This is a genomic window from Synechococcus sp. UW179A (genome assembly GCF_900473965.1).
GTDB lineage: Bacteria > Cyanobacteriota > Cyanobacteriia > PCC-6307 > Cyanobiaceae > Synechococcus_C.
Genome location: NZ_UCNJ01000010.1, coordinates 1 through 105,005 on the forward strand (window position 1 = coordinate 1; position 105,005 = coordinate 105,005).

The 105,005-nt window shown below is 56.2% G+C and carries 116 protein-coding genes, 1 tRNA gene and 1 pseudogene; 48 read left to right on the forward strand and 70 right to left on the reverse strand.

Annotated features, from left to right (window positions below; all coding sequences use genetic code 11):
- Window positions 1-273: 273 nt before the first annotated feature.
- Window positions 274-810: a photosystem I assembly protein Ycf4 gene (locus DXY31_RS03790; RefSeq protein WP_114992313.1), complete on the forward strand. Its 537-nt coding sequence runs from the start codon at window positions 274-276 to the stop codon at window positions 808-810.
- 6 nt (window positions 811-816) lie between these two features.
- Window positions 817-1,506: a peptidylprolyl isomerase gene (locus DXY31_RS03795; protein ID WP_114992314.1), complete on the forward strand. Its 690-nt coding sequence runs from the start codon at window positions 817-819 to the stop codon at window positions 1,504-1,506.
- Between the two features lie 14 nt (window positions 1,507-1,520).
- On the opposite strand, the gene ilvN is transcribed toward DXY31_RS03795, so the two are convergent.
- Together ilvN and DXY31_RS03805 are read right to left on the reverse strand one after the other, a co-directional pair.
- Window positions 1,521-2,051, reverse strand: coding sequence for an acetolactate synthase small subunit (gene ilvN / locus DXY31_RS03800; protein ID WP_114992316.1), 531 nt, complete (start codon window positions 2,049-2,051; stop codon window positions 1,521-1,523).
- On the reverse strand, window positions 2,048-3,028 hold the full coding sequence (locus DXY31_RS03805) for an alpha/beta fold hydrolase (RefSeq protein ID WP_244279514.1): 981 nt from the start codon (window positions 3,026-3,028) through the stop codon (window positions 2,048-2,050). Before DXY31_RS03805 ends, ilvN begins: the two co-directional genes overlap by 4 nt.
- A 46-nt stretch (window positions 3,029-3,074) precedes the next feature.
- Between DXY31_RS03805 and DXY31_RS03810 the strand changes: the two genes are divergently transcribed.
- The 5 genes from DXY31_RS03810 (at window position 3,075) to DXY31_RS03830 (ending at window position 6,421) form a co-directional block, all read left to right on the forward strand.
- Window positions 3,075-4,205, forward strand: coding sequence for a N2,N2-dimethylguanosine tRNA methyltransferase (locus DXY31_RS03810; RefSeq protein ID WP_244279515.1), 1,131 nt, complete (start codon window positions 3,075-3,077; stop codon window positions 4,203-4,205).
- A gap of 27 nt (window positions 4,206-4,232) precedes the next feature.
- A complete protein-coding gene (gene petM, locus DXY31_RS03815) occupies window positions 4,233-4,331 on the forward strand; it encodes a cytochrome b6-f complex subunit PetM (protein ID WP_011933540.1) in 99 nt (32 codons plus the stop codon).
- Window positions 4,332-4,386: 55 nt separating this feature from the next.
- A complete protein-coding gene (locus DXY31_RS03820; RefSeq protein WP_114992319.1) occupies window positions 4,387-5,349 on the forward strand; it encodes an NAD(P)H-binding protein in 963 nt (320 codons plus the stop codon).
- Between the two features lie 77 nt (window positions 5,350-5,426).
- The gene (locus tag DXY31_RS03825; RefSeq protein ID WP_114992321.1) at window positions 5,427-5,642 is read left to right on the forward strand and encodes a hypothetical protein; all 216 of its coding nucleotides are present in this window, start codon (window positions 5,427-5,429) and stop codon (window positions 5,640-5,642) included.
- Entirely contained in the window at window positions 5,642-6,421 is a 780-nt protein-coding gene (locus DXY31_RS03830) for a methyltransferase domain-containing protein (RefSeq protein WP_114992323.1), read from the forward strand. Before DXY31_RS03825 ends, DXY31_RS03830 begins: the two co-directional genes overlap by 1 nt.
- On the opposite strand, the gene DXY31_RS03835 is transcribed toward DXY31_RS03830, so the two are convergent.
- Both DXY31_RS03835 and DXY31_RS03840 read right to left on the reverse strand, forming a co-directional pair.
- On the reverse strand, window positions 6,390-7,031 hold the full coding sequence (locus tag DXY31_RS03835) for a pseudouridine synthase (protein WP_114992324.1): 642 nt from the start codon (window positions 7,029-7,031) through the stop codon (window positions 6,390-6,392). The genes DXY31_RS03830 and DXY31_RS03835 overlap by 32 nt on opposite strands.
- A complete protein-coding gene (locus tag DXY31_RS03840; protein WP_114992326.1) occupies window positions 7,010-7,258 on the reverse strand; it encodes a Nif11-like leader peptide family natural product precursor in 249 nt (82 codons plus the stop codon). Before DXY31_RS03840 ends, DXY31_RS03835 begins: the two co-directional genes overlap by 22 nt.
- A gap of 228 nt (window positions 7,259-7,486) precedes the next feature.
- Here DXY31_RS03840 and infA point away from each other — a divergent pair, with 228 nt between their 5' ends.
- Window positions 7,487-7,756: a translation initiation factor IF-1 gene (gene infA, locus DXY31_RS03845; RefSeq protein WP_006041809.1), complete on the forward strand. Its 270-nt coding sequence runs from the start codon at window positions 7,487-7,489 to the stop codon at window positions 7,754-7,756.
- A gap of 3 nt (window positions 7,757-7,759) precedes the next feature.
- On the opposite strand, the gene trxB is transcribed toward infA, so the two are convergent.
- The 4 genes from trxB to DXY31_RS16355 form a co-directional block, all read right to left on the reverse strand.
- On the reverse strand, window positions 7,760-9,121 hold the full coding sequence (gene trxB / locus DXY31_RS03850) for a thioredoxin-disulfide reductase (protein ID WP_114992328.1): 1,362 nt from the start codon (window positions 9,119-9,121) through the stop codon (window positions 7,760-7,762).
- 160 nt (window positions 9,122-9,281) lie between these two features.
- On the reverse strand, window positions 9,282-9,530 hold the full coding sequence (locus DXY31_RS03855; protein WP_114992483.1) for a hypothetical protein: 249 nt from the start codon (window positions 9,528-9,530) through the stop codon (window positions 9,282-9,284).
- A gap of 96 nt (window positions 9,531-9,626) precedes the next feature.
- Window positions 9,627-10,982 (reverse strand): DEAD/DEAH box helicase, encoded by a 1,356-nt coding sequence (locus DXY31_RS03860; RefSeq protein WP_371639084.1) that lies wholly within the window; start codon window positions 10,980-10,982, stop codon window positions 9,627-9,629.
- Window positions 10,931-11,164, reverse strand: a complete 234-nt coding sequence (locus DXY31_RS16355; protein ID WP_137024889.1) for a hypothetical protein — start codon at window positions 11,162-11,164, stop codon at window positions 10,931-10,933. The genes DXY31_RS03860 and DXY31_RS16355 overlap by 52 nt, the downstream gene beginning before the upstream one ends.
- Here DXY31_RS16355 and DXY31_RS16760 point away from each other — a divergent pair.
- Window positions 11,163-11,339 carry a hypothetical protein gene (locus DXY31_RS16760; protein ID WP_170953540.1) on the forward strand — a complete coding sequence of 59 codons (177 nt, stop codon included), beginning with the start codon at window positions 11,163-11,165 and terminating at the stop codon, window positions 11,337-11,339. The genes DXY31_RS16355 and DXY31_RS16760 overlap by 2 nt on opposite strands.
- Before the next feature lie 30 nt (window positions 11,340-11,369).
- Here DXY31_RS16760 and DXY31_RS03865 read toward each other — a convergent pair whose 3' ends face one another.
- The gene (locus tag DXY31_RS03865) at window positions 11,370-11,948 is read right to left on the reverse strand and encodes an EF-1 guanine nucleotide exchange domain-containing protein (protein WP_114992333.1); all 579 of its coding nucleotides are present in this window, start codon (window positions 11,946-11,948) and stop codon (window positions 11,370-11,372) included.
- Between the two features lie 145 nt (window positions 11,949-12,093).
- Here DXY31_RS03865 and DXY31_RS03870 point away from each other — a divergent pair, with 145 nt between their 5' ends.
- The 4 genes from DXY31_RS03870 to DXY31_RS03885 are packed head-to-tail and all read left to right on the forward strand — an operon-like array spanning window position 12,094 to window position 16,158.
- Window positions 12,094-13,212, forward strand: a complete 1,119-nt coding sequence (locus DXY31_RS03870; RefSeq protein ID WP_114992335.1) for an NAD(P) transhydrogenase subunit alpha — start codon at window positions 12,094-12,096, stop codon at window positions 13,210-13,212.
- The gene (locus tag DXY31_RS03875) at window positions 13,212-13,556 is read left to right on the forward strand and encodes an NAD(P) transhydrogenase subunit alpha (RefSeq protein WP_371639061.1); all 345 of its coding nucleotides are present in this window, start codon (window positions 13,212-13,214) and stop codon (window positions 13,554-13,556) included. The genes DXY31_RS03870 and DXY31_RS03875 overlap by 1 nt, the downstream gene beginning before the upstream one ends.
- Window positions 13,556-14,977 carry an NAD(P)(+) transhydrogenase (Re/Si-specific) subunit beta gene (locus DXY31_RS03880; protein ID WP_114992336.1) on the forward strand — a complete coding sequence of 474 codons (1,422 nt, stop codon included), beginning with the start codon at window positions 13,556-13,558 and terminating at the stop codon, window positions 14,975-14,977. The genes DXY31_RS03875 and DXY31_RS03880 overlap by 1 nt, the downstream gene beginning before the upstream one ends.
- Window positions 14,978-15,000: 23 nt before the next feature.
- Window positions 15,001-16,158: an alpha/beta fold hydrolase gene (locus tag DXY31_RS03885; RefSeq protein WP_114992338.1), complete on the forward strand. Its 1,158-nt coding sequence runs from the start codon at window positions 15,001-15,003 to the stop codon at window positions 16,156-16,158.
- Here the strand turns inward: DXY31_RS03885 and DXY31_RS03890 are convergent.
- Both DXY31_RS03890 and DXY31_RS03895 read right to left on the reverse strand, forming a co-directional pair.
- Complete coding sequence (locus DXY31_RS03890) at window positions 16,145-16,480, reverse strand: ferredoxin (RefSeq protein WP_114992340.1); 336 nt, start codon at window positions 16,478-16,480, stop codon at window positions 16,145-16,147. The two genes, DXY31_RS03885 and DXY31_RS03890, sit on opposite strands and share 14 nt — an antisense overlap.
- Window positions 16,477-17,730: a 1-deoxy-D-xylulose-5-phosphate reductoisomerase gene (locus tag DXY31_RS03895; protein ID WP_114992341.1), complete on the reverse strand. Its 1,254-nt coding sequence runs from the start codon at window positions 17,728-17,730 to the stop codon at window positions 16,477-16,479. Before DXY31_RS03895 ends, DXY31_RS03890 begins: the two co-directional genes overlap by 4 nt.
- An 82-nt stretch (window positions 17,731-17,812) precedes the next feature.
- On the opposite strand from DXY31_RS03895, the gene DXY31_RS03900 reads away from it, so the two are divergent.
- Window positions 17,813-19,159, forward strand: a complete 1,347-nt coding sequence (locus tag DXY31_RS03900) for a sodium-dependent transporter (protein ID WP_114992485.1) — start codon at window positions 17,813-17,815, stop codon at window positions 19,157-19,159.
- A gap of 28 nt (window positions 19,160-19,187) precedes the next feature.
- Here DXY31_RS03900 and DXY31_RS03905 read toward each other — a convergent pair whose 3' ends face one another.
- A complete protein-coding gene (locus DXY31_RS03905; protein ID WP_114992342.1) occupies window positions 19,188-19,601 on the reverse strand; it encodes a DUF2721 domain-containing protein in 414 nt (137 codons plus the stop codon).
- 82 nt (window positions 19,602-19,683) lie between these two features.
- Here DXY31_RS03905 and DXY31_RS03910 point away from each other — a divergent pair, with 82 nt between their 5' ends.
- Entirely contained in the window at window positions 19,684-19,923 is a 240-nt protein-coding gene (locus DXY31_RS03910; protein ID WP_114992487.1) for a hypothetical protein, read from the forward strand.
- Here the strand turns inward: DXY31_RS03910 and cysS are convergent, their stop codons facing one another.
- Window positions 19,924-21,420, reverse strand: a complete 1,497-nt coding sequence (gene cysS / locus DXY31_RS03915) for a cysteine--tRNA ligase (RefSeq protein ID WP_114992489.1) — start codon at window positions 21,418-21,420, stop codon at window positions 19,924-19,926.
- 215 nt (window positions 21,421-21,635) lie between these two features.
- Window positions 21,636-22,022 carry a hypothetical protein gene (locus DXY31_RS03920; RefSeq protein ID WP_114992343.1) on the reverse strand — a complete coding sequence of 129 codons (387 nt, stop codon included), beginning with the start codon at window positions 22,020-22,022 and terminating at the stop codon, window positions 21,636-21,638.
- Between the two features lie 535 nt (window positions 22,023-22,557).
- Here DXY31_RS03920 and DXY31_RS03925 point away from each other — a divergent pair.
- Window positions 22,558-22,875, forward strand: a complete 318-nt coding sequence (locus DXY31_RS03925) for a hypothetical protein (protein WP_114992344.1) — start codon at window positions 22,558-22,560, stop codon at window positions 22,873-22,875.
- Window positions 22,876-22,954: 79 nt separating this feature from the next.
- Here the strand turns inward: DXY31_RS03925 and DXY31_RS03930 are convergent, their stop codons facing one another.
- A complete protein-coding gene (locus DXY31_RS03930; protein ID WP_114992345.1) occupies window positions 22,955-23,359 on the reverse strand; it encodes a hypothetical protein in 405 nt (134 codons plus the stop codon).
- Window positions 23,360-23,494: 135 nt separating this feature from the next.
- On the opposite strand from DXY31_RS03930, the gene DXY31_RS03935 reads away from it, so the two are divergent.
- Window positions 23,495-23,956: a hypothetical protein gene (locus DXY31_RS03935; protein ID WP_206749789.1), complete on the forward strand. Its 462-nt coding sequence runs from the start codon at window positions 23,495-23,497 to the stop codon at window positions 23,954-23,956.
- Between the two features lie 251 nt (window positions 23,957-24,207).
- Here the strand turns inward: DXY31_RS03935 and polA are convergent, their stop codons facing one another.
- Window positions 24,208-27,219 carry a DNA polymerase I gene (polA, locus tag DXY31_RS03940; RefSeq protein ID WP_114992347.1) on the reverse strand — a complete coding sequence of 1,004 codons (3,012 nt, stop codon included), beginning with the start codon at window positions 27,217-27,219 and terminating at the stop codon, window positions 24,208-24,210.
- 24 nt (window positions 27,220-27,243) lie between these two features.
- The gene (locus tag DXY31_RS03945; RefSeq protein ID WP_114992491.1) at window positions 27,244-28,419 is read right to left on the reverse strand and encodes an efflux RND transporter periplasmic adaptor subunit; all 1,176 of its coding nucleotides are present in this window, start codon (window positions 28,417-28,419) and stop codon (window positions 27,244-27,246) included.
- Between the two features lie 100 nt (window positions 28,420-28,519).
- Here DXY31_RS03945 and ychF point away from each other — a divergent pair, with 100 nt between their 5' ends.
- Window positions 28,520-29,611, forward strand: a complete 1,092-nt coding sequence (ychF, locus tag DXY31_RS03950; RefSeq protein ID WP_114992348.1) for a redox-regulated ATPase YchF — start codon at window positions 28,520-28,522, stop codon at window positions 29,609-29,611.
- A gap of 747 nt (window positions 29,612-30,358) precedes the next feature.
- Here the strand turns inward: ychF and DXY31_RS03955 are convergent.
- The 5 genes from DXY31_RS03955 to DXY31_RS03975 all read right to left on the reverse strand — a co-directional run bounded on the left by DXY31_RS03955 (window position 30,359) and on the right by DXY31_RS03975 (window position 34,504).
- Window positions 30,359-30,859, reverse strand: a complete 501-nt coding sequence (locus tag DXY31_RS03955; RefSeq protein WP_114992349.1) for a hypothetical protein — start codon at window positions 30,857-30,859, stop codon at window positions 30,359-30,361.
- 122 nt (window positions 30,860-30,981) lie between these two features.
- On the reverse strand, window positions 30,982-31,551 hold the full coding sequence (locus tag DXY31_RS03960; protein WP_114992350.1) for a peroxiredoxin: 570 nt from the start codon (window positions 31,549-31,551) through the stop codon (window positions 30,982-30,984).
- Window positions 31,552-31,801: 250 nt separating this feature from the next.
- On the reverse strand, window positions 31,802-33,355 hold the full coding sequence (locus DXY31_RS03965; RefSeq protein WP_114992351.1) for a PAS domain-containing sensor histidine kinase: 1,554 nt from the start codon (window positions 33,353-33,355) through the stop codon (window positions 31,802-31,804).
- Window positions 33,356-33,364: 9 nt separating this feature from the next.
- Window positions 33,365-33,985, reverse strand: a complete 621-nt coding sequence (locus DXY31_RS03970) for a cysteine hydrolase family protein (protein WP_114992353.1) — start codon at window positions 33,983-33,985, stop codon at window positions 33,365-33,367.
- Window positions 33,986-34,105: 120 nt separating this feature from the next.
- Window positions 34,106-34,504 carry a hypothetical protein gene (locus tag DXY31_RS03975; RefSeq protein WP_114992355.1) on the reverse strand — a complete coding sequence of 133 codons (399 nt, stop codon included), beginning with the start codon at window positions 34,502-34,504 and terminating at the stop codon, window positions 34,106-34,108.
- 57 nt (window positions 34,505-34,561) lie between these two features.
- Here DXY31_RS03975 and DXY31_RS03980 point away from each other — a divergent pair, with 57 nt between their 5' ends.
- Window positions 34,562-34,831: a SemiSWEET transporter gene (locus tag DXY31_RS03980; RefSeq protein WP_114992357.1), complete on the forward strand. Its 270-nt coding sequence runs from the start codon at window positions 34,562-34,564 to the stop codon at window positions 34,829-34,831.
- Here the strand turns inward: DXY31_RS03980 and DXY31_RS03985 are convergent.
- The gene (locus DXY31_RS03985) at window positions 34,828-35,505 is read right to left on the reverse strand and encodes a Coq4 family protein (RefSeq protein ID WP_170953543.1); all 678 of its coding nucleotides are present in this window, start codon (window positions 35,503-35,505) and stop codon (window positions 34,828-34,830) included. The two genes, DXY31_RS03980 and DXY31_RS03985, sit on opposite strands and share 4 nt — an antisense overlap.
- Window positions 35,471-36,673 (reverse strand): MFS transporter, encoded by a 1,203-nt coding sequence (locus tag DXY31_RS03990; protein ID WP_244279531.1) that lies wholly within the window; start codon window positions 36,671-36,673, stop codon window positions 35,471-35,473. The genes DXY31_RS03985 and DXY31_RS03990 overlap by 35 nt, the downstream gene beginning before the upstream one ends.
- 101 nt (window positions 36,674-36,774) lie before the next feature.
- Here DXY31_RS03990 and DXY31_RS03995 point away from each other — a divergent pair, with 101 nt between their 5' ends.
- Window positions 36,775-38,379 carry an alpha/beta hydrolase gene (locus DXY31_RS03995; protein WP_371639065.1) on the forward strand — a complete coding sequence of 535 codons (1,605 nt, stop codon included), beginning with the start codon at window positions 36,775-36,777 and terminating at the stop codon, window positions 38,377-38,379.
- A 27-nt stretch (window positions 38,380-38,406) separates the two neighbouring features.
- On the opposite strand, the gene DXY31_RS04000 is transcribed toward DXY31_RS03995, so the two are convergent.
- From DXY31_RS04000 to DXY31_RS04040, 9 genes are all read right to left on the reverse strand, one after another.
- Window positions 38,407-39,426 (reverse strand): ABC transporter permease, encoded by a 1,020-nt coding sequence (locus DXY31_RS04000; RefSeq protein ID WP_114992361.1) that lies wholly within the window; start codon window positions 39,424-39,426, stop codon window positions 38,407-38,409.
- Window positions 39,426-41,063 (reverse strand): ABC transporter substrate-binding protein, encoded by a 1,638-nt coding sequence (locus tag DXY31_RS04005; RefSeq protein ID WP_114992363.1) that lies wholly within the window; start codon window positions 41,061-41,063, stop codon window positions 39,426-39,428. The genes DXY31_RS04000 and DXY31_RS04005 overlap by 1 nt, the downstream gene beginning before the upstream one ends.
- Window positions 41,064-41,079: 16 nt before the next feature.
- Window positions 41,080-41,322, reverse strand: a complete 243-nt coding sequence (locus tag DXY31_RS04010) for a hypothetical protein (RefSeq protein WP_114992365.1) — start codon at window positions 41,320-41,322, stop codon at window positions 41,080-41,082.
- Between the two features lie 131 nt (window positions 41,323-41,453).
- Window positions 41,454-42,770 (reverse strand): homoserine dehydrogenase, encoded by a 1,317-nt coding sequence (locus DXY31_RS04015; RefSeq protein ID WP_114992367.1) that lies wholly within the window; start codon window positions 42,768-42,770, stop codon window positions 41,454-41,456.
- A gap of 64 nt (window positions 42,771-42,834) precedes the next feature.
- On the reverse strand, window positions 42,835-43,281 hold the full coding sequence (locus DXY31_RS04020; protein WP_114992369.1) for a SufE family protein: 447 nt from the start codon (window positions 43,279-43,281) through the stop codon (window positions 42,835-42,837).
- Between the two features lie 7 nt (window positions 43,282-43,288).
- Window positions 43,289-43,753 (reverse strand): hypothetical protein, encoded by a 465-nt coding sequence (locus DXY31_RS04025; RefSeq protein ID WP_371639068.1) that lies wholly within the window; start codon window positions 43,751-43,753, stop codon window positions 43,289-43,291.
- 145 nt (window positions 43,754-43,898) lie between these two features.
- Window positions 43,899-44,498 carry a 5-formyltetrahydrofolate cyclo-ligase gene (locus DXY31_RS04030; RefSeq protein WP_114992371.1) on the reverse strand — a complete coding sequence of 200 codons (600 nt, stop codon included), beginning with the start codon at window positions 44,496-44,498 and terminating at the stop codon, window positions 43,899-43,901.
- A complete protein-coding gene (locus tag DXY31_RS04035; protein WP_244279517.1) occupies window positions 44,498-45,313 on the reverse strand; it encodes a class I SAM-dependent methyltransferase in 816 nt (271 codons plus the stop codon). The genes DXY31_RS04030 and DXY31_RS04035 overlap by 1 nt, the downstream gene beginning before the upstream one ends.
- 83 nt (window positions 45,314-45,396) lie before the next feature.
- A complete protein-coding gene (locus tag DXY31_RS04040; protein ID WP_114992372.1) occupies window positions 45,397-45,582 on the reverse strand; it encodes a hypothetical protein in 186 nt (61 codons plus the stop codon).
- A gap of 780 nt (window positions 45,583-46,362) precedes the next feature.
- On the opposite strand from DXY31_RS04040, the gene DXY31_RS04050 reads away from it, so the two are divergent.
- Both DXY31_RS04050 and DXY31_RS16765 read left to right on the forward strand, forming a co-directional pair.
- Window positions 46,363-46,575 carry a DUF2973 domain-containing protein gene (locus tag DXY31_RS04050; RefSeq protein ID WP_244279519.1) on the forward strand — a complete coding sequence of 71 codons (213 nt, stop codon included), beginning with the start codon at window positions 46,363-46,365 and terminating at the stop codon, window positions 46,573-46,575.
- 129 nt (window positions 46,576-46,704) lie between these two features.
- Window positions 46,705-46,845 (forward strand): hypothetical protein, encoded by a 141-nt coding sequence (locus DXY31_RS16765; protein ID WP_206749790.1) that lies wholly within the window; start codon window positions 46,705-46,707, stop codon window positions 46,843-46,845.
- Window positions 46,846-47,000: 155 nt separating this feature from the next.
- On the opposite strand, the gene DXY31_RS04055 is transcribed toward DXY31_RS16765, so the two are convergent.
- Window positions 47,001-47,222 (reverse strand): hypothetical protein, encoded by a 222-nt coding sequence (locus DXY31_RS04055; RefSeq protein ID WP_114992377.1) that lies wholly within the window; start codon window positions 47,220-47,222, stop codon window positions 47,001-47,003.
- Between the two features lie 345 nt (window positions 47,223-47,567).
- On the opposite strand from DXY31_RS04055, the gene DXY31_RS04060 reads away from it, so the two are divergent.
- Together DXY31_RS04060 and DXY31_RS04065 are read left to right on the forward strand one after the other, a co-directional pair.
- Complete coding sequence (locus tag DXY31_RS04060; protein ID WP_114992379.1) at window positions 47,568-47,756, forward strand: hypothetical protein; 189 nt, start codon at window positions 47,568-47,570, stop codon at window positions 47,754-47,756.
- A 261-nt stretch (window positions 47,757-48,017) separates the two neighbouring features.
- Window positions 48,018-48,401: a lipopolysaccharide assembly protein LapA domain-containing protein gene (locus DXY31_RS04065; RefSeq protein ID WP_114992381.1), complete on the forward strand. Its 384-nt coding sequence runs from the start codon at window positions 48,018-48,020 to the stop codon at window positions 48,399-48,401.
- A gap of 609 nt (window positions 48,402-49,010) precedes the next feature.
- Here DXY31_RS04065 and ruvC read toward each other — a convergent pair.
- Genes ruvC through DXY31_RS04095 form a run of 6 tightly spaced genes read right to left on the reverse strand, consistent with a single transcriptional unit; the run spans window position 49,011 to window position 54,304 of the window.
- Window positions 49,011-49,475 carry a crossover junction endodeoxyribonuclease RuvC gene (gene ruvC, locus DXY31_RS04070; RefSeq protein ID WP_114992383.1) on the reverse strand — a complete coding sequence of 155 codons (465 nt, stop codon included), beginning with the start codon at window positions 49,473-49,475 and terminating at the stop codon, window positions 49,011-49,013.
- A gap of 24 nt (window positions 49,476-49,499) precedes the next feature.
- Entirely contained in the window at window positions 49,500-50,588 is a 1,089-nt protein-coding gene (gene bchI, locus DXY31_RS04075; protein WP_114992385.1) for a magnesium chelatase ATPase subunit I, read from the reverse strand.
- Window positions 50,585-52,000, reverse strand: a complete 1,416-nt coding sequence (locus tag DXY31_RS04080) for a DUF3370 domain-containing protein (RefSeq protein WP_114992387.1) — start codon at window positions 51,998-52,000, stop codon at window positions 50,585-50,587. Before DXY31_RS04080 ends, bchI begins: the two co-directional genes overlap by 4 nt.
- Window positions 51,997-53,151 (reverse strand): serine hydrolase, encoded by a 1,155-nt coding sequence (locus DXY31_RS04085; RefSeq protein WP_170953545.1) that lies wholly within the window; start codon window positions 53,149-53,151, stop codon window positions 51,997-51,999. The genes DXY31_RS04080 and DXY31_RS04085 overlap by 4 nt, the downstream gene beginning before the upstream one ends.
- A gap of 24 nt (window positions 53,152-53,175) precedes the next feature.
- A complete protein-coding gene (locus DXY31_RS04090; protein WP_114992389.1) occupies window positions 53,176-53,910 on the reverse strand; it encodes an RNA methyltransferase in 735 nt (244 codons plus the stop codon).
- A gap of 7 nt (window positions 53,911-53,917) precedes the next feature.
- On the reverse strand, window positions 53,918-54,304 hold the full coding sequence (locus DXY31_RS04095) for a cytochrome c (protein WP_114992391.1): 387 nt from the start codon (window positions 54,302-54,304) through the stop codon (window positions 53,918-53,920).
- A gap of 56 nt (window positions 54,305-54,360) precedes the next feature.
- On the opposite strand from DXY31_RS04095, the gene petG reads away from it, so the two are divergent.
- Window positions 54,361-54,474 carry a cytochrome b6-f complex subunit V gene (petG, locus tag DXY31_RS17515; RefSeq protein ID WP_006041770.1) on the forward strand — a complete coding sequence of 38 codons (114 nt, stop codon included), beginning with the start codon at window positions 54,361-54,363 and terminating at the stop codon, window positions 54,472-54,474.
- Between the two features lie 13 nt (window positions 54,475-54,487).
- On the opposite strand, the pseudogene rsmD reads toward petG, so the two are convergent.
- The 5 genes and pseudogenes from rsmD to DXY31_RS04125 all read right to left on the reverse strand — a co-directional run.
- A pseudogene (gene rsmD / locus DXY31_RS04105) lies at window positions 54,488-55,027 on the reverse strand (16S rRNA (guanine(966)-N(2))-methyltransferase RsmD); the annotation flags it as partial.
- The gene (gene hisH, locus DXY31_RS04110; protein WP_114992397.1) at window positions 55,024-55,686 is read right to left on the reverse strand and encodes an imidazole glycerol phosphate synthase subunit HisH; all 663 of its coding nucleotides are present in this window, start codon (window positions 55,684-55,686) and stop codon (window positions 55,024-55,026) included. The pseudogene rsmD and the gene hisH, both read right to left, overlap by 4 nt.
- A gap of 29 nt (window positions 55,687-55,715) precedes the next feature.
- Window positions 55,716-56,039, reverse strand: a complete 324-nt coding sequence (gene trxA, locus DXY31_RS04115; RefSeq protein WP_066909933.1) for a thioredoxin — start codon at window positions 56,037-56,039, stop codon at window positions 55,716-55,718.
- A gap of 216 nt (window positions 56,040-56,255) precedes the next feature.
- Window positions 56,256-57,419, reverse strand: coding sequence for a GuaB3 family IMP dehydrogenase-related protein (locus tag DXY31_RS04120; RefSeq protein WP_114992400.1), 1,164 nt, complete (start codon window positions 57,417-57,419; stop codon window positions 56,256-56,258).
- A 64-nt stretch (window positions 57,420-57,483) separates the two neighbouring features.
- Complete coding sequence (locus tag DXY31_RS04125; RefSeq protein WP_114992402.1) at window positions 57,484-58,083, reverse strand: CAAD domain-containing protein; 600 nt, start codon at window positions 58,081-58,083, stop codon at window positions 57,484-57,486.
- 139 nt (window positions 58,084-58,222) lie between these two features.
- On the opposite strand from DXY31_RS04125, the gene gyrA reads away from it, so the two are divergent.
- Entirely contained in the window at window positions 58,223-60,856 is a 2,634-nt protein-coding gene (gene gyrA / locus DXY31_RS04130; RefSeq protein ID WP_114992404.1) for a DNA gyrase subunit A, read from the forward strand.
- Window positions 60,857-60,858: 2 nt separating this feature from the next.
- A complete protein-coding gene (crtL, locus tag DXY31_RS04135; RefSeq protein WP_114992407.1) occupies window positions 60,859-62,103 on the forward strand; it encodes a lycopene beta cyclase in 1,245 nt (414 codons plus the stop codon).
- Here the strand turns inward: crtL and DXY31_RS04140 are convergent.
- A complete protein-coding gene (locus DXY31_RS04140) occupies window positions 62,093-63,661 on the reverse strand; it encodes a glycoside hydrolase family 57 protein (RefSeq protein ID WP_114992409.1) in 1,569 nt (522 codons plus the stop codon). The genes crtL and DXY31_RS04140 overlap by 11 nt on opposite strands.
- 129 nt (window positions 63,662-63,790) lie before the next feature.
- Here DXY31_RS04140 and DXY31_RS04145 point away from each other — a divergent pair, with 129 nt between their 5' ends.
- Window positions 63,791-65,413 carry a 2-isopropylmalate synthase gene (locus DXY31_RS04145; protein WP_114992411.1) on the forward strand — a complete coding sequence of 541 codons (1,623 nt, stop codon included), beginning with the start codon at window positions 63,791-63,793 and terminating at the stop codon, window positions 65,411-65,413.
- 4 nt (window positions 65,414-65,417) lie between these two features.
- Window positions 65,418-66,278: a carbohydrate ABC transporter permease gene (locus DXY31_RS04150; protein WP_114992505.1), complete on the forward strand. Its 861-nt coding sequence runs from the start codon at window positions 65,418-65,420 to the stop codon at window positions 66,276-66,278.
- Here the strand turns inward: DXY31_RS04150 and DXY31_RS04155 are convergent.
- Both DXY31_RS04155 and DXY31_RS04160 read right to left on the reverse strand, forming a co-directional pair.
- On the reverse strand, window positions 66,268-66,705 hold the full coding sequence (locus DXY31_RS04155) for a signal protein (protein WP_114992413.1): 438 nt from the start codon (window positions 66,703-66,705) through the stop codon (window positions 66,268-66,270). The two genes, DXY31_RS04150 and DXY31_RS04155, sit on opposite strands and share 11 nt — an antisense overlap.
- A 16-nt stretch (window positions 66,706-66,721) precedes the next feature.
- Window positions 66,722-67,198 (reverse strand): hypothetical protein, encoded by a 477-nt coding sequence (locus DXY31_RS04160; RefSeq protein WP_114992416.1) that lies wholly within the window; start codon window positions 67,196-67,198, stop codon window positions 66,722-66,724.
- Window positions 67,199-67,219: 21 nt separating this feature from the next.
- On the opposite strand from DXY31_RS04160, the gene DXY31_RS04165 reads away from it, so the two are divergent.
- Complete coding sequence (locus tag DXY31_RS04165) at window positions 67,220-67,519, forward strand: Nif11-like leader peptide family natural product precursor (RefSeq protein WP_371639075.1); 300 nt, start codon at window positions 67,220-67,222, stop codon at window positions 67,517-67,519.
- Window positions 67,520-67,679: 160 nt separating this feature from the next.
- On the opposite strand, the gene DXY31_RS04170 is transcribed toward DXY31_RS04165, so the two are convergent.
- Window positions 67,680-67,886: a hypothetical protein gene (locus DXY31_RS04170; protein ID WP_066909905.1), complete on the reverse strand. Its 207-nt coding sequence runs from the start codon at window positions 67,884-67,886 to the stop codon at window positions 67,680-67,682.
- Window positions 67,887-67,948: 62 nt separating this feature from the next.
- A complete protein-coding gene (locus tag DXY31_RS04175) occupies window positions 67,949-68,419 on the reverse strand; it encodes a hypothetical protein (protein ID WP_114992418.1) in 471 nt (156 codons plus the stop codon).
- 85 nt (window positions 68,420-68,504) lie between these two features.
- Here DXY31_RS04175 and DXY31_RS04180 point away from each other — a divergent pair, with 85 nt between their 5' ends.
- From DXY31_RS04180 to DXY31_RS04200, 5 genes are all read left to right on the forward strand, one after another.
- Window positions 68,505-68,762 (forward strand): hypothetical protein, encoded by a 258-nt coding sequence (locus DXY31_RS04180; protein ID WP_114992420.1) that lies wholly within the window; start codon window positions 68,505-68,507, stop codon window positions 68,760-68,762.
- A 123-nt stretch (window positions 68,763-68,885) separates the two neighbouring features.
- The gene (locus DXY31_RS04185; RefSeq protein ID WP_114992509.1) at window positions 68,886-69,185 is read left to right on the forward strand and encodes an MTH1187 family thiamine-binding protein; all 300 of its coding nucleotides are present in this window, start codon (window positions 68,886-68,888) and stop codon (window positions 69,183-69,185) included.
- Between the two features lie 42 nt (window positions 69,186-69,227).
- On the forward strand, window positions 69,228-69,794 hold the full coding sequence (locus DXY31_RS04190) for a hypothetical protein (protein ID WP_244279521.1): 567 nt from the start codon (window positions 69,228-69,230) through the stop codon (window positions 69,792-69,794).
- Window positions 69,795-69,909: 115 nt separating this feature from the next.
- Window positions 69,910-70,311: a hypothetical protein gene (locus DXY31_RS04195; protein ID WP_114992514.1), complete on the forward strand. Its 402-nt coding sequence runs from the start codon at window positions 69,910-69,912 to the stop codon at window positions 70,309-70,311.
- A gap of 4 nt (window positions 70,312-70,315) precedes the next feature.
- Window positions 70,316-71,020: an RluA family pseudouridine synthase gene (locus tag DXY31_RS04200; RefSeq protein WP_244279523.1), complete on the forward strand. Its 705-nt coding sequence runs from the start codon at window positions 70,316-70,318 to the stop codon at window positions 71,018-71,020.
- Here the strand turns inward: DXY31_RS04200 and DXY31_RS04205 are convergent.
- Window positions 70,984-73,098 (reverse strand): HDIG domain-containing metalloprotein, encoded by a 2,115-nt coding sequence (locus DXY31_RS04205; protein WP_114992422.1) that lies wholly within the window; start codon window positions 73,096-73,098, stop codon window positions 70,984-70,986. The genes DXY31_RS04200 and DXY31_RS04205 overlap by 37 nt on opposite strands.
- 59 nt (window positions 73,099-73,157) lie before the next feature.
- Here DXY31_RS04205 and folD point away from each other — a divergent pair, with 59 nt between their 5' ends.
- From folD to DXY31_RS04225, 4 genes are read left to right on the forward strand one after another with little or no spacing between them, the layout of a single operon-like run.
- A complete protein-coding gene (gene folD / locus DXY31_RS04210; RefSeq protein WP_114992425.1) occupies window positions 73,158-74,039 on the forward strand; it encodes a bifunctional methylenetetrahydrofolate dehydrogenase/methenyltetrahydrofolate cyclohydrolase FolD in 882 nt (293 codons plus the stop codon).
- Window positions 74,040-74,092: 53 nt separating this feature from the next.
- Window positions 74,093-75,031, forward strand: a complete 939-nt coding sequence (gene crtE / locus DXY31_RS04215) for a geranylgeranyl diphosphate synthase CrtE (RefSeq protein ID WP_114992427.1) — start codon at window positions 74,093-74,095, stop codon at window positions 75,029-75,031.
- A 2-nt stretch (window positions 75,032-75,033) separates the two neighbouring features.
- The gene (locus DXY31_RS04220; RefSeq protein WP_114992429.1) at window positions 75,034-75,540 is read left to right on the forward strand and encodes a divergent PAP2 family protein; all 507 of its coding nucleotides are present in this window, start codon (window positions 75,034-75,036) and stop codon (window positions 75,538-75,540) included.
- A complete protein-coding gene (locus DXY31_RS04225; protein WP_114992430.1) occupies window positions 75,537-77,027 on the forward strand; it encodes an ATP-dependent RecD-like DNA helicase in 1,491 nt (496 codons plus the stop codon). The genes DXY31_RS04220 and DXY31_RS04225 overlap by 4 nt, the downstream gene beginning before the upstream one ends.
- A gap of 37 nt (window positions 77,028-77,064) precedes the next feature.
- Here DXY31_RS04225 and DXY31_RS04230 read toward each other — a convergent pair whose 3' ends face one another.
- From DXY31_RS04230 to DXY31_RS04260, 7 genes are all read right to left on the reverse strand, one after another.
- The gene (locus DXY31_RS04230; RefSeq protein WP_114992433.1) at window positions 77,065-77,751 is read right to left on the reverse strand and encodes a GAP family protein; all 687 of its coding nucleotides are present in this window, start codon (window positions 77,749-77,751) and stop codon (window positions 77,065-77,067) included.
- Complete coding sequence (locus tag DXY31_RS04235; protein ID WP_114992435.1) at window positions 77,751-78,344, reverse strand: histidine phosphatase family protein; 594 nt, start codon at window positions 78,342-78,344, stop codon at window positions 77,751-77,753. Before DXY31_RS04235 ends, DXY31_RS04230 begins: the two co-directional genes overlap by 1 nt.
- An 82-nt stretch (window positions 78,345-78,426) precedes the next feature.
- The gene (locus tag DXY31_RS04240; protein ID WP_114992437.1) at window positions 78,427-78,780 is read right to left on the reverse strand and encodes an acylphosphatase; all 354 of its coding nucleotides are present in this window, start codon (window positions 78,778-78,780) and stop codon (window positions 78,427-78,429) included.
- Window positions 78,729-80,123 carry a cobyrinate a,c-diamide synthase gene (locus DXY31_RS04245; RefSeq protein ID WP_114992439.1) on the reverse strand — a complete coding sequence of 465 codons (1,395 nt, stop codon included), beginning with the start codon at window positions 80,121-80,123 and terminating at the stop codon, window positions 78,729-78,731. The genes DXY31_RS04240 and DXY31_RS04245 overlap by 52 nt, the downstream gene beginning before the upstream one ends.
- Window positions 80,124-80,179: 56 nt before the next feature.
- Window positions 80,180-81,463 (reverse strand): glucose-6-phosphate dehydrogenase assembly protein OpcA, encoded by a 1,284-nt coding sequence (locus DXY31_RS04250; protein ID WP_114992441.1) that lies wholly within the window; start codon window positions 81,461-81,463, stop codon window positions 80,180-80,182.
- 45 nt (window positions 81,464-81,508) lie between these two features.
- Window positions 81,509-83,032: a glucose-6-phosphate dehydrogenase gene (gene zwf / locus DXY31_RS04255; protein WP_114992444.1), complete on the reverse strand. Its 1,524-nt coding sequence runs from the start codon at window positions 83,030-83,032 to the stop codon at window positions 81,509-81,511.
- A gap of 153 nt (window positions 83,033-83,185) precedes the next feature.
- The gene (locus DXY31_RS04260; protein WP_114992446.1) at window positions 83,186-84,496 is read right to left on the reverse strand and encodes an FAD-binding oxidoreductase; all 1,311 of its coding nucleotides are present in this window, start codon (window positions 84,494-84,496) and stop codon (window positions 83,186-83,188) included.
- A 141-nt stretch (window positions 84,497-84,637) separates the two neighbouring features.
- Here DXY31_RS04260 and DXY31_RS04265 point away from each other — a divergent pair, with 141 nt between their 5' ends.
- Entirely contained in the window at window positions 84,638-85,183 is a 546-nt protein-coding gene (locus DXY31_RS04265) for an SRPBCC family protein (protein WP_244279525.1), read from the forward strand.
- A gap of 117 nt (window positions 85,184-85,300) precedes the next feature.
- Here DXY31_RS04265 and DXY31_RS04270 read toward each other — a convergent pair.
- Both DXY31_RS04270 and DXY31_RS04275 read right to left on the reverse strand, forming a co-directional pair.
- A tRNA-Glu gene (locus DXY31_RS04270) sits at window positions 85,301-85,373 on the reverse strand.
- 41 nt (window positions 85,374-85,414) lie between these two features.
- On the reverse strand, window positions 85,415-86,566 hold the full coding sequence (locus tag DXY31_RS04275) for a histidine kinase (RefSeq protein ID WP_114992518.1): 1,152 nt from the start codon (window positions 86,564-86,566) through the stop codon (window positions 85,415-85,417).
- Window positions 86,567-86,669: 103 nt separating this feature from the next.
- Between DXY31_RS04275 and DXY31_RS04280 the strand changes: the two genes are divergently transcribed.
- From DXY31_RS04280 to pepN, 3 genes are all read left to right on the forward strand, one after another.
- The gene (locus DXY31_RS04280) at window positions 86,670-87,245 is read left to right on the forward strand and encodes a hypothetical protein (protein ID WP_114992450.1); all 576 of its coding nucleotides are present in this window, start codon (window positions 86,670-86,672) and stop codon (window positions 87,243-87,245) included.
- A gap of 526 nt (window positions 87,246-87,771) precedes the next feature.
- Entirely contained in the window at window positions 87,772-88,161 is a 390-nt protein-coding gene (locus tag DXY31_RS16360; RefSeq protein WP_137024891.1) for a hypothetical protein, read from the forward strand.
- A gap of 398 nt (window positions 88,162-88,559) precedes the next feature.
- On the forward strand, window positions 88,560-91,220 hold the full coding sequence (gene pepN / locus DXY31_RS04295) for an aminopeptidase N (protein ID WP_170953547.1): 2,661 nt from the start codon (window positions 88,560-88,562) through the stop codon (window positions 91,218-91,220).
- Window positions 91,221-91,658: 438 nt separating this feature from the next.
- Here pepN and DXY31_RS04300 read toward each other — a convergent pair whose 3' ends face one another.
- Window positions 91,659-92,171, reverse strand: a complete 513-nt coding sequence (locus tag DXY31_RS04300; RefSeq protein ID WP_137024892.1) for a hypothetical protein — start codon at window positions 92,169-92,171, stop codon at window positions 91,659-91,661.
- A gap of 83 nt (window positions 92,172-92,254) precedes the next feature.
- A complete protein-coding gene (locus DXY31_RS04305) occupies window positions 92,255-92,707 on the reverse strand; it encodes a hypothetical protein (protein ID WP_244279527.1) in 453 nt (150 codons plus the stop codon).
- A gap of 323 nt (window positions 92,708-93,030) precedes the next feature.
- Here DXY31_RS04305 and DXY31_RS04310 point away from each other — a divergent pair, with 323 nt between their 5' ends.
- Window positions 93,031-93,771, forward strand: coding sequence for a hypothetical protein (locus DXY31_RS04310; protein WP_137024893.1), 741 nt, complete (start codon window positions 93,031-93,033; stop codon window positions 93,769-93,771).
- A gap of 532 nt (window positions 93,772-94,303) precedes the next feature.
- On the opposite strand, the gene DXY31_RS04315 is transcribed toward DXY31_RS04310, so the two are convergent.
- The 3 genes from DXY31_RS04315 to DXY31_RS04325 all read right to left on the reverse strand — a co-directional run bounded on the left by DXY31_RS04315 (window position 94,304) and on the right by DXY31_RS04325 (window position 97,110).
- Window positions 94,304-94,678: a hypothetical protein gene (locus tag DXY31_RS04315; RefSeq protein WP_206749791.1), complete on the reverse strand. Its 375-nt coding sequence runs from the start codon at window positions 94,676-94,678 to the stop codon at window positions 94,304-94,306.
- 274 nt (window positions 94,679-94,952) lie between these two features.
- Entirely contained in the window at window positions 94,953-96,110 is a 1,158-nt protein-coding gene (locus DXY31_RS04320) for a glycoside hydrolase family 10 protein (RefSeq protein ID WP_244279529.1), read from the reverse strand.
- A 4-nt stretch (window positions 96,111-96,114) separates the two neighbouring features.
- Window positions 96,115-97,110 carry a ribose-phosphate pyrophosphokinase gene (locus tag DXY31_RS04325; RefSeq protein ID WP_114992522.1) on the reverse strand — a complete coding sequence of 332 codons (996 nt, stop codon included), beginning with the start codon at window positions 97,108-97,110 and terminating at the stop codon, window positions 96,115-96,117.
- A gap of 96 nt (window positions 97,111-97,206) precedes the next feature.
- Between DXY31_RS04325 and DXY31_RS04330 the strand changes: the two genes are divergently transcribed.
- Window positions 97,207-97,737: a hypothetical protein gene (locus DXY31_RS04330; protein WP_114992465.1), complete on the forward strand. Its 531-nt coding sequence runs from the start codon at window positions 97,207-97,209 to the stop codon at window positions 97,735-97,737.
- On the opposite strand, the gene DXY31_RS04335 is transcribed toward DXY31_RS04330, so the two are convergent.
- The gene (locus tag DXY31_RS04335; RefSeq protein ID WP_114992467.1) at window positions 97,676-98,671 is read right to left on the reverse strand and encodes an LCP family protein; all 996 of its coding nucleotides are present in this window, start codon (window positions 98,669-98,671) and stop codon (window positions 97,676-97,678) included. The two genes, DXY31_RS04330 and DXY31_RS04335, sit on opposite strands and share 62 nt — an antisense overlap.
- A gap of 53 nt (window positions 98,672-98,724) precedes the next feature.
- Between DXY31_RS04335 and DXY31_RS04340 the strand changes: the two genes are divergently transcribed.
- Together DXY31_RS04340 and malQ are read left to right on the forward strand one after the other, a co-directional pair.
- Window positions 98,725-99,777, forward strand: a complete 1,053-nt coding sequence (locus tag DXY31_RS04340; protein ID WP_371639081.1) for an NAD(P)-dependent oxidoreductase — start codon at window positions 98,725-98,727, stop codon at window positions 99,775-99,777.
- A gap of 33 nt (window positions 99,778-99,810) precedes the next feature.
- Complete coding sequence (gene malQ / locus DXY31_RS04345) at window positions 99,811-101,325, forward strand: 4-alpha-glucanotransferase (RefSeq protein ID WP_114992469.1); 1,515 nt, start codon at window positions 99,811-99,813, stop codon at window positions 101,323-101,325.
- Here the strand turns inward: malQ and DXY31_RS04350 are convergent.
- The 4 genes from DXY31_RS04350 to DXY31_RS04365 all read right to left on the reverse strand — a co-directional run bounded on the left by DXY31_RS04350 (window position 101,289) and on the right by DXY31_RS04365 (window position 104,832).
- The gene (locus DXY31_RS04350) at window positions 101,289-102,152 is read right to left on the reverse strand and encodes a RodZ family helix-turn-helix domain-containing protein (RefSeq protein WP_114992471.1); all 864 of its coding nucleotides are present in this window, start codon (window positions 102,150-102,152) and stop codon (window positions 101,289-101,291) included. The genes malQ and DXY31_RS04350 overlap by 37 nt on opposite strands.
- A 7-nt stretch (window positions 102,153-102,159) precedes the next feature.
- Window positions 102,160-102,888, reverse strand: coding sequence for a pseudouridine synthase (locus DXY31_RS04355; RefSeq protein WP_114992473.1), 729 nt, complete (start codon window positions 102,886-102,888; stop codon window positions 102,160-102,162).
- Window positions 102,889-102,904: 16 nt separating this feature from the next.
- Complete coding sequence (locus DXY31_RS04360) at window positions 102,905-103,978, reverse strand: cell wall metabolism sensor histidine kinase WalK (RefSeq protein WP_244279532.1); 1,074 nt, start codon at window positions 103,976-103,978, stop codon at window positions 102,905-102,907.
- A gap of 83 nt (window positions 103,979-104,061) precedes the next feature.
- On the reverse strand, window positions 104,062-104,832 hold the full coding sequence (locus DXY31_RS04365; protein WP_114992477.1) for a response regulator transcription factor: 771 nt from the start codon (window positions 104,830-104,832) through the stop codon (window positions 104,062-104,064).
- A gap of 88 nt (window positions 104,833-104,920) precedes the next feature.
- Between DXY31_RS04365 and DXY31_RS04370 the strand changes: the two genes are divergently transcribed.
- Window positions 104,921-105,005, forward strand: an 85-nt coding sequence (locus tag DXY31_RS04370; protein ID WP_137024894.1) for a sigma-70 factor domain-containing protein, incomplete at its 3' end; no start/stop codon positions are given.

Below are 105,005 nucleotides of genomic sequence, written 5' to 3' on the forward strand. Positions count from 1 at the left end.
CGAGGACGTCAAACCATCCCCGCTGTGGCGCGCGTCCTACAGCGATCGTCATGAGTGAGAACGGGTGCGGATATCCGCAGGCTGTGGGATACCCGGCGACATTAACAATTTCAGCGAAGGTTGCGGGGGGAAATCCAGTCACCTGAAATCCCTTGTATCGGAACATTTCTTCGGGGTTTCTTCCGCTTTGTTCGCAGCCTTTGTGGCAGTGCCGCCAAACATCGCCATCCCTGCTGCTTCAGAGGTCACAATGGGCGCTGCTTCCGGGCTGTGATGGCCGCTGATCTGCTTGAACAACCTGTCGTCGGTTCACGGCGGCTGTCCAATGTCTTGGTCGCCGGCATGGTCACCATCGGTGGTGTTGGCTTTTTGTTCGCCTCACTCTCTAGTTATTTGGGGCGTGATCTGCTTCCGCTCGGTCACCCCGCAGGACTTGTATTCGTCCCTCAGGGTCTGGTGATGGGGCTGTACAGCATTGCTGCGGCCCTTCTGGCCACCTATCTCTGGACGGTGATCGCCATTGACGTGGGTGCCGGCATGAATCGGTTCGACAAAGCGTCAGGGGTCGTCACCATTTCTCGGAGGGGCTTTCGCAAGCCGATCAGTGTCGAAATTCCGATCAAAGACATCAAAGCTGTCAAGGTCGAGGTTCGTGACGGCTTCAACACCCGACGTCGTGTTTCTCTGCGAGTGCAGGGTCGACGTGACATGCCACTCACCAGAGTGGGTGAGCCTCTTCCTCTCGCTCAGCTTGAGCAGGACGGGGCTGAGCTTGCACGCTTTCTAAATGTGAATCTGGAAGGCCTCTAAACGACCATGATCCGTCAATCACTTCAATCACTCCTAACACTTGCCTTATGTCTGCCGCTGCTAGTGAGCTGCGCGTCCAGCACTACAGCTTCGATGCCGGTTGGTTGCGACCAGGCCAGCAGCCCTTGTCTTCAGGGCAAGGCCAGCGTTGAGCTCACCACCAGCAAGGGTTCGATCACTCTTGAACTCGATGGAGATGCCGCTCCTGTGACGGCTGGAAATTTCTTGGATCTGGTTCAAAGAGGTGCTTACAACGGCACCGTTTTTCATCGCGTGGTTCGGGACCCTGTTCCATTTGTGATTCAAGGCGGCGATCCCTCCTCCAGTGATCCAGCGACTCCGAAGTCGCAGTATGGAACAGGCAGCTTCGTGGATCCAACCACCGGCCAGGCCCGATTTGTGCCTCTTGAGCTTTCCTTCAACGGCGAAGATCAACCCCGTTACGGAAGGGTTGTCAGCAATCCCACTGAGCTTCTGCAGCTGAAGCTCAGCCATGAACGCGGCGCCCTGGCGATGGCTCGGTCCCAGGCCCCAGATTCAGCCAGCGCACAGTTTTACATCGCACTGAAGCCCCTCCCAGAGTTGGATGGTCGTTACGCCGTTTTTGGGCGTGTGACGGAAGGTCTTGATGTGGTGGATGCCATCCGCCAGGACGACACCCTCGTGAAGGCCAGGGTGTTGACGCCAGGCCTCTGAATGGCAAGAAATGCTCAGGCGGGTACGCGCCCGCCGCTGCTTGAAGCCTTGAGCATTTCGGTGTTCACCCCTGAAGCTCTTTCCAGTGCAACCTTGCCAGTTCGAGCGATTTCCTCAATGCCGTAGGGAGTCATTAGGCGTTCTAGCGCAACTAGTTTGCCTGGATCACCGACAACCTCCAGGGTCAGAGCATCGTCCGCCACATCGACCACCTTGGCTCTGAACACCTGAACCAATTCCAGGATTGCGCTGCGCTGCGCCGCCGGTGCGGAAACTTTCATCAACATCAACTCGCGTTCCACGGCAGGACGTTGGGAGAGGTCGAGAACCTGCAGCACATTGACAAGTTTGTCGAGCTGTTTGGTCATCTGTTGAACGGTCTGCTCGTCGCCCTCGACCACCATGGTCAGTCTTGAGCGACCAACAGCCTCAGCAGGACCGACCGCAAGGCTGTCGATGTTGAAGCCGCGGCGAGCGAACAGGCCGGCGATACGGCTGAGGGCGCCGGATTCGTCCTCCACCAGAACCGACAGAGTGTGCTTCATTCCTGGTGACCGATCCCTGTTGCGCTTGTGCCTCCCAAATTACGGTCCAGCCAGTGCAGCAATTCCAGGTGAAAGAGCTCGGGAGTTTCGTCGTGGGGGCAATGGCCGGCGTTTTCGATCACCTTGAGCTCCACCCATGGGTGCTGAGATTTGACCAATTCGCCGATCATTAACGGCACAAATCGATCCTGGCGCCCCCAAAGCAACAGCACAGGAGGAGTGTTGCGCAGGGTCTGCAGCCGTTGCAGCAGTACTGGTGCCGTGGCGTTTCTGGGGCGGAGAGCCATGCCTACGCTCATGGCGCGCAGGCTCCGAGCAGCTGTAACCCTGAGGGCAGGTTGGGCGATCAGTGCTTGCAGCTCCCGGTCGGATCTGATTGATCGCTGATAGGCACCTTGAAGACCAGCCCGTAGCAAAGGTGTACGCGCGATCAGTGGCACGATCAGTTCCAGGGGTAGCAGGCGGCAGATCGCCGTCACCGTGATGCGTCGTAACCGCTCCAGCCAGCGGGCCTGCTGTTTTGGCAGGGGACGTAGCAGGGTTGGGTCCGGCAGAGGCGCTGCAATGGCCGCTTTCACCAGTTCGGGTCGCAGCGCAGCGGTGGTTAGAACAGTGAGGCCGCCTAGTGAGTTGCCCACAAGCACCGCTGGTTGCTCCACCACCTCTTCGAGAAATGCCGCTAGTTGCCTCGACCAGAATTGGTTGTTGAGTGAGTAGCGCCGATTAAGGCCTGGCTGGTCAGAGCGCCCGAAGCCGATCAGGTCAAGACTGAACACCTGGTAGCCCGCTGCGGCAAGAGCTCCGGCGTTATGTCTCCAGTGGCTGCTGCTGGCGCCGAAGCCGTGAATCAGCACGATCGGTGTAGCTGAGGTCTCCCCCAGAACGCGCCAGTGACAATTGAGATTCATCCAGCGCCATGTGTTGGCTTCTCCCCAGTCGGCACCGCTGGAGGCAGGCTGGGAAGCGGTTGCGTGCACGCGCCTGGAAACACCGGTTTCTCACTATCGCGAAGGAGCTGTCTGCTTGCAGACAGGATCTGGGTTTTTTCGAAAGGATTCGCGACCTTCGAGGGACCTGTCAGTCCTGCTGGCGACCCACCAGGCTTCAGCCGCACAACGGCCACTGCGTTGGCTTGACCTCATGGCCGGTTGTGGCATTCGTGGTTTGCGTTGGGGACTCGAGGCCTATCCCGAAGCCAGACCCGATCTGGAGCTTTGGTTGAACGATGCCGATCCAGATCGCAGCTCTTTGCTGGCATCGAACCTTCAGCTTCTGCAGGGTATTCGGGGTGTGTCGTTGACGACCACACATAGGGCGGCAGAGCGTTTGCTGCGCCAGGCGTATCTCGATCAGACCTTCTTTGATCTGATCGATATGGATGCCTTCGGTTGTCCGAATGCCCTGCTTCAGTCGGCTTTGGCAGTGCTTCGCTTCGATGGTCTGCTGGTCCTCGCAAGCACCGATGGACGTTCGCCAACCGGCCATGATCGCCCTGCGGCGGTGCGTCATTTTGGGGCAGCGGCGCGAGCACATCCCGCCAGTTGGGAGCTGGCTTTGCGACTTCAGTTGGCCGTGCTGGCCAGAGAAGCCTGGCAATTGGGGCGGGGGCTTGAACCCGTTGCCAGTTTCAGTGAAGGCCGCACATTCCGGCTCGCGGTGCGGTTGCGCCAGCGCCTCGCCGCTGATGAGGAATCGCAGCTGGGCCTGCTGGCTCGGTGCGAGCGCTGTGGTGATCAAGCTGTGCAACCTCTCTTGAAGCTCTCGGGCTGGAGATCCTGTCGCTGCACAGATGGCCAGGGGAAGTGGGCGATTACAGGGCCGCTCTGGCTCGGTCCCCTGCAGATGCCTGCAGTTCTGGGTCAGTTGCTCAAGCTTGCCGACTCACACCCAGACACCCTTTCATCTGCTGGGCGACGTCTGCTGCAACGCCTGCAGAGCGACTGCGGATTGCCGGTCTGCTGCTGGTCCACCGCTGAGCTTGCCAGTCGGCTCTCTCTTGCCGGAACTCCTCCGCTGCAGGAGCTCATTCAGTCGCTCCAGAGCGCAGGACATCAGGCATGCCCTAGCGCCGTCATGACTGGCCAGTTGCGCACCGATGCGCCCATGGCTGAGTTATTACAACAATGCGTTCAACACGTGACTGGAGATCGTTAAATAGGGGCTGATTTAGAAGGCTGTTCGATGGCTTCGGAGATTTTCGGGATTGCAGCTGTGTTTTGGGTGCTGATTCCCGTGGGCCTGGCCGGTGGCGCCTTGCTGTTGAAGCTTCAAAAGGACTGATCCCCGCAATGCGAGGGAACGCCAACTAAGCTCCTCGCTGGACTTTGAAAGCCCTATGCAGGTTCTTGTGGTCGGTGGAACAGGAACCTTGGGCAGGCAGATTGCCCGCAGGGCTCTCGACCAAGGTCATGACGTTCGCTGCATGGTGAGAACGCCAAGAAAAGCGTCCTTTCTTCAGGAGTGGGGTTGTGAACTCACTCGCGGTGACCTGCTCAATCCAGCCAGCCTCGATTACGCCCTTGACGGAGTTGATGCGGTGATCGATGCGGCCACGAGCCGCCCCGACGATCCAAAGAGTGTTTATCAAACAGACTGGGACGGCAAGCTCAATCTCCTCAGAGCCTGTGAACGCTCCGGAGTGAACCGTTTCGTGTTCCTCTCGCTTCTTAAATCTGAACAGCACCGTGATGTGCCGTTGATGGACATCAAGTACTGCACTGAAAAGCTTCTCAAGGAATCAGAGCTTGATTACACCATCCTTCAAGGTGTGGCGTTCATGCAGGGCGTGATCAGTCAGTTCGCCATTCCTGTTCTGGAGAGCCAGACCGTTTGGGTGAGCGGCAGTCCCACATCCATTGCCTATATGAATACCCAAGACATGGCTCGCTTCGCCGTGGCTGCACTTGACCATGCGGAGACGGTGCGCAAAACATTTCCTGTTGTGGGGCCCAAGGCCTGGAATAGCGGGGAGGTTGTTCAGCTCTGCGAACGAGCTGCTGACAAGTCAGCGAGGGTGTTTCGAGTGCCCTCCTTCATCATGCGATTCACAGAGGGCATGTGTTCTTTCTTTGAACCTGCTGTGAACGTTGCGGAGCGTCTCGCTTTCGCTGAGGTGTCCGGCGGTGGTGTGTCCATGGATGCGCCAATGGAAGAGACCTATCAGAGCTTCGGGATTGATCCCGGTGAGATCACTCATCTGGAGGACTACGTCAAGGAGTACTACGACTCAATCCTCAAGCGTCTGCGGGAGATGGAAGCCGACCTCGACAAGGATGCCAAGAAGAAGCTGCCGTTCTGATCAAAACAAAGCCCATCGTGACTAGTTGATGCGTACTAGTCTTGTCGATATAGTTGATTTACTTTCCTTGTTCTGAGATGTCTGTCGCTCAAGTCAAAAATCTGCAGCGACGTCTCGAAAACCTTGCCCGTGAAGCCGAGACTGAGCTTGACCGCACTTGTGGTCACGATCTTTGGCGCAGTGTGGGATTCGACGCCTTCGACAGTCTCGACGACAGCGATCGCCGAGCTAGCGCCAATTACTACTACGGTCAGTGGTCAACTGTGCGCGAATTGCAGGAGGCTCTCGGCTGATGAGTGAAGGGTGTTGTGGACCGGCACTGGATCAAACCCAGGCCGTTGAAGAGCGTTACGGCGCAGCCGCATTGGAGCAGGAAGCCTGTCTCTGTACGCCTGTCGATTTTGATGCCTCCTTGTTGGAGGTCATTCCTGAGGAGGTCGTGGAGCGTGATTACGGTTGCGGCAACCCGACGCGCTGGGTTCGCTCTGGTGACACCGTGCTGGATCTTGGCAGTGGCAGCGGCAAAAATGCCTTCATCTGTGCCCAGGTTGTGGGGGCGGGTGGTGCAGTGATCGGGGTCGATCGCAATGCCGACATGTTGGAGCTTGCTCGTGTTGCGGCGCCTGTGGTGGCCGAGAGAGTCGGTTTCAGCAACGTTCAGTTTTTGGAGGGTTCGATCGAAGCCTTGGATGCGCTTACCCCGACGGGTGAGCTGCTGATTCCCTCAGCCAGCATCGATGTGGTGTTGAGCAACTGTGTGCTCAATCTGGTGAATCCTTCAGCGCGCGCGGCTCTGCTCGCCAACATCCGCAGAGTGCTTCGTCCCTCAGGCCGCGTCGCCATCAGCGACATCGTGTGTGATCGCCCTGTTCCACAGCATCTTCAGCAAGATCCAGATCTCTGGAGCGGCTGCATCAGCGGTGCATGGGAAGAGCAGGCTTTTCTTGCTGATTTTCGGGCACTTGGCTTTGAGGATGTGCGCTATGCCGACCGCTCGGCTCAGCCCTGGCGTGTTGTCGAAGGCATCGAATTCCGTGCTGTCACACTGACCGGCGTCTTGGCTGTTGGTTGAGCAGCGCCACCAGACGTTGATGCTCATCGGCAGCGAGCTCACGCCATTGACCTGATGCAAGGCCGCGGATGCTAAGAGGCAGACCTCCATCCATCAGATCAATGCTGTGGCGGATCAGCCTCAGCGTGGGGAGTCCTACTGCCGCTGTCATGCGACGCACCTGGCGGTTGCGCCCCTCCCTCAGGCTCAGTTCAAGCCATGCGGTGGGAATGCTCAGCCTGGTGCGGATTGGCGGGTTGCGTTGCGTGAGTGTCTGCTGATGTTCGGCAGCTAGACGTTGGGCCCGTGCAGGCTTTGTGAGCTGCTGCTTGACCATCACCCCATTGCAAAGTGCATCAAGCTGAGCTTGATCAGGACTGCCTTCAACTTGCACCCAGTAAGTGCGCCAATGGCCGAAGCGTGGGTTTGTCAGTCGTTGTTGCAGACGACCATTGGCGGTGAGCAGCAGCAATCCTTCGCTGTCGGCGTCTAGACGACCCGCTGGATAGACATCAGGGACAGTTATCCAGTCGGAAAGGCATCCCCATCGGCTGCCTGGTTCTGGTGTGAACTGGCTCAGGACTCCGTATGGCTTGTGAAGCAGAACCGTCAGGAGTGGTTTCCGAAGCAGATCAACAGCGCTTCCCCCCAGCTGGAAGCATCGTTGATGTGGTCATCATGCAGGTGCTTCATTTTTTCCGCCTGCATTCTCATCATGGTGGCCTGGGTGAACACGTGCCCCTTTTCCTTGGCCAGGTTCACCACATGCATGGGAGTCGCGGCCTGACGCACCTGTTCGCGGACCTGGGAATCAGACTGCGTCAGGTTTACGAAAGAGGCGAGAGCGGACTCGGACACGGCGATTTGGCGTTTCCAAAAGATTAGGTGGATTTCTGGCGGGCACGCCACAGGTTCACAGCACCGATGGAAATCATCAGCAGCCCCAGATCCATGGAGAGGGGAGGAAGAATCATCGTCTCGTTTCAGAATCAGTCGACCTTAGGGAGTGGTCATCCGCAGTGAGGCTGCTCAGGAAGCAGGCGGCCTCCTAAAATGCAGAAACGTTTTGCGGGTCAATGCCGGCGCATGATTGAAACCTCGGGTGTGATCGAGAAGGAACAGGGCAACGGGTTTTACCTGGTGACCCTGGAACAGCCCGCAGGTCATCAATGCCTCTGCCGCGCAGCGGGCAAACTCACCAAGTTCCGAATCAAGCTGCTGGCTGGAGACAAAGTGCTTGTGGAAATCAGCCCTTACGACCTGACTCGTGGCCGGATCACCTACAGGGAGCGCAACGCTGGAGCCCCCGGAGGTCGTCCCGGTGGTAACCGTCCTGGTGGCCCTCGTCGCCGTTAAGGCTCAGGCTTCGGTAAGCACCGAGCGGATTGAGTCCATGAACTCACTGCGTTGTTTTACCCCACGCCATTGCTGCTTCAGTTGCTTAGCGAAAAACAGCTGAACTGTGGGTGTGCCATTGACTCCAGCCTGCTGAGCAATCTCCTGATCGGTTTCGATATCGATCTCAATTCCCTGGGCTTCTCCGTGGAGTTCATCCAGCACTCGCTGGAGCTGGGGCTTGAGCACGTGGCAGGGGCCACAACTTGGGGAGGTGTAGACCACCAGCAATGGCCTGTTGCTGTCGTGATAAAGCTTTCTCAAGGCATAGCTGCCCTTCTGCCAGAGCGCGTTTGAGTTGTAAGTCGCTTCAGTTGTTTCAGCTGTGCTCTGCGGCGTCTCTGCCTTGACTGGCTCAGAGTGATCTCGGCTCACCAGTGTGGCCAGATGGTGATGACTGAGCCATCGTTCGGCAGCGAGGGCGGCCTGGCAGCCGCTGCCAGCGGCTGTGACTCCCTGACGCCATTCGCCATCAGCAACGTCGCCTGCTGCGAAAACACCCTCCATGGAGGTCTCGGGACGACCCGCTTGGGTGATCAAATAACCGATTGGATCGCAGTCGAGCTGGTCGCGAACAAGCTCTGTGTTGGGTGTATGTCCGATGGCATAAAACATGCCCCGAACAGCCAGCTCCTCATCGAGACCGCTGTCACGCCGATGCAAGTTGAGGCTGCTCAGCCAGTTGTCACCTCGAACGTCACTCACTTGAGTGTTCCAGTGCACGCTGATCTGAGGATTGGCCAGAACGCGATCACGCATGGCTGCACTGGCGCGCAAACGGTCTGAGCGCACCAGAAGATGCACATGGCTGCCGTATTTGGTGAGATAAACGGCTTCCTCGCAGGCTGAATCACCACCGCCAACCACGGCTAATTGTTCATTGCGAAATTGAGGAGTCGCGCCATCGCAAATGGCGCAGGCACTGATGCCCTTACTCCAGAACCGTTCTTCATTCGGCAGTCCAAGGCGGTTGGCACGGGCCCCTGTGGCGATGATCACCGATTGCGATTCAACAATCAGACCTTCAACTTCAATCCGGTAGGGACGCTGGCTGAGATCAATACGGTCGGCATCAGCTTCAAGCAGCCTTGTTCCCCAGCGCGTGGCCTGGGCTTTCATTAGATCCATCAGATCTGGACCGAGAACACCGTCTGGAAATCCGGGGAAGTTTTCAACATGGGTGGTGGTCATCAGCTGGCCACCGGGGATGCCACCTGTCTGAAACCCTGTGATCAGCAAGGGATTGAGATTAGCGCGGGCGGCATAAATGGCAGCGGTATATCCGGCTGGGCCGGACCCCACGATCACCAGATTTTCGACCGCCATGCTTATCCGGAGTGACTATGAGTTGACCTTAATCTCTGCAACGTCTTGCTAGCGGGAGCGCCAGGGCGGTCAATTAAAAAATCTGGGTGGAATTTGTTCCGCCCAGATGTACAAATTGGACAAAAAGACTCAAGGATTCATTGCAAATTTAAGGCTTTCCTTAGATTTCAATGGCTCCGTCGGCTGCTCCGTCAAGTTCGAGGTGATGGTGCTTGCCTTGTGTTCGCTGAACGCTTAAGACAGAGTCCTCAAGTAGTTCAGGGTGCTCCCCTAAGCAGGTGATCCATTCCCTGAATTCCTGCGTGAGTGCATAGCTGTCTTCGTAGCGCTCAGTGCTGTCCAGAACTGCAATCCGGGTTGTTGCCCAGCAGGTGGCAACGTTGACTCGACGTTCAATTGCTGCGTCCATGTCTGTCTCCCAGATGGCGACCAGGCTGATGGTTGGTGGGTCCAAATCAGGCCGGAATTCGCAGAATGTCGCATTTTTTCTTGGGAAAAAATGTTTTCAACGCTGCAAAAATCTGGGTAACTGCGGGGTGCGCATGCGAATTACAGCACCTGCGCCGTCCTCAATCGCTTCCATCGGTAGTGACGGCCCTCGCCAGTCGCCTGCCAAATCGCTGTCGCTGTCCTCTGCTCTTTGCGGCGCTGCAATTCTGTAGGGCTCAGACAGCGACCAGCTGCGGGCGTACTGCATCAGCAGTGGATCGGCCGGAGCAAAGACATAGGAGGGTTCGCGTGGCACCGCTTCCAGCGAGGCTCTTTCACTGCACATGCGCACGGCTCTCGTGATTCCCTGAACGAAACGACTGCGTGTCACAACCGTGGTCAGGTAAGCAACCACCCTGAGTCGTGAGGCATCGAATCCCTCCGCGCACATATCAATGCTCACCAGCCAGTCGGCCTCACCGCATTGAAAGCCATTCAGGCGTTCTGGAGCTCCAGGGTCTTGAGAATGCACCAGATCAACCTGATCGCCCTCCTCCTCCAGTAGCAGGGTGATGCTGCGAGCGTGCTCAATATCGCGGGCGATTACCAGCCCTCCGGCACGTGGATGACGTTTGCGCACGCTTTCGAGCTTGGTTCGGGCTCTCAGCAGCAGCAGCTGGGCAATGCTGCTGCTGTCGGAAAGACGAATAGCGCGGCGCAGATTTCGCGCTCTCCAGCTTTCCCTCTGCTCAGCTGATAATGGGGAAACCTCACGGTCAGGCAATCCTTCTTGGCCATGTTCCACCCATCCGTCTTGGAAACGAAATTCCAGAGGACGAACATCGCCAGCTTCGATCAGTTCTCTCGGTTCCACGGAAAGATCAGGATGGATCTGCTCCACGAGCTGGCCTGCTTCCTCCACCCGCACCCGTCTGGCGGCGCAGAACGCGAGGTTGTCGGCACGGAAGGGTGTTCCTGTTAAACCGAGTCGCAGGCGGGCATGGCTGCTGAGCTCAAGAAACGTTCGCCCCCAAACAGGCCCGTCGGGTTCATCGGGGTCTACTCCCAGGTGATGCGCTTCGTCGGCAATGGCCAGAAGCAGTTCCTGGTTCCAGCGGCCGAGTTCGGTTTTCAGCGCTTCCTGCTGACGCCCGGCACCCTGATAGCTGATCAGCCAACCGTCGGCAGCATCTGAGGCGCTCTTAGGTCCGTTCCAGAGATCAAGTCGCAGACCCAGCTGGGCTGCAGCACCCTGCCACTGGCTGAGAATCGAGGTGCGATGACAGAAAATCAGAGCGCGTTGGAGCCTGCCCTCCGACTGCATCACCTGAAAAGACAGCAAAGCGCCAAGAGTCTTGCCAGCGCCTGGACCGGCGTGAATCAGAACATCACGTGCAGCAGTCGTGCCTGGATCCAGCCGTCTGCGCAGCAGCTGAATGAGCTGCTGCTGCCATTGCCTAGGCCGAATCGCCCGGGATGAAAGCTCAGCACCAAGAGCAAAGGACGGTGAGTTGATGGCGACAGGGAAAGATAGGTCTTTCTAACCATTCCAATCGGTTGCGCCACCCTTAACTTCCGACCATCAGCCCCTGGGGTTCGGCCCCCTGCCGCCATGGCCAGAAGCCTTCTCCGTTATTCGTCCAGTCCTGATTCGCGCCGTTGTCTGGAGCGTTGCTGGACCTTGGAGTGCGACCTTGACCCGCTGATTCTTCGGGTGCGCCTGCTCCATGGTCAGGGCCTTCGCCCGCAGGCGCTGGCGGTGGAGGAGGAGCTTCAGCCGATGTTTTGAAGCTCCATGCCTGATCTTTGAACTAATGCTTCAGAGCGATTCGGTGTGATTGCAGAGCAACCGCTCCACTTCCATCAAACCCTCTGAAGCGGCCTTCTGAGCACGATCAACTTGGCCGCCTGCTGGTTCCATCATTTTGGATGTGAGGCGATCCATCAGTTCAGGTCTGTTCTTTTCAAGAAGGGCCATAATCTCCTCGTCGATCAAGTGCCGCACGGCTTCTGCTCGCAGGTGATCGTCTGAAGCTTCATCGAACGTCCCCTGGACGAGCTCCTGGATGAACAGGCGATGCACCTCACTACTTCGCAGAAAGCTTTCAGTGGCGTTGATGATTCCATCCACCAGGGTGCGATCAGGTTCGGAATCCAGTTCTCTGAGCTTGAACTCCCAGTCGAGATGACGTCGCTGCCAGCCCGCTGCATGCAGGCTTGGCATCACGGTCTGGGAGAACGTGTCCACCGACATTTCATAAATGCGCTCCGCCAGGCGTTCGCACCATTCACGGCCGTGTTCAGCCAGGAGGTGTTCCATGGTGATGCGGTCCACGGCATGACCGCCGTGGTGGCTGTGGCAGACGCCATCAGGGCATTCGATTGCGGTGAGTCCCATGCTGTTGCAGACAGGACCCTTTCCCTAGCTACAGGCTTGAAGCTCAAACCGCTTCTTCAGAAAAGATGCAGGCCTCCTCAACCCGTGACCTCGTAATCTCGAGTGGGTCGGCGATATCACGATCTTGCCCATACTGTTGATTCCGGTGGAGACCGCAGCGGGCGAAACCCGCGTTGCGGCCTCTCCGGAAACCGTTAAGAAATTCTCTGCACTCGGCTGCAGGGTCGTCCTCGAGAAAGGTGCTGGACAAACTTCTGGCTATCTGGATCAGGCTTATGCCGAGGCTGGAGCTGAACTTGTGCCCTGCGGGGACAGCACGGCCTGGTCTCAAGCTGATCTGTTGCTCTGTGTCCAGGCACCAGCTGCCAATGCGTTGAGTCAGCTCCGTCGTGGAGCTCTAGTGGTAGGTCTTCTCGCTCCTTACGCGAACACTGTGCTGGCTGCGGCTCTGCGTCAAGCTGGTCTTTCGGCCATGGCTCTTGAACTGCTTCCTCGCATCAGCCGTGCGCAGTCCGCTGATGCGTTGTCGTCGCAAGCCAACATTGCCGGGTACAAGTCGGTGCTCCTGGCTTCGGCGGCGCTGGACCGTTATTTTCCGATGCTGATGACGGCTGCCGGCACCGTGCAGCCAGCTCGTGTTGTGATTCTTGGTGCCGGAGTGGCAGGCCTGCAGGCGGTTGCCACGGCACGGCGGCTAGGCGCTGTTGTTTATGTGAGCGACATTCGCCCTGCTGTGAAGGAACAGGTGGAATCGCTTGGAGCCCGTTTCATCGATCCTCCTGAGATGGAGGACAAGCCTGCTGAGGCCGGTGGCTATGCCAAGCAGGCCTCCGACGCTTTTCTGGCAGCGCAACGGCAGCAGCTCTCCGACCAGCTGGCAGAGGCGGATGTGGCCATCTGCACAGCTCAGGTTCCAGGTCGTCGTGCTCCAAGGCTGATTAGTGAGGACATGCTGGATCGCATGCGTCCGGGAGCCGTCGTTGTGGATCTGGCGGTTGCTCAGGGAGGCAACTGTGCCGACACCGTTCCCGCTGAGACCATTGATCGCAATGGCGTGAAGCTGATCGGTGCCAACGATCTGCCCTGCACGGTTCCCAATCACGCCAGTGCGATGTACGCCCGCAATTTGTTGGCTTTGCTTCAACCGACCCTGAAGGATGGTCAGCTCACTCTCGACAGCGAAGACGAGCTGATCGCCGGATGCCTGATCAGTCAGGACGGCACCATCCGCCGTGGAGACGTTCTTACCCCAGGAGCCAACTGATGCATTCCCTTCTTCTCATGGGTGCGGCCACTGCCTCCCAAACCCCACCTTTGGTGAATGCCCTCTGGGTCCTGCTGCTCGGAAGCCTCCTCGGCTTCGAATTGATCGGCAAGGTCCCCCCAACGCTGCACACGCCTTTGATGAGCGGTGCCAATGCCATCTCCGGCATCACGATGCTGGCCGCACTCACCGCAATCATCAAAGCCGATGGAAGCACCCCTCTCCTCGTTCTCGGCTCGGTCTCCCTTGGTTTTGCTCTTTTCAACGTGATCGGTGGCTTCCTGGTCACCGACCGCATGCTCGCCATGTTCAGCCGCAAGCCCGCCCGCAAGGAGAACAGCTGATGGAGTTCCTGAACTACGCCATCGACCTCGTCGCCGTTTTGCTGCTGGCACTGGGCATTAAAGGACTTTCCAAGGTGCGTTCTGCGCGGAGTGCCAATCAGCTCGCCGCAGTGGCCATGGCACTCGCTGTGATTGGACTGCTGATCAGTTATCTGGGCACCCCAAGCTTCGATGGACAGGCATGGGCTTGGATCATCGTTGGCTCACTTGTCGGTGGAGTGCTGGGAGCGATCACAGCCCAACGGGTTCCCATGACCTCCATGCCCGAAACCGTGGCGCTGTTTAACGGCTGCGGCGGCATGTCATCGCTGTTGGTGGCCCTGGCGGCAGCACTCTTCCCAGGAACACTCGATGACGGCACTCTCGTGGCGGTTGTGTCGATTGTGATTTCCGTCTTTGTTGGCTCCATCACCTTCACAGGCTCGATCGTGGCAATGGCCAAATTGCAGGGCTGGCTTTCAACGCCGCCGTGGATGCAAAGCAAGATCCGCCATCTGGTGAACATTGCCCTGGCCGTTGTTTGTCTTGTGGCGGCGATCAAGCTGATCGCTTCCGATGGCAGTAGTCAGGCCGGGCTGTGGTTGCTGGTGATCTCCTCTGGCCTGCTCGGCATCGGCGTCACCCTGCCGATCGGCGGCGCAGACATGCCTGTGGTGATCTCTCTGCTGAACAGTTATTCCGGTGTGGCCGCGGCTGCAGCCGGTTTTGTGGTGGGCAGCCAGCTTCTGATCGTGGCGGGTGCCATGGTCGGGGCCGCTGGTCTGATCCTCACCCAGGTGATGTGCAACGGCATGAATCGCTCACTGGTCTCGGTGCTGTTTGGTGGAGCGCTGGGGGCTGGCTCCTCTTCCGGGGGTGGCGGTGGTGAATACACCAACATCACCAGCTGTAGCGTTGAGGAGTGTGCACTCACCCTTGAAGCGGCTGAGCGGGTGGTGATTGTGCCCGGCTATGGCCTTGCAGTTGCCCAGGCCCAGCACACGCTCAGGGAGGTCACCCGTTCCCTGGAAGCTGCTGGTATTCAGGTTGATTACGCCATTCATCCCGTGGCTGGGCGCATGCCCGGTCATATGAATGTGCTGCTTGCGGAAGCCGATGTGCCCTATGAGCAGCTGAAGGAAATGGACATCATTAATCCTGATTTTCCGGCCACGGATGTGGTTCTGGTGTTGGGTGCAAATGATGTCGTCAATCCCCAGGCCAAGAACGACCCTGAATCTCCCCTCTATGGGATGCCAGTGCTTGATGTTCAGCAAGCCCGCACGGTCTTTGTCGTGAAACGAGGTATGAGTGCTGGATATTCCGGGATCAAGAACGATCTCTTTGAGCTTGCCAACACGTCCATGGTGTTCGGTGATGCCAAGAAAGTTCTGGGTGATTTGCTCGGTGAGCTGAAGGAGCTTGGTGTTGGTAAGAAGTGATCAGATCGTTTGAACGGTCTTTGATGGGTTCCCATTTCAGCCTTCAGCCCAACCCCCAGTTGCTCGAGCAACTGGGGGTTGGGACTTATCAACAGCGCTGGCCTTGGTTCGGCGGTGACCTGCAAACTTTGCGCGACACGATTCGACCGGTTGCCTTACCCGAGGACCAGGCAGAGCCGATTCGGATTGCTGTGCCTGCCCTTGCCAGTGGCGCTGCAGCCGCCGGCGAGTTGCTGGCCTTTCTGGATCGTCCCCTGCCTACGCCTGGGGGTGATCCCGTGCCTCCACAAGCGCTTGTTCTGGCCCTTCACGGTCTCGGTGGTTCCAGCCGTCGGGAGGGCCTTCGCCGGCTGGTTCTCAGCCTGCAGAGGCATGGGTTTGCTGTGCTGAGGCTCAATCTGCGGGGAGCCGACCCCGGAAGAGATTTGGCTGGTGGCACCTATGCCGCTGCTTGCAATAGTGATTTGCTGCCAGTGATCGCTCGTGCCCGTGAGCTTTGCCGGCAGCTGGCCCCATCCAGTTCCGTTTTGCCCCTCTTCGGTGCTGGGGTCTCTCTCGGTGGCACGATGCTCCTGAACGGTTGCCTGGCCAGCGCTAAGGAGAGGGCTAAAGCCGGACTTCCCTCCGATCAGTTGGTGTTTGATGGATTGTTCTGCGCCAGCAGTCCCCTGGATCTAGCTGCCTGCAGCGCCTCAATCGAACGACCGCGCAATCGTGTCTATCAGCGATGGTTGCTGCAACGTCTGGTGAAACAAACGCTGGCAGATCCCTTCGGCGTGAGCCCGCAGGAGGATCGATCACTGACCCACAGTCCTCCTCGGTCGATCCGTTCCTTTGATGCAGCAGTCACGGCTCCCCGATGGGGGTTCGATTCCGTCGAGGCCTATTACTCAAAGGCATCTCCCTTGCCGTTTCTGCTCGATGATCGGCGCTTATTGCCTCCCACCCTTCTGCTCCAGGCTCTCGATGACCCTTGGGTGCCAGCAGATGGAGCCGAGCGTTTGCTCTCCGTCCTGGCGGTGCAGCCGGCTGCTCAGCGTGACCCTGTTTCTGTCCTTCTCACCGAGAGAGGCGGACATAACGGTTTCCACGCTCCTGGCGACAGCCTGGAGAGCGGTTGCTGGTCCGATCGTGTGGCCTCAGCCTGGCTGACCCAACTCAGCGCTGCTAACGCTCGCTGAATGGGCTGCGTCGGATCACCCAGTCCTCACAGGGACGCCCTCCGATCACGTGCTCTTCGAGAATGCGTCTGATCCGTTCCGGCGTGACGCCTCCATACCAGATTCCATCCGGCCAAATCAGCAGCACTGGACCCTGCTGATCGCAGGCTCTCAGGCAGTCAGCCTTGCTGCGTAGTACAACACCACCCGGTCGGTCCGGTCGCTCCAGTGCCAGCTCTCGCACGCCTTGCTTGAGGGCCTCCCAGCTGGCTGCGCCGACGGCAGGATCACAGCATTTTGCTTTGGTGGCTGTTGCACAGAGCAGCAGATGGTGACTGATCACGCCGCCATGGCGGTGAGCGGTAGTCGGCGTGTGCCCCGATCAACCTGTTCGCGTACGGCGATACGGGCCCATTGATCCACAGCCAGCACATCATCGAGTTGGGGCTGGTCGATGCGGTCGGATTGGTGGCGATCGCAGGTGGTTTCGATCAGGTCGGGAATGTCGAGGAAATGAATCCGCTCTTCTAGGAACTGCGCTACTGCTTCTTCATTCGCAGCATTGAGCACTGCAGGCATGGTGCCGCCGGCCCTGCCGGCGGCATAGGCCAGTTGCATGCAGGGATATTTTGCGGGATCAGGTTCGTTAAAGGTGAGTTGCCCAACCTCGGTGAGATTGAGTCGACGCCAGGGGGTCACCAGGCGTGAAGGCCAACTCATGCAGTAGAGGATTGGCAGCTTCATGTCGGGCCATCCCAGCTGCGCCAGAACCGACGAGTCAGCCAGCTCGATCATCGAGTGAATGATGCTCTGGGGGTGAATGACGATTTCGATATGGTCGTAGTCGAGGCCGAACAGATAGTGGGCCTCGATCACCTCAAGCCCTTTGTTCATGAGCGAAGCTGAGTCAACGGTGATCTTTCGTCCCATGCTCCAGTTGGGATGGGAGGTGGCATCGGCCACTGAGGCTTTCTCCAGATCGGCGGCGGCCCAATCCCGGAATGCACCACCCGAGGCCGTGAGCTGGATCCGGCGTAGGCCGGGAGTGGGAACACCCGTGGAAAGACGAGCATTGTCGGCCCAGGGAGTGCCCTGCAGGCATTGGAAGATGGCGGAGTGCTCCGAATCAGCTGGCAGGAGGCGGCTGCCGCTTTTCTTGAGTTCCGGTAGCACAACGGGCCCTGCCGCGATCAGGGTTTCCTTGTTGGCCAGTGCCAGGTCCTTGCCGGCCTGGATGGCCGCCAGGGTTGGCAGCAGGCCTGCACAGCCAACGATGCCTGTCACCACCAAATCTGCTGTGTCCCACGAGGCCGCCACGTTCAGTCCACCTGGACCTCCCACCAGTTCCGGTTGCCGTTGAGGCTGTTGATCTGCAGGGAGCGAAGCCAGCCGCTCCTCCAGTTCCTTGAGAAGAGATTCATCAGCGAGGGCTACCACTTCGGGGCTGTGGCGCTGGATCTGCTCCACGAGCAGGGGCAGGTTTCGACCGGCTGTTAGGGCGACCACCCGGAATTGGTCCGGGAACTCTTGAACGATTTCGAGAGTTTGAGTACCAATTGAGCCGGTGGAGCCCAGCACGCTGATGGCTTTCACGCGGATCCTGGCGGTTGTAGCCATCCTCCCACTTCAATTCCAGGCCCTGGCAAACTTCGGCCAACGCACTGTGTTCACGGTCATGGCGGCAGCGCAGAAGGAACACTGGGGATCGGGGCTGGGATTTGTCCTGGCGGCAGCGGGTAGTGCAGTGGGCCTGGGCAATCTTTGGGGATTCGCCTATAGGGCCTCCCAGGGAGGAGGAGGCAGTTTTGTTCTCCTCTACGTGCTGATTGTTGCGGTCATCTGCCTACCGGTGCTTGTGGCTGAGATGGTGCTTGGTCGCAATACCGGTCGTAGCCCCCTGCTGGCTCCGGCACAGGCGGCTGGCCGCGACTGGCAACCGATGGGTTGGCTATTCGTGGTCGCTTCCTGCGGAATCCTGGCCTTCTATGCCGTGCTGATGGGCTGGACCGCTCAGACCCTGATTCATGCCCTCAATGTGGGGCTTCCCCAAAACATGGATGATGCCCGACTGTTTTTTAACAGCATCAGTGGCGGCAACAGTGCATTGGCTGGACAGGCCATCAGCCTTCTGCTGACAGCTCTTGTGGTGTCGGCAGGAGTGCAGGCCGGCATCGAACGATTGTCGCGCTGGGCGTTACCGCTTCTCTTCCTGTTGTTGGTGGCCCTCGCGATCTGGGCCAGCACGCTGCCTGGAGCCATGGAGGGTTACAAGACCTTCCTGCTGCGCTGGGACGGCAAGGAATTGATGAACATCACCACTATCCGCAACGCCTTCAGCCAGGCCTTCTTCTCGATTGGCACCGGAATCGGTTCGATCATGGCGTATTCGGCTTATCTGAACCGCAAGGCTCCCGTTCCTCAGGAAGCTGTCTCAGTGGTGGGACTAGACACCGCGGTGGGTCTCCTGGCGGGCATGCTCACGTTTCCAGTGGTGATCAGCTTTGGACTCCGGGATGCCGTGAGTGAGTCCACAATCGGCACAATCTTTCTCGCTCTGCCAACAGGCCTGGCATCGATCGGTGCGACGGGACGCATCGTGGCTGTGGCCTTTTTCTTTCTGGCCTACCTCGCTGCGATTACATCGTCGGTGTCGCTGCTGGAGGTCCCGGTGGCGTCGCTGATGGATCGCTGCAACTTGAGCCGCAGCCAGGCGACCTGGATCAGCTCTGCTGTGATCTTTGTGCTGGGTCTTCCTGCTGCCACGAATTTGCAGGTACTAGGGGTGATGGATGCCCTATTCGGTGGTGTGCTGCTGATTGCCGGTGGCCTGCTAATTGCTGTGCTGATGGGATGGGTTGTGCCTCAGACCTTCCTCGAGGACCTCAAGGACAGCGCAGTCACCCAATCCTCCACCAGTGGTCTAATCCTGTTTTTTCTGCGTTGGGTCTCACCCATTGTGATCGCTGTCGGCCTGTTGATCAGCGTGGTGGATCTGATCCGCAACTGGACTGGTCAGGGCTGAGCATCAGCCTTGGTTAAGTAAATCCTGGTCAGAACAGTTGATTGATATGGGCGGAGGCTATGCGCACCTCTCGCAGGAAACAGATCGAAGCCAACATCACCAACAGCATCGCCGAGATGAACAGGGGAACCACCACGAGTGTGAGGTTGATGCGGCTGATCACGCTGAAGAACATCACAGCGACCACGGCTGAGATCAGCAGGGTTGCAGCAGTTAGCAGTTCGATGGCGCGGATCGTGAGCTGCATGCGCCTGCGGTAAGTCCACTGCTCCCGTTCATCGATCGTCTCGCCCGCATCGAGGGCTGTTTTGGTTTTGCGTGCGTTATCGACAATCCTCGCGAGGCGACCGGAGATCACGTTCATCAACGCACCAATGCCTGCCAGCAGAAACACCGGAGCGACTGATAGCTGAATCGCTTTGGACAGGCTCTCGGGTTCCATGGGCATCACACCTGTCCTGGCGAACCCTAGGGCTCATGCCACAGAAATCCGGTAGACAGGTGCCTGAATGCACTCCATCACGATGCTCTGGCTCAAGCGCTGGAATTTCATCGAAAGGGCCAGGCTTGAACGGGAGCTCTGGGATGCTTTTGAGGCCAAGCAGGACCCTGAAGCGAAGCTTGAACAACTCCAGAACTGGGTCGATGCTGCCGACCCAGCAGAACCCACACTGGCCGAACAGCGCTTCAGGCTGGAGGTGTGGACCACCACTCTGGCTCGGATCCGCAAGATCGAAGCGATGATGGCCTCGAAAAAGCGTTAATCAACAGCGACGCCACTCGGTGATGCCTCCAGGCTTGTCGATCAGTTCAATCCCCTGAGCAGAGAGTTCTGCTCGAATTCGGTCTGCTTCAGCAAAATCCTTGGCCTGTTTAGCGGCCTTGCGGGCAGAGATCGCGGCGTCGATGGCGGTGCTGTCTTCAGTTGTTGTGTTGGAGTCTTCCTTGGTGTTAGGAGGCTCATGACGCAGTCCCAGCACTGCAGCGAGCTCACTTAGCAACAACCAGCGTTGATGCGGGGCATTGAGCGCATCCAGGTCTTCAACTTGTTCACCACGCTCCAGTCGGTTGGCCAGCGACTTCAGTGGTTTGGCCAGTTCAAACAGCACTGCAAGTCCTCCAGAACTGTTCAGGTCCTGATCCATGGCTTCGGTAAAGCGGTCACGAGCAGCCAGTAAGACCTCATCCACAGCCAAGTTCTGTGCATGCATGGCACCGGAAGGCAGAGCTTCTGATCTGGGCCAGCGCAACTGATCCGAATATTGACTGCCAAGGCCAAGAGCAGCATTGAGCCCTTTCCATCCTGTGCTTGCCGCCTCCAGGGCATCTTTTGTGAAGTCGAGTGGCTTGCGGTAGTGCGCCTGAAGCACAAAGAGCCTCAGGGTCATGGCTGAAACGCCACTGTCGAGTAGCGCACGGATGGTTGTGAAGTTGCCCAGCGACTTCGACATTTTTGTGCCGCCGACATTCACCATGCCGTTATGCATCCAAACGCGCGCTAGCTGAGCCTCATTGGCTGTTTCTGACTGCGCAATTTCATTTTCGTGGTGCGGAAAGACAAGATCTCCGCCTCCGAGGTGGATATCAATTGTGGTGCCGAATTCTTCGCGAACCATGGCGGAACATTCGATGTGCCAGCCGGGTCGTCCTCGTCCCCAGGGTGATTCCCAGCCAGGTTCTCCGTCTTTGGTTTTTTTCCAAAGCGCGAAATCAAAGGGATGTCGCTTGCGTTCTTCTTCTCCTTCCTTGGTGCGGCCACTGGCTCCTTGTTGCTGCTCATTCGGGTCTCGCCCACTCAGCTGGCCATAATTCTTTGCTTTGGAAATGTCGAAATAAACATCACCATCAGAACTGTAGGCTGCTCCCTTCGTTTCAAGTTCGCCAATCAGCATTTGAATTCCTGGGATGCAGCATGTTGCGCGTGGCATTTTGTCGGCGGGCAGAATGTGTAGGCGAGCCATATCGATTTCAAAGGCTTTGATATTCTTTTCACTAACTTCCTCCATTGTTGATCCTTCCGAGTTGGCCTTGTTTAATATTTTGTCGTCAATATCTGTGTAGTTCTGTACGAAGGTAACGTCGTAATCACGCCAGATGAGATAACGCCGTAAGACGTCCCAGTTGATGTAACTGCGCGCATGCCCAAGGTGGCAGAGGTCGTAAACCGTGACCCCGCAGCAGTAGATCGTTGCCTTGCCGGCCTCCAGCGGTTCGAAGTCTTCGATGCGATTGCTGAGGCTGTTTGTGAGGCGGAGTGGCAAAGGTCTGATCAGGCTCTCCAAGGAGGTTACGGCCCGCCCACTCCTGGACCACCCTTGAATTGCCTTGTTTCTGATCTGTTGTTACTGATCTGTTGTTTTCACTGCCCCTGGTTGGTTCCAGTGGAAGTTGATGACCTGCTGGTTGCCCTGCTCTGTTGCTTGCGGCGTGAACGGTCTCATCAATTCTTGCTGGAGATTGTTGTTGCTTTTAATCCCTAGGTTGGTTTGAAACCGTTCCACGATTTTCGATGCACTATTTTCAGCAGCTTTTCAAGAACTGAACGTTTCGGCTCATTCTCTGCAAGGTCGCTAATTTGCACCAGATATTCATGCTGGCTCCCATTTCCTCGTTGTCTTGAGCAGACCACTGTTACGTCGTCGTACCCAATGGGGAAGTCATTATTGAGTGGAACTTTGAGGATCCATTCGGCAACAAACAGAAGGAAGTCGCAGACGACTGGATTGATGTATTCCTCTTCTTCAGCCAGATCTCCACAGGCAACCATCTGTTCTTTGCTTTGAGGCGTATAAGTGACGAATGAAAAAAAAGAAGGTGCACCAGTTGGCTGAAGGTGCAGTCCGTAAAAAGCTCTTCGGGTCATGGCGTTCTGCTGGCTCGTGAGTTCAGCTCATCGCTTGCTCGATGCTGAGTCCTGGCTTGCGAATCGGGACAGGTTTCAGTGCAAGGTGCTTTCTGCTTCCCTCCGGCCTGACGCGTGTTCGTGAATGACTTCAATTGTTTGTTCATTGCTCGCTCTCAAAAAGGGCTTGCGGGGCCGTCGTTGTTTTTGTTTTTCTGGAGCTATGTCGAGCGTAAAAAAAGTTTCAATTCAGTCCTTGTGCCAATCGCTTGATTGTCTCTAGAATGGCGTTGTTGGACCCTGGGCTCAGGTGGATGATGCATCCAGACTGGATGGGCGTAATTGCTCTATCGACAATCATTATTTCAGTCACTGTAATTGGATATCGCGAGGGTCATTCGATACTCAAGCGCCGCGCTTAAGCGTCGCCGGCCTCTTGAAGGTGATCAGCTCACGGTCATTTCGCCTCCATCCAGGTCTGCCAAGATTTGGTCAAATTTTTTGCAGCGGCTAGTGCTGGGGTCAAATCGTATGCGGTTTGATGTGAGGTCAATCCTTGGGGCGTCGGCGTAAGTGTCCTGTTCAACTGAATGGCGGTGACGCTTGGTACGAACGTCTTTGGGTGGCTGAGAAGGATCGAAAGACAGCAGGTAAAGGCACCCCGATTCGCTCCCTGAAGGCCACCAGCCATTCCGACGCACTCAAGCGCTATGGAGCTGTCCATGCAGAGCTGGAACAACAGTTAAAGAATCTGCTCAAACCAAAAGCTCTTGCTGGCCCGGGAGAGGTCGTAGAGGCGAACAGAGGCGACGAGACGCTTAGTCCTGATGAGTTGCTGGAGATCGTTGCCTATGACCTCCTACCAAGCCGCTGAAGCGTTCCTGAGGATCGAGAAACCCTCTTCTGGTACAGATCTACAAAGCTCTCAGTACCGGCTCTCTGTCCGGAGATTTCTAGATAGCTTCTTGCTTGTAATAAGGACTGTCCTTGAATGTATTGAAGTACTCCTCACAAAACCCATTCGTCATGTCGTATGCCTTCTTCGTTTTTTTCTCGACGTCAAAGGGCTTGTCAGTGTCAAATATATAGTCAAACTTCATGTCTCCAGTCTTGCAATTCACTACTCCAATTGACCATTGTTGAACATTGTCAATAAAAAGATTATTCTTGCTTGGCATGAGAAATGCGTAAAAGATATCTCCACTAGTTGCATCAAACGTTTTCCAGGTCACCATGGCTCCACTTTTTAATTGGCCATTACCACTCTTCCAGCTGGAATCGCCAATCATTTCATCAGCTTTGGACAAAGTCGGTGTTGCTGAGAGAAGTAGAGCACCAAGGACTAAAAGAGATTTCATAGTCAGATTTCAGATGCTTGAACGGTAGGGAGAACGAACAATTTCGTCCACTAGTAACGTCTCGCATCAGCCTCCTTTAGAACCAAACCCTTTGATAGATTAATCTTGTCCAAGATGAGTTCTAGCGAAGCCGTAATGATCGACTCTGAAGATGTAAAATCTGGTGATTTAGGTTCTAGCCAGGCTTGTCTGAACATTGCAATTAAACCAACGCTACTGGCTACGGCTCTGATTTCTCTAATTACAGCTCCAGGGCTTGCTGTTGATGTGAGGTTCTCTGATTCAGACGATGGGAAGGGGAGGTGTTGGCAAGGGTGGTGCCATGTTGAATGCAACATGAACTGCAATTGGATCAGAATCAATACGATGGAGGGCGATATTATTCAATACAGCAGTACATCGTTGCACCCAGAATCACGAGAAATCAGATGGGCTCCGATCTATGAATACGAGGTTGACTGCAAGAATAAGATTCATCGCTCACTGAATCAAGAGGAATGGAAAAAGCCAGTCAAGACATCAGGTGTGGAATCTCAGCTAAATTTTTTGTGTAGTGAGAGCTATAAGTATGACGTTATCAATATTCAAAACAATTGAAGCTGAGCTCCGGAAACCTATGCCGCCCTTCATTTTCTGATGGTAAAGGGAGAATCTGGAAAATGAAAGAAATGATGGTTGTGGAATGAGAGAGAGGTAGATATGTCTTAAATACGTCCTTTAAAACTACTTGTATCGACATTCACTTGCTCCAGAAGCCTCTGTGGGCAATCGTGTGAGGCTAAATGTGGGGTATTGATATGACTTAAAGCAAGACTCAAGTCAGTGACTGCAATTGATTTGAGCGAATCTCACTTTGCGTCCATCCAGTTGGTGCCGAGTCCGGTTTCGGCGACTAATGGCACAGTCAGGCTGACAGCGTTTTCCATGGTGTTGACGACAAGTTTTTGAATCGGCTCCAGAGCATCTGGATCCACTTCAAGCACCAGTTCATCGTGCACTTGCAGAAGCAGACGTGCCGGTAGTGCCTGCTGCTCGATGGCTTCCTGGAGCTGAATCATGGCAAGTTTGATGATGTCGGCGCTGGATCCCTGAATTGGTGCGTTAGCGGCGGCTCGCAACTGCTGAGCCTCCATTCCGCCTCGACGAGCGACATCTAAATCGATCTCCATGGGTTCCTTGCCAAGCAGCCTCCCTAGACCGTTGCGATCAAAGTGGAAGGGACGACGTCGACCCATGATCGTTTCCACGTAACCGCGACTGAGGGCTAGCCGTTCCTGCAGTTCCAAAAAGGCAAAAACTTTGGGATAGCGCTCTCGGTAACGCAGCAGAAAATCCTTGGCTTCTGCTTGGTTAACTCCGGTTTCCCGCGCGAAGCGCTGGGCACCCATTCCGTAGATCACACCGAAATTGATTGTCTTGCCCAGACGCCGTTCATCGCTGTCAACCTCCTTTTTGTCGAGCAACAGTCGTGCTGTCAATGCATGCACGTCATCTCCATCCCGGTAGGCCTGTTGCAGCACGTTCTCACCGGAGAGGTGGGTGAGGATGCGTAACTCAATTTGGGAATAATCCGCGCTAAGCAGCGTCCAGTTCTCCTGCGGCAGGAAGGCCTTGCGGATGCGGCGGCTGTAGTCCGTGCGGACGGGAATGTTCTGGAGGTTGGGATTACTGCTGCTCAGTCGACCGGTGGCCGTCACTGCTTGATTGAAATCGGTGTGAACTCTGCCTGTTTCCAGTTCCACCAATTGCGGCAGGGCATCCACATAGGTGCTCTTGAGCTTGCTCAGCACGCGGTGCTCGAGAACCAGCGGCACCACAGGGTGATCAGCTTCGAGTTTTTCCAGCACAGTGGCATCCGTGCTGTAGCCGGTTTTGGTTCTGCGGGATTTCTTGCGGTCGAGGCCGAGGGTGTTGAACAGCAATTCGCCCAGTTGCTTGGGCGAGGCGAGGTTGAAGTCGGTTCCTGCAGCCTCTTTGGCTTGCTTTTCCAGGCGCTGCAGGATGTCACCCATCTCTGTTGACAGTGCGCTGAGGTAAGGCAGGTCAATGCGAATGCCGGTGGCTTCCATCAAAGCCAGAACCGGTTCCAGCGGCAGTTCCACATTGTCCAGCAGGCTGGGGAGCTTTTCTCCCGTTGCTTGCAGCTGCTGGCGCAGATCGATGGCCAGTCGGCGCGTCAGATGAACGTCCATGCCGCAATACAACGCGGCCTGGGCAAGCCCCACTTCTGCGAAGCAGCTCACCTTGCCGTCCTTGGGCTTGCCCACCAGATCACTAAACAGGGTGGGAGTGATTCCATACATCCGTGTTGCCATGGCATCCAGGCCGTGCTTGGCCGCTGCATCTCTGAGGTAATCGGCCAGCAGGGTGTCCATCGCAACTCCCGACAACGGCAAGCCATGGCGCAGCAGGATGAGGCGGTCATATTTCGCGTTCTGCAAGGCCTTGGGGTGCTCCGGGCTTGCCAACCAGGGAGCCATCTGTTCCAACACCGTCTCGAGTGGGAGCTGCACCAGTGGCTGCTCGGGCTCCAACGTTGGTTCAGCCGCTGCACGATGACCTACAGGGATGTAAGCGAGATCGGCATCGCCAGGACCCCAGCACACACCGATGCCAACCAGCTGCGCCTTGAAGGGGTTCAGGTCACTGGTCTCCGTGTCGAGCGCGACAGGAGCAGTGGGATCGGTGCAGGACTGCAAGCGTTGCATCAGGTCTTGCAGATCCTTGTCGCTGTTGATCAGCTTGGGCTTTAAATCGGGTTGGGTGGAGGCGGCATTCCGGTCTGAGGCATCAGTGGATTCAATCTCCGTTGCTGTGGAAATCTTCGACCTGTCGGCTTGGCCTGAGTCGTTTGAAACCTTGGTCTCGAGCAGGTGGGCGTTCGCCGTCAGACCGCCTGGGGAAAAGGTGGCGATGAAGCCTGGAACCTGGCGCACCAGGCTGTTGAGTTCCAGATCCTTGAGTTGCGCCTCCAGCCCGTCCCCGTCCACAGGGCCAAGTTCGAGAGCGGGTTCTTCAGGCAGGGGGATGTCGACCAGGATTTCGGCCAATCGTCTTGAGAGATAGGCGTTGTCACGGTCGGCGCTGAGTTTGCCTTTCAGAGCCCCTTTAACAGCACCTCTGCTTGCCTTGGGTCCTTCCGCCTCGACTTCGGCAAGAACCTTGTAAACACCATCAAGGTCTAAGTTTTCTTTCAGCAGATTGATGGCGGTTTTCGGGCCGACACCTTTCACTCCAGGAATGTTGTCTGAGCTGTCGCCGGTGAGGGCCTTCAGGTCCACCACCTTCTCGGGCATCACCCCGAGCTTGCCCTCAACACCGGCCTCATCGATCAGCGTGGGGCCGCTGCTCTTGGCGTAGGGACCGCCGCCCATGTACATCACGGCAATGTCCCGCTTGTCGTCCACCAGCTGGAACAGGTCGCGGTCGCCACTCAGGATTCTTACCCGCCATCCAGACGAAGCGGCCCTGTTGGCCAGGGTGCCGAGCACATCGTCGGCTTCGTAACCCGGGGCCAGGCACAGTGGCAGCTGCAATTGATTGCGCAAGATCAGCTGTAGCTGCTCAAGGTCCTGAAAAAACACGTCCGGGGCTACATCCCGGTGCGCCTTGTAGTTGGGATCGGCCTTGTGACGGAAGGTGGGTTCTGCGGTGTCAAAGGCGATCGCCACACCCTCGGGTTTCAGTCCCTTGCAGTTGTCCAGCAGGGCCTTGAGAAATCCATAGGTCACGCTCGTGGGACGGCCATCCTTCGTGGCCAGTCCCCCCTCACCTCCCTTGCTGAAGGCGTAGAAACTGCGGAAGGCTAGAGAATGGCCATCCACCAGCAGCAGCAGGGGTTTCTCCTTTGTTTCGGGCATGGATGAAGGCAGGTCCTAGCTCGGTCAGTCGCGCTGTTTCGCCCAGGGCGGCAGGTCAATGAACACGCGTGTGCCGGGCTTCACACCGGAGAGAATGGCACTCTTGTCGCCGCTGCTGGCACCGAGCTGCACAGGCTGGAAGGTGGGCTCATCGTCTTTGCCAACCAGCAGAACGCCTGACTGTCCTTTTTCAGTCACGATTGCCACTGTTGGCACCAGCGTGTTCGCGCTGGTGCGTCCGGTCTGGAAATTCACATCCGCGGTCATGCCGAAGCGCAGGGTCGGTGGCGGATCAATCAGCGTGAGTTCCACTTCGAACGAGGTCACGTTGTCGGTTTTGAGCGAACGCGGGGCGATGTCGCGCACCCTTGCAGGGAAGAGCTGATCAGGGAAGGCATCCACGCGAACCGTGGCATCCTGACCAATACGAATACGGCCGATGTCGCTCTCAGGCACCTTGGCCGCAGCTTCCATGCCCTCGGACAGCTCAACAAGTGATGAGCTTGTGGCGCCAGCATTGGTTGAAGCCGCTGTGGTGGGGGTGACAAAGGATCCAGGTTCGGCGAAGCGTTCTGTAATCACTCCGCTGAAAGGAGCCCGAATCAGCAGGTCACTGCCTTCAACGTTGCGTTGTTCAATGCGCTCGCGAGCGGCGGTCAGAGCTTCCTTGCTGCTGATGAAGGCAGCTCGGAAGCTATCCAGGTCTGATTCGCTGATGGCACCAACATCCACTAGCTGCCGGTTGCGTAAGTATTCAGCCCGCTTGGCTTCATAGTCCGCCTTGGCTTGCCGCTCGAGTGCGGCAAATTCACCCATTCGGGCATTGAGATCACCAGCGTCCATACGGGCTAGAACCTGACCTTTTGTCACGACATCGCCTTCATCGACGTAAAGCGCTTCCACCAAACCACTATTCGTTGGGCTCACGTTTACCCGTCGGATGGCTTCCAGCTCTCCACTGGCCGTGATCACGCCGGGAAGAGAACCCCGTTCCGCCGCCACGGTGTACTCACTCAACTGACGCGAACGATCGGACCCTGGACCTCGGCTCCAGATGACTCCACTTGCCGCCACCAGGACGCTGGCAACACCGACACCGATTAAGCGACGCCGCCTGCGTTTCAGACCACTGAGGCGGGTAAGCGCACGCAGGGATTCGGGTGTGGCCCCAGCAGGGGACTGGCTTTTTTGGCTGCCCATGGCCCCTTCAACATTATTCATAACCATTCTCGCCCGTGAACGTTCAAATCGTGTTTCGACGATCCGAAGCCAGGTCGCCCCTGCCGATAGATTTCCAGCCATGCTCAAAGCCGGAATCGTCGGTTTACCCAATGTGGGTAAATCCACCCTCTTCAATGCCCTTGTGGCCAATGCCCAGGCCCAGGCAGCCAATTTCCCCTTCTGCACCATCGAACCGAATGTCGGGACCGTGTCTGTTCCGGATGCGCGGCTGGAGCAGCTGACTGATCTGAGCAGCAGTGCCGAAACCATTCCCACAAGGATGGAATTCGTTGATATCGCCGGTCTGGTGAAGGGAGCGAGTCAGGGTGAAGGGCTCGGTAACAAGTTTCTGGCCAACATCCGTGAAGTGGACGCCATCGTTCATGTGGTTCGTTGCTTTGAGGATGACGACGTCATTCACGTCTCCGGCTCCGTTGGCCCGGTTCGCGATGCCGAGGTGATCAACCTTGAACTCGGGCTTTCAGATCTGGCTCAGATTGAAAAGCGTCGTGAACGGCTGAAGAAGCAGATGCGAACAAGCAAGGAGGCCCAGACAGAGGATGCGGCGCTTGAACGGATTCAGGCTGTGCTCGAGCAAGGCGGCGCTGCCCGCAATGTTGAGCTGAGCGACGAAGAAGTGTTGATGGTCAAACCACTTGGGCTATTGACGGCCAAGCCAATCATTTACGCCACCAATGTGAGTGAAGACGACCTCGCTGCAGGCAATGGATTCTGTGAGGACGTGGTTGCTCTGGCGGCAAAGGAGGGCGCTGAAACCGTGCGCATCTCTGCTCAGGTGGAAGCAGAGCTGGTTGAGCTTGGAGCTGAAGAGTGCAAGGACTATCTCGATGGACTTGGTGTTAGCGAAGGTGGTCTGAAAAGTCTGATTCGTGCCACTTACCGTTTACTGGGATTGCGCACCTATTTCACGACTGGTGAAAAGGAAACACGAGCCTGGACTTTCAGGGCTGGGATGACTGCTCCTCAGGCGGCAGGAGTGATCCATACTGATTTCGAACGAGGATTCATTCGTGCTCAGACCATCGGTTGCGAGAAATTGCTAGAAGCAGGATCGCTGGTGGAAGCTCGCAACAAAGGTTGGCTACGCAGTGAAGGCAAAGACTATGAAGTTGCGGAAGGTGATGTGATGGAATTTTTGTTTAATGTTTAGAAATCCTGTCAGAAAAACTGATGTAACTGCCTGTTTATTTTGTGATTAATTATTGGCTTGTTTATTGCGTCTGATGTAAAGATGATAACTTCAAACCGCTTGCATGTTGGCAGCGACAGCAAAAGGTTTATTGATTTAGACGTAGCACAGCTATTCTAGCTTTTTAAAGCCAGAGCTGCTGCAAAATAACCTTGAAATTCTTAGGAACCCATCGATAAAGGCGGCATTGTTTGAGGTCTCACTTGAGTAGTTAGATGTTTCTGGGAGTTGTCTAGTATCAACGATCCTACTTCAACTAATTATGTTGCCAATGTCAATGCAGCCTCTTGTCTGAGACTACCTTTTTGGGGCCATAGTTTTTTAGATGACTGTTGCGCAAGTGTTATTGAGCTGGCGGGGGTGGGTTTGGTCTCAAATTTTCCGACAAGTTGGTTTCTCTTCCTTGGGTGATGTTAATCAGGGGACTTCTTTATGCCTTTCTTCCTTTGTTTCTTATAGGTTTAATAATGGCGACTTTTGATGGACTATCTTTTGGCTATAACGATGAAGCCATAGCCACGCATGTTGACCATTGTGTGCTATGTGAAGTATTCATTTTTCAAATTTGGGTTTGATTGCTGATTGCAGCTCATATCCGAGACGTTCGCGAGTCACGAAGGGTGATTGCTTTGTAACTCGTGTCCGTTCTACGGTCCCACTGCGTTACTTCATCAAAAGAGTCTAGAGTGATGATCTTGAGTGCTTCGATCATCCATCAACAATTCTTCCGCCAACGCACTGGCTAGAAATTGACCAGATCCCCCCCGCGGCTTTCAATACATCGCTTTTGTCTTGGAAAACGCCCCGCTTTCGATTTGTTGTCCAGTTCCAAAGTGCAGGTGCAAGTCCGGCAAAAAGCACTCGGTTGGTGTCTTGTGGGCGTGGCAACCGTCGATGGGGGTTCCAGACTTTTGTGTCCTTGAAAAAAACTGAGATGCCTTTGGAACTGTTGTTGTCTTGATGAAAAGACCACCAGGGATCCTTGCCTGGCTTTGGTTTTCCCGATTGAAAAACACCGAGTGCTCTGTCGTTCTGAATCAACACACCTTTGAGCGATCCTGTTGTTCGTTCAGTGAGTCGAATTTTTATGGAAGGAGACTCTTCGCTGGTTAACTCGCAGACCAGTGGTAATGGGATGGCTGCTGCCGGTGCAACAGCCCAGACAAGGCAGAGGACCAGAAGATTGCTGACGATGCCCTCTCTCTTCATGTCTTATCTCTTGATGCCCTTTGGTTTGCTCGATCAATCAGCCTCACGTAACCAAGGCCTGTTTTCGATCAACAGGCCTTGGTTTTGAATGCAGCTCAGGATGTGGGTGATTGGCGTTTCAATCAGCCGATGAAAGCATGCGGCTTAGCGATCCCTGATGATGTACTCCCTTTCAGAAATGCCATCATCGTGTCAGCGTCAGAGGATTGGAAAGGATCTGTCGGGCAGTTGTCTGCAAAATCAGGCTCAACAAACATTTTTTCAATGACCATGTCGTTGACAAGCATCGAATAACGCCAGGAGCGCATTCCAAAGCCGAGGTTTTCTTTCTCAACAAGCATTCCCATCTTTCTGGTGAATTCACCATTGCCGTCGGGCAGCATGAAAATGTTCTTGGTTCCCAGGTGCTTGCTCCACTGGAACATTACAAATGCGTCATTGACCGACAAGCAGATGATCTGATCAACACCGTGGCTTTTGAATTCCTCGAAGAGCTCATCGTAGCGGGGAAGATGATTGGATGAGCAGGTTGGTGTGAAAGCACCAGGAAGTGCAAAAAGTACAGTTTTTTTGCCACTAAAAATTTCCTTGCTGCTTAACTCTTGCCACCGGAACGGATTATCGCCAGGCACACTTTCATCACGGACGCGAGTCTGAAACGTAACCAATGGAACTTGATTGTTGAGAGGCATGATCGGGATGAATGCAGGATTGTGGCTATGTTGACATTATCTTTTTAACCATTCCTTTAGACCAACGGATGAGTATTTTTGCTTATATGGTTATTTTTGATGTTGTGCGTCCGTCAAAGTGATTGGCCCGTCGACCGAATTGAATCTGAACTGTAACACTTTAGAGTTGATCTTGAATTCTTGAAGAACGAGGATTTGTTGTGGTTTGTGATTAAGTAAGTTGGCGGCATGATTAAAACCTTGCGGTAAGCTACATATTGATGACGTCCTCCAGGCATTTGTTGAGAGTTTCTATTCCAAAAGGCTTTTGCAGTACAGCATAAAACCCTATTTGTTTGTAGTTTGACAAAGTGTTGTCGTGGCTATAGCCACTCGCGGCAATAGCTCTTGCCGCCGGATTCAGTTTGAGAATTTGTTCAAGCGTCCATATTCCTCCTTTGCCTCCTGATATGGTCAAATCAAGAATGATCATGTCAAAATGCTTTTTTTCTTTTAATCCTTTTGCATATGCTTTCAGGCATTCCTCGCCGTGCTTTGCGGAAGTCACCTGATGACCACAATCCTCCAGCATAAGCTGGATTGAAGTTCGAACAATTTCTTCGTCATCCATGATTAGGATGCTCATTGATGTTAATTGTATGTGTTTTGTGCTCTGTGATTGATCTAAGGCCTCTGATTGAGGTAAGGCAGGCAATGCAATCTGAACTGTCGTTCCTTTTCCGTATTCACTATTGATTTGCAAATTACCATTGTGTTTCTTAATGATCCAATAAGCGCTGGTCAAGCCAAGGCCGTTTCCGGTTTTTTTTGTTGTGAAATATGGATCATATACTTTCCCTAGGTTAGTAGCTTGAATCCCAATCCCTGAGTCTTGAATTTCAGTGATAACCATTTCTTGTTGGTAAGAATTGCTTCCTGATGGTAATTCTCTTCGTATTGTAATATCGAGTTTTCCGCCTTCGGGCGTTGCTTGTTCCGCGTTGAGGATAACGTTATGTAGCACCTGATGAATTTGTCCATGATCCATATTGACCGGAGGTAAGTATGGTTCAAGCTTGATGGATGCTTTAAGTTTTGATCCATGCAGGCTCATGTCTACAGCCTCTTTCACAACCTTTTCCAAGGATCCAGCCTTCTGAACTGGTTCCCCTCCCTTGCTAAAGGTCAGCATTTGTTTTGATAGTCCAGCTGCACGTAGGCAAGCTTGTTTTGCAATTTCCAAGTAATGAGAGTCAACTCCCTTTTTTTGGACGAGTCGTTGGGTTAAATTGATATATCCCATGATTACCTGCAGAAGATTGTTGAAATCATGAGCTAAGCCACCAGCAAGATGACCAATGCTTTCCAGTCGTTGGGCTTGAATTAACTCAGCATCAAGGCGACGCCTTTCAGTGAAATCCTCCATCAATGCAATAACTTCACCGTTCTTGCGCTGATCGAGTTTGATTCGAAGCCAGCGAATTTGCTCATTGGAATCTTTGAATCGTATTTGACTGTCTAGATCAGATGCTTTTTCCTTTTCATTATGGCTTTTTTCGAGTAGTTCGTTCCACCTTTGTAGATCCTCTTCCACTACAAAGGAATTGATTTCCATTCCTAAGCAGGAATCAATATTGAATCCCAGTATTCTGCTCCAGGCCATATTTAGAAATTGGATTTCTCCCTTGTTGTGCTTGTCAAATCGTGCGACAATAACAGGAAGATTAACTAAAATTTCTCGCATTGTCCGTTCTGATTCCGCCAACCGTTCAATCAGTTTTGATTGTGCGATCGCTGCTGCGTCAGGTGATTTATAACGATCCATAGCTGGCTGTTAACAGGAGCTGCTTTTTATTGCATTAATAAATTCGTTGTGAGTTATTACGTCTGCAAATAGTGGAAAGATTTCATCGCAAAACATTTCTTGTTCAATAGGCGTTCGGCTTGAGGTGCAGTCTGAGAGGATCGTTACGTCATAGCCTTGGTCGCTTGCGTAAAGGGCTGTGGCATTGATACAGAGGGATGAAACGCATCCAGCAATTACGATTTGTTCGATGTGATGATCAGTAAGAAGTTTCTCTAGATCAGTATTAGAGAAAGCATTGAATCCTTTTTTGCCGGGAACTGTTTTAATCCGACTTCCATATTTTTTAATTTCAGTTATCACCTCTGCTCCTTCGGTACCAACTTTAAAGGCTTCGATCTCTTTGATTGCCTTGAGGATTCCAGTTGGGTTCTCAATCTCCTTGTACGTCTCGCTGAATACGATAGGCGTGTTCACGATTGTGATTGAAGATTCGGCGATGTTGTCGATTGTCTCGATGGTGTGCTCGAGGGTGCCTGAAACACGATGTGATTCCTCTACTACAGAATAGAGGGCTCCTTGTGGGTCAAAATAGTCTTTCTGGAAACCGATCAGTACCAGTGCCGTTTGGTTGGGGCTGAAGCGAATCACTCTGATGGCTCAAGAAATCCTTACCCACTTTATTCCTGAATCAGTGTTTGTATGGTTAATTGATTGTGTCTGCTGAACTCCGGCATGAGATTCAGGGGTTTTTAGAGTGAATCCTGCATTTCATAATTGATCAATCGCTTCCATTGCAGGGATGAATTGAGAACTGTTCTGATCAAAGCCATTGCAGCTCTTGTTCATCGCTTCACTGATGAGGGCAACCACGCGAATGGCCTGGGCTGATTGCAACCACTCAGCTTGTTTCTTCAACCCCTTGTTGCTGATCCAGGTGTTCAGGATGTTCTGGGCCCTGTCTCGGCTGTAACCGGCGTTCAGGATCTTGCATTCGGCAAAAGCAGCCATGGCTGCCATGGCATGACGCGTTTCTGTTTCGCTCGCTTGGAGCGGTGTCTGCAGTGCTCCCAGGAGTGCGCATAGTGTCCAGGCTGAGCGCCAGCAGCGTCGCCAACTATGTGAATGGCCCTGCAGGACCTCAATGCTGACGTTCGGTCCGAGTGCCATGGCTGCAGCAAGACTGGCGGCAGTTTATGGAGTGCTTTCGCTCCAGTAACTCTCGCAATGGATGTGGATTCAATCGGCTATGTAGCGGCAGCGCTGACTACCTTGAGCTTTTTTCCACAGGCCATGAAGACATTGCGCACCGACGACACGCGCTCCATCTCACTGTCGATGTACAGCCTGTTTACCAGTGGTGTTGCTATCTGGGCGGTGTTTGGTCTTCTCAGTGGCAATGGGCCCGTGATCCTGGCTAACGGATTCACCTTGATCCCAGCATCGTTCGTGCTGCAGAAGAAGATTCGCCACCGCCTGAAGGCTGGTGAGCGTTAATACTTCGCCCCAAACTGTTCTCCTACAGCGGCTTTGACTCCCAGCTCATCGCGCCACTGATGGAGGGGTTTCTCCCAGCCTTCCTCCCAGCGCTGCAGTACAAGAGGCGTCGCTTCCAGGCCAATGCGGCTGCCCACGGCGATCGCTCGGCTGATTTTTTCAAACTCATCCGGTTGGAAGCGAAATGCGCGAAACCCTGCCAGCGTGTTCAACAGCACATAGGCAGGAAAACCGATCTGGGTTGCTGTGATCGACAGCACTCCCGACTCACCAGCCGTTTCGGTGTTGAATCCACCGATTACGTGATGCAGATCGTGGGTTGTGGCGATTCGCTGCGTCAGCCAGAGCGCTTCAGTGCTGGTGTCTCTTGGTCGGAAAAAATCAGCGTCGTAGTTCAGTCGGCGGATCATTCCCGCGTATGCCCGACCCAGCGTTCCCTCCGGCAACTTCTCCAAAGCAGGGATATCAGGCTGGAAAGGTGGGTAACGCTGTTCCACCATCTCCTTGCCACCGGGCAGAGCTTTGAAACGTTGGAGGCAAACCACCATGGCCTCACTGTCGATGAAGTTATCGATCAAATTGCCGACGCTGTCGAGGCCACCATTGGTCTTGGCCAGTTCCCGCAAGACGGAAAGGTTTTTAACGGAGCGAAGCAATTCGCGGGCTCGGGACATCCTCGTCGTTCTCCAGTGGGGTTCCATCCAGACCTGCTGTATAGCGAGGTCGCACGGTTTTGAGCAGCGGCATCACGGCCAGGCAGATCACAGCCATCAGTAACCAGAGCTGCACGCCATGACCCTGCTGGTCAAGCAAGGTTCCGGCCAGCAAGGGTGCACCGGTGGCACTGATGGCGAAACATTGGGAGAACAGCGCCATGGACAAACCCCTGTGTTTCAGAGGGGTCTCTTCCACCATGGCTTCGGCGGCACTGGGAAGGAACGCCGCTTCTCCGAATGCCAGGGGCACCATGGCCAGTGAGATCAGCACCATCCCACCGCTCCAGAGTGCCGAGCTCGCCAGAAGCAGGCAGCCGGCCACGAAGCCAGCCAGTCCCACTCCCAAACCAAAGCGCAGGCTGCGCTTGGCGACCCAGTTGCCGACAGGCCACTGCAGAACCAGCAATAGGCCAAGCTGCAGTGCAATCAGTGCTCCGCTTCCGGCTTCGCTCACTGCTGGACGCGATAAGCCTCCACGCACCAGGTCAAGAGGTAGGGCGCTCTGCCTCAGTGCAATCATCCCTGTGGCAACAATGCTGATGGCCAAAACAGGAAGCAGTGGCGTTAGCCAGCGCCATCCATCTGCAGCAGGGTCCCTGGCGGTGGATTGCTCTTCCCCGACTTCGTCGAGATGCAAGAGTGCAGCCCGCCCATCGGGCAGGGGGCGCCAGTTCAGCACCAGCAACATCACAATGACGGCCGCAGCTTCCACCAGGTAAACCGCGCGAATCAGTCCAAGAGCTGTGACAATTGCCCCGATCAGCGCGCCTAAGGCAACACCAAGCGCATCAGCGCTGCGAGCCAGTGCATATCCGCGGCTGGATTTGAAGCCGGCACAGCTGAGCGGTACAGCCAGTTCAATGGCGGGGAAGTACAGCCCTGCTGCCAGACCAATCAGCAGTTGTCCTGTGAGGTAACCCGCAAAACCTTGCGCCTGTAGCAAGACGAAATCGGCGATGAAGGCCAGTACTGCCGCGGCACGCACCGGCCAGGAGCAGCAAAGGCCTCGATCCAGCAGGAGGCCGCTCAGAAGACGGGCAGCTGTTCCAATCAGGGCGGCAGCGGCCAGGCCCTGCCCCACTTGCGTTGCGCTAAAGCTGGCTTGGTGAAACACGATCGGCGTCATGTAAATGACACCACCGGCTCCTAACGAAGCCAGAAGCCTGATTGAAGCCACTTCCTGCAAAGGTGCGGGAAACTGGTTCCACCAATGAACTGGCCTAGGCCTTGCGAAGACGCTCAACAGGACAACGGTTTGCCGTAGGACTGATTTGCAGTCTGATGCTCGGTGCCCTGTCACCGCGACCAGCTCGTACAGCCGCCGAGTTGGTCGTCCGTCTGGATGGGATGGATCTGCCCTTGTCGATCAACGATCTGGGCGGATGGCTCCGTGGTGAAGAACGCGGATCTTCGGAGCTGAGTGTGTGGCTGAATTTGCTTGAGGAAGAAAGCCGTCAGGGGGTGATTGATCTGCTCAAGGCTCCGTTGATCAATGACCGCAGCATGGCCCGCCAGATTCTCAACAGCTGGGCAGGCCGGCGTTTGTTGGATCAGGTCAGTGATCTGGTGCTGGTTGACGACGACGCAACAGGACAAACCGTTCAGGTGACGCTCGAGTCGCTACTCAACAAGCGCGCACAGGTCACGACCCTGGATTTGCTTGAGGCTCTTCCCGCGAAGCGTGTACGCCTCGATCTTGATGCCCTGCTTCCCGTTGCCAGCAGCTGGCGGCGTCAGCTGCAACGTCAGCAGGCTCTGGTCAAAACCCTCAATCGACTGCCGGTCTCATCACTTACCCAAAAAGCTGATTCGGCTTCTGAGGCTGACAATGCCTCCGATCGAGCGCCTCAGCGATTGATCCTGCCTGTAGAGCATCGAGATCAGCCGCTGCAGATCCAGCTGTGGCGCCCGCTCATGGCAGACGGTTCCAAGCGCAGTCATTGGCTTGTGCTCATGCCGGGTCTGGGAGGTAGCCCAGATCATTTCCGCTGGCTTGGACGAGCCCTCAGTCGTCAGGGTTGGCCGGTTCTTGTGCTTGAGCATCCAGGCAGTGATGTTCTGGCGGTGCAGGCCCTGTTGGAAGGGCGCCGTCCGCCGCCGGGCGCTGAGGTGTTGCCCGATCGCCTGAAGGATCTTGATGCGGTGCTGGCTGCACACCAAAGAGGAGTGTTCGAGCTCTCTGGGACACGTTTGGTGCTCGGTGGGCATTCCCTTGGAGCACTGACAGCTTTGCTCGCTGCAGGTGCCGGTCCAGAGACAGGTCTCGGGAGACGTTGCGGCCAGGATCTAGATGACCTCCCCATCAGCAATCTGTCGCGACTGCTTCAGTGTCAGATCGAGGACGTGCCTCTTCCTGCTGTGCGGCCACCTAAGGAGCTGGCCGGCGTGGTGGGTCTCAACAGTTTCGGCAGCCTGCTCTGGCCTCGGCGCATTCCCCTGCAGGGTGACGTCGCTGTGTTTTTAAGCGGCGGGACTCTTGATCTGATCACCCCTCCGCTGAGTGAGCAGCTTGGACTGCTCAGGTCGTTGCCCGCCAACCCAGCAACGCGTGCGGTGCTTGTTGAAGGGGCCAGCCATTTTTCTCCTGTGCGAGTGGAGGGTCAAAGCGGCGGCGGTCAAGGCGAGGATCTCTTTCAGCTCGGCGAGGAACTGGTTGGAGTTCAGCCTCTGAGGGTTCAGGATCAGCTGCAGAGAGAAATCGTGCGCTTCCTGCTTGATTTAGAGCGTGGTCGTGTGTCGGGTTCTCTGCAGGGTGGTGTTGAACACCTACAAGTGGGGGATCTCCATCTGCACCGTCTGGATCAGACCGGTGCAGCTCGTTTTCTGGATTGAAGCCTCGTGATCTTGGGCTTAGTTAGGTCAATACCGGACCCTGGGATCCAGAAGGGCGACGAGAAGATCCACAGTCACACTGACGAGCACAACCAGGGCGGCAACGACCACCACAATGCCCTGCACCACTGGGTAGTCGCGCTGGTTGATGCTTTCCTGCAGGCGTAGTGCAATGCCTGGCCAGGAGAAGGTCACCTCAATCAACAGGGCGCCACCAATCAGCGAGGCGACAGTAATTCCGGCAATCGTCAGCACCGGCAGAAGTGCGTTGGGTAGTGCATGCCGAAGAACCACCTGGGTTTCGCTCAGTCCCCTGCTTCGGGCTGCCTCCACATAGTCCGAGCGAAGACTGCGATTGAGGTTGAGGCGCAGGGCATTGGTGAAGACACCGCTCAGCAGCAGTCCGAGTGTGCACGCCGGCAGCACCAAATGGCGCAGAGCTCCCTGAAGCGCTGCCCAGTTGCCGCTGATCACACTGTCGGCGATCAGAAAGCCGCTGCCATCAGGAGCAATCATGCCTGGTGGGAAACGCCCTCCAACAGGCAGCCAGCCAAGGGTTACAGCAAACAGAAGCTGAGCCAGCATGGCCACCCAAAAGGGAGGCAAGGCGTAAGTGCCGATGCCGTAAAAACGGCCGGCCAGATCAAGCTTTCCCTCTGATCGGGCAATCGCTGTAAAGCCAACCGCCAGACCGGTCACCGCTGATATCAGCAAGGCTGTGACGCTCAATTCCAGGCTGGCAGGAAGCGCCTGTCGGATAATTCGACTCACGGGTTCCTGATTAATCAGCGCCTGGCCGAGGTCGCCATGCAGCAGTCCACCAAGAAAATCGAGGTATTGCTGAGCCAGTGATTGGTCCAACCCCAAGCGTGCTCTGAGTGCGGCCTTAGCCGCTTCTGGAGCTCGGCTCCCGAGCACAGCGTCCACGGGATCGCCAGGAGCCACCCGCAGCAGCAGAAATACCAGAGTCGCGATCAGCCAGAGCATCACTGGCGCCAGGGCCAGCCGCGTTCCCGTGTAGCGAAGCAGCTCGCGACTTCGTCCCATCAGCGCACCTCCTGTAATCGGGCCAGAACCACCTGGCCGTTGCCATCGAACTCCGGGGTGGCCAAGGCGGTACTTCCCCAGGCCCTGGGGGTGACGAGCCAGACCGGGATGTAGGCGGCGCCTTGAGCGGCCATCTGCTCCACCCTCTCTAGATCGCGTTGCCGAGCATCTCCCAAGCTGCGATCCGATTGCAGCAGGATTCTCTCTAGCCCTGGTGCTGTCCAGAAGCTGCCGCTGATGGCGGCTTCTCCACGCTTGCAGAAGGATCCCTGCGATTCCCTGCAGCTCAGCAAAGGTGCGAGGTAAGCCTCAGGGTCTGGGTATGCGCCTCGCCAGTCGAGCATCACGGCCTGGAATGCCCCTTCACCGAGCTGTCGATACACAGTCGTTGATTCCACGCCATCGAGTTTGAGGGAGAGACAATCAGCGAGGTCACGCTTGATCTGGGCTTGCCAGGTCAGTGCCATTAGACGGTCTGCGGGCACATTCGATCGATAGGTGAACGGCAGATCGAAGACTTTCCCGTTGCAGTAGCCCGCCTGAATGAACAGGTTTCTGGCCCGGGCGGCATCGTGCCGTGGCCAGGGCTCAACATCACCTCCTGGTAGGCCAGGAGGCACCAGTGAAAGAAGCGGGGGGCGCAATCCGTGGCTGACCCTCTCATTGATTAGGTCTCGGTCGAGGCTCAGTGCCAGAGCCCTACGCAGGACTGGATTCTGAAGTGGTGGTGTGTTGCTCAGCAGGGTGATGTAACCGATCACCAGCGCCGGACCCTGTCCTTCCCGCAGACGTCCCTCACCGGCCATGCGATTGAGCGCGAGGCGCTGATCCTCGTCGATGGAGTCAGAGAGAAGAACATCCACTTCGCCACTGCGCATCGCACCGAACAGCGCGGTGGAATTGCTGAGATAAATCAGGTCCAGCCCTGCGTTGCTGGGCGAGGGCCCCCAGTACTGCTTGAAGGGCTCCAGGCGCTGCTGAACAGCTCGGAAGCTGGTCAGCTTGTAGGGACCCGTTCCGATGAAACGGTCGTTGAGAAATCGATCCTGATGATCCTGGTAAGCCCTTGGTGACACAGGGGTCAGGTTGGTGGCGGTGAGCAGATTCTCAAGCGAGCTTGAGGGGCGGCTCAAGCGCAGTCGTAATCGATAAGTCTCGGGAGCTTCAACTGCGGTGATGCGATCACCGACCACATAACTGAGAGTTCCGATCTCCAGAAAACGGCGCAGGCTGAAGGCCATCGCCTCTGCATCAAAGCGAGTGCCGTCATGGAAGAGCACATCCTCACGCAGGGGAATCGTGACGGTGAGGCCGCCATCGCTGATCTCCGGCAGCGCTGAGGCCAGGGCTGGCGTTAGTTGCCCTTCTGCAGTTCTTTTATAAAGAGTGTCTCCAAGAGCACTGAGCAGCTGCAGAGCTCCGAAGGTACTGGCCTGAGCCGGGTCCAAAGAGGTGATGCGCCCGGCGCTGGCCACCGTGATCCGATCACTGCGTTTGATGGGCTGACAGGCGCTCTGGCTGATGCAGAGTGCCAAGACTGTGCTGAGTGGTAGCAACTGTTTTGCGTGCCTTTTCAGGGAGGCCAGGCATGACTCTCTGAATTGATCGATCACGCTACTGAAGTCAGACGCAGCCATTCAAAGGCCACGCGTCTTAATCGGGAGCAGACGGCGGCGTGATCTGGTCGAGAGGGACCTCGAAGACCGGGGAGCCCTGGGGCTTCAGGGGCCACTGGCGAACCCAGCAGCGGTCGTGGTCGCCGTCGATGCCGATGACCTGAAACAGGCCGGCATCACTGCGCAATGTGATGCAGTCCCCCTGATGGAGCCTCATGACGGACCGAGATTCCGACTGATTGCAGCGTTGCCCCTGAAGAACAGAGAGTTCGTTCGGCATGAACGTTTTGCAGCATGAATCCGCGAATGCGAACCGGAGCTGTGATGGTTCTTACAACTCTGCCTCATCCGAGGGTGTGTTTGCCAGGGGCTGCGAAGACCTGCGGGTCTGCGAGTGGCCTTCGGCTGGGTTCAGAAACAGCCGAAATGGGCAGCCAGAGAACGGACTCCAGGCAGAGAAGCAATGGACTGAAGGGCGTTCTGCATTGCTCCATTGCCGACTTCGTGAGTGATCACAACGATCTCAGCCCCTTCATTGCAGGCGTCGAATTGAACGATGGATTGAATGGAGACACCTTGTTCTCCAAAGCAGCTGCCAATCTTGCCGATGACGCCGGGAGCATCTTCAGTGTTGAAACGCACGTAGTTGCGCTGTCGGATGCGGCTGGAATCCACAAGGTGGCATGAGCGCCAGCTGCTTGCTGCCAGGAGTGGGTCAAGGCCGCCGTCACTGCTGTTGAGCTGTCGGATGCCGGCAATATTGAGAATGTCTGCAACCACTGCGGAGGCTGTTGGCCCTGATCCGGCGCCAGGGCCGTAAAACATCACCCTGCCGACCGGGTCGCCTTCCACAAGGATTGCATTGTTCACACCGTTAACGCCGGCAAGTGGATGGTCTTTGGGTACCAGTGTTGGCTGCACACGAACGCCCAGCGGCAGGGATCCCATAGGATCGCCATCGCTTTCCAAGCGTTCGGCAATAGCAAGCAGTTTCACGCCATATCCCAGTTGCGTGGCGTAGTCCACATCACGCCCCTGCAGATTGCTGATACCTGTTGTCGGAACGGCGCTTCGTTCGATCGGGCCGCCAAAGGCCAGTCCGGCAAGGATGGCGATCTTGTCCGCGGCGTCATGACCGTCTACATCCGCGGCTGGATCAGCTTCCGCATAGCCCAGTTCTTGGGCTTCCATCAAAACACCATGATAATCGGCACCTTCGTCGGCCATCCGACTGAGGATGTAGTTGGTGGTCCCGTTGATGATGCCGCTCACCCGATCGATGCGATTGCTTCCGAGCGACTGCTTGAGCGGTTCGATGATCGGAATGCCCCCTCCGACGGCTGCTTCGATCAACACGTAGACACCAGCTGCTGCAGCTGCAGCAGCAATTTCCTCACCGTGTCTTGCGATCACGGCCTTGTTGGCGGTGACCACTGATTTTCCGGCCGTGATGGCTCGCATGATCAGCGTGCGAGCCGGTTCAATGCCCCCGATCACTTCGACAACCACATGCACATCGGGGTCGTCCACCACCTCATTGGGATCCGTGGTGAGGCGCTCTGATGGGATTGAAACGGGCCGGTTGCGCTGCAGATCGCGAACAGCCACCCGAACCAGCTCTAGGTCGGCAATCAGTGGATGGCGCCCTTCTGGACTGTTCAGAATGCTTGCCACACCTGCGCCGACGGTGCCGAGGCCAAGCAGGCCTATGCCGATCCTTGTCGCCATGGAGCGGGTCCGTTAGTTGCGCTGTGGGGTCGACTTTAGGCAGCGGTCGGTCGGCTGGTTTTGTTCAACCCGATTCATTCAGAACACTCGCCTGCTGCTGCATCATCCTCAGGATGTTGAGGAAGCCATTGGCCCGTGAGGGTGTGAGGCTGGCTTGAAGCCCTGTAGCGGCGATGAAGCCTGGGTCAACAGACATCACCTGTGCTGGGGTGAGGTCGGCCAGTCCTTTGATCAGCAGGGCCAGCAGCCCCTTGGTGATCAGGGCATCTGAATCCCCATGCCACTGAAGACGTCCATCGATCAGTTCCGATGCAATAAAGACCTGGGAAACACATCCTTTGACCTTGCGCTCTTCGGTCTGCAGCTCGGGCGACATGGAAGGCAGCTTTTTGGCGAGCCAGAGCACATACTCATAACGCTTGCGCGGATCTGATGTGCTGTTGAGTCGTTCGGCGAGCTGATCAAGAGCTTGGCTGCCGTAGCGAGTTGTGGAGCTGCCTTGTTCAGCCATCGCTGGGTCAGCGTTGTCGAAGACTTCGAACCCTAACCATCAGTCCCACCAAGCCGACCAGGGCTGGTGCCATGGCCCAGTCCAGACCGTTTCTACTGCCTGGACTCATTACAACTTCGTCCAGGTTGACTCGCCCCTGTTGAAGAGGAAGCGTGAGGTAGTCGCGGTGCCCAGGTCCGCCATCCACCTGCAGGTCCACCAGTCCATCCCCAAGTTCTGGAAGAGTCATCTGCAGCGTGCCTTCAGCATCGATGCGTCCAAGTTCCTCGCCGGGTGTTCCATCAGCCTTGAGGAGCCTTACCACTGCTCCTTCCACTGGCTCTCCTGTGGAGAAGCTGCTGCTCAGTTGGAGTTGTCCGTCGAGATAGCGAAGGCTGCTTTCCACTCCATGGGCTTCAGCCTGCATGGGCTGCGTCAAAGCCAAGCCCAGTGCTGTGGTGGCCATCAGTGCAAAACAGGATGGAATGGCCATGGCGTGCCAGTTGTCGGTGCACCCATGGTGCGGGAGATTGCGGCAGTCAACCAGTCCTGATTGAGGCGGATTTGGATCTGTTCTGAAGTCCAGCCCGGGCTTGGTCGGTAATCCACTGCCCCCCTTTTGCCAGGTTGCCTTTGCGTCAAGGCAACGAATGCTGAAAACCGTTTTCGTTCAACCAGCCTTGGAAAGGCCTGTCCCAGGGGTCTGATGGCAGAGGTTGAACACTCACGCAGGCTCCGGGGAGTACAACGAGAGCGGGTACTTCGCTCCAGCTCTTCTGGCAGCGAAGGCGGTCGTAGTAGCCACCCCCGTAGCCAAGTCGGATGCCCCTTCGATCCACAGCCAGCGCAGGAACGAGCAACAGAGATAGCTTCTCAGCACTCAGCTCCTGTTGATCCAAGGGAGCTGGAATCCCGCAGCCGTCGCTGGCTAAGGGGGCCTCAGTCCAACTGCGATAGGTCATGTTGCCTTGTCCATCAGCGACAGGAAGCGCTGGGCTCAAGCCGAGTTCCTTGACCAGCTCAAGACGTAGAGGTGTCAGGTCCACTTCTCCAGGCAATGGCCAATAAAGCCCTACGGACTGGTGCAATTCACCCTCTCGGTGGCGTCGCCTCAGTTCCTGCCTGGCCTGATCGCGGATCCTGTTCTGCAAGTTGGGTTCAGCCTCGAGGGTCAGGCGCCTTCGTGTTCTGAAAATCTTGCGCAGAGTGGGTTTATTCGCTGCATCAAAGGCCTGCATCAGGGCAATACTCCCCAGCGCCCCATCAGCGGTAATTGCAGTGTCAGTTGTTCTGAATCCTGAGGCCAGATCTGATTCAGCTCCTCAGAGAGGTTGTTGATCAGCGAGCGGCCCTGATCCTTGCTATCAACTTGCTGGCTGGCCTGCCTGAGTGCTGACCAGGTGCTGATAAAGCCCAGAAGGTCGTCCTGCGTCCAGTGTTCGGTGATCTTCAATCCTTTGGGCAGCGGTTGATCGCAGAACGGGAACTCCAGATCGGAATAGCAGGTGTCCACATGGATGCGTTCAGGTGGCCAGAACCGATTGAGTCGCTCGTGATAGAGCCTGTTGAGCCACGTCTGTAAATCCTGCGGTGCTCCCTGGATGGGTTCATAGCCCAGCCAGACCAATAGACCCCCCGGTCGCAGCACCCGACAGACTTCTCGGTTGAAGCGCTGCAAATCCAGCCAGTGAATGGCTGCAGCAACCAGCACTGCATCAACGCTGTCGCTGCCCAAATCGGAATGTTCCGCTGCTCCCTGTTGGTAGTGAATGCGTGTGTGTTGTTCCGCTGCAGCAATCTGCTGAGGGCTGAGGTCTGTGGCTTCAACATGCTTGAACCAGCGGCTCAGCCCAACGGATGCCTGACCACTGCCGCAAGCTGCATCCCAACAACAATCCAGTGCTGGGGACTGGTCTGCCATCCAGGCGAAGAAGGCATCCGGGTAACGGGGTCTGCAACGCGCATAGTCGCTGGCTACAGAATCAAACCAGCCTTTGTCCATCGCTGGCATCAGGAAATGAACGGCATCGATCAAGCCGGCAGAGGGAACCAAAACTGTCTGCTCATTTTCAGGAACGTTTGATCGCCTGCCGTTTGTGAATCCTTTCGCAGCACAGCTGCTTCAAGCCCCGAGCTTTAATTGTCCTGAAAGGTGCATTCCAGAAGTGCTGCCGTTAGCAGTGTCTTCATGTCCTGCAGATTGTTCTGCTCAACAGGATCCCCACCCGACCATCGATCGAGCTGATGACTCACGGCAGCTAGCAGTAGGCGGAGCCCTGCGGCATTGAGGGTGAGATCGATCGTGCTTTCGGTTCGGTCCATCACAGCCCCATCAGGCGTTGCAACCGTTCTGATTCTGCACCCTGCCCGCCATTTCTCCTTCTAGTTATCGCAGCGCTCATTCACGGAGGTCTCCGTGATGGCTGCATTGTCGTCGTGCTCAGTTGTCGTGCTCAACGATCCGATTCAGCTGTTGAACAGGGGTTCAGTCGCTTATAAGCAAAGGAAGCGCAAGGGCACTCATTGCTTTTCAGCAAAGTGTTGATGATGTACTTCTCTTTCCCTTGAGAAGAACATTGAAACCATTGAAAATGTTCTGGCCTGTCAAAAGTTCTGGGTTGATGAGTCGTAATGCTCTCATTGATGTTCCAGTGCTGAATCTGTTGCCGGACTCCTTTTGGCATTGAATTGAGGCCGCAAAGCAAAGGCTGCCGCTTTGCCAGGAAAGTCTGTTGTGAACAGATTGATGCCATTTCATCTCGCAGTCTGGGTTTCACAGTCAAAGGCCTTCGGCTTTCATGCCACCTCTGTTTCAATGTCTGATTTGCGGGCAGTCAATCGAACGCTCCAAACGCTCTTACTGGAAGCGAAAAGGGCATCTGCTCTGCTCCACTTGCCGAGATCGGATTGACCGCGGTGAAGGCAATCCGCTTGACGAGCCAACCTCGCATCGCACTTTCGGCAGTGATCAGAGTGTGTGGTGCCTCCTGCACTGAGTTAGAAAAACAGCCGTACGTGTCATTTGCATGGTGGTCTTGAAAACATTGCTGCCAAGGCTGGCAGCCTGGTTTCACTAATCTTGCGACACGCACTTTTGAGCCAGTGTTCTCAGCTATTAACGCGCTTGCCTACACAGCATTTCTTGCTTTTGTGGTTGTTCAGGCGATCCGCTTGATGCGTCTATCTTTTAAAACAAAAGACCGAACTGGGCTCAAAACCACCCATCCAGAACTTTTTGATCAAAATGGCAGTATGACTAAGGAAAAACTTCTTGTGGTTCGTTTCGACAGACCGAAGCCAGTACTTCCCTCATAGCGGCAGAATCAAAGGTTTTTCTCGGGAGTCGTTTAATCCTCACAGCTCTTCAGATCATTCCTTCCGTCTCCCTCCAGCTTCGGTTCTGATGGGCAGCCCATCCTTGTTTGATCAGTGCATAATGAAGCCATGATCAAGATTATTTGGCTGCTTGCAACCGTCTATTTCATGAGCCGTCTGGTGAAAAAGCTTATGTCCTCCATGAAAGAGATTAAAAGCGAAGAAGATGTCGATGCAGGAAATGCGGTTGTTGATGTTAAAGCGGAGTGAAAGATCCGGCATCGACTCTTTAAGATGTCTTGTGCTCAACTTTTTGGGATCATGTCCGCGTCAGGGGATAATTGGCATCAATCAGCTTTGGCCGACTCTGATCCCGATCAGAGTATTCTTGCTTTCAAGGCCATTGATTCGTTGGAGATATTCATTTACTGCCAGGTGATGGTGCAGCGATAACGGATGTTAAAGCCAGCGGTTCCAATCTCTATGCAGGATGTGTCGGTCACGGTTGTTCCCTGAGGAACTTTCGACATCAGTCGATTGATCGTTATCTCTTGATCAACACCTTCTGCAGTAGCTGATTGAGTATTGGCGAAGGCATTCGTTCCTAGAAGAATTGAAATTGCATAAACAGGAATCAATGCCTTCATGCGTGTCTCCGTTGGTTAATTCAAAGCTAGCAGCTATTGGCATGGAGCAACATCAGAACTGTTTCCAAGAATGAATTGTGCTGTTTCTCGCCGTGAAGGCTTTCTTCCTTGGGCCCCCATTGCAGAGCCTCTTATGGCATTGGCTGATCTTTCTCAACCTTCGCAGCCCTCCCTCCCGGTGCTGGGTGGAACAGAAAGATCCTTTGTTTGCTGACAACAACCATTCCCGGTGGCTGTCATTTTTGGCATCTTTATTCAAAAGCCCTTCCAATTTTTGTTTTTTCTTCGGGTGCAGCTTCCACGGCCGAGGGGTCGCCCTCGCCAGATTCGCCTGAGCTGAAAGACATGGCTGCCGTGTCGTCCTCTGAGATTCAACTGACCATCGAACAACAGTTCCGCGTCGAACGTGCCTGCCGCAAGATCGATGAGTGCAATGACGTGGAGACTCTTAGGCAGCTTTCGAAAGCCCTGATTGTCACAGCAGCCAGGGAGCGAGCCTTCTCGCGGGTTGTTATGGAGCGCCTCAAGGAATGACCCACTCAATGTCGATCTTTTAAGCCAGCCGTCCGAGTCGGTCTGGTCTTGAGCAGCTGATCGCTGCAAACGATTCAGATCCTGTAGCTGATCAGGGTCTGCTCCAATCCAGTGAAGCTGCGCCTTTCAGGCTGACGGCATGAGGCTGACTGGTTTCGTTAACGACCTTTTCGCTGGTTAACGAACTTCATCCTTTCAACTCGCTTTGGCTCTCAGCGAGGAACTAATTACGTAGTTTTTGGTGCACCAGCAACTCCGACCATGCGTCAGATCAATTTCACCCTGATCTTCGTCTTCGGTCTGAGCATGGTGTTCTTTACGCTGGAAAATACGGCTGCTACAACCGTCCATGTGCTCCCTGGTCTGAAGTACACCACGCCTCTTGCGGCATTGCTGCTGCTGTCTGCTGGTATTGGTGCATCTTCAGCCTGGCTGTTCGCTGCATGGAGCGGGATGCTGAACAACGTGGAACGTTTCCAAAAATCTAGTGATTTCGATGCCCAGCAAGTGCGCATCCAGGAATTGGAAACGGATCTGAATCGGTACCGGGCAACCGTTGAAACACAATTAGGACTGCTCCCTTCGGCCAGTCCTGAAGAAGAGTCGGAAACGACTCCAACGGTTCAGGTGTCGAGCTCAGACTGAGCTTGCTCCATCGTTAAGAAGGCAAGGACAGTTCAATGACAAGGCTAGTGTGAACTGCTGAGAAATGATCAACATTTTTGCGGATCAATTATTGATCTAATATCACTAAGAGATTGTTCGGCATTCCATCGACTTTCAGTAGTTGTGTGTTGGATTCGGGGGCTGGTCGGAATAGCATTTATTCCCTATCTATGGGCTCAGCTGAAGAGCCCAAGACACAATAAGGCTAAACGACTCATGCCTCTTTGTCCGAGCGTTAGAGGTATGCCTAATTGGTCGACATTCCACTAATGTGTAAACTTTGCCATATTGAATCTGATGTTCCATTCTGCGCGAGTTGGCAAAGGCTAGATAGTCAGGGTATTAGCTTTTCTCACCCGATTCTCCACATTTCAGCTGGTTTATCAATAGGGGCTTGTGGAAAAGTGCTGGTCTTTCAGTCTTCTCTCACCAAGATTTAATGAGGCAATAATTGATGTGCAGGCCTTTATGTGCGCTTGTTTTTCGTGAATGGCCTGACCATCAATCCCCAGCTGAGCAGAGGCGCTCTCTTGCGTGTTCTCTCTTGAGAACTTCAATGGCAAGGGCTCTCCGTTTGGCTTGACGGTTCTATCGCTGAAACCAACCCGTTAACGCAACGGCTAGTGCATCCGCGGCGTCGTCCGGTCTGGGCGGAGACTCAAGGTTGAGCTCGCGCATCACTGCTTCGAGAACCTCATCTTTGTCAGCATGGCCATGGCCGGTTAGAGCTTGCTTGATCTGCATCGGCGGAAACTCGACGATTGGCAGTCCAAATCGGCTGAGGGTCATGATCACTACGCCGCGAGCCTGGACAACGGCGATGGTGTTGCTGGATCTATAAAAGAAAAACTTTTCAACGGATGCTAAATCCGGTCGCCAGGCCCTGATTAGCTGCCGCAAGTCTCTAGCGATCTCCACCATCCGCGCCCCTTCTGAATGGCCCGGATCGGTGCGGATAATGCCGCAATCAAGCATGCTCTGCTGACCCCCCGAGGTCTCAATCACTCCGTAACCAACCCGGGCGAGACCGGGGTCAATACCGAGAATGCGCACGGCTCGGCTACCCCTTTGAGCGCATCAGGCGGCCAGGGCCAGTTCGAATTCGGCTCTGTCGCTACTTTCGCTGCGCTCAAACACCTTGCAGAACACCTTTACGACTCGGTCACCGGAATCGATCTGCTCGAGCGGATCTTTGCGCAGTCGGTGGCGTAGGCAGCATGACGCCACGCGGGCGACATCCTCTTCAGTAACTTCAGTGCGGCCTTCAAAGGCTGCGAGCGCTCGTGCAGCCCTGTTGGTGACGATGTCTCCCCTCAGTCCGTCGACATCCAGCTCGCCGCACACAGCGGAAATCCGCAATCTCAGATCATCGTCGATTTCAACTTGGTCGAGTCGCTTCTGGGCTTCGACCACCCGTTCCTGCAGTGCCTTCTGTCCAGCTTCAACCGAGGCGGTGAAGGTATCAGGGTCGGTGTCGAAGGCTGTGCGCTGGTCCACCACCTGAACACGAAGCTCAGGATCTCTGACTGTTCGCACCTCAACACTCATGCCGAAGCGGTCGAGGAGCTGAGGGCGCAATTCCCCTTCTTCAGGGTTACCGGAACCGATCAGCACAAAGCGGGCAGGATGTCGCACGGACACTCCTTCACGTTCAACCGTGTTCCAGCCTGAAGCAGCAGAATCAAGCAGGACGTCGACGAGATGATCGTCCAGCAGATTCACTTCATCGACGTAGAGCAGCCCCCGGTTTGCCTTGGCTAGCAATCCTGGTTCAAAAGCCCGCACGCCCTCGCTGAGGGCTTTCTCGATGTCGATGGTGCCGCACAGACGGTCTTCGGTCGCGCCAAGTGGAAGATCCACCATGGGCACCTGACGGTCCTCTGTCGTGAGGGTTTCCCCATGCTCGAGGCGCTGACGCACGTCGCTGCTCTGCAGATCGGGATCAGTTGGCGAACTGTTGTAAGGGTCTCCGGCTACTACCTCAATGCCAGGGAGGAGATCCGCTAGTGCCCTGATCGTGGTCGATTTACCTGTGCCCCTGTCGCCCATGATCATCACTCCGCCGATGCGGGGATCGATCACGTTGAGCAGCAGAGCAAGTTTCATTTCCTCCTGACCGATCACGGCCGTAAAGGGAAAAACTCTGCGCTTGCGCGGTGAACTCACGGACGATCGACTGGTGTTCCTGTGGATTGTTTCACAGGTAGGAGCGACAGCACCTGGGGTGGGGTGGCATCGGCTGGATAGACCAGGCGTACCCGCACTGAGCGTTGTTCTCCAGGAGCAAGTGTGATTTGCCCAAGTTGAGGGCCCTCTTGACCCTTTCGCAACACCAGGTGAAACCGTCGTCGACCGCTGGGTCGACCGCCTTGTCCATCAAGCCCGCTTATTTCGATCGGTCCACGGAACATCACCGGACCGCTGTTACTGCTGCTGAACGCAAGTTGGCCGTTGCCGCTTCCGTTCTTATCAGGGGATTCCAGGGTGATCGCCACCGTTCGCTGCTGGGATCCCTGATTGCGGAGAGGAAGCGTTAGGTCGTACTCAACGCCGTAGTTGCCGTGTGCTGCCCAGGCGGTGCCTGCATCAAAGGCTTTCAGCTCTGCTGTCTGAATTTGTCCTGTTTTTAGCTCACCGCGTTCCAAGCTGCTAATCGGCCAGGAGATGGGCGCATCCTCAATGTTCACGTGGCTGGACCCTGGATCGGTCAGGGTTGCCCTCCAGGTGCTGCCGATCTGAACACCGCTTACGCGTGAGTACACCATCCTGCCGCGGGCGCCACGCGGGGTTGGTTGGTGCTCCTTCGGACTCTGCCGCCCCTCACTCAGCAGCTTCTTCCACCCGTCTTGACCAGGAACCTTGTCGCCGTTTCCGTAGGCGGCGATGGTTGCGATATAGACCGGACCTGAGCTCTGAAGCCGCAGCTGCAGGTTGCGACCGTTGAGAAGGGGGTCCAGTCCGGCAACAGGGATTGGAAGAACAACCAGGGAGCTGACCGACCCAGGCGCAATCTGCCATTCCCGCTGGAGTTCGTTCGCGATCTCTCCACGCAGAAGGTCGCCGGCCACCTTGCTGCCAGGACCGGAAGCAACCGCTGTGCCTGATTCAGCCATCAGCGTTGGCAACGGCAGAAATGGTGACGCGGTTTGGCCCTTCAGGGTTGCCTGTGAGAGGGAGGTGCTGCCACCCAGAAGTCGCAGAGTTACTGGAGCATCTCCTGCTGGCTCAGCAACAACAGCGAGCCAGAGAGTGGAGTCGAGCTGATCGGGCTGACCGGCGTAAACGTGATGGCTGAATAGGTCGAAGCGACCGTTCAGCGCGATATTCAGCCCCGGCGCCTGCGGAAAGGTCGAAACAAGGATGCCTTCCCCGGTAATCAGTTCCGGGTTGTTGTCATTGACCATCAGCACGTCATCCAGCTGGCCTGGAAGGGCTCGCACATCGCTGTGGCGAGTCAGTGTCTGGTTAGCCGGTTTCTGTTGGTCTGCGGCAAGCTGCGCAGGAGCAAGCACCGTCGCGATGGACGCTGCGGCCATGGTCAGAGCGGCCAGCGCCTGCAGGCGATTGAGACGTGTCATGGATCGATGTTGGTGCCACTTGCCGTGGAACGGGCAACGGCGGGTTTGGGTTTGAGAACCGGCGCCATCGCTGCGGCCAACTTGCGGATCAGCTCCGTCGAGCGCGGATCGTTGAACGGCCCTTTCACCAGGAAGGCGGCAACCGCTCTGCTGCCATCCGGCAACTCAATTAAGCCGGCATCGGCGTAGGCGATCCCGATGTCCCCGGTTTTATTGAGCACTCTGTAGCCCTTCACCATCAGGCTGTCGTCTGGCTCTCCCTGGCGTCCGCCGAGACCCCGCAGTAGTCCGCGCGGCAGAAGAGTATTGGTGATTGATGTGCCCATGACCTCCCGAAACAGATCGCGGCTGCGGATCGAGAGGGCTTCACCGGTGTCCACTAGCGCAATCGATCGAGCCAGGTCTCTGGCGCTAGTGCTGTTGGTGCCCTTGAGATCGGGTAGCCAATCGTTCACCTTGGTGGCGCTCAGGCCCAGAGCGTTGAAACGGGCATTCAGTGTCTCCTGCCCTCCTAGGCGTTCGATCAGAAGATTGGTGGCGGTGTTGTCGCTGACCCGGATCATTTCAGTGGCGACTTCATGGGTTGGGAACCGAGTGCCGAGTGGTTTCGTCGCCATCCAGCCGGCACCGCCTCCCACCACGGTTTTGCTGAGTTTCAGAGGCTCGTTCCAGCTCAAACGACCTGCATCAAGCTCCTCAAGGGTGACAAGCAGAATCGGGGTCTTGATGGAGCTGGCGGCCGGCAGTGCAGTGTCAGGCTCCAGCTGTGCGTAGCGCCCGTCGTCCAGCACGAGCATGAAGGCGCTCACTTTTAGGTCGGGCTGTTCTGCTGCCAGTGTCTGCCAGCGCGCACTCAGCGGCTTGAGTTCATTGCGGGTTTCGAAACGGCCTAGGGATTCGGTGCGATTGAGGGAAGAGGTTCCGCTGGTGTTGGCAGTCGCTTCGGGCTGGTCTTTGCCCTCTGGGCTCTGCTCGGTTAACGGCAGCCAGCCAGGTAGGGCGAGATCTCCCTTTTCAACTGCAGGGCCAGCCAGTTTCAGTAAGGAGCCTGTAATGACACCAAGTCCGACGCCCATCAGAACAAGTCGCAGCACAAGCCGCAGAGGACGTCCCCAGCCAGGGTTTTGGCGTCTAGATCGACTGGAGGCCAATGAACTGCGCGAGAAAGCCAGAGATTACGGGCGGTGGCAACGAATCGCCCAACGAAGTTGTCGGACCATGCCACGCAGCATGGCCAATTCTTCAGGACGCACCAGGGATCGTTGCAGCAGTCCTTTGACCTTGGCCATGCGTGCCCTGGCGGTGTGCTCTAACAAGAAACCTGCCTCCAGAAGTAAATCCTCCGCGTCATTGAGGCAGTCGATCAGCTGGGTTGGTGCGGCTGTTTCTGCACTGTGAAGTGTGTCTTTCAGCGGACCTGAGGATTGCCGGCGCACCCTCTCTAGTTCGTGCAACATCACGGCCACCGCATGGGACAAATTCATGGATGGATAGGCTTCCGAGGAGTGAAGCCGTACAACGCGCTGACTGAGTAGAAGCTCCTCATTGCTCAGTCCGCGGTCTTCTCTGCCAAAGACCAGTGCAACCTGTGCTGCCGATTCAAGACCCTGTTGCACCCAGGGCATGACCTGTTCAGGAGGCTGTAGAGCAATCTCTCCATGGTCAATGCGGCCGCAGCTGGCCACGACGCGTTGGCAATCGACCAGTGCCTCGAACAGTGTCGGGAAGCGACGAGCTCGGCTGAGAACCTGCCCTCCATGCACGGCCATGCGTTGTGCGTCGGGGTCACTCGGTTCACATCGTGGAGCGACCAACCTCAGATCCTCAACACCGAAGTTGGCGCAGAGCCGAGCCACGCTTCCAACGTTGAGCGGACCGGACGGCTCCACCAACACCACGGCAAGGCTCACGATGGCATCAGTTCAGGGTGTGTAGGTAGCTCAGAAGGTCTGCCATTCCTTCCGGTTCAATTTCAAAGCGTGGCATCGGTGGGGTTTCTCCACTCACGATCTGGTGGATCAATGAACGGTCGGGCCGTCGTTCGCTCACGGCCTGAAGACTTGGACCCACCAGTCCCTGTCCCGCGATGCCATGACAGCCAGCGCAGTTGATGCGGAACAGCTGCGCTCCATGCTGCACATCGCCATTCAAAGCCAGCGCAGCCTTGCTGTAAGGATCGAGACGAGTGCTGACATAAAACCAGGCCCCTAGGGCTATAGCTGTGATCACAGCCATGACGATCAGCGCCGTCACCAAACCACGGCGTCGTTCCAACGTTGCAGCAGTTGATGACGGTGTCGTCACAGTTGCGTCATATGCATGGAACAATTGTGGTCAATCCTTCCACTCGGCGCGACGCCATGATCGAACCTCTGCTCTGCGGCATCGTTCTTGGTCTGATTCCTGTCACCCTTCTCGGCCTGTTTGTCGCGGCTTGGAATCAGTATCGACGCGGCAGTGCTCTTGGGGGTTGAGGATCAGCAGGCTGCTCTTTCCGTAATGACGTCTGTCTGCTTCCTTCCAGCCTGAAGGCACTTCAAATTTCTCTTTGCTGGCGAACTCGCAGATCACCAGACCCTGAGGTTGAACCCATCCGCCACTCTGAAGCATGCCGAGTGCAGGGACGTAAAGCCCAGATGCATATGGCGGGTCGAAATAAACGATTGAGAACCTTTGCTTGCCCTCAAGGCATCCCTGTTTCAGCCATAAGAGAAGATCCTTCCTAATCACCCTCACCGTTGCATCGCAGGCATGGCTGGTGGCGACCAGTTCTAGGTTTTCGCGACAAATGGCTGCTGTTCGCGCATCCTTCTCCACAGCAACCACGTGGGAGGCTCCTCGCATCAACGCCTCACAGCCCATGACTCCGCTGCCGCTGCAGAGGTCTAGCCAGTGGCAGCCTCTGATCTTGGAGCTCAACATGTTCATCAAGGCTTCACGCACCCGGGAGGTAGTTGGCCGGGTGCCCTGACCTTGAGGGCTGCGCAGTCGTCGCCCGCCAATTAAACGCAGCTGTGCACCTTTCACTTCGGCAGTTGAGCGCCGGACTGCAGCCAGCTAATCCAATTTTTCAGCAACTGAGCGCCGGCTTTTGCTGATTTTTCAGGGTGAAACTGACAGGCACCAGTGCGATTCCTCCAAACCATCGCCGTAGCTTCCCCCTGCCCGAAGGTCATGGTCGCTGCCAGATCAGTGGCCTTGTTGGGAACCGCTGCATAGGAGTGCACGAAATACACCCACGGTTGCGCGTCGCTTTGGACAAGAAGCGGGCAGGGGTGTTGGGGTTTCAGTTGAGCCCAGCCCATGTGTGGGATCCGCTCCCCCTGTTGATCAGGTAAGCGTTGAACTTCGCCTTCGAAGAGTCCCAGCCCTTCGGCATTGCCTTCATCGCTGCGTTCAAAAAGCAACTGAAGGCCCAAGCAGATTCCGAGCAGAGGGCGTTTGTTGTGATGCCAGCTGCGCAGATGCTGCACGAGCCCAGTCGAATGAAGCTTCTCCATTGCCGGATCGAAAGCCCCGACTCCAGGGAGAATCAGCGCATCGCAGGCTTCAAGATCCTGAGGATGCCGAACCTGGGCTAATGGCTGCCCCAACCGGTTAAAACTTGTCTGAACGGAATGGAGATTGCCCATTCCGTAATCGATCAAGCCGATCCGCTGGATCGGCTTTAGAGAGTCCCCCGGCATCTGGTCTGCTGACGAAGTCAGTTGAGGCCTCAGAGATATTTGGCAATGGTGCCAGAGAGAGTTGCTTTGGGGACGGCTCCAACAACGGTGTCGACTTTCTGTCCACCCTTGAACACCATCAAGGTTGGAATGCTGCGAATGCCGAACTGGCTGGCCACGTTGGGATTTTCATCGGTGTTGAGCTTGAACACCTTGATTTTCCCTTCGAACTCCTTGGCAATTTCATCAACAATGGGAGCCACCATGCGACAGGGGCCACACCAGGGGGCCCAGAAATCGACCAGCACGGGAACGTCACTCTGAAGGACGTCCTGTTCGAAGGAGGCGTCGGTGACAGCGGCAGCGCTGGACATTCAGGATCGGTCGAATTGGGCGAAATTTAGCAACCGTTTCTGAGGTTGCTGCTCAATCACCCAGCTCTTCGCCTGAACTGTGATGGATGACATAAAGACAGAAAGCCCGAACGCGTCGGGCCAGAGGGTGTGAGGAGTGTGTGAGCCAAGGCCCGCACTGCTTGATTTTACCTGTGTCTCCGCGGGGTCATTCTTATCTCAATGCGAGAACTGCGCTCACTTGCCCATGCCCAGATGCTGGGCTTTCTGATAAACCTTGCCCTCAGTGAGCAGCGATGGAGCCACAACCACCTCCACCTGCTGCATCTCTTTGATGGTGCGTGCTCCAAGGGTTCCCATGGAGGTTTTCAGGCAGCCCAAAAGATTATGGGTTCCGTCATCAAGCTTGGCAGGTCCCCGAAGAATCCGCTCCAGGCTTCCCGTGCTGCCCACATTGATGCGGGTGCCGCGGGGTAGGACTGGGCTTGGAGTGGCCATGCCCCAGTGAAAGCCACGACCGGGTGCTTCCTCTGCGCGGGCAATCGGTGATCCGATCATCACCGCATCAGCCCCACAGGCAATGCATTTGCAGATGTCTCCGCCCGTCACAATGCCCCCGTCGGCAACGATAGGTACGTATCGGTTGCTTTCTTTCTGGTAGTCCTCTCGGGCCGCGGCGCAGTCCGCAACCGCTGTGGCCTGGGGTATCCCAACTCCAAGTACGCCTCTTGAGGTGCAGGCAGCTCCAGGGCCGATCCCCACCATCACGGCAGCTGCCCCGGCGCGCATCAGCTGCAGAGCCACGTCGTAGGTCACGCAATTGCCGATCACAACGGGAACACCCAGATCTCGACAGAGGGCTTCAAGGTCAAGTGTCTGCTGGCCCTCAGGTCCGATGTGATTTGTCGACACCACCGTGGCCTGGACAAAAAACAGATCGACACCTGCTTCAGCGATCGCCTTGCCGTAGCGCAGGGCCGCGACAGGGGTTCCGCTGACAGCGGCGATGCCACCCTGGGCCTTGATGTCCTGAATCCGCTTGCGGATCAGGGGTTCCTGCACAGGCTGGCTATAGATCTCCTGCATTAGAGGAACGAACTCGTCCTTGCCAACCGAAGTAATGCGATCGAGAACGCTATTGGGGTCTTCGTAGCGGGTCTGGACTCCCTCCAGGTTGATCACACCGAGGGCTCCAAGCCTGGACAGATTGACGGCCATACCCACATCAACAACGCCATCCATGGCGCTGGCGATAATCGGGATTTCTCGCTCAATTCCTCCAATGGACCAGCTGGTGTTGGTCACCTCTGGATCCACGGTTTTGCCGCCGGGCACCAGTGCGATTTCATCGATGCCATAGGCCCGGCGTACAACCTTGGAGCGTCCGAGCTGAATGTCCACCGCAGGAGCTAACAGAGTTGGATCAAGCTACCAATCGGTGATTCGTGCTTCGTGACGATTTGGGTCAGGATTTTGAGCCTCCCCGCAAGCTGCTCCAGAGATCATTCACGTTGGCCGAAATCTTCTTCCGCTCCTCGGCTCGAATCAGGCGTGTGGCTGCAAACCAGATGGCATAAAAAGTGCCGACCAGTTGAAACAGTCGGGGAGCCAATGGAACCGTGGCGATGGCGTCGAGGATTCCCCCGTAGATCCGCATCGTCAGGATCACAACAATGAGTCCGCCGAGCAGAAAGAGAGGCTGGCGAAGGCTCTGCCATTGATCCTGAAGGTTGTTTGCCTCAAAGAATTGCTTGATGCGGTTGGAGAGCAAGTCCCATTCGCCGCCTTCCTCTCCGCTGTCGTCAGCAGGTGCCTGGGCTGGAATGCTGATGCGCTCTGCAATCGAAGTTGAGGCAGATGGTGCAACGGGTTGCGCAACTGGCTCGGTAGTCACCGTTGTCTGAGGCGGAGCAGAGGCAGCAGTTGCGGGTGCCGCTTCGGACTTTGCAGCTTCTGCGGTTTTGTCCGTCTCTACTCCGCCGTCAGTGATGTCGCCCTGAGCTGGAAGATCAGGATTGATGGATTCGGCAGGAGCCTGATTTTCGGAGGGCTTGTCGGACGACATCAACTTCGGTCCAAATGGCGACGCCAAAGCGTAAGGTCCTGATCCGTGGTTGATCCCACACAGACAGCAAAAGGTGACGCGCCGGGTGTCATCCGATCACGCATCCGCGATAAAGTAGCTAACGATCTAAAGGTCTTGTATGACGGATTCAGTGGGGCCCGGCAGCGGCGGTCCCGGCGATTCCGACGATCGGATCATCCAGACAGACCTGCGCAACGAGATGTCGCGCTCGTATCTCGAGTACGCGATGAGCGTGATCGTCGGCAGAGCTCTGCCTGACGCCCGTGATGGTCTCAAACCCGTACATCGCAGGATTCTGTATGCGATGTATGAGCTGGGTCTCACCAGTGATCGCCCCTACCGCAAGTGCGCGCGTGTGGTGGGTGAAGTGCTCGGCAAATACCACCCCCATGGGGATACGGCTGTCTACGACGCACTCGTGCGGATGGCCCAGAGTTTTTCCATGTCGATGCCTCTGATCGACGGGCATGGCAACTTTGGCTCGGTGGACAACGATCCGCCAGCCGCCATGCGATATACCGAATCGCGGTTACAGGCACTTACGACCGATTCCCTCCTCGAAGATATCGAGGCGGAGACCGTCGATTTCATTGACAACTTCGACGGTTCGCAACAAGAGCCCACGGTTCTGCCATCACGGATCCCCCAGCTTTTGCTAAACGGCTCGGCCGGAATCGCCGTGGGCATGGCGACCAATATTCCTCCTCACAACCTGGGAGAGCTGATCGCTGGTCTTCTGGCCCTTATTGAGAAGCCTGACATCGGCGACCAGGAGCTGATGGCCCTGATCCCAGGCCCTGATTTTCCGACCGGAGGCCAGATCCTGGGTCGCACAGGAATTAAGGAGACCTATCTCAGTGGTCGCGGTTCGGTGACGATGCGCGGTGTGGCCGGCATAGAAACACTCGAGGTGCCCGGCCGTCCTGATCGCGATGCCGTGATTATTACCGAGCTCCCTTATCAGACCAACAAAGCAGCGTTGATTGAGCGCATTGCTGAGATGGTCAACGACAAAAAGCTGGAAGGGATCTCAGATATCAGGGATGAAAGTGATCGCGACGGCATGCGCATCGTCGTTGAGCTTCGCCGCGATGCCTATCCCCAGGTGGTGCTGAACAACCTCTACAAGCTCACACCTCTTCAGAGCAATTTCAGCGCTTACATGCTGGCCCTTGTGAATGGTGAGCCGATCCTGCTCACACTGCGCAAGATGCTCGAGGTCTTTCTCGACTTCAGGGTCGAGACGATCGAGCGCCGCACGCGCTACCTGCTGCGCAAGGCTGAGGAGCGCGATCACATCCTGCTCGGTTTGCTGCTGGCCCTCGACCAGCTCGATCCGATCATCGCCCTGATCAGGGCTGCCCCCGATACCGCCACAGCTCGTCAGCAGCTGCAGGAGCGTCATGGCTTGAGCGAGGTTCAAGCAGACGCGATTCTGCAGATGCAGCTGCGGAGACTCACTGCTCTTGAGGCCGACAAGATCCGCTTAGAGCATGAGGATCTGGTTGCCAAGATCGCTGATTACAAGGACATTCTCGGGCGGCGGGAACGGGTCTTCGGACTGATCCAGGACGAACTCAATCAGCTGAGGGATCGTCATGCCGTTCCCCGTCGAACTGAGATTCTCGATCTTGGCGGCGGTCTCGAAGACATTGATCTGATCGCCAACGAGCGCTCGGTCGTGCTGGTGACCGAAACGGGCTATCTCAAGCGGATGCCGGTGAGCGAATTTGAAGCCACCAGTCGGGGAACGCGCGGTAAGGCTGGCACCAGAAGTCAGGGTGAGGATGCGGTCAAGCTGTTCATCGGCTGCAATGACCACGACACCCTGTTGCTATTCAGTGACCGGGGCGTGTCGTATGCCTTACCCGCGTATCGCGTTCCTCAGTGCAGCCGAACGGCCAAGGGAACACCTGTGGTGCAGTTATTGCCCATTCCCAGAGAGGAGGCAATCACCTCGCTACTGGCCGTGTCTGAGTTCAACGACGACACCGATCTATTGATGCTGACCCAGGGGGGATTCATCAAACGCACTCGCCTGTCGGCGTTCAGCAACATCCGCTCCAACGGTTTGATTGCCATCGGTCTTGAGGATGGTGACGCGCTCACGTGGGTGAGGCTATCCGTGCCCGGCGACAGTGTGCTCATCGGCTCGAAAGCCGGAATGACCATTCACTTCCGCCTCAGTGACGATGAACTTCGTCCTCTGGGCCGCACCGCCCGCGGTGTTCGCTCGATGAATCTGCGCGCAGGGGATGAACTGGTGAGCATGGATGTGCTGCCGGTAGAGCTGGCCGATCAGATCGCTGCAAGTTCCGACGACGGTGATGACGAAGGCACCCCTGCCAGCGAAGGGCCCTGGGTGCTGGTGGCCTCAGCAGCGGGACTCGGCAAGAGAGTTCCGGTGACTCAATTCCGGCTGCAGAAGCGCGCTGGAATGGGTCTGAGGGCCATGAAATTCCGCACAGATGCTGATCAGCTGGTGGGTCTGAGCGTTCTTGGAGCCGGGGAGGAGTTACTTCTGGTGAGTGAAAAAGGGGTGATCGTCCGGACCAGTGCCGATGCCATTCCGCAGCAATCACGAGCAGCCACGGGTGTTCGCCTTCAGAAGCTCGACAAGGGTGATCGCCTCCTCAAGGTGGTGCTGGTTCCTCCGGAAGCCGAGACGCATGAGCTTGATGACGCTTCAGCCGACTCTGATTCCAGTGAGGCTGTCGACGTCAACTCTGAGAGTGCGCCGGCGGACAGCTGACCTTGGCTAGCTGCGCTGATGTGCTGGTGCTTGGGGGCGGTCCAGCCGCTCTCTGTATTGCTTCTGAACTGCACCAGCGCGGAGTTGCTGTTGAGGGCATTGCTCTTGAGCCCGTTGACGCACCATGGCCTAACACCTACGGCATCTGGGTCGATGAGTTGAAGGCCCTCGACCTTGAGCACTTGATCGAGCATCGCTGGAGCGACACGGTCAGCTACTTCGGAGCTGGTGGCTCAGGGGTCGCAGATCAAACGCTGGTTCACGGCATCGACTACGGGTTGTTCGATCGGGCTGCTTTACAGAGCTATTGGCTCAAGCGAGCCGATGGCGTGCTCTGGCATCAGGACTCCGCCGAACGGGTCGAAGCAGGAGCAGAGCACACCCTGGTGAGCTGCGCCTCCGGCGAAGTGCGCAAGGCCAGGCTTGTTATTGATGCATCCGGTGCCAGTAGCCCGCACATCCGCAGGCCTGATCAGGGCCCGGTTGCTGGGCAGGCAGCCTATGGACTCGTTGGGCGTTTCTCAGCGGCCCCGATCCGCAGCGGACGTTTCGTGTTGATGGATTACCGCAGCAACCATCTCAGTGAGATGCAGCGTTTGGAACCTCCCACGTTTCTTTATGCCATGGATCTCGGTGATGGGGTGTTCTTTGTCGAAGAGACATCACTGGCTTTGGCACCGGGCGTTTCTTACAACGTTCTCAAGCAGCGGCTGAAACAGCGCCTAGAGCATCGCGGCGTTCAGATCATCGATGTAATTCACGAGGAGTTCTGTCTGTTTCCAATGAATCTGCCTCTACCGGATCGCAATCAACCGTTGCTCGCCTTTGGTGGTGCTGCCAGCATGGTGCACCCAGCATCGGGCTACATGGTTGGGGCGCTGCTGCGTCGTGGGCCTGGACTGGCGGACACCTTGGCTGCAGTTTTGGCTGACCCGTCGCTAAGACCGGCCGAGCTTGCAAGGCAGGGCTGGCAGGCTCTCTGGCCGACTGAGCTGGTGCTTCGGCATCAGCTTTATCAGTTTGGTCTGAGCCGTCTAATGGGATTCAACGAAAGCCTGCTTCGGAGCCATTTCGCCACCTTTTTCTCCCTGGCCAGAGAAGACTGGTTTGGCTTCCTGACCAACACCTTGCCGCTGCCCCGGCTGATGGCAGTGATGCTGCGACTGTTTGCCCTGTCTCCATGGGAACTGAGGCGTGGGCTTGTGCTCGGAGCAGCGAAACGGCAGGAGCCAGAGTTCAGGCATTGATGCTGCTCCAGTCAGCTGGCTGAATCAAGGGGAACAGGGCGTCTTCCTGCTCCAGTTCCTCGAGCCATCCCTCTGGTAGTTGCTCTCGTCGCTCGATCGCGGCGATCAACCGCCAGAAGCGTTCGAGGTGACGCTCGATGCGCTCTCGGGCTAGTTCCGTTGTGGTGCCTGCCCTGAGAATGAAACTCCAGTCCGAGGACTGAGCCAGTAGCAGTTCCCGCCCGGCCTGATGCAACAGACGAAGATCGAGTTCACTGCCCACACCGCGGCTGCAGCGATCCACCATCACTCGACCTGCTCGGCTCCATTCAGGAATGATCCAGGCGTTGGTTTCGTTGAGCCAATAATCGTGAAAGCCACCCCTGCCCCAGCTGGAAGGGCAGGGATCGCAGATCTGAAGATTCGGTTGGGCGTTCAGGACGCCACGCAGGCTTGTGAATCGGATGTTCTGTTCTGGTGCCTGGCGGAATAGTTCAGCCAGAAAACCAGGACCCTCAAACCACCAGTGGCCAAAGAGCTCAGCATCAAAAGGTGCTACGAGCAGAGGTTCGATGGCCATGCCCTTGCCCAGTCGATTGAGTTGTTGCCGTCTGCCCGCTAGGAAATGCCGGGCATGGTCACGGGTGCGTTCGATCGCTCGTTGAGGCTGGTAAGGCTGTTTGCCATCCAGGCCTCCGGCAGGATCGCTGACCCGGTGCAACTTCAGTCCCAGTGGACGCTGGGCCGGCAGACCCATGGCTTCGATCTGTTCAGCTGGCAGATCCCAGCCCAGATCCCTGTGAAATTCCCGATACCAGGGATCGCCTGGATAGCCATCCTTCGCTGACCAGACCGGCAGGGTGGCATCACTATCGCGACCGAAGAAGGCCACCCCCTGACGGCTCACAATCGGTGCATAAACCCCGTAACGCGGGCGCGGTTGGGCATGCAGAAGTCCGTGCCCATCGAGGACGGCGTAGCGCAGCCCTGCATCGCGCATCCAACGATCCAGTCCTTCGTAGTAAGCGCATTCGGGCAGCCAGATGCCAAGAGGCCTCTCTCCCAGCAATCTGTGGTGCTCTCTAACGGCAGTTCGCAACTGAGCACGCACCACCTCTGGATGCTCTCTCAGCAGTGGTAGATACCCATGGGTCGCTCCACAGGTGAGCAGATCGAGAACGCCCTGGCGCTGGAGTTCTGAGAAGCGTGGAATCAGGTTGCCGTCACAGCGTTGCCAGGCTGCGAGGTGGCGCTGGAAGCTGCTGGTCAAATGCTCCGCTGCCGCTCGACGGTCAGCTGGGGCATGGTGCAACAGGTTGAGTCGCGCTTCGATCCAGGCAGGAAAACGTTGTCTGAGAGTGGGATCCGCCAGTAGTGACAGCAGGGTCGGCGAAAGCCCCATGGTCAGCTGTGGGCTCTGCCCCGGATCGGCAGCAGCACTCTCGAGCGTTTCTAGCAGGGGCAGATAGCACTCGATCAACGCCTGGAAGAACCAGTCCTCTTCAAGCGAGTGAGCTTCCGCGCCGCGGACGAACGGCAGATGGGCGTGCAGAACAAGAGCCAGTGCCCCGTTGGCCACTTTTCCGTCCCATCAACCGTGTGAATGTACCGGGATTTCTGGCGGGATTTACAAGATTGCCACTGGCTTACTCGCTTAGAGTGGTCTTACTCATAGTCATTCCGACTAAATCGCGTCGAGGCTTTTGCCATGGCCCACGACCCAGGCCGCGTTTTGATCTTCGACACCACCCTCAGGGATGGTGAACAATCACCGGGAGCCAGTCTCAATCTTGAGGAGAAACTGGCGATCGCGCAGCAGCTGGCGAGACTGGGCGTTGATGTGATCGAGGCGGGTTTTCCCTTCGCGAGTCCTGGGGACTTCGCAGCTGTCCAGCGCATCGCCCAGCAGGTCGGTGGAGAACACGGGCCAGTGATCTGTGGGCTGTCGCGGGCGTCGAAAGGCGACATCAAGGCCTGCGCGGAAGCGGTGGCTCCTGCTCCACGCAGACGGATTCACACGTTCATCGCAACCAGCGATATTCACCTGGAACACAAGCTGCGAAAAAGTCGAAAGGAGGTGCTGGCCATCGTCCCCGACATGGTGGCTTACGCCCATTCACTGGTCGATGATGTTGAGTTCTCCTGCGAAGACGCAGGACGCAGTGACCCGGAATTTCTTTACGAAGTCATCGAGGCAGCGATCGCTGCAGGCGCCACCACCATCAATATTCCCGACACGGTCGGTTACACCACACCGACTGAGTTCGGTGAGCTGATCGCTGGTATTGATCGCCATGTTCCCAACATCGGCGATGCGGTGTTGTCCGTTCATGGACATAACGATCTCGGTCTTGCCGTCGCCAACTTCCTGGAGGCTGTCAAGAACGGAGCGCGACAGCTCGAATGCACGATCAACGGCATTGGTGAGCGAGCCGGTAACGCTGCCCTTGAAGAATTGGTGATGGCGTTGCATGTGCGCCGCCGCTATTTCAATCCCTTCTTTGGCCGCGATGCGGACTCGCCGACTCCACTCACGGCGGTGCGCACTGAGGAGATCACCAAAACCTCACGTCTGGTTTCCAACCTCACCGGCATGGTGGTGCAGCCCAATAAGGCGATCGTGGGCGCCAATGCGTTTGCCCATGAATCGGGGATCCACCAGGACGGTGTTCTCAAGAACCGGCTGACCTACGAAATCGTCGACGCCCGCACTGTGGGTCTCAGTGACAACCGCATTTCCCTGGGCAAACTCAGTGGTCGAAGTGCCGTGCGCGCGCGTCTGGAAGAGCTGGGCTACAACCTCAGTCGTGAGGATCTCGATGACGCCTTCGCTCGTTTCAAGGACCTTGCCGATCGCAAGCGCGAAATCACCGATCGCGATCTTGAAGCCATCGTCAGTGAGCAGGTTCAGCAGCCGGAGGCCCGCTATCAGCTGAAGCTGGTGCAGGTGAGTTGCGGCAGCAGCCTCAGCCCCACCGCCACGGTCACCCTGGCGGATGAGGATGGCAAGGAGCAGACCATGGCGTCGATCGGCACCGGTCCTGTGGATGCTGTGTGTCAAGCCCTCAATGCTCTGGCTGGGGAGCCCAATGAACTCGTTGAGTTCTCCGTGAAGTCGGTGACCGAGGGCATTGATGCCATCGGTGAGGTGACCATCAGGCTGCGACGCGACGGCGAGTTGTATTCGGGTCATTCCGCTGATACGGATGTGGTGGTGGCTGCGGCTCAGGCATTCGTGAATGCACTGAATCGTCTGGTTGCTGGGACTGCACAACAGGCTTTGCATCCCCAGAGGGACACAGCACCTCTTGATGCCCGCCCCACTCTCTGAATTGATGCAGTCCTCCGTTACTCGAGACCCAGCGGGCCAAGCTGGGCTTCGTGCCGGGGCGTTGCTTCAGCTGTTGCTGCTGATTTTGCTGGCACTTGTTGTGCTTGTGCCCCTTCTCTGGCTGGTGAGCACGTCTCTGAAGGGCCCAGCAGAGGACATTTTCACGAGTCCTCCTGGCCTGTTGCCCTTGCAACCCAGTCTTGATGCCTACGCACGGCTGTTCCAAGACAACCCACTAGGTCGATACCTGTTCAACAGCACAGTGGTCAGCCTGTTGGCTGTGGTAGCCAATCTGCTGTTTTGTTCCCTGGCTGCCTACCCCCTGGCACGAATGCGCTTCACCGGGCGTGGCTTGGTTCTGGGCTTGGTGGTCGCCACCATCCTCATTCCGTTTCAGGTGGTGATGATCCCCCTGTATCTGCTGATGGTGCAGCTGGGACTGCGCAACACCCTGATGGCTCTTGTCATTCCCCAGGCAGCAACCGCCTTCGGCTTGTATCTGCTCCGTCAGAGCTTTCTTGGCGTTCCTGCTGAGCTGGAAGAGGCTGCTCGAATGGATGGCTGCAGCAAGCTCGGTGAGTGGTGGAACGTGATGATTCCAGCCGCACGAGCTGATCTCATCACCTTGGCAATGTTTGTGTTCATCGGCACTTGGAGCGATTTCCTTTGGCCATTGGTGATCCTGGACGATCCTCAGCTGTTCACACTGCCGCTGGGTCTGCAGCAGCTGGCCAGCAGTTTTTCCCTCGATTGGAGAATTGTGGCCGCAGGATCTGTGATTTCGATTCTTCCGGTGCTGCTGCTGTTCATCCTTCTGCAGCGCTTCATTCTTCCCAGTGCCAGTGGCGATGCGGTTAAGGGCTGATGATTGGCTGCTGAGCTGAAGGCGGTGGCGATGGCAGCTCTGGAGAAGATGGCCGTGCGGGTGGTGTTGTTCGCTCAGTGTCCCGCTCGTCCGTAAGGTCTGAACCCTGTTTGGATGGGGACGGTGTCTCGAGCCTGTTCCAGAGGGCCCGTTCCCGATCACCGGAAGCACGCTGCCAGCTTTCCAGATTGCCGATTTGCCTCTGCAGCGCTTGTTGTCTTGTCTGTAGAACTCCCAGCTGCTGTTCGATCAGTGCTTGGCTTCCTTCCCTGTTACGCAGCTCGACAACTTCGAGTCCGTCAAGCTGCTTCACCAGATCCTGAATGATGCGTTTCTGTTGTTGCAGAGACTGCCAGAGAACAATGAACATCACCAGCAGGAATGGAAATCCAGCTGCGGGGATGACAATCCAGAGGCGATCACGCATTGCTCTCTGGGATGGGTCAGTTGCAGCCTTGAACAGAAATGCGGTAGCTGAATCCTGTTGAGTTGGGATCGCTACCTGCACCGATCTTGAAGTTCACCTGGTTGACCTGTTTGCCCTGGGGCACTGTGAATGGTCCGAATTCCTTGCCTGTGCCGATTGGAGGAGTCATCGATTCTTTCACCACGCGCAGATTGCTGCCGTCGGTGAACTTCAAGAATGCTTCAACTGGATAGGTGCCACTGGCTGTGGAGTCCGCGGTGAAAAAAAGCTTGAAACTGCTGTATGGAGCATTGACAGCAAAGTCTGTGTTCCAGTTTGTGCGGCCGATCAGCTTCTCTCTACTGACCCTTTTTTTGACGATGTTGCTGCCGCCATTTCCGCCGACTGGAGGGAGAAAGTTGCAACCAGCCTGTGCTGCTGATAAGCCTGCTTCAAGGCTGATCAGACCAACACTCAGGCCGAGCAGAGCAGTCGTGAAACGGGGGGTCCTCATGGTCTTTCAAAGTCCTTCGCGATGTCTAGCAATGGTCTGATGGAATGGGGTTCTGATCACTGCACGCTGCTGTTTATGTCCCTTCAGGATCTCGATACCCTTCTCCAGCAACGCCACAACGAGCAGGACCTGGCACAGCAACTCTCGGAGCCTGTGTCTGTCGAAACCTTGATCCAGCTCGGACGTGAGCGTGGACTCTCGATCACCGAAGACGACGTGATCAGCGCTCAGTTGAGGGAAGATTCCGACGCTCCGTCCGCTGAGCTGCAAAAGCGTATGGCAGATGAGTCCAGGCGGTTAAGGCATTTCATTCAGGGTTGACTGAAGATCAGAACTCAAACTCAGCCTTGCTGAAAAAATGATCAAGGTCTGTTTTGAGTTATGGCATTGAACACACTTGCTTTCAGCTTGATCACACAACATGGACTACGTGCTGAGTGAGATCACAGTGCTTTGTCTTCACACAGTTTTGCCAACACGTTCAAACCATCTTCACCACGTCGGGCGTCTGGCCAAACACTTCACCGATCCAGAGTGCGTGCGTCACTGCTCCTTCGTGAGTATGAAATTCCCATGCTGATTCAGGGCTGGAGCTGCGCTCAATTTCCTGGCTTTCGTCGTTGACCCGCAGGTAGTGACCGGAGTTCGCGTAGCGCAGAACATACCGCTCAAGGAGTGATGATCTCATCATGAATCTCTGCGAGACATGAACTCTGCCTAGCCAGCTTTATGCAGCCAGTGGCGGTGACTTCAGCTTTTCGTGGGTTTTCCTTTGCCTGATTGATTATCAATCTCCTGATATCGGCTGCTCCGAACCCAGGTCAAGGGCTGCTGCAAGGTGACACGCAGTTGAAAGCCGCCTTTGCGAAACCAAGGTTCTTCAACTGGAGCGATCAGAGAGGGTTGCAGGTGCCAGCTTTGCTGGAGGTATGTCTCAATCAGCGTCTGCCCAGGGTGCTCATCACGCTGCCAATGCACGAGCGCCAGTTCCTCCGTGCTCGATTGAAGTGTGGCAATCCTGCCGAGAGGGCCAGCATCCTGATCGATGTCCACTCGTTCATCAAGGGTCTCTCGCACGACGAACAGGCGCAGACGGCTCTGGGTCGTGCGTCCATCCAGGCAATATTTGTAGAGGTAGAGCTGTCTTGCTCGTGCGAACAAAGGCGCGGGAGCACGGCTCAGAAGTGCTGTGTAAGCGTCAGTGAGAGCTTGACTTGGCATCGCGCGAGGAGGGCTAGGTCAACACTCCGGGATGGCGCATCCCTCTGTGCCGTGGAACACTGTAGACAGATGCAAAAGTGGACCTATGCCTGAGTCCGGTTGCCCTCTGTACAGGCTTATGGCATTGGACGGGCAGCCGCATCCGGTTTTAGATGCTCCCTATGAATCGATCGCTGCGGCGGAAGCGGCGGCCATCCGCTGGTGTGCTGGACAGGGGCGTTCGATGTCGGTGGTTCAGCGCGGGATTGCCTTAGAGGTACAAACCCGCTGCGGGGCTTGGCGCACCCTTGGTTATCCCAGTGCTTGCCTGTTGGAGTCTGGGAGCGGTGTCGGGGCTCCCTGAGATTATTTTGAGCGCGCGATCTTGTTGGTTGTGCTCCTGGGGACACGTCTCTCGTCGTGATCTAACTCGCTTGCGTCCTTGTTGGATCACGTTCGACCATGGAGGAAGTTGGCTGAGCGATTCGTGCGGGTAAGCGTTGATCTGTGTTTGGTTCCGCTGGGGGTTGGTGTGTCGTTAGGGCCTTCGATCGCTGAGTGCCAACGGGTGATCAACGCTTCCGGACTGGATCATCAGCTCGGACCTGATGGCACAGCCATCGAAGGAGGCTGGGATGAGCTCTTCGCTTGTGTGAAGGCCTGTCATGAGCGGCTGCATCAGGAAGGAGTGCAGCGGATTCACGCCACACTTCGCGTCAACACTCGCATTGATCGCATCCAGTCGTTTCGCGACAAGGTGAACAGCGTGAATCGCCTGATGCCGTGAATCGCGACAGGAGGGATGCCAATTGTGTCCAGCGTGTCTTGAATGAGACCAGGAACTGGAGAGATTGGTTTGTTGGGTCTGGCCCCGTCGGTTCGAGTGCGTACCTTTGCTGCGCTGGCGCTGACTCTGGTCGCGCCTTTCTTCCCCGGATCGTCTAAGGCTGAGACCTGGGACAGGATCGGAAGCTATGCCGCTCTTATTCGTCGAGCGGGAACGCACACTCTGGTGGCTAAGGATTGTCCGTCCGCGCTTCTGGGTGCTTTCCATGCGCCCCGCAATGCCCTGCTGCTCTGTGCCAACAACATCGAGGACGATCCAAGGCAGGTCTGGGTGGTTCTTGCCCACGAGTCAGCCCATGTCATGCAGCACTGTCATGGCGGGCCGTTGCTCGCTGATCACCAGGTCGGCAACGCCCTCGCGCGCATCGAAGCTCAATCCAGAACCACCTTCCAGGAGCTGCGTCTGTATCACCAATCGCAGCGCCGCGATGAAATCGAGGCACGTCTTGTGCAGGGGATGCCCCCCGACGAAGTGGAAGCCCTGTTTCGCAGTTTCTGCGCCGAACGTCTGAGTGATCGCAAGGTTGCTCAACCCCCTGCTGCTCTTTGATCTCCGTTCTGAGCAGTCCTCAAGCTGAAGCTGGAGCAGCATGCTCGTCCCAGCGAAACTGGTTAAGCCGGATGGGGAACGGACCTTACGGTGTGCAGATGTGTGGCATCTCTCCATGGGTCCGCGGCTCAACGGCTATTGGTTGATGACCTGGCTTGGCCTGGTGGCCAATCTGATCGCTCTGCCAGTGATTGGACTCCTGGCATTTCGAGAAGGAACCTCCTCGGGCATCGCCATTACCAACATCAGCCTTGCCTTTTCTCTGGCTTGGCCCGCTGCAATTGTGGGCATCGTGGCTTCAGCTGGCCTGCTGGCGCAGCGTCGCTGGGGTGTGATCCTGGCCATTGTGGCCTTGTCAATGAGCCTTGCAGGGGCTATTCCCTATGGTTTGGTTCGCTTAGTCCTCGGTTTAGAGCCGCAGACGATGGGTGTGGGGCCTGTCCTGCTCGGGTTGATCAATGTGCTGGCGCTGATCTACTGGTGTCGCCCATCCCACCGGCGTGGCGTAAGGCTTTGATCCCTTGGCAGCAACGGCTCCTCAGCTCGCCGGTTGTTCGCTCATTTACGAGCATCCGGAGTATCTGGTGGTTGATAAGCCATCAGGCCTGCTGAGTCAGCCCGGACTTGGTTCCCGTCAAAGCGATTCCCTGATCACACGACTTCAGGACTGTTGCCCTGAGCTTCGCTTGGTGCATCGCCTCGATCGGGATACGTCAGGACTCATTCTTGTGGCCAGAAATCAGAGCAGCCTCCGGTCGCTCAGTGCTCTGTTTGCTGTGCGCAGAGTTCATAAGCTGTACCTCGCTGATGTGGTCAGGCCCTTGTCAGGCAGGCGAGGAAGCATTCAGCTTCCTCTGGCCAGGCTGCAGCGTATGCCGCCTGTGTATGGACCGCATCCTGATGGCAAGCCCTGTTGCACGCTCTGGCGAAAGTGGACGCAATCAACCAATTGCACGCGCCTGTGGTTGCGTCCCTTAACAGGCCGTTCCCATCAGTTACGTGCCCATCTGGCTGCTGTGGGGGCTCCCATCTCTGCTGATCGCATCTATACCTCCTCCGACGCTCTCGGCCCCATGCATCTGCATGCTTATGCGCTCAGTTTTAAAGACCCTTTTGACAACCGACGGGTTCGTGTGCGCTCTGCACTCCCATCTTGGGCACAGCAGGACTGGGCTCAGGTGGATTGGCCTCAAGCGGAGAAGCTGCGCTTTGCCGGAATGGGATAGGGAATGCGGCGATGACGCATTCTTCGCCACACTCGGACGAATGAATGCATCACCAGTTCCAGTTCGGCCCGACTGAGGCTGCTCTGGCTCAGTTGTCCGTCGCTGATTCGTGCCTCCACGATCCGTTTGACCGTGTCACGAGCTTCCTGATCACTGGTGTCTGGAGGCAGCGAGCGCAACGCCGCCTCACAGCCGTCCGCCAACATCATGATCCCTGTCTCCTTGGAGCGAGGCGTTGGTCCGTGATAGCGGAAGCGTTTCTCCGAGATTTGAGGGTTCTGCTGACGGGCTTGATGCAGGAAATACCCCATTCGCAGCGTGCCCTGATGTTCAGGGATGAAGTCGGCAATGGGGCGCGGAAGCCGATGTCGTCGCGCCAATTTCAGCCCTTCATCGACGTGCGCTTGGAGCACTCCTGCACTGGCTAAGGGGTCGTTCAGCTGAGTGTGTGGATTCTCTCCACTGGTCTGATTTTCGATGAACCAGTTGGGGGCATGAAGCTTGCCTACATCGTGATAGAGCGAGCCTGTTCTGATCAGGTCGACATCAGCGCCGATCGACCGCGCACCCTCCTCGGCCAAACCGCAGATCATCAGTGTGTGTTCAAAGGTGCCTGGGGCCTCTGCAGAAAGCCTCCGAAGCAACGGGCGCTCCTGATCGGCCAGTTCCATCAACCGCGCTCTTGTCAGCAACCCAAAGGAGCTTTCCAGCAGAGGAATGATCAGGATCGTCAGCATCATCGCCAGCCCCAGCACTAGAGCTTCCGATGCGAGTTCACCTGCATCGGAAGGCAGGCGAATCCATGACCCTGCAAGCGGTTGGCCCTCTCGGCTTATCAGCACAAGCTCAGCCAGCCATGCACCTACTGGCAGCAAGACAGCGAGTTGCAGCAGCTGGGCTCTGCTTCGCAAACGACCTGCCTGCAATGCAGCGATGGTGGCCGTGGCTGCGGCAATCAGCAGGCGCCCTTCGCCTAGGCCTGTGACTGGGGTGGGCCAGAGAAGACTGGCCACAGCCATCCAGGCCAGTGCACTTGTTGTGCCTAGACCTTGAGCCAGGAGAAGGGTGGGCGGCACGATCACAGCCAGAGGGCTCACTGAGGCGCCGAACCACAGTTTGCAGGCCTGGCTCAGCAGCAATAGACCCAGAGCGAGCAGGCCATGGGGTGCCTCGAGGCAGGGACGTTCGCGGCGCATGACCAGCAATAGAACCCCACAGCTGGCCAGTGCTTCTGTGAAACGAGTGATCCAGATTCCCAGCTTCGGACTGCGATTCACCATCCCGAAGAAATCCAGGACGTCATAGGCCTGAGAGCTGATCGACTCCCCCTTGCGGGTGATGAGATCGCCTCGATTGACTTCAATCGTGGGGATGCCTTGTTGGGTAATCAGGTCTTCGATCAGTCGCTGGCTCCGCACCGGATCGGTTTGAAGGTTGCTGGCGCCTTGGAGCGTGGTGGTCAGTACCTTGCTGCCCAGACTGCGCCCTGGTTTTTCGACGTTGTTGAGGTCTTCGAGCTGCAGGTCGCTGGCCCGTTGCAGCTGTTCCTGTGCAAGTGTGTTGACAAGCCCCTGACTGAGCATCCTGTCAAGGGCTCGGCGCAGGGCCATATCCCAGACTCGACGCTCATCTTGGGTTCTTTTTTCCAGCCACAGCTGCTCATCCATAGTCAGATTCACGGGTCCGATTCGTTCGGCGTCATCGCTTTTGGCGACCCGTTCCAATTCGCTGAGATGTCGCTCCAGCCGCATGCGGATTTGCTCATTTTCCTGAGGATCCAGAACCTGCACGAAGGTGCTCGATCCGAGGCTTGATCGCCTCTGTTCCAGTGCTTCGCTATCAACAACTCTTGCGTTTTTTGGGGCTACTGCATCGAAGGGGGCGGCCAGACCTGGCCGTAGGTCGGGTTCCACTAGCCAGGGCCAGCTTGAAACCAGCGCCACCAGCACACAGAGGATCAGCAGTGTGGCTTTCTGCAGCCTGTTCCAGCGCAGCACCGGTCGGCGCGGTGATTCGCTCCTGAGCCAGGACCTCCATAGACGTGCAAGGCGATGCGAACGCAAGTCAGCCGGGAGCATCCAGCACAAACGCTAGCTCTGCTGGAGCGGCATGCTGGATTCACGTGCATCGGATGTCAATGGCCCTCAGGTTGGATGGCAAGGCCCTGGCCAAGACGCTCGAGCTAAGGCTCCAGTCTCAGATCCAATCCGCGAGTCAGTCCGCCTGTCGTCCGCCGGGGTTGGCTGTTTTGCGTGTGGGTGACGATCCTGCCAGTGCGGTCTACGTGGCCAATAAGGAAAAGGCCTGTGCCCGTATCGGTGTTGAGAGTTATGGATCTCACCTTCCGGCAGATGCTTCGGCTGAGCAGGTGTTACGGGCAATCCGTGCGTTGAATGACGATCCCAGAGTGGACGGGATCCTGTTGCAGCTTCCCCTGCCGCAGGGACTTGATGAAACACCTCTGCTGGCTGCAATCAATCCTGAAAAGGATGCCGATGGTTTACACACGCTGAATCTGGGCCGGTTGCTCAAGGGAGAGCAGGGTCCCCGCAGCTGCACTCCGGCCGGCGTGATGGCGATGCTGCGCAGTGCTGACATCGATCCGGCGGGTCGTCGTGCTGTGGTGATCGGACGCAGCATTCTGGTGGGGCAGCCAATGGCCCTAATGCTTCAGGCCGCGAACGCAACGGTGACCATTGCGCATTCGCGAACCAAGGATCTCGCTGTCCTAACCCGTCAGGCAGACATTCTCGTTGTGGCGGCCGGTCGTCCGGAAATGCTTGGAGCCGAGCACGTGAGCCCAGGCACGGTTGTGGTGGATGTTGGGATCCATCGTCGTCCTGAGGGGGGGCTTTGTGGTGATGTCAAGGCAGCAGAGCTGGAGCCCATTGCCGCAGCACTTTCTCCCGTGCCCGGAGGCGTTGGCCCCATGACCGTCACGATGCTGCTGGTGAACACCGTTGTGGCCTGGTGCCGTCGCCATGGGGTCGATCACGATCTGGCTGACTTAATCATCTGATGGTGCTTGCGGGCCCGTCGGCCTGACAGAATTCGCCCAGCATTGCGCTCCCCATGACCGCCACGGCGACCAGCCCTGAAGGCGTTCCGCCGCCGGGTGAGCCTCAGCAGAGCTTTGATTTCAAGGCTTATTTGAACCAGTCCCGCGAGCGGGTCGAAGCTGCACTGGATGCCTCGATGGGGCCTGAGCGACCTGAATCTCTCAGGGATGCGATGCGCTACTCCCTGCTGGCGGGAGGGAAGCGACTTCGCCCGATTCTTTGCCTTGCTGCCTGTGAGCTTGTAGGCGGTGATGCCTCACAGGCCATGCCCACGGCGGTGGCGGTTGAGATGATCCACACCATGTCGCTGATCCATGACGATCTGCCGGCAATGGACAATGACGACCTCAGGCGTGGCCGACCCACCAACCACAAGGTCTACGGCGATGCCATGGCCATTCTCGCCGGTGATGCACTGCTCAGTCGCGCCTTTGAGATGGTGGCGGTGCGGAGTGCTGATGTGCCTGCCGAGAGGTTGGTGAAGGTGGTCGGAGAGCTCGCCATGGTCTCCGGTGCTCCTGGCCTGGTGGGCGGACAGGTGGTTGATCTGGAATGCGAAGGCAAACAAGTCGACCTCGAGACGCTGGAATACATCCATCTGCATAAGACCGCTGCGCTGCTCAGAGCCTGCGTGGTTACGGGCGCATTGATCGGCGGCGCCAATGATGCCCAGGTCCAGGCCATGCGCACCTACGCCAATGGCATCGGCCTGGCGTTCCAGATTGTGGACGATATTCTCGATGTCACTGCCAGTAGTGAAGTCTTGGGAAAGACGGCGGGCAAGGATCTACTGGCGGACAAGACCACCTATCCAAAACTGCTCGGCCTGGAGCCTTCGAGAACCCGCGCCCTTGAATTGGTGAGAGATGCTAAGGCCGCTCTGCAGCCTTGGAAAAACAAGGCGCATCCTTTGCTGGCTCTGGCCGATTACGTGGCCAGTAGGGATCGTTGAGTATGGATGAGGTCTCTCTGAGCATCCCCCTGCAGATTCTTGACAATGGAGTTCTGGCTTGGGGGCTTGCAGCTTGCGGTCTGGCTCAACTGTCGAAGTTGTTGATTGAACTCGTCGCCTTCCGTCGTTGGAGGCCTGCGGTGCTGTTCGAAACCGGTGGGATGCCGTCCAGTCATGCAGCACTTGTGAGCGGTACGGCCGCGGCGGTGGGTTGGCAGGAGGGATTCGCCTCTTCCGTTTTTGCTCTGGCAGCCACAGTGGCGTTTGTGGTGATGTACGACGCCAGCGGTATTAGGCGTGCTGCCGGCTTTACCGCTGAACGGGTCAATGCCTTGCCGGAGTCTCTCTGGAAGACACCCTTCGAGAAACCACTCAAGGAACGTCTTGGGCATTCCCGAACGGAAGTTCTGGTCGGAAGCCTGTTGGGCCCGATAGTTGCCTTGCTTGGCCTCAATTTTCTGGGATCACCGCTTCAATTGACGTTACTGATCACCAACGCTCTGGGGTGACGTCATTTCCCCATGCTGAACTGAGCCTCACCGAGGATCAACACAAGGCTGCAGAAGCCTTCTCTGATTGGCTGCAGCAGAATGACTCTGGCCTTCCCTTTGTCCTCAGCGGCTATGCCGGCAGTGGCAAGACCTTTCTGTCGATGCGCTTGCTGAGGCAGGTGGAAAGCAGTGGTCTCTGTTGGACCGTCGTGGCTCCAACCCACAAAGCTGTGGGTGTTTTACGGCAAGCCCTCAGTCTCGAAGGTCTTCAGCCCACCTGGTACCCCTCCACGATCCATCGCTTGCTGCGTCTGAAGCTCAAGCGACAGGGTGATCGGGAGCTTTGCGAATCCACTGAGCAAACTGCCGGAGCGTTGGAGCATCTCGGTCTGGTGCTGGTCGATGAGGCCTCCATGGTCGACAGCTCGCTGCTGTCGATTGCTTTGCAGTGTGCTCACCCGTTCAAAACACGCTTGGTGTTTGTGGGTGATCCTGCCCAGTTGCCACCGGTGGGTGAAAGCGAAAGCCCTGTGTTTGGCATGAATCGTGCTGTTTCTGCTTGTTTGCGTGAGGTTGTTCGTCATCAGGGACCAGTCCTTCAGCTTGCCAGTTGTCTGCGCGATGGTCGTTTGCCCTGTGAAGTGCCACCGCTGCTGCCTCCTGTTCGCTCTGATCTGGGTCAGGTGGGCGTGCTGAACCGAAGCGACTGGTTATCGCGTGCGCAGGAGGGTCTGCGCCAGGCCGCGGCCTGTGATAACCCTGATGCGGCTCGAATCCTCTGCTACACCAATCGCCGACTGGAGGCTTTGGTGCCCCATGCCCGCAGGGCTATTCATGGAGAGATGGCGGATCAGATGGCCGTGTTGCCCGGTGAGGTGTTGATCACGCGTACAGCAGTGATGGCACCGGCGTCCAGCGACGGGGGGGAGACCGGCGAGGAACCCGACCTGGTGCTGGGTTCTAATCGAGAACTCGTCGTTGAAGATGTGACTCCGGAACGCTGCGACCTGGCGGAGTTCGGAGTTTCCGGTGAAGCGCAGCTGTCGTTGGCCGGGCTGGGTGTGCCTGTGATTGAGACCCTCAATGCCAAGGTTCGCAGTGGAGAGCTTGAGCTCAATCTGCGCCTTCAGCCTCCTTCTGGAAGCCAGGCGAGGGAGCAACTCGATGCACTGCTGAAGCGTTTGGCTCAGGAAGCAAGGAATGCTGGAAAACGGGGCGGGCGACCGCTGTGGCGCCGCTACTTCCTGGTGAGGGATGCTTTCGCATCACTTGGGCCTGCTGCGGTGCTCACGGTGCATCGCAGTCAGGGCAGCAGCTTTGGTGAGGTTTTTGTTGCCGATGATGTGTTCCCCCGCAGCCTTGATCGTCTCGCGCCTGAGCGGCGGGTGTTTCATCAACAGCTGGCCTATGTGGCTGTCAGTCGTGCCAGGCATGGGGTTTATCTGGTGGGTGATAGCCAATGCAATGCAGCATCCTGGAACAAGGCTTTGCGCGGGATGGGCTAGCAGTCATGGCCTTGCCAAAGCATGCTTGTGGTCCGGTTCAGATTGCTGTGATGCCGCTGACGCCCTGCCATCCCAGGTAGATCCCCAGCCCAAGGCTGACCCCACCGACCAGAAGACTGCCCCGGGCAAACAGCACCGATTTGCCTTTCTCAAGCAGGGGGATCACTTTGTCGCGGCCGATGACAACTGCAACAAAAGGAGTGAGCAGAAACAGGCTGGCTCCGAATGTGAAAGCGAACAGGCCGACCGCTTCCTGCCAGGTGGGTAACTGTGCGGAAAGAACCACTCCTGCTGACTTGGCAAACAGCACGATGTCATCAGGACTAATGATTTCACCGATCGATCCCAGCACGAGCAGCAGCGGTAGCGGCATGGCCAGGAAACGATCGATGCCTTTCGTCCAGGCCGGTGGCTCCGAACCCTCGGTGAAGGATTTGATCAGTTCTCGCCCACCAATGGCGACCAGCGCGCCACCTGCCAGTAGATCCAAGCCGGTGCGGTGATGGGAGCCATGACTCATGTCCAGCAAAAGCGAATGCCCCACCGTCACCAGCAGCGTTGCTGCGAGAAGCGTGGTGATCACCCAGGTTGCGACAAACCATCCGCCTCTTTTGATGGGGTTCGGACCCAAAAGCAGCAGCAAGAGAACGGCGATATGGATCGGTGAGAGGCCAATGCCTGTGCCATAGGCCAGAAGTTCCGCCCAGAGGGTTGTGTCGCTCATCAGAACCGGCAGTCAGCAGGCGCATTCCAGCGCACGATCGCATGCTTTCCATGTTCGAAACCGAGCACACAGATACTTCCAGTGCTCAACATCAGCAGCCTGCCGCCCACAGCTCCAAGGCCGAGCCAGGTCCCGGCCAAGGCCCGCAGAAGATGTCCATGCGCAAACAGTGCCACGTCTCCATCTCCTGGGGATTCCAAAGCAATTCGAATCGCGGTTTCGCAGCGTTTTTGCACGGCTTCAGCGTCTTCGCCATTGGGACAGCCATGGGAGAACACGCTCCAGTCCGGCACCGTGCGCTGGATCTCCGGAGTGGTGATTCCCTCGTAATCACCGTAATTCCATTCCAGCAACTCCTTCATCACAATCATGTTTGCGCCCAGTCCGCCCAGTTCGCAGGTTCGGCGAGCGCGTTGCAGAGGTGAGCTAAAGACGGCAGCGAAATGCTGTTGATTCAGGACAGGAGCCAGTTGACGTGCTTCTTGCTCACCCTCTGGAAGCAGAGGGAGGTCGGTATTACCTGTGTGACGTCCGTTGCGAGCCCACTCGGTTGCTCCATGTCGAAGGAGCCAAAGCTGGCGTTGTTTTGTCATGGCCAGAAAGAGCCTTCTCTTTCCAGATTGTGACCTTCAGGGATTGATTTGGCTTCGTCTGCAACCGCTTGCGAGCTTGTTATCAGTGACGGATCTCGAACCAGTCGGCACCGGTGATCGGTATCTGGCAGGGCCTCACATGACGAACTCTCGCTTCGCTTGGACCCTGTTCACACCAAAGTCTCAGCTCGTTGAGGGGAAGCTGATCGCCTTCGGCTTGCACCTCCACTCTGCCGTCATCCAGATTTCGGACCCAACCGCTGAGACCTAGTTCCAGAGCACGTCTTCGACAGGCCTGCCGGAAGCCAACACCCTGAACGGTCCCCTCCACCAGAAAACGCCAGCGTTCCTGAAGGGTGACAGAGCGCTGTCGGGAGTTGCGGGTCACAAAGCGGCGACGTTCCGCTTCACCGCGAAGTCGAGCGCGGCGCGCCATCTGCAGGGGATCGTCGAGGATCCTGCCCAATGGAGGTGGACCCAGCTTGCGTGGAGATTGGGCAGGTTCCATCCCTCTGCTCTGCGCCTCACTTTCCAACCTTCAACCTGCCACAGCGCCCCCAGGCTGCCAACGCTTTCATCTGATTCACTGCACAGTTCCCAGCGGTGGAACTCATGGCCCCTGAGCCTTTCACCCTTGCGCAACAACAGACTGTCGGACCTTGCCTCCATCAGTCTGTAGCCCACCTGTAGCTGCCCTCGTCTGGCTTCAAACGGCAAGAGACCAGCCATCGTCTGCAGAGTTCCATCTGGTCCGGCCAGACCTCGACCCAGCAGCAGCATCCCTCCGCATTCGGCGTAGATCGGCTTATCGCGAATCCATGCGTGCAGCGCTGAGAAGGTTGTCTTGCACTCGCTCAGCTGGTCTGCATGCAGCTCCGGGAATCCTCCTGGCAGGATCAGGCCTGTCGCCTCCGCTGGTGGAGCGGCATCGCTTAAGGGACTCCAGGGCAGCACCGGCATCCCTAGCAGCTCCAGGCACTCCTGCATCTCGGGGTAGCGGAAGTGGAAGGCCTCATCCTGTGCGACGGCCACCGGCAGAGATTGTTGTTGTGTGGTTTCCAGCGCTGGAGAGAAGACGCTTTGAACTGGGTCCGGTCCGGGCTTGGGTGCCTGCAGGAGCGTGCGGAACGATCCCATGTTGAGGTGCTGCTCCGCCAGAGAAGCCCAGCGCCCCAGTCGCTTTTGAAGGCAGCTGAGTTCATGGGCGGGAGCAAGACCCAGATGCCGGTTTGGCAGCTCCAGGCTCGGATCGTCCGGCAGGCAGCCCAGGCAGTGCACGCCGATCGCCGTGAGTACCTCCTCAAGCAGCTCCCGATGCCTGGGACTGCTCACACGATTCAGCACAACGCCAGCCAGGTTGAGGCGTGGGTCTAGATCTCTGAAGCCTTGAACCAGGGCTCCGAGAGAGCGGGCTTGACCTCCGGCATCCACCACCAGCACCACCGGAAGGCCCAGGGTCACGGCCACATCGGCGGTGCTTCCCTCGGAGCTGGCTCCAATGCCATCGAACAGTCCCATCACGCCCTCAACCAGGGTCATGTCAGAACGCCCGCCGTAACCGTTGAAACTCAGCTGGACCCAGTCCTCGCCACAAAGGGGCAGATCAAGATTTCTGCAGGGCTGTGTCGCCGCCAGCGAAAGCAGCTGCGGGTCCAGATAGTCGGGTCCGACCTTGAAGGGCTGAATACTGTTGCCAAGTTGGCGGGCCCAGGCAATCAGGCAGAGGCTGAGCAGGGTTTTTCCGCTGCCGCTGGCCGGAGCAGCAATCACGCAGGCCATGGTGTGAGCGGAGATGTTTGAGCGGGGCGACAGTAGAGACCCCGCTCAGCGGGGATTCAGCTGATCAGCTTGGCAGCCAGAGGGGCCGCTGAAGCGAGCAAAGGGTTGGTGGAGTCATGGCCGCCTTCTAGCTGGCGAGAAACATCCGCCTCCACTGGGGAATGTTGCACCGGAACGACTTCTTCAATCAACTCCATGCTGGCCATGCCTCCAGCTTCTAGCCGCATGCAGCCGCCGGACTCAGCGCAGAGAATCACACAGATCGCAGGCTGGTTGTCCGGCTTGCAGATCAGGCGCAGCCCCACAATCTGACCGGGATGAATGCTCGGTTGCCCCATGGGAACCGGCGACACGCGCATCTGAACATCAGTTCCATCAGTGCGCTTGAAGTTGGCGCTGATGCTCTGGTCAGAGTTGCGCTCGGTGTGCTGCAGCTGCCAACTCAGACGGTCGGCGATCCAGGATGCAAGAAGCAGTCCCTGGACTGGATGGTCGCCTTCGACATCAATATCGAGCTGAACCACGTGACCAAGGGCATCGCGGCGATGCGGTGGATCGAAGACCATGGCCAGGGTTTGATGCCAACTGCCAAGGCGCAGCCAATTGAGATCGTTAACCGCCTGCCCTGCTTCGATCCTGGAGGCCAGCAGGTTGAGGCAAAAACCAGGCTCTCCCAGGGCGGAGTCGATAATCAGCCGTCGCGGTGAGCTGGCAAGTTGCTGCAGCAGCTCAGGGGCTTCATCGAGGGCTCCGTTCCACCACACCCAGGAGGGGAGTTCTTCCGGCAACAGAGGATCAAGGATTGTGAGGCCCTGCTGCAGCGCAGGTTTGCCTCCACGCAACACCACCACATCCCCGCAGGCGACCGTTCCACCACCTTCTTCTGGAAGCGGGCAGTAGGCCGCCACCAGGGTTTCAAGGGGCTGTTCTGGATCGAGGCTTGGAGCCAGCGTGATCAGTCGCCGAGGGCGCAAGTTGCTGAGAGCTGCATCCACATGCTGACCTCGAAGATCCTCGCTGGTATGACCTCCATCCATTTGGCTGAGACAAGTCGCCACGGCTTCTGTGAGCGGTGGCGTGCTGATGGGCAGATCGCCATCCACGACTGCCTGACGTCCTGCGGCAATCAGCTGCGATCTCTGCACTCCGGTGATCGGTCCATCCAGGCGACCGGTGCGCACCAGCTGCTGTTCAACCCAGGCCGGTTGCCAAACGAGTAGGCAGAAGGTGTGGGCCCCGACGTTGTTGGGCTGGTCCCGCGACCAGAGTTGCTCTAGGTAGCCAGGTACTTCAGAGGGCGGCAGTTCGAGAGGGGTTTGAAGCGTGAGCTGGGGGGACATGGTGCAGCCAGTTAATGAGAACAGGTTGTGGTCAGTCGGATCTGGTCAGGGACGACGCCAGAGCAAGCCATCACGGGCAAGAAGAGCATCAGATGCAGCGGGCCCCCAAGTTCTTGACTCATAGGGGTGGATCGGTAGCTGCCAGGGGCTGTCTTCAATCAGCTCCAGAAGAGGGGTATAGAGACGCCAGGCTGCCTCCACCTCATCACTGCGAGTGAACAGCGTGGGATCGCCGAGCATGGCGTCGGCCAGCAGGCGGACATAGCCTTCATCGGATGGTTCTCCGAACGATTCGTCGTAGGAAAATTCCATCTCGACAGGTCGGCTACGCATTCCGGAACCCGGAGACTTCACTTCAAAACGGAATTCAGCACCTTCATCGGGCTGAATTCTCAACACCAGTTGATTGGCGGTTGGACCTCCTCCGGCGGCATCAAAAAGATGTACCGGTGCTTCCCTGAAGGTGAGCACCACTTCGCTGAGGCGCTTGGGCAGTCGTTTGCCTGTGCGCACATAAAAGGGCACGCCCTGCCACCGCCAGTTGTCGATGAAAAGTTTCATCGCCACATAGGTTTCTGTCGTGCTGTTGGCATCCACACCATGCTCCTGGCGGTAGCCGGGCAAGGGTGAGTCCTGGGTCCCACCCGGGCCATACTGACCACGGATGCAGCAGTTCCAGGGTTCGTTTTCATCTGCCAGCCGTGCTGCCTGAAGAACCTTCGCCTTTTCACTGCGGATCGCTTCAGGATCAAAGCGCCCAGGCGTTTCCATGGCTGTGATCGCCAGCATCTGGGTCAGGTGGTTCTGCACCATGTCCCTGAGGGCTCCTGATGTTTCGTAGTAGCCGGCCCGTTCCTCAACTCCGACCGTTTCAGCAGCTGTGATCTGAACACTTGAGATGTAGTTCCGATTCCAGATCGGTTCGAAGATGGTGTTGGCAAATCTCAGAACCATGATGTTCTGGACTGTTTCCTTGCCCAGATAGTGGTCAATGCGGAAGATCTGATTTTCTTGTCCACAGCTCTGTACGACTCGATTCAGGTTCTGAGCACTGCCGTAATCCCTGCCGAAGGGCTTTTCAATCACAACACGACTACGTTGCGGATCCTTCAGCAAGCCTGCGTCGGCCAGAGCACGGCAACCGCTGCCATAAAACTTCGGAGAAACTGATAAGTAGAAGGTGCGATTGCTGCGGGTGGCTCGCAATCTGTCGATCTCGTCGAGTCGGTGACCGAGCTTCACCAGATCTTCAGGTTTCTGAAGATCCACCGGTTCGTAGAACATTCCTGCTGAGAACTGTTCCCAGGCCGCACGGTTTTCATTGACCGTGGTTTCCATGGCTTCTGCCATCTTTTGGCGGAATTCCTCATCACTCCATGGGCGTCGGGCACATCCCAGCAATGCGAATTCACTTGGCAGGCGGCGCTGTTTAAACAGCTCGAACAACGCTGGCACCAACTTGCGATGCGTGAGGTCACCACTTGCGCCGAAGATCACCAAGCATTGGGGGGCGATCACTCGCTCCTGACGCAGGCCGACCCTCAGCGGGTTTGTCATCGTTGCGCTCATGACACCGAAAGCTCTGACGAAGGTTTAACCAGGAATCCCCGCGCTGACAGTGCTCCAGAACATCCCGCCATGTTTTGTCGTCGTCTCGGGACAACCCAAACAAAAAAAAGCCCACCGTTCGGTGGGCTTTTGTCCTGATCTGACTCTGAAAACTCAATAAGTCTCGACGTGCCAACGGTCAGCTTTCTTCAGCTGAGGACGTAGCTCTGCCCAGTCCAACCCCTTGGAGGCTGCAGCAGCTGTCATGGCCTCATCGATGCCGGGTTCCATTCCACGCAGACCACACATGTAGACATGCGTCTTGGGATCTTCGATCATCGAGAAGATTTCATCGGAGTGCTCCAGGACACGGTCTTGGATGTACATGCGACCGCCCTTGGTGTTTTTCTGCTCGCGACTGATCGCTTTTGTGTAGCGGAAGTTGTCAGGAAACTCCTCCTGATATTTCTCGAAATCGTCGTCATAAAGGAGGTTAGGAGTCTTCGGAGCACCCATGAAAAGCCACGCTTTGCCTCGGAACGTCCAACCATTTTTGTCACGTTCAGTGGCTTCAAACATGCGGCGCAGATAGGTCCGCATTGGGGCGATGCCGGTACCAGTAGCAAACATGATCACATTGGCTTCCTCATCCTCAGGAAGAAGCATCTCTTTGCCTACTGGGCCTGTGATCTTGACTTTGTCTCCAGGGTTGATGTCGCAGAGATAGGTGGAGCACACACCCTTGATTTCTTCGCCGGCTTCGTTCTGGTATTCGAGCTGTCGGACGCAGAGGGAAACAGTCTGGCCTGCCATGTCATCTCCATGGCGAGTACTGGCAATTGAGTAGAGACGAAGCTTGTGGGGCTTGCCTTTTGCGTCAGTTCCTTCGGGGATGATGCCGATCGACTGCCCTTCGACGTACTCGAGGTGGGGGTCACCACCACTGAGGTCGAATGTGATGTGCTGAACGCGTCCAATAGCCCCTTCTTGCAGAAGGCTGTAATTGCCGAGAACGGTTCCGACGAAAGGAGTTTTGGGCTTGTAGAGATTGACAGGAACCGATTGGTGAGCGGACTTTGCAGGAGCCTTGGAAGCATCCACTTTGGTTACAGGCTTGGTGGGAGCTTTGGATGCAGCTGCTTTGGAAGCAGGCTTTGCGGGAGCCTTTGCGGCTACCGATTTTTCAGCCTGCTTGGCTGAACCCTTGGAGGCGGAAGCCTTTGAGGAAGAAGCCTTGGCAGCAACAGCCTTAGCATTTGTAGCTTTTGTAGCCTGCGCACCTACGTGAATCGGCTCATTGTTTGGAATCACAGACTGAATCCGGCCACCTCTGCCATTAATGGTTTGAACAGTGGTTTGCAGGCGGTCGTAGGAGACGGTGATTCGCTCTTCTGATCGAAGGTGTTTGCCGGCCTGCAGCCAGACAACGACCAGCGTGAACATCCGTTCGTTGTAGCTGCTGGTACCCGCCGAGCTGACACGCATGGAATGTCTGTTCCCTTGAAAGATCGCGCGATCATAGTCGTGTCATCAAGAGCAAGCCCAAGTCGTCCTTACCCTCACATCAGATTGCGGTCTGGCCTTCAGCCTGACTTTCATTAGGATTTCGTTGTTACCTTTTTCAGGTTGAACTTCGCCGACTCCTTGCCGACTCTTCAGCGAGCAACCAGAGGCCGTCAGCAGACGATTGAGCAGACCATCGAGCGTCTGCCTCAGGGCGTTCGTCGCTTGGCTGTTCAGCTGCGAACCGATCAGACAGTGGACCACCTTTGGCAGGTGCTCACTGACTACGAAGGACTTAGCAAATTCATCCCCAATCTCAGCAGCAGCAAGCTGATTGAGCGTGCTGGAAATCGAGTGACTCTCGCTCAGGTCGGCAGTCAGCAACTGGTTTTAGGCCTCAAATTCTCGGCTGAAGTGAAGCTTGAACTCATGGAGCATCGTCCAGAAGGATTGCTCCAGTTCAGAATGTTGAAAGGTGATTTTCGTCGTTTCGAAGGCGCTTGGCGTTTGCAGGCTGTTCCTGATCAAACTCTTGTGCTGTACGAGCTCACAGTTCAGGGATGTCTGGGAATGCCAATTGCACTGATCGAACAACGTCTGCGGCAAGACCTCAATGACAACCTTCTCGCGGTTGAGCAAGAAACTATCCGACGTTTCACTGAGGCCTAAAAGGTTCTCTCTGTTTGAGCTTTTTTAGGTCCTTAAATGAGGCCCTGAAATGATGATCAATTGTCATAAAAAACATCCACAGAATGGATGTGTTGCAAAGCAAAGCAAATCAATCAATACCCCCAAGGGGATTCGAACCCCTGTCGCCTCCGTGAAAGGGAGGTGTCCTAGGCCTCTAGACGATGGGGGCGAGGCCGTGCTCTCAGGTGTTCTCCCGGGCACCAAATGAAATTACGGTTCCGACTGACCCTCCGTCAAGGCAGTGATCAAGTTCTCCTGTCCTTGTCCTTGCCAGACAGGCACATTGAAGGTGAAGCAGGCTCCTTTTCCTGGTTCTGAGACAACCCAGATGCGTCCACCATGAACCTCAACGATTCGTCGGCAAACGGAGAGCCCTACTCCAAAGCCAGATGTTCCTCCTGAGGTTTGGGGAAGTCGCACACGGTCTAGAAAAATGCGTTGTTGTTCTGCTTCTGGGATGCCAGGACCGCTGTCGCTGACACTCACCTGCACCCATTGACTGGTGCGATGCACCATGGCCAGTGCAATCGTGCCGCCGTCCTGGGTGTATTTGAGCGCGTTCTCCAAAAGATTGAGCAGCACCTGACGCATGCGCCGCTGATCTGCGAAGACGAGCGGCAGATCTGCCGGAATGTCGGTGTTGATGGTTACGTCCCTGCCGAGCCAGAGCTTTTCCAGTTCAAGGATGGCTTCTGCGGCAATGCTGGCCAAATCCAGTCGCTGGGGGTTGAAAAGAGCTTCCCAGCGTGTGCTTCCCACTTCCAGCAGATCTTTGGAGAGTAGGGCGATCTCGTCGAGGCGTCGCTTCAGGACGTCGCGGAATCGATTGAAATCAATCTGACCCAGTTGCTGGCTCTGCAGTGCCAGCGTCGCTGCTGTTAGGGGCGTGCGAAGTTCGTGGGCCACCATTCTCAGAAGGCGTTCTTGAGATTGCAGGCGATCAATCAGCGTTTCATTCTCCTGCCGCAGAACCAATAACTGATCCTCCAGTTGCAGCTCACGCTGGGTACGACTCCCGTCGAGTTCTGTGGGCTTCAGGCTCAGGCCCAGTCCGCTCACGACCTCATCCTGCTGCCATCGAGGTACCCAGCCGCGAAGTTGCTGGAAAATGCTGCTTCCTGCAAAGACCTGCTTTGGCATGGGTTGCAGCTTCACCAGGGCAGGTGTGACAACCAACCGGTGAAGTTCCAGCAGTTCCGGGTGCTCGACAGGATCAGCTAACTGGAGTGTCACGTCAAATCCGCAGTCCTCCTGTTCCAGAAACTGGATCAGCGAACGCAGATCCCCGCTGGAGAGATGGTGACGACCTGCGACCAGGAGCAGAGTCAGCTGCTGACGTGGTGTGGGATCGATCCCGCCCACCAGGTGTTGCTCCAAAAGATGAGCCTTACCTTATGGGTTTTTGCAAAGGTCAGCAGAACCGCTAAGACGATTTTGAACAGACTGTTGTCAGTCAGGACTTCGCATGGCCCTTCTTCCTGTTGAAAGCCGTGGTGCTCCACCCCCGGATGGTGAGTCTCCTGCTTCGCAGCGGGTTTATCTCGACAGCAATCTCAGGCGTTGGTTTGCGCGAAACCTTGGCCTTTGGCGCTCACGACGTCAATACGTTTTTAAAAATGAGGAGGTGTTGTTCCTGGACATGATGATCCGGGTTGAGATCTTTGCGGAATCACGGGTAGGCAAGCCTCACTACCGCATGAGCTGGTGGCCTGAGCACGAAACAGATTTCTTTGATCGCAAACCCCGTTATCAGCGTGAAGGGGTGATGGAAGCAACCCTGATGGGACACCAGTTGCTGCGCAGTCGTGCCTACCTCGAAGAAGTCGAGTCGCGAACGAGGATTCGTCAGGTGGATGAACACGAGGTGGTGTTCGAATCGCATTACCTCGATTGGGATGTCCAGGAATATACACGGCTGATTGATCAAGATCGTTTCCGATCGCGCGCCATCTACAGCTGGCAAAAAGGTGATTTGGAAATCGTGGAACATCACCACGAAACCCGCCTTGAAGATGCTTCGGCTCCGATTGACTCGGATTGAGTTGTTCTGTATTCGGCTTCCTAGCGCAGTCCTAGCCAGACCTGTTGGCTGTGACATTCGTGGTTCTCTGATGACAGATGTCCTCTAACGAATGTCCTCTTGATCTTTGAAGGGCTTGGTTTTTGGGGATCTCGCTGGGGTCTTGAACATGGCTCGACGAAGCCTCACAGACTTGTTGCAGAGGCTTGTCATCTGATCCAAACCAGCCCGGTGGAGTCAATCAGTCACGTGTTACCTGTTCAGCGAGACGTTGGCTTCTGATTAGCTAGGCATCAAAGCTTGATGGGCTTTCAGTGGCTTGATGTGGGTCGCAAGTGACCAATACATCAACCAGGTTTGTTCTGTTCTCGACCTGGGAACACTGAATGGCCCAGGTTTTGAGCAGTTCAGCTGTTGGTCTGGGATTGATCTTGTCGCAACAAGTAGCTAGCCATTTTTAGCTGGTATGAGGCAGCATGGTGCCGCTCCCCTAAGTCTTTCAGTGCGTATCCCCCGTCCCAGTCTTCCGAAGGCGTTCAGAACTGTTTTGCTTCTCGCAGCGCTTCCTCTCAATACTTCCATTGCGTTCGCTCAAGGGGCAGGTGGAGCGACATCCCCGGCGACAGCGATCGAAATCGAGCGAATGGTTTCAATCGCTTCGATCAACATGTGCATTTTGTCGAAAAGCAAGGTTCCATTCTTGACTGCAATGCAGGCAAACATGGTTCCAATGGTGAGCTACATCAAGGAAGTTAACGGTTCCAAGATTTCAGGCGTCAAAAACGGACAGGCTTTGACGCCTGAGGAGGTTGCGAATGGCCTGGCGATGCAATTGTTGCCTGTTGTAGGAGTCCGTTGTGGCAAAGATTTGCCACAGGATTACAAGAAAGAGGTTACAAAAGCAGAGAAGCTGCTGAAGTCTCAGTCTGGAAGCTGACCATTGGTTCACCTGATCTGTTCCGATTTTTTGGGGTTGGGATTAGGTCCTTTGATTGGGTTGGTTGGGAGACATCAATCGACAAGTCAATCCCTTCTTATTCATTTGGAAGTTGAGATTGGCTTGCAGAAAATTGCTTCGCGTGATGATTTCTGGAGGGGTCGTTGCGCCCCAGCATGTTGAATGCATCGCAGATCTGAGCTGGATACATTCGAGCGCACCCGCCATATCCATTGGTCATCATCTCAGGCCTACTTGATTTCAGACCCCGATCCATCAGCTCAGCTCCTGTCGTTGCCAATTCGGCGCTAAAACTCAGATGTCCACTGACTGGTGAGGTTTTCCCTCCCGCCATCTGTTGATCGGGCGAGCCAGGATCAAAGGAGAGTGAGCTGTCCATGGTTTCCACCGCATCCTCTGAGTCGACCACCAGCCTGGCGGGGGTTGCTCCACCCAAGCGCCTGTCTGACTACCGGCCTTTCCCTTTCGCTATTCCGAGGATTGAGCTGAATGTGGTGGTTCATCAGCCTGATTCGGTTTTGGTCACGGCCAATCTCTACCTAGAGCCTGCCGAAACCAGGGCAACTACACCATTAATCTTGCGTGGAGTTGACCTTGAATTGGTTTCAATCGCTCTCGACGGGCAACCGCTGGCGTCCAGTTCTTACCACTTGAATCATGAGCAGCTGGAAATATTTGAACCCCCTACTCAGCCATTCACGTTAACAACTGTTAGTCGTCTTGATCCCCAGGCCAATACTTCTCTGGAAGGCCTTTATGAAAGCGGCGGAATGCTCACAACTCAATGTGAGGCCGAAGGGTTTCGACGTATCACCTTCCATCCAGATCGTCCTGATGTTCTGAGTCGCTATCGGGTTCGGATTGAGGCGGATCGAACACGGTTTCCAGTGCTGCTTTCAAATGGAAATGAAATCAGTGCTTCGGCTCTCTTAGCCGATGACTCCCGGCATGAGGTTGTCTGGGAAGATCCGTTCCCAAAGCCCTCCTATCTTTTCGCTCTCGTGGCTGGTGACCTGCGTGAGATCAGGGACCATTACGTGACGGCTTCCGGGCGCAAGGTGACTCTGCGCCTGCATGTGGAAGCAGGTGATGAGCCGTTCACGGCCCATGCCATGGCGTCGTTGAAGCGTTCGATGGAATGGGATGAGTCCGTTTACGGACTCGAGTACGACCTTGATGAATTCAATACCGTTGCAGTGCGCCACTTCAATATGGGCGCAATGGAGAACAAAAGTTTGAATATTTTTAATTCAAAGCTGGTTCTCGCTGATGCTGAATCTGCAACAGATGGTGAATTAGAGCGGATTGAAAGTGTTGTTGGACACGAGTATTTTCATAACTGGTCTGGTAATCGAATCACCTGTCGCGATTGGTTTCAGTTGTCGCTCAAGGAAGGTCTCACAGTGTTTCGTGATCAATGCTTCACCGCTGATCTTCATTCCGAACCCTTGAAGCGAATTGAAGATGCAGCGATGCTTCGTAACACGCAGTTTCGTGAAGATGCTGGTCCAACAGCCCATCCGGTGAAGCCAGATTCCTACCAAGCAATTGATAATTTCTACACAACCACGATTTATGAAAAAGGGGCAGAACTGATTCGTATGTTGCGGACTCTGCTGGGGCCTGAGCGTTTCATGCGGGGTATGAGCTTATTTTTCAAGCGTCACGACGGAGAAGCCGCCACAACAGAGGATTTTGTTGCGGCGATTGTGGATGGTGCTGGAGCTGATGGTCAGCCTCTTGGCTTTGATGTTGAGCAATTTCGACTTTGGTACCTCCAGGCGGGAACCCCTCATGTGGCTGTGAAATCCCTCTGGGATGGCGCAGCCGGACGCTTGAGCCTGACGCTGCAGCAATCCACGGCCCCCACTCCAGGGCAAGAATGGAAGCAAGCGCTGGTCATCCCTGTTCTCTGGTCTGTGTTGCAACCCAATGGATGTGCCGGAGAGGAACGGCTGTTGGTGCTCGATCAGGAGGCAAAGACCATCGTCCTGGAAGGTTTGCCCCCTGCTGAGCAGCCACCGGTGCTCTCCTTATTTCGTCGTTTTTCAGCTCCTGTGACCTGGGATGCCGGCCAGGCCATCGACGATCTTTTCGCGCTCTTTGCTGGGGATAACGATGCTTTTGCGCGCTGGGATGCCGGCCAACAGCTGTGGAAGCGTTTGATCCTTCCCCGTGCTGCAGGAACGCCTCAGTCAGAACTGGAGTCAAGAATGCTGGATGCCCTTCGCCAGCTGCTTGCTGATAGTGGAGAACAGGACCCTGCCGTATTGGCCACTCTTTTGGCTTTTCCCGGTCCAGCCGAACTGGAGTCGCTGCAGAGCGAAGCCGACCCCCCTGCGCTCGAACGAGCGGCCTGTGAACTGAGAGAGCAGCTTGGATCTCAGCTGGCCCCTTTGCTGAGGTTCAGATTGGATGGCGTTGCGTCCAGCCTGGATCAGGTTTGGCCTGCCGGCCAGGGTGAGCGCCAGCTCACAGGTCTGATCTGGAGTTGGCTTGCTGCTGCTGGTGATTCAATGGCGCGCTCTGATGCCGCTCAGGCTGTGCAAGGCCCCTCGATGACGCTGGCCCGTGCTGGTCTTCGGGCGTTGCAGCCAATCGACTGTATTGAGCGCGATCAGGCTTTGCAGTCGTTCCATGATCGCTGGCAAGAGCGTCCTGTGATTTTTGACACCTGGTTCTCGCTGGAAGCTTCAACACCGCGAGCGGATGCCCTTGAACGGGTTGCTGCCTTGTTGGAACACCCCCGTTATGACCCCATGGCGCCCAATTCCGTGCGTGCCGTTCTGGGTGGGCTAGTGGGCAATCCACGTGTTTTCCATGCTCTTGACGGCAGCGGGTATCAGTTCATGGCTGAGCAGATCATCGCTGTTGATCAGCGCAACGCCATCACAGCGTCGCGGCTTGCCAAGGTGTTCAGTCGTTGGCGCACCTACGGCAGCGAACGTCAGGCCGCCGTGAAGCGGGCATTGTCAACATTGGCTAAAGCGGATCTGTCCACAAACACTCGTGAAGTGGTGACGTTGATGGAAGCCTGAAACGCGATCGACTTGTTTTGTTTGAGCAGCCGGAGTTGAGCCTGGTCAGTTCAATTCAACCTCGTCGTGGTCTGCACCTCTGCCTCTTCAGGCTTGTGAATCAGGCTGCGACAGTCACTTTTCATTCTGAGCGGGTGCCAGACATTGAATCGTTAAGGACCACCGCGTTACGCCCTGTGAAACTCAATTGACTCGCGAATGATGCTCTCTAGCTTGCAGTAACTCGCGAGGGAGGCATGAGCAACGAAGTTCTGGAGGATCTCCTGAAGAAAGATATTCATGAAGACACCTGGGAATGGTGGAAGTCTCATCTCTACCTTTTGAGACAAGATAAAGATTTCTACGAGGCAGAAGCTGTCTTTAAGGAGTTCAGTATGTATAAAAGCAAGTCTTGCGAATTGGATTCTTAGTTCAAAGCAGAATGGGGATTTTTATTATTTAACTTAGTAGAGATGTGATGTCACTCTCAAACGTGAGGATGCTGTGACTTTGACCTTTTTGCCCTGGTAAGAGTGCAATGGCACTGATGGCCTTGGGGAACGCCGCTTGACTTCTGGATACAAACGAGCAGAGATCATCGGTCGACCAAAGGCCTTTGATTCCGGTTCGACGTTCCTCAATCAGCAGTTCGTAAGCCTCGTTAAACCGTTTGGCGCGTTCCTCATCGCCATTGAGAAGCTCTGTGAATGCCACTTCGGGACTTTTCTCCGTTGCGATGCGAAGCCATTCTTTGACCTCGGGGCTGTCGATTGCGGCTGATGTCGGCACCACGTTGCCAATGCTGCCGACGCCGATCACTACGGCTTTGATTTCATCTGCGCGACCATCGAGAACGACGCAAGGACAGGAGAAATCCCAGGCTCTTACAGCGTTGAGCTTGATTGCTGCTTGCACGAATGTCTCCCGGCATTCAGCAACTAAGACGTCCAGACGGGCTCGATTCGATGACATGAGCGTTCTTGGTTTAGTCCGATTCGGAGGGAGTCGTTGTTCAATTCTCTCGAAAGAGCATTCAGCTTGGTGGATCGCTGCACTCAGGAGAGCCAGTTGGAATCGACAGAGAAGGTGAGTACGCCGTGATCTTCTGTCTCATTCCCCTCCGTGATGGCGACGCATGCAATCTCCCCTTTTTCGAAACACTGCTTCGACTTGAGAGCGAATTTAGCTGCTTCGGAATACGACCAAACAGCGATTCCATGCCGATGGCGTTCATCGCAATAGCGATCCCAGAGCCTGGAGAAGTGTTTTGCTTCCGGTCCATGCATGAATTCGTCAAGGGCTTCTTCGGCGCCAACCTGCTTGTAACGCGCCAGAAAAGAGCGCAGCAGTGGATTGTCGATCACGTTGCTTGTGCTGATGGTTCCTGTGAGACCTCGTACTGAAGTTTTCAGAACTCGTTTGGGATGCTCTCTGGCATCAATGACAATCACAGGGCACTGCAAATCCCAGGCGGCTCTGTTACGCAGTTCCCGTGCAGCATCCGACATCTCGTCGCGAAGCTCGCTAATGAGCTTTCTAACAATGAGAGTCGGATCCTTCATTGTTTGAATTTAAGGCTTTCACCCGGCAGGAAAACAGTTCAGGCCAGTTTTCAACGAATCTCACCACCGCAGCAGCCGTCTAGATTGCTTGACCAAGAATGCTGGTCTCCGCTTAGAACATGATCAGACCTCGGTCTGAGCTATTCACCAGATGTTCACCAGAACCCCGCGGATTCCGCACCAGAGTCATGTAGCGGGATTCATCAGAAGGGCTGTGATCTTGAAGGAGTCGAGGGGGCTGCACTCCCATACATTTACTCCTGAAAGCGATGACGACTTCCAATCAATGGTCTAATGCAAACCCATATCCATGGGAAAAGTGGGCTCAGCTACCCCATGAGGAGAGGCAAGCGATGTCGGCAGAGGGGCATAAGCAAGCTTCGTTGAAAGAAGCAGAGGGGAGATACGCCGATCAAGTTGACACAGCGTTTTTGAACGCTTCTGATGTTGATGCTATGGGAAATTTAGATTCAAAACCAATTGGCCGTTTTCCCTATTGGGATGTTGCAGAATCAGTTATAGAAACTAAAGCCGTGGGTCATCAAGGTGGATTGCATCTCACGTCACATCCTCATGATGAAGATGAGGATGACGAGCTGACTGGTCGAGTTGTTCGTGAACTTTATGAAAGGTGGAAAGAAAAGATGGGAGACTCTCCTACACGAATTAAGCCTCGCAAAAAGTTGGAATTAGTTCAAAAGCCTTCTGAAGCTCCTGACCCAGACCTTGAGCTGCGTCAAGTTGATCCTATTACTGGCGAGAATGCTGATTACAAGGTTGTCATCAACATCGGTATCACGATCAAAGTGAAATCTAATTATGGAGATTTATCTGAAAATACTCCCGACACAGATTTCAATTCCAAACCTGAAACACTTACTGCGCTTGAGGCAGACGTATTTGCTCCACTCTTAACTGATCAGCTTGTTACAGACGATCAACTATTCACAGCTGGTATTAATGCAAATGTCGGCAGCTGGGTGATTCCAGAACAGGTGCCTTCCATATGATTGACGAACTATACATCGGTTGGTGATTGCCAAAGTGTTCATAAAAATCCCGCTAAGTGCTGGGTTTTTTATTGGTTCAATCACCCTAAAAGCCCACAAAGCAGCTTTCAATACCTACCACCATCTATCACCAGTGATGTTGATGTCACCATCAATATGTTGGAGGGAATGTGTGAGTATCATCGACTGAAAGAACTGGGGAGAATGTTTCCAAGCTTCTTGCCTCCTCTTTGAGGCTATTAGAGGATTATAGAGATTATCTTGATAACTTAGTGCACAAGCTCTGAGGGACATTTCTAGTCAAGCTTCTCTGCTGCTTCATCCTGTGTCGATGCGTCAATTTCCCTGCATTCATCTACCGCTTTGATCACCTTTGTCTCATTTAGAATTCTGTGCTGGTTATTAACAGAGATTGGTCGTGGGATGTTAAGTGGTACTGCCCTTTGTGCACAATCTGATCGTTTGCCTTGGTTGCTAGCTCCTTCTCTGCGGGCTTGTTCGTGATGAATGAGTTGGTAATGGTTTAGAGGGATTAGCTATTGGTGCATCGTCCATACCAAGCGTCAGGGTTAAATCCGCTGGATGGAAATATAGTTATTGAGAAAAGGCGATCATCTCCGCGAATCTGAATCTCATAATCTTTCTTTATTTTTTTATTGTGGAATTTTGTAGTAAGTGTTTTCCCATAGATTTTAATATCAATAGGCTCCTTTCCAGCAGATAATTTATCAGTATCGATATCAACCTCTGTCAGTGTTGATGCACCCAGATCCAATTTGTATTGAACATGGACTGGATGGTTCATTGGGAATCCTGTTGCAGTGCCAGAGCCTTGCGTTCTCTTGCCTCTGCATTCGAAGTAAAAAATGTTTGATACTTTATGTTCTTCCAGTGCTATCAGAGGCAATGAGGAGAAGCTCACGACAGAAGTAATTAACCCTATGGATAGATGGCGAATCATGAGTCAGCGTCAAGTGTGTACATGATCAAGAGTGAGCATCAGTCTTCTTTGGATGTGATGGGTGATTTGTCGTCCCTTGAGATGCGAGATTTGATTCTCACACTGTAAGTAGGCAATGGCGTTGCAAGGTGGTCGCTACTCACGATGCAGCTGGACGGTTGCATAATCGCTGCTCATCGAACCCTGAAAAATACCTCGTTCATTAATACTAAATTGACGTTTATTGGCTCATGGAACCTAGCCTTTGGAAGGCATCTTGACGAAACTTAGAACCTTCTTTTCCGCTATGTTTGCCCCATAACCCTTCCCAGTAAAAGTAAATTACTCCATAACCTTGCTCATTGCTGAGGCGCTTTTTTTCAGCAAGTACAGGGATTGGTGTAGTTCTTTTTCCGAAACCAGCAAGAACTCCAATCTGAACGGGTAATCCCCACTGACGGGCTTTACGCAATGCAGGTTGATTGAGATCTTTGGCAAATCCCTTGAGTGAATAGGCATAGTTCTGCACAACGAGATCATCAATCAATTCTCCAACTGCCCACAGCTCCCAGTCTTGAAGCCAGTGGTTGTAAGCAAAGCGAAAAGGTCCCGGCGAGAGGCTGATGCGTTGAGGGAGTGCTTCCTTTTCCAATCGTTCTCGTAGTTCCCTCAGCAGGCCTGTCAGTTGACGACGTCTCCAGGTCATCCAATAGCGATTGGTGTGATCCTTGGGCGGAGGTGATCCGGTTTGTGTTTCATACAAAGCAGCGGTGAATGGGTCGTATCCCAGTTCCACCGGCCATGCGAAGTGGTCATCCAGTTGGAGACCATCCATCCGGCAGCGTTTCATCACCTCCACCACCAGGCCGATGAAACGTTCGCGTACCTCGGGATGGGCTGGGTTGAGCCACACCATGTTCTTGCCGTGCATTTTCATGACGGTGTTGCCGTTAGCTCGAGCTAAGACCCACTCAGGCTGTTGACGCACGATCTCAGAATTAGCTGGCTCCATCAGTCCGTACTCAAACCATGGGATGACCTTCATCCCGCGTTGGCGCGCCTGTTCACTCAGGGTGCAAATGGGGTCGAGTTGAAGTCCGGCTTTCTTTAAGGCTGGTTCAACCGGTGCGAAACGACTTCGATGAAAGGTTGTACCGCGACTCCACACGTTGGGATAGATGGCATTGAACCCTGCGGCCTTCAGTTCATCCATTGCCTGGATAAGAGTTTGACGGTCGTAATAGAGACGGCTTGGGCTGTTGGTCAGCCACACTCCCAGCGTGCGCTTGGGTTGAACGGAGGGCAGCTGGGCTGATGCCGGAGCTGCAGCGCAGAAACTCAGCAACCCAGCGACCACCCCTGTGATCTTTCGGCGAAGCTGCTTTCGAGCTCTGGTCACGGGTTCAGCGGAACATCGAGCTGACGGAGCTCTCCTCATGAATACGCCAGATCGCTTCGCCCAGCATGTTGGCGACCGAGAGTACCTGGAGCTGCGGAAACACACGGTCTGAAGGGATTGGAATCGAGTTAGTTACCACTACTTGCTCAAACAGACCGTCAGCAGAGAGACGCTCCGCCGCAGGTGGCGAGAACACGGCATGGGTGGCGCAGGCGATCACACGACGCGCTCCCTTTTCACGCAGAAGGCGAGCACCGGCGCAGATTGTGCCGCCGGTATCGATCATGTCGTCGATGAGGATGGCGGTTTTGTCCTGCACATCGCCAATCACTGTGAGGCTTTCGGCCATGTTGTGACCTGTGCGCCGCTTGTCGATAATCGCCAGTGGCGCATCGTTCATCTGTTTGGCGAAGGCTCTGGCGCGGGCCACTCCCCCTACATCAGGCGACACCACCACCACCTCGCCTAGATCCTGATCAGATAGATAGTCGACAAGAACCGGAGAGCCGTAGATGTGATCGCAGGGAATGTCAAAGTAGCCCTGGATCTGAGCGGAATGGAGATCCATCGCCAGTACACGGTCAACACCGGAGGTCACCAGCAGGTTGGCCGTTAGTTTCGCGGTGATCGACTCGCGGCCTGCTGTTTTGCGGTCAGCCCTGGCATAGCCGTAGTACGGCACGACAGCGGTGACCTGACGGGCGGATGCGCGACGACAGGCATCCACCATGATCAGCAGCTCCATCAGGTGATCGTTGACAGGAGCACAAGTAGGCTGAATGAGGAAGACGTCGCAGCCACGAATGGATTCCTGAATCTGCACGTAGAGCTCCCCGTCAGCGAAGCGTTTGCAGACTCTTGGACCATCCGGTACGCCGAGATAGGCCGCGATTTCACGCGAAAGCGCAGGGTTTGACGTTCCGGTAAAAAGTCGCAGCCGCCGAGTGTCGTGCTGAATCTTTTCCTGTTCGGCGCGGGCTGCAGTCAGGAATCCGGTCACGATGCCCGCGAACGAGAAACTGGTTGTTCGATCGTAGAGGTGCATGGTCCCATTCACCCTGGGCATTTCCTCAACCGGTTCTTTTAACCTGCCTGGATGTTTCAGACCCTTTTGGTTGTCATCGGCGCCGGTGCACTGCCTGAGTTGCAGATGTCCGCAGCCTGTAGCTCCCTCGCCGCCGAGTTTGGAGCTGGCCTCATGGAAGAAGGCTGTGGCCTATCGCCCCACTCACTGCTCAGCGAACTGACTGCTAAAACCAGCGCTTCCAGCCCGTTGACCGTGCTTCGTTTGAGTGGTGACGTTGGGGTGGACGAAAGCGGAGAAGGCAGCTGGATGGAAGCTCTGGCGGCCTGGCGAGTTCCTGTGCTGATGCTGGCTCAACCACGACCTGATGGTCGCTTTAGTGGGATTGTTCCAGCTTCTGTGGCTTTCGCTCGGGAGCTCAACCTCTCCCTGCTGGGGTTAGTCCAACTTGGCGGCGAATGGGATGCGCCTGCACGACGCCATGACGGTCTCCCCTGGTGTGGATGTCTGCAGGGCCCTGATGATGACCCAAGAGGGCTGATCAGTTGTCTGCAGCATCGTCAGGGGGTTTTGGCCAGAGGGGAAGCGGCTGGTTCGGCTTGAGTTCCCGCATCACCTGTTTCCCGATGCGAGGGCTGAGTTCCAGTTGACTGATCACAGGGGGCTGAGCGCTGCTGAGTGCCGCCGCTGTCAGGCTCATGATCTCAAGAGGAGTGAGATCTGTTTCCATCTGGGCGCTCACTTCGCCAATCACTGCGGGCAGTAGGGCGACGGCATTCGGTTGATTCAGCTGCTCGTGGATCCCCTTCAACAGACTCTGCTGTCGGGTGCGCCGTGCTTGATCATTCTTGGGCTGAGGCCTGTAGCGCGCAAGTTGTTCCGCTTGGCTGCCGTTCAGCGTTTGCCGCCCCGCCTGAAGGTTCACGCTGTAGTTCTGGGTCTTGTCCTTGTGCTCATAGGACTGATTGAGGATGACTTCCACCTCACCCAGTCCATCCACAAGGCTGCGAAGTGCCTGTCGCGGCATCACTACAAATCGGTCTGGTTCCCCCTCCCTCAATCCGACTACTTCAGCAATCACATCAGCTGTAAGGGCTACGCCGCCAACCGGATAGGCATCAGCTAACGACTGAAGCGTTTTGCGCCCCGGCAGATTCACCGCGAGTTCTGTCGGAAGCTGCAGCACTTGGACGGGTTCGCTGGAGCTGACCTGGACGAGCATCAGGCTGTCGGCATTGGCTGGTCCGTTGGGCGCGGCATTGTTGTTTGGATCATTGATTCCATCTGCATCAATGCCCACCACCAGCACCATGACCGGACGCTCGGGAAGTGGCGCCAGGCTGGCGGGATCATCCGCCGAAGGCGGTTCAGCTGCCATCGGGTCGGGTTTCGGCCAGATCAAACCAAGCCCTCCAGCGATCAGGCTGGCTCCTGCAAGAGCAGTGGCGATTCTCAGAACTGTTCTAAATGGATGGCTTCCGAACCATCGCGTCAATCGGCTCGGTGAAGGATCACCCGTTGGTCCCTCGTCCTTCATTGCGCCGGATCCTCCAGAACTGAGTCTCAGTCTCGCCTGGTTCTAAGCGAATAATGGAAGGTGTCGACCCAATGGCCATGCTTCTGAACGACGACTTCCGTAATCGTTCGCCAGACAAGGTGCGTGTTGTGGTCTTTGGTGCGACCGGATATATCGGTCGTTTTGTGGTGAAAGAGCTGATCACGCGCGGTTACAACGTCGTGGCTTTCGCCCGTGATCGCAGTGGTGTGGGCGGCCGCCAAGATCAGGAGAGCGTGAAAGCGAATTTCCCTGGCGCGGAGGTTCGCTTCGGTGACGTTACCAATTCCGACTCTCTAGCTCGCCATGCTTTCGATCAGCCAGTGGATGTGGTGATCAGCTGCCTCGCGTCACGTACCGGCGGTCGCAAGGATTCATGGGCCATCGATTATCAGGCCACACTCAACACTTATCGCCAGGGAAAGAAGGCTGGGCTCTCGCATTTCGTTCTTTTGTCAGCGATCTGCGTTCAAAAACCTTTGTTGGAATTTCAGAAAGCGAAGCTTGCGCTTGAGGCGGAGCTTCGCGATGGCAATGATGTGACTTATTCCATCGTTCGCCCGACAGCATTTTTCAAAAGCCTCGGAGCTCAGGTTGAAAGTTGTCGCAAGGGCGCCCCTTACGTGATGTTCGGAGATGGTGAGTTGGCAAGTTGCAAGCCAATCAGTGAGTCTGACTTGGCGTCTTATCTCAGTGACTGCGTGGTTGATCAAGACAAGATCAACCAGATCTTGCCAATTGGAGGCCCTGGAGAGGCGTTAAGTGCTCGACAGCAGGGTGAACTGCTTTTCAAGGCTTTAGGGAAAAAAACCTGGATGATTTCCCTGCCGATTGCGTTGATGGATCTTCCTGTGGGTTGTCTTGAATTTCTATCCGGAAAGTTTCCCTCACTCGAGGACACGGCTGAATTTGGAAGGATCGGCCGCTACTACGCTGGGGAGTCAATGCTTGTCTGGGACGAACAGCGTCAGCAATACGACAGTGCAGCGACGCCCTCCTATGGCAGCGACACTTTGGAGCAGTTTTTTGAACGCGTTGTGCGTGATGGGATGGACGGCCAGGACCTCGGTGATGCCGCTCTGTTCTGACGTCGTGTCGTTGACTTTCAAAGCGAGTCGCGCGTGACAGCTGCTTCTTTGCCGCGCCGTCGTGTCGGTGTTCTTTTGCATCCGACTGCCCTGCCAGGTTCGCCTGTCTGCGGAGGTTTGGGAGCTCCTGCCCGCTTTTGGATCCAGGCCCTTGCGCAGAACGGGATCGGCGTCTGGCAGGTGTTGCCGCTGTCACCGCCGGATGGAACCGGGTCTCCTTATAGCTCTCCATCCAGTTTTGCCATCAATCCCTGGCTCTTGGATGCCAAGGATCTGAGCGATCAGGGATTTCTTCAACCTGGTGATTTAGATGCTCTTCCGGGTGTTGAGGCAGCCGAACCCCTACTGGATTTCCCCCTCGCAGACAGGCGGGCTGCAGCTTTGGCCAGGCAACTGCGCCATCGCTGGGACCAGCTGTCGCACGCTCACCATGCGGCTTTTGATCGATGGCGACGGGATCAATCCCGCTGGCTTCAGGATCACGCAGCCTTCATGGTGCTGCGTGATCAGAACCAGGGACGTCCCTGGTGGGACTGGCCTCAGGAGCTGGCAGTTCACGATCAGACAGCTTTGGGCGAGTGGCGCCAGGCGCATCAGGATCGTCTTCTGGAGCAGGAGCTCCTTCAGTGGCATCTGAGCCGGCAATGGACATGGCTGCGCGAGCTTGCCCGTGAACTCGATGTGGAAATTCTCGGGGATCTTCCCTTTTATGTGGCCCGAGACAGCGCTGATGTCTGGAGCCATCGCGCCTTGTTTTCGATTGCAGCGGATGGAAGGCTGCGAGAACAAAGTGGTGTTCCGCCTGACTATTTCTCCGCGACCGGACAGCTTTGGGGAACGCCGGTGTACAGCTGGCCCCGACATCGCAGCACAGGTTTTCGCTGGTGGAGGGATCGTCTGCGGCGTCAGTGGCAGCTCGCCGATCGCCTGAGGCTTGATCATTTCCGTGCGCTGGCGTCTTACTGGTCAGTTCCCGGAGGGGAGTCCACGGCCATGAACGGATCCTGGCGACGTTCTCCTGGTCGTGAGTTGCTCAGCTGTCTGCGTCGAGATGCAGGAGGCCGTTTACCGCTGGTGGCCGAAGACTTGGGAGTAATTACTCCTGATGTGGAGCAGCTGCGTGATCATTTCCATCTGCCTGGAATGAAGGTGTTGCAGTTCGCTTTTGATGGCAATCCTCGTAACCCTTACCTGCCCTCCAACATCCATGGCACCGGATGGGTGGTCTATCCAGGAACTCACGACAATCCAACAAGTTTGGGCTGGTGGCAAAGGCTGGATGACGACTCCCGTGCTCGTTTGGCCAGTTGTCTTGATTGCCCGGTTGAGGCCCCTGGCTGGCAGCTGCTCGAGCTGGGCATGGCTTCAACGGCGCAGCTGGTGGTTGCACCACTGCAGGACCTGCTGCACCTGGATGACGTCGCCCGCTTCAATACACCCGGGACGGTTGAAGGCAACTGGAGTTGGCGTCTACCGGTGTTTGATGACTCGGTTGCAGGAGCACTTCAGGGTTATGGGTTGCGTGCTGAAGTCTGGTCAAGGCGATAGATCCCGGGTTGATTGTTCTGCGCTTTCTGGGGGAGCCCGTCCCATCGAACATCTCCTGCAGCGGGTGCCGGTTGAACGCTGAGCTGAAGGGGTGGCAGCAGCTGAAGGGTGAGCGTGCCGGTTGCTCCTTTGAGAGAACTGCGATCGCCTCCCTCACTGCTGAGCGTCAAGGTGCTCGGTTGCTTGAGGGTGACTTCAAGCACGCCCGGCAGCGGTTGGTTGTCAATCAGCTTTGCAACGGAGTCAGCCGTCTTTTGCGATCTGAGCTCTGCGAGCGGCCGTAGGCCTTGCAGTAGTGCATCGGAGTCCTGTTGAAGATTCAGTGGAACAGGAGTGAATGCCTTGGTGTTATCGATCGCCAGTTGTCGTTGCTGTTGATTTAGCGCGAGCAAGGACACGCTGATGACAACGATGTAAACGAGGCTTCCCTGCCAGGTGGTGAAGATGTCAATGCTTCCAAGCGTGAAGCGTGTCCGCCGCTGATCTTGGGGCAATCTTTGTTGAAAACAGTCTTCAGGCAGCGCTCCGCTCAGGCTGTTGGGCTCGAGCTGGAGGTATTGCTCCAAACGGTGCAGCATTGCTACCAGGTAAGCCGGTTCCGGTAAGCGGTCTGACCAGCCCCGCTCCAGTGCTTCCAACACCGGCGTGGTGATGCGCACCTCTCGCGATAAATCTCTCAGGCTCAGCCCGCGTTGTTCACGGTGCTGTCTCAGACGTTGGCCAGCCTCGATCAGCGGGGCCTCTTTGGCCGCTTGATCCGTTGGATTGGCTTCACTCTGGCGCCTTCGACGCCAGCGCCATGGGAGGGAACGTTTGAACAAAGCCATGGCCGGTTTACGCCTCACCTGCCTGAGAGCTGATCAGGCTTCGCCATTCTTGCCTGGATAGCTCGCGCCAGCATCCTTCTTCCGTTGATCCAAGAGCCAGTCCAGCGATTGCAATCCGCTGCAGGTCGAGTACCGAATGACCGAGCAGCGAGGCAATCCTGCGGATCTGCCGGTTACGTCCTTCTCGCAGAATTACCTCAAGGGTGCTGTGTCCACGCTTGCTGTGGAGCAGTTTCACGCTGGCAGGGAGGGTTCGAGAGCCATCCAGTTGCATGCCTTGTCGCCATCGTTCCAGCTTCGAGTGATCCGGTGTTCCGGTCACCGTCACCCTGTAGGTCTTGCTGTGGGCATAGCGGGGGTGTGTGAGCTTGAAGGTGAGCTCTCCCTGGTTGCTGAGCAACAAAGCTCCACGGCTGTCGGCATCCAAACGTCCGACTGGATGCAGCCCTTTCCGGAGCTCGGCGGGGATTAGGTCCAGCACGGTTTCGCGACCTTGAGGGTCATGGCAGCTGCTGATCACGCCGGCAGGTTTGTTGAGCAGCAGTACTCGCTCCGCATTCACCATGGCCAAAGGCGTCCCATCCACGCAGATCAGATCTGTTTCCGGATCAGCCTGATCTCCGAGTGCTGCGATCGTTCCGTTGACGTGAATTCGACCCTGGCGCAGCAGTTCCTCTGCCTGGCGGCGGGAGCAGTGCCCCGCGGCGGACATCAGTTTCTGAAGTCGCTGGCGCATTCAAATCGATTGTGACTTAGTGGTCACCGCGCGGTAGCAACAGTTCAATCGATGTGCCTCCGTCAGGGTGATTACGGGCCTGAATTCGGCCTCCATGGTTCACGGCGATCTGTTGGACGATGGCCAGTCCGAGGCCGCTGCCACTTTGGTGGGAGCGGGCCCGAGATGGGTCGCCGCGGTAAAAGCGCTGGAACATGTTGCTGAGATCACTTTCACTCAGCCCCTGGCCATGGTCTCGGACGCAGACCAGCCACCATCCACCACTGGGGAGGATCTTCACGTCAACGGCGCTTCCCTGAGGCGAAAAGCGCAAGGCGTTATCGAGCAAGTTGAGGACGGCTCGATGCAATCGGCGTTGATCCCCCAGAAGTGGTCCTGGCTCTTGGGTGTTGATGCAGAGCCTCACCTCGCGCTGATCAGCAAGTGGACGGATGCTGTTCCAGGCGTCTTCCACCAGCTCTTCAAGATTGACCGGTGTGTAGCCTCCCTGCTCGTGGGGAAGGATGTTCTCCAGCCTGGAGAGCTCCAGCAAATCCTCCACCAACAATTGCAGACGTCTGAGTTCCTTCTGCAGGCGCTCCACAAGAATGGCGTCATCGGCTGAGACTGCTGTTTCCAGTCGATCGCTCACGAGCATTAGGGCCGTGAGAGGGGTTTTCAGTTCATGGGCGACATCGCTCACCCAGCGTTCCTGTTGCTCCTGCTGTGCTTCCAGAGATTGTCTGTTCTGGAGGAGCACCAGCAACCACTCGTCCGAACCGGGCAGAACGATGGCTTCGAGAGGCACTCCTTGCTGTTCCCATTCACAGCGTTGCGGCCGTTGTTGATACCGCACGCTGACAATCGCCTCTTCGAGCTGAGGCACGTTGAGAACCTCGTCGAGGGCCTGCCCGCGCACGAGCCGATTGCTGGAGAACTGCAGCAATCGTTCCGCTCTTGAGTTGATGAAACCGATGGTGACATCCGGTGTGAGAACGAGCCATCCTTGGGTGGCTGCATCGATCCAGGCCAGCAGTTGCGCTGTACTCAGCGAGTGACCGGACAACACCGGCGAGATCTGTGCTGAGTGCCGTCGCGAACCGGCGTTCAGATTGAAGCGGCTGCGCAAAGCCCAACCGCTCACCACACCGACCGTGATGCCAAGGATGAGCGAAGCAGCTGAACTCACATCAATCAGCCGAATCGATATCCGAATCCACGCACCGTTCGGATGTGGTTAGGAGAGGAGGGAGTGGTCTCGATTTTTTCTCTCAACCATCGGATATGCACGTCGACGGTTTTGGTGTCCCCGACGAAGTCGATGCCCCAGATTTGTTCGAGCAGTTGATCGCGGCTCCAGACACGCTTCGGGTTGCGCATCAGTAGTTCCAGAATCTTGTACTCCTTGGGGGCAAGGCTGAGATCCTCTCCGTTCCGCGTCACCCGGCATTCCTTGCAGTAAAGACAGAGGTTGGCGTGTTCAATGACGTCATCCGTGTCTGTGGATTCGGGGCTGATTCGCTGGGAGCGGCGCAGCAGGGCCCGGCATCGGGCCACCAACTCCCTGAGCCCGAATGGTTTGACCAGATAATCATCAGCACCCACCTCGAGGCCGAGGACTCGATCGGTTTCGCTGTCCCTGGCGCTGATGACAAGGATCGGAGTGCTGTTGTTGAGCTTCCTGAGCTCGCGGCAGAGATCCAGTCCTCCCAGTCCTGGAAGCATCAAATCAAGCACTAGCGCATCAACGCTGTTTGCCTCCGGTCCGGTGAGCATGGCCAAGGCTTCGCTTCCATTCCCGCAGGCACTGACATCAAAGCCCTCGGCTTTAAGCGCTTCCTTGACGGTCTCTCTGATGGAGTTGTCGTCCTCAACAACCAGAAGGTGAGCATCACTGACGTTGTTGGATGCGGCGGAGGTGCTTGCGGTGGCGAAGGTCACCTGGGTCGGTTGAATTGGCCCCATTTTGGCCATGGATCTTCTCTGGTCTGCTAGCGGGGAACATCTGTAAACGATGGTAAATTAAGAAACGGATAGGTTTCGTAATTAGTCGATGGCGCCCTTGTCCCTGCTACCCGATGCGGACCTGGTGCGTTCTTACTTGCGCGACATCGGCCGCGTGCCGCTGCTGAGCCACC

Coding starts and splice junctions, on each gene's coding strand:
- DXY31_RS03790 (WP_114992313.1), top strand. CDS start 274: ATGGCCGCTGATCTGCTTGAACAACCTGTCGTCGGTTCACGGCGGCTG.
- DXY31_RS03795 (WP_114992314.1), top strand. CDS start 817: ATGATCCGTCAATCACTTCAATCACTCCTAACACTTGCCTTATGTCTG.
- ilvN (WP_114992316.1), bottom strand. CDS start 2,051: ATGAAGCACACTCTGTCGGTTCTGGTGGAGGACGAATCCGGCGCCCTC.
- petM (WP_011933540.1), top strand. CDS start 4,233: ATGGCTTCGGAGATTTTCGGGATTGCAGCTGTGTTTTGGGTGCTGATT.
- DXY31_RS03820 (WP_114992319.1), top strand. CDS start 4,387: ATGCAGGTTCTTGTGGTCGGTGGAACAGGAACCTTGGGCAGGCAGATT.
- DXY31_RS03825 (WP_114992321.1), top strand. CDS start 5,427: ATGTCTGTCGCTCAAGTCAAAAATCTGCAGCGACGTCTCGAAAACCTT.
- DXY31_RS03830 (WP_114992323.1), top strand. CDS start 5,642: ATGAGTGAAGGGTGTTGTGGACCGGCACTGGATCAAACCCAGGCCGTT.
- infA (WP_006041809.1), top strand. CDS start 7,487: ATGATTGAAACCTCGGGTGTGATCGAGAAGGAACAGGGCAACGGGTTT.
- trxB (WP_114992328.1), bottom strand. CDS start 9,121: ATGGCGGTCGAAAATCTGGTGATCGTGGGGTCCGGCCCAGCCGGATAT.
- DXY31_RS03855 (WP_114992483.1), bottom strand. CDS start 9,530: ATGGACGCAGCAATTGAACGTCGAGTCAACGTTGCCACCTGCTGGGCA.
- DXY31_RS16760 (WP_170953540.1), top strand. CDS start 11,163: ATGGCCAGAAGCCTTCTCCGTTATTCGTCCAGTCCTGATTCGCGCCGT.
- DXY31_RS16355 (WP_137024889.1), bottom strand. CDS start 11,164: ATGGCGGCAGGGGGCCGAACCCCAGGGGCTGATGGTCGGAAGTTAAGG.
- DXY31_RS03865 (WP_114992333.1), bottom strand. CDS start 11,948: ATGGGACTCACCGCAATCGAATGCCCTGATGGCGTCTGCCACAGCCAC.
- DXY31_RS03875 (WP_371639061.1), top strand. CDS start 13,212: ATGCATTCCCTTCTTCTCATGGGTGCGGCCACTGCCTCCCAAACCCCA.
- DXY31_RS03880 (WP_114992336.1), top strand. CDS start 13,556: ATGGAGTTCCTGAACTACGCCATCGACCTCGTCGCCGTTTTGCTGCTG.
- DXY31_RS03885 (WP_114992338.1), top strand. CDS start 15,001: ATGGGTTCCCATTTCAGCCTTCAGCCCAACCCCCAGTTGCTCGAGCAA.
- DXY31_RS03900 (WP_114992485.1), top strand. CDS start 17,813: ATGGCGGCAGCGCAGAAGGAACACTGGGGATCGGGGCTGGGATTTGTC.
- DXY31_RS03905 (WP_114992342.1), bottom strand. CDS start 19,601: ATGGAACCCGAGAGCCTGTCCAAAGCGATTCAGCTATCAGTCGCTCCG.
- DXY31_RS03910 (WP_114992487.1), top strand. CDS start 19,684: ATGCTCTGGCTCAAGCGCTGGAATTTCATCGAAAGGGCCAGGCTTGAA.
- DXY31_RS03920 (WP_114992343.1), bottom strand. CDS start 22,022: ATGACCCGAAGAGCTTTTTACGGACTGCACCTTCAGCCAACTGGTGCA.
- DXY31_RS03930 (WP_114992345.1), bottom strand. CDS start 23,359: ATGAAATCTCTTTTAGTCCTTGGTGCTCTACTTCTCTCAGCAACACCG.
- DXY31_RS03935 (WP_206749789.1), top strand. CDS start 23,495: ATGATCGACTCTGAAGATGTAAAATCTGGTGATTTAGGTTCTAGCCAG.
- polA (WP_114992347.1), bottom strand. CDS start 27,219: ATGCCCGAAACAAAGGAGAAACCCCTGCTGCTGCTGGTGGATGGCCAT.
- DXY31_RS03945 (WP_114992491.1), bottom strand. CDS start 28,419: ATGGGCAGCCAAAAAAGCCAGTCCCCTGCTGGGGCCACACCCGAATCC.
- ychF (WP_114992348.1), top strand. CDS start 28,520: ATGCTCAAAGCCGGAATCGTCGGTTTACCCAATGTGGGTAAATCCACC.
- DXY31_RS03955 (WP_114992349.1), bottom strand. CDS start 30,859: ATGAAGAGAGAGGGCATCGTCAGCAATCTTCTGGTCCTCTGCCTTGTC.
- DXY31_RS03960 (WP_114992350.1), bottom strand. CDS start 31,551: ATGCCTCTCAACAATCAAGTTCCATTGGTTACGTTTCAGACTCGCGTC.
- DXY31_RS03965 (WP_114992351.1), bottom strand. CDS start 33,355: ATGGATCGTTATAAATCACCTGACGCAGCAGCGATCGCACAATCAAAA.
- DXY31_RS03975 (WP_114992355.1), bottom strand. CDS start 34,504: ATGGCACTCGGACCGAACGTCAGCATTGAGGTCCTGCAGGGCCATTCA.
- DXY31_RS03980 (WP_114992357.1), top strand. CDS start 34,562: ATGGATGTGGATTCAATCGGCTATGTAGCGGCAGCGCTGACTACCTTG.
- DXY31_RS03985 (WP_170953543.1), bottom strand. CDS start 35,505: ATGTCCCGAGCCCGCGAATTGCTTCGCTCCGTTAAAAACCTTTCCGTC.
- DXY31_RS03990 (WP_244279531.1), bottom strand. CDS start 36,673: ATGACGCCGATCGTGTTTCACCAAGCCAGCTTTAGCGCAACGCAAGTG.
- DXY31_RS04000 (WP_114992361.1), bottom strand. CDS start 39,426: ATGGGACGAAGTCGCGAGCTGCTTCGCTACACGGGAACGCGGCTGGCC.
- DXY31_RS04005 (WP_114992363.1), bottom strand. CDS start 41,063: ATGGCTGCGTCTGACTTCAGTAGCGTGATCGATCAATTCAGAGAGTCA.
- DXY31_RS04010 (WP_114992365.1), bottom strand. CDS start 41,322: ATGCCGAACGAACTCTCTGTTCTTCAGGGGCAACGCTGCAATCAGTCG.
- DXY31_RS04015 (WP_114992367.1), bottom strand. CDS start 42,770: ATGGCGACAAGGATCGGCATAGGCCTGCTTGGCCTCGGCACCGTCGGC.
- DXY31_RS04020 (WP_114992369.1), bottom strand. CDS start 43,281: ATGGCTGAACAAGGCAGCTCCACAACTCGCTACGGCAGCCAAGCTCTT.
- DXY31_RS04025 (WP_371639068.1), bottom strand. CDS start 43,753: ATGGCCATTCCATCCTGTTTTGCACTGATGGCCACCACAGCACTGGGC.
- DXY31_RS04030 (WP_114992371.1), bottom strand. CDS start 44,498: ATGCAGGCCTTTGATGCAGCGAATAAACCCACTCTGCGCAAGATTTTC.
- DXY31_RS04040 (WP_114992372.1), bottom strand. CDS start 45,582: ATGGACCGAACCGAAAGCACGATCGATCTCACCCTCAATGCCGCAGGG.
- DXY31_RS16765 (WP_206749790.1), top strand. CDS start 46,705: ATGATCAAGATTATTTGGCTGCTTGCAACCGTCTATTTCATGAGCCGT.
- DXY31_RS04055 (WP_114992377.1), bottom strand. CDS start 47,222: ATGAAGGCATTGATTCCTGTTTATGCAATTTCAATTCTTCTAGGAACG.
- DXY31_RS04060 (WP_114992379.1), top strand. CDS start 47,568: ATGGCTGCCGTGTCGTCCTCTGAGATTCAACTGACCATCGAACAACAG.
- DXY31_RS04065 (WP_114992381.1), top strand. CDS start 48,018: ATGCGTCAGATCAATTTCACCCTGATCTTCGTCTTCGGTCTGAGCATG.
- DXY31_RS04080 (WP_114992387.1), bottom strand. CDS start 52,000: ATGACACGTCTCAATCGCCTGCAGGCGCTGGCCGCTCTGACCATGGCC.
- petG (WP_006041770.1), top strand. CDS start 54,361: ATGATCGAACCTCTGCTCTGCGGCATCGTTCTTGGTCTGATTCCTGTC.
- hisH (WP_114992397.1), bottom strand. CDS start 55,686: ATGCCGGGGGACTCTCTAAAGCCGATCCAGCGGATCGGCTTGATCGAT.
- trxA (WP_066909933.1), bottom strand. CDS start 56,039: ATGTCCAGCGCTGCCGCTGTCACCGACGCCTCCTTCGAACAGGACGTC.
- DXY31_RS04125 (WP_114992402.1), bottom strand. CDS start 58,083: ATGTCGTCCGACAAGCCCTCCGAAAATCAGGCTCCTGCCGAATCCATC.
- gyrA (WP_114992404.1), top strand. CDS start 58,223: ATGACGGATTCAGTGGGGCCCGGCAGCGGCGGTCCCGGCGATTCCGAC.
- DXY31_RS04145 (WP_114992411.1), top strand. CDS start 63,791: ATGGCCCACGACCCAGGCCGCGTTTTGATCTTCGACACCACCCTCAGG.
- DXY31_RS04150 (WP_114992505.1), top strand. CDS start 65,418: ATGCAGTCCTCCGTTACTCGAGACCCAGCGGGCCAAGCTGGGCTTCGT.
- DXY31_RS04155 (WP_114992413.1), bottom strand. CDS start 66,705: ATGCGTGATCGCCTCTGGATTGTCATCCCCGCAGCTGGATTTCCATTC.
- DXY31_RS04160 (WP_114992416.1), bottom strand. CDS start 67,198: ATGAGGACCCCCCGTTTCACGACTGCTCTGCTCGGCCTGAGTGTTGGT.
- DXY31_RS04165 (WP_371639075.1), top strand. CDS start 67,220: ATGTCTAGCAATGGTCTGATGGAATGGGGTTCTGATCACTGCACGCTG.
- DXY31_RS04170 (WP_066909905.1), bottom strand. CDS start 67,886: ATGAGATCATCACTCCTTGAGCGGTATGTTCTGCGCTACGCGAACTCC.
- DXY31_RS04175 (WP_114992418.1), bottom strand. CDS start 68,419: ATGCCAAGTCAAGCTCTCACTGACGCTTACACAGCACTTCTGAGCCGT.
- DXY31_RS04180 (WP_114992420.1), top strand. CDS start 68,505: ATGCCTGAGTCCGGTTGCCCTCTGTACAGGCTTATGGCATTGGACGGG.
- DXY31_RS04190 (WP_244279521.1), top strand. CDS start 69,228: ATGAGACCAGGAACTGGAGAGATTGGTTTGTTGGGTCTGGCCCCGTCG.
- DXY31_RS04195 (WP_114992514.1), top strand. CDS start 69,910: ATGGGTCCGCGGCTCAACGGCTATTGGTTGATGACCTGGCTTGGCCTG.
- DXY31_RS04205 (WP_114992422.1), bottom strand. CDS start 73,098: ATGCTCCCGGCTGACTTGCGTTCGCATCGCCTTGCACGTCTATGGAGG.
- folD (WP_114992425.1), top strand. CDS start 73,158: ATGGCCCTCAGGTTGGATGGCAAGGCCCTGGCCAAGACGCTCGAGCTA.
- crtE (WP_114992427.1), top strand. CDS start 74,093: ATGACCGCCACGGCGACCAGCCCTGAAGGCGTTCCGCCGCCGGGTGAG.
- DXY31_RS04220 (WP_114992429.1), top strand. CDS start 75,034: ATGGATGAGGTCTCTCTGAGCATCCCCCTGCAGATTCTTGACAATGGA.
- DXY31_RS04230 (WP_114992433.1), bottom strand. CDS start 77,751: ATGAGCGACACAACCCTCTGGGCGGAACTTCTGGCCTATGGCACAGGC.
- DXY31_RS04235 (WP_114992435.1), bottom strand. CDS start 78,344: ATGACAAAACAACGCCAGCTTTGGCTCCTTCGACATGGAGCAACCGAG.
- DXY31_RS04240 (WP_114992437.1), bottom strand. CDS start 78,780: ATGGCGCGCCGCGCTCGACTTCGCGGTGAAGCGGAACGTCGCCGCTTT.
- DXY31_RS04245 (WP_114992439.1), bottom strand. CDS start 80,123: ATGGCCTGCGTGATTGCTGCTCCGGCCAGCGGCAGCGGAAAAACCCTG.
- DXY31_RS04250 (WP_114992441.1), bottom strand. CDS start 81,463: ATGTCCCCCCAGCTCACGCTTCAAACCCCTCTCGAACTGCCGCCCTCT.
- zwf (WP_114992444.1), bottom strand. CDS start 83,032: ATGAGCGCAACGATGACAAACCCGCTGAGGGTCGGCCTGCGTCAGGAG.
- DXY31_RS04260 (WP_114992446.1), bottom strand. CDS start 84,496: ATGCGTGTCAGCTCGGCGGGTACCAGCAGCTACAACGAACGGATGTTC.
- DXY31_RS04280 (WP_114992450.1), top strand. CDS start 86,670: ATGGCCCTTCTTCCTGTTGAAAGCCGTGGTGCTCCACCCCCGGATGGT.
- pepN (WP_170953547.1), top strand. CDS start 88,560: ATGGTTTCCACCGCATCCTCTGAGTCGACCACCAGCCTGGCGGGGGTT.
- DXY31_RS04300 (WP_137024892.1), bottom strand. CDS start 92,171: ATGTCATCGAATCGAGCCCGTCTGGACGTCTTAGTTGCTGAATGCCGG.
- DXY31_RS04305 (WP_244279527.1), bottom strand. CDS start 92,707: ATGTCGGATGCTGCACGGGAACTGCGTAACAGAGCCGCCTGGGATTTG.
- DXY31_RS04310 (WP_137024893.1), top strand. CDS start 93,031: ATGACGACTTCCAATCAATGGTCTAATGCAAACCCATATCCATGGGAA.
- DXY31_RS04330 (WP_114992465.1), top strand. CDS start 97,207: ATGTTTCAGACCCTTTTGGTTGTCATCGGCGCCGGTGCACTGCCTGAG.
- DXY31_RS04335 (WP_114992467.1), bottom strand. CDS start 98,671: ATGAAGGACGAGGGACCAACGGGTGATCCTTCACCGAGCCGATTGACG.
- DXY31_RS04340 (WP_371639081.1), top strand. CDS start 98,725: ATGGAAGGTGTCGACCCAATGGCCATGCTTCTGAACGACGACTTCCGT.
- DXY31_RS04350 (WP_114992471.1), bottom strand. CDS start 102,152: ATGGCTTTGTTCAAACGTTCCCTCCCATGGCGCTGGCGTCGAAGGCGC.
- DXY31_RS04355 (WP_114992473.1), bottom strand. CDS start 102,888: ATGCGCCAGCGACTTCAGAAACTGATGTCCGCCGCGGGGCACTGCTCC.
- DXY31_RS04365 (WP_114992477.1), bottom strand. CDS start 104,832: ATGGGGCCAATTCAACCGACCCAGGTGACCTTCGCCACCGCAAGCACC.